This window comes from Streptomyces sp. CNZ287, from assembly GCF_007827615.1.
On record NZ_VISV01000021.1, the window covers coordinates 57672 to 148108 of the forward strand.

General features: G+C 73.8%; 74 protein-coding genes and 1 pseudogene (1 of these 75 only partly in view). 47 read left to right on the forward strand and 28 right to left on the reverse strand.

Going from position 1 to position 90437, the window contains the following annotated elements; all coding sequences use genetic code 11:
* A protein-coding gene (locus FB457_RS29590) for a TAXI family TRAP transporter solute-binding subunit (protein ID WP_047018454.1) crosses the window boundary here: on the forward strand, positions 1 to 13 show its 3' end. Its footprint begins 989 nt before the window's first position; the window shows 13 of its 1002 coding nt (coding positions 990-1002); the start codon falls outside the window, past its left edge; the stop codon is at positions 11 to 13.
* A gap of 53 nt (positions 14 to 66) precedes the next feature.
* Here the strand turns inward: FB457_RS29590 and FB457_RS29595 are convergent, their stop codons facing one another.
* On the reverse strand, positions 67 to 792 hold the full coding sequence (locus FB457_RS29595) for a class I SAM-dependent methyltransferase (RefSeq protein ID WP_047018455.1): 726 nt from the start codon (positions 790 to 792) through the stop codon (positions 67 to 69).
* Between the two features lie 248 nt (positions 793 to 1040).
* Here FB457_RS29595 and recA point away from each other — a divergent pair, with 248 nt between their 5' ends.
* The gene (gene recA, locus FB457_RS29600; RefSeq protein WP_047018456.1) at positions 1041 to 2180 is read left to right on the forward strand and encodes a recombinase RecA; all 1140 of its coding nucleotides are present in this window, start codon (positions 1041 to 1043) and stop codon (positions 2178 to 2180) included.
* 3 nt (positions 2181 to 2183) lie between these two features.
* Positions 2184 to 2894 carry a recombination regulator RecX gene (gene recX / locus FB457_RS29605; RefSeq protein WP_047018457.1) on the forward strand — a complete coding sequence of 237 codons (711 nt, stop codon included), beginning with the start codon at positions 2184 to 2186 and terminating at the stop codon, positions 2892 to 2894.
* Between the two features lie 410 nt (positions 2895 to 3304).
* Here recX and lexA read toward each other — a convergent pair whose 3' ends face one another.
* Entirely contained in the window at positions 3305 to 4096 is a 792-nt protein-coding gene (gene lexA, locus FB457_RS29610) for a transcriptional repressor LexA (protein WP_125937490.1), read from the reverse strand.
* 621 nt (positions 4097 to 4717) lie between these two features.
* On the opposite strand from lexA, the gene nrdR reads away from it, so the two are divergent.
* On the forward strand, positions 4718 to 5311 hold the full coding sequence (gene nrdR, locus FB457_RS29615; protein ID WP_047018459.1) for a transcriptional regulator NrdR: 594 nt from the start codon (positions 4718 to 4720) through the stop codon (positions 5309 to 5311).
* A gap of 148 nt (positions 5312 to 5459) precedes the next feature.
* Positions 5460 to 8339: a vitamin B12-dependent ribonucleotide reductase gene (locus FB457_RS29620; protein WP_145783835.1), complete on the forward strand. Its 2880-nt coding sequence runs from the start codon at positions 5460 to 5462 to the stop codon at positions 8337 to 8339.
* A gap of 148 nt (positions 8340 to 8487) precedes the next feature.
* Here FB457_RS29620 and FB457_RS29625 read toward each other — a convergent pair whose 3' ends face one another.
* Positions 8488 to 9387 (reverse strand): LysR family transcriptional regulator, encoded by a 900-nt coding sequence (locus FB457_RS29625; protein WP_145783840.1) that lies wholly within the window; start codon positions 9385 to 9387, stop codon positions 8488 to 8490.
* 102 nt (positions 9388 to 9489) lie between these two features.
* Here FB457_RS29625 and FB457_RS29630 point away from each other — a divergent pair, with 102 nt between their 5' ends.
* The 3 genes from FB457_RS29630 to FB457_RS29640 all read left to right on the forward strand — a co-directional run bounded on the left by FB457_RS29630 (position 9490) and on the right by FB457_RS29640 (position 11673).
* Positions 9490 to 9912, forward strand: coding sequence for a RidA family protein (locus tag FB457_RS29630; RefSeq protein WP_047018462.1), 423 nt, complete (start codon positions 9490 to 9492; stop codon positions 9910 to 9912).
* A 53-nt stretch (positions 9913 to 9965) separates the two neighbouring features.
* On the forward strand, positions 9966 to 10571 hold the full coding sequence (locus tag FB457_RS29635) for a YdbC family protein (RefSeq protein ID WP_047018463.1): 606 nt from the start codon (positions 9966 to 9968) through the stop codon (positions 10569 to 10571).
* A 169-nt stretch (positions 10572 to 10740) separates the two neighbouring features.
* Positions 10741 to 11673 carry an ADP-ribosylglycohydrolase family protein gene (locus FB457_RS29640; RefSeq protein ID WP_047020429.1) on the forward strand — a complete coding sequence of 311 codons (933 nt, stop codon included), beginning with the start codon at positions 10741 to 10743 and terminating at the stop codon, positions 11671 to 11673.
* Positions 11674 to 11892: 219 nt separating this feature from the next.
* On the opposite strand, the gene FB457_RS29645 is transcribed toward FB457_RS29640, so the two are convergent.
* On the reverse strand, positions 11893 to 13440 hold the full coding sequence (locus FB457_RS29645) for an MFS transporter (protein WP_047020430.1): 1548 nt from the start codon (positions 13438 to 13440) through the stop codon (positions 11893 to 11895).
* Between the two features lie 115 nt (positions 13441 to 13555).
* On the opposite strand from FB457_RS29645, the gene FB457_RS29650 reads away from it, so the two are divergent.
* From FB457_RS29650 to FB457_RS29660, 3 genes are all read left to right on the forward strand, one after another.
* On the forward strand, positions 13556 to 14188 hold the full coding sequence (locus tag FB457_RS29650) for a TetR/AcrR family transcriptional regulator (RefSeq protein ID WP_047018464.1): 633 nt from the start codon (positions 13556 to 13558) through the stop codon (positions 14186 to 14188).
* A gap of 77 nt (positions 14189 to 14265) precedes the next feature.
* The gene (locus tag FB457_RS29655) at positions 14266 to 14979 is read left to right on the forward strand and encodes a ribonuclease HII (RefSeq protein WP_047018465.1); all 714 of its coding nucleotides are present in this window, start codon (positions 14266 to 14268) and stop codon (positions 14977 to 14979) included.
* 101 nt (positions 14980 to 15080) lie between these two features.
* The gene (locus tag FB457_RS29660; protein WP_047018466.1) at positions 15081 to 15665 is read left to right on the forward strand and encodes a hypothetical protein; all 585 of its coding nucleotides are present in this window, start codon (positions 15081 to 15083) and stop codon (positions 15663 to 15665) included.
* Between the two features lie 36 nt (positions 15666 to 15701).
* Here FB457_RS29660 and FB457_RS29665 read toward each other — a convergent pair whose 3' ends face one another.
* Positions 15702 to 16337 (reverse strand): hypothetical protein, encoded by a 636-nt coding sequence (locus tag FB457_RS29665; protein WP_047018467.1) that lies wholly within the window; start codon positions 16335 to 16337, stop codon positions 15702 to 15704.
* Between the two features lie 351 nt (positions 16338 to 16688).
* On the opposite strand from FB457_RS29665, the gene FB457_RS29670 reads away from it, so the two are divergent.
* The gene (locus FB457_RS29670) at positions 16689 to 18848 is read left to right on the forward strand and encodes a RecQ family ATP-dependent DNA helicase (protein ID WP_047018468.1); all 2160 of its coding nucleotides are present in this window, start codon (positions 16689 to 16691) and stop codon (positions 18846 to 18848) included.
* A 75-nt stretch (positions 18849 to 18923) separates the two neighbouring features.
* Here the strand turns inward: FB457_RS29670 and FB457_RS29675 are convergent, their stop codons facing one another.
* On the reverse strand, positions 18924 to 19793 hold the full coding sequence (locus tag FB457_RS29675) for an SAM-dependent methyltransferase (protein WP_047018469.1): 870 nt from the start codon (positions 19791 to 19793) through the stop codon (positions 18924 to 18926).
* Between the two features lie 198 nt (positions 19794 to 19991).
* On the opposite strand from FB457_RS29675, the gene FB457_RS29680 reads away from it, so the two are divergent.
* The 9 genes from FB457_RS29680 (at position 19992) to FB457_RS29725 (ending at position 34823) form a co-directional block, all read left to right on the forward strand.
* On the forward strand, positions 19992 to 21290 hold the full coding sequence (locus FB457_RS29680) for a DUF4192 domain-containing protein (protein WP_047018470.1): 1299 nt from the start codon (positions 19992 to 19994) through the stop codon (positions 21288 to 21290).
* A 205-nt stretch (positions 21291 to 21495) separates the two neighbouring features.
* Positions 21496 to 23784: a glycogen debranching N-terminal domain-containing protein gene (locus FB457_RS29685; RefSeq protein ID WP_145783870.1), complete on the forward strand. Its 2289-nt coding sequence runs from the start codon at positions 21496 to 21498 to the stop codon at positions 23782 to 23784.
* A 75-nt stretch (positions 23785 to 23859) separates the two neighbouring features.
* Positions 23860 to 24615 carry an NUDIX hydrolase gene (locus FB457_RS29690; RefSeq protein ID WP_047018472.1) on the forward strand — a complete coding sequence of 252 codons (756 nt, stop codon included), beginning with the start codon at positions 23860 to 23862 and terminating at the stop codon, positions 24613 to 24615.
* A 262-nt stretch (positions 24616 to 24877) separates the two neighbouring features.
* On the forward strand, positions 24878 to 26830 hold the full coding sequence (locus FB457_RS29695; RefSeq protein ID WP_047018473.1) for an ATP-binding cassette domain-containing protein: 1953 nt from the start codon (positions 24878 to 24880) through the stop codon (positions 26828 to 26830).
* Positions 26831 to 26897: 67 nt separating this feature from the next.
* Positions 26898 to 27902 (forward strand): FadR/GntR family transcriptional regulator, encoded by a 1005-nt coding sequence (locus tag FB457_RS29700; protein WP_047018474.1) that lies wholly within the window; start codon positions 26898 to 26900, stop codon positions 27900 to 27902.
* Between the two features lie 727 nt (positions 27903 to 28629).
* Positions 28630 to 30213 (forward strand): RNA polymerase sigma factor, encoded by a 1584-nt coding sequence (locus tag FB457_RS29710; RefSeq protein WP_047018476.1) that lies wholly within the window; start codon positions 28630 to 28632, stop codon positions 30211 to 30213.
* Positions 30214 to 30491: 278 nt separating this feature from the next.
* Entirely contained in the window at positions 30492 to 31445 is a 954-nt protein-coding gene (locus FB457_RS29715) for a patatin-like phospholipase family protein (protein ID WP_145783842.1), read from the forward strand.
* Complete coding sequence (locus tag FB457_RS29720) at positions 31420 to 33801, forward strand: hypothetical protein (RefSeq protein ID WP_145783845.1); 2382 nt, start codon at positions 31420 to 31422, stop codon at positions 33799 to 33801. The genes FB457_RS29715 and FB457_RS29720 overlap by 26 nt, the downstream gene beginning before the upstream one ends.
* 185 nt (positions 33802 to 33986) lie before the next feature.
* A complete protein-coding gene (locus FB457_RS29725; protein WP_145783847.1) occupies positions 33987 to 34823 on the forward strand; it encodes a serine protease in 837 nt (278 codons plus the stop codon).
* 187 nt (positions 34824 to 35010) lie between these two features.
* On the opposite strand, the gene FB457_RS29730 is transcribed toward FB457_RS29725, so the two are convergent.
* Positions 35011 to 35241 (reverse strand): DUF7455 domain-containing protein, encoded by a 231-nt coding sequence (locus tag FB457_RS29730; protein WP_047018479.1) that lies wholly within the window; start codon positions 35239 to 35241, stop codon positions 35011 to 35013.
* 432 nt (positions 35242 to 35673) lie between these two features.
* On the opposite strand from FB457_RS29730, the gene FB457_RS29735 reads away from it, so the two are divergent.
* On the forward strand, positions 35674 to 37788 hold the full coding sequence (locus FB457_RS29735) for a DNA gyrase/topoisomerase IV subunit B (protein WP_047018480.1): 2115 nt from the start codon (positions 35674 to 35676) through the stop codon (positions 37786 to 37788).
* 50 nt (positions 37789 to 37838) lie between these two features.
* Here FB457_RS29735 and FB457_RS29740 read toward each other — a convergent pair whose 3' ends face one another.
* The 7 genes from FB457_RS29740 to FB457_RS29770 form a co-directional block, all read right to left on the reverse strand.
* On the reverse strand, positions 37839 to 38927 hold the full coding sequence (locus tag FB457_RS29740; RefSeq protein ID WP_047018481.1) for a glycoside hydrolase family 71/99 protein: 1089 nt from the start codon (positions 38925 to 38927) through the stop codon (positions 37839 to 37841).
* 136 nt (positions 38928 to 39063) lie between these two features.
* Positions 39064 to 39300 (reverse strand): hypothetical protein, encoded by a 237-nt coding sequence (locus FB457_RS29745; RefSeq protein ID WP_145783850.1) that lies wholly within the window; start codon positions 39298 to 39300, stop codon positions 39064 to 39066.
* A 65-nt stretch (positions 39301 to 39365) separates the two neighbouring features.
* Positions 39366 to 41021: an alpha-amylase family glycosyl hydrolase gene (locus FB457_RS29750; protein ID WP_145783871.1), complete on the reverse strand. Its 1656-nt coding sequence runs from the start codon at positions 41019 to 41021 to the stop codon at positions 39366 to 39368.
* A gap of 50 nt (positions 41022 to 41071) precedes the next feature.
* Positions 41072 to 41953, reverse strand: coding sequence for a carbohydrate ABC transporter permease (locus tag FB457_RS29755; RefSeq protein WP_047018484.1), 882 nt, complete (start codon positions 41951 to 41953; stop codon positions 41072 to 41074).
* 16 nt (positions 41954 to 41969) lie between these two features.
* On the reverse strand, positions 41970 to 42920 hold the full coding sequence (locus FB457_RS29760) for a carbohydrate ABC transporter permease (protein ID WP_047018485.1): 951 nt from the start codon (positions 42918 to 42920) through the stop codon (positions 41970 to 41972).
* Between the two features lie 2 nt (positions 42921 to 42922).
* Positions 42923 to 44317, reverse strand: coding sequence for an ABC transporter substrate-binding protein (locus FB457_RS29765; protein ID WP_047018486.1), 1395 nt, complete (start codon positions 44315 to 44317; stop codon positions 42923 to 42925).
* Between the two features lie 136 nt (positions 44318 to 44453).
* A complete protein-coding gene (locus FB457_RS29770; RefSeq protein WP_047018487.1) occupies positions 44454 to 45458 on the reverse strand; it encodes a LacI family DNA-binding transcriptional regulator in 1005 nt (334 codons plus the stop codon).
* A 221-nt stretch (positions 45459 to 45679) separates the two neighbouring features.
* Between FB457_RS29770 and FB457_RS29775 the strand changes: the two genes are divergently transcribed.
* Both FB457_RS29775 and FB457_RS29780 read left to right on the forward strand, forming a co-directional pair.
* Positions 45680 to 46654, forward strand: a complete 975-nt coding sequence (locus FB457_RS29775) for a ferredoxin family protein (protein WP_047018488.1) — start codon at positions 45680 to 45682, stop codon at positions 46652 to 46654.
* Between the two features lie 156 nt (positions 46655 to 46810).
* The gene (locus FB457_RS29780; protein ID WP_047018489.1) at positions 46811 to 48475 is read left to right on the forward strand and encodes an ATP-binding protein; all 1665 of its coding nucleotides are present in this window, start codon (positions 46811 to 46813) and stop codon (positions 48473 to 48475) included.
* 15 nt (positions 48476 to 48490) lie between these two features.
* Here FB457_RS29780 and FB457_RS29785 read toward each other — a convergent pair whose 3' ends face one another.
* The 4 genes from FB457_RS29785 to FB457_RS29800 all read right to left on the reverse strand — a co-directional run bounded on the left by FB457_RS29785 (position 48491) and on the right by FB457_RS29800 (position 54418).
* Entirely contained in the window at positions 48491 to 50128 is a 1638-nt protein-coding gene (locus FB457_RS29785) for a solute symporter family protein (protein WP_047018490.1), read from the reverse strand.
* Positions 50125 to 50799: a DUF485 domain-containing protein gene (locus FB457_RS29790; RefSeq protein ID WP_052770487.1), complete on the reverse strand. Its 675-nt coding sequence runs from the start codon at positions 50797 to 50799 to the stop codon at positions 50125 to 50127. The genes FB457_RS29785 and FB457_RS29790 overlap by 4 nt, the downstream gene beginning before the upstream one ends.
* Before the next feature lie 93 nt (positions 50800 to 50892).
* Positions 50893 to 51846, reverse strand: coding sequence for a threonine ammonia-lyase (locus FB457_RS29795; RefSeq protein WP_047018491.1), 954 nt, complete (start codon positions 51844 to 51846; stop codon positions 50893 to 50895).
* 118 nt (positions 51847 to 51964) lie between these two features.
* Entirely contained in the window at positions 51965 to 54418 is a 2454-nt protein-coding gene (locus FB457_RS29800; RefSeq protein WP_047018492.1) for a DNA gyrase/topoisomerase IV subunit A, read from the reverse strand.
* 177 nt (positions 54419 to 54595) lie between these two features.
* Between FB457_RS29800 and FB457_RS29805 the strand changes: the two genes are divergently transcribed.
* The 3 genes from FB457_RS29805 (at position 54596) to FB457_RS29815 (ending at position 58177) form a co-directional block, all read left to right on the forward strand.
* Positions 54596 to 55951, forward strand: coding sequence for a M16 family metallopeptidase (locus FB457_RS29805; protein ID WP_047018493.1), 1356 nt, complete (start codon positions 54596 to 54598; stop codon positions 55949 to 55951).
* Positions 55952 to 55971: 20 nt separating this feature from the next.
* On the forward strand, positions 55972 to 57336 hold the full coding sequence (locus FB457_RS29810) for a M16 family metallopeptidase (RefSeq protein WP_107086249.1): 1365 nt from the start codon (positions 55972 to 55974) through the stop codon (positions 57334 to 57336).
* Positions 57337 to 57487: 151 nt separating this feature from the next.
* The gene (locus tag FB457_RS29815) at positions 57488 to 58177 is read left to right on the forward strand and encodes a GntR family transcriptional regulator (protein ID WP_047018495.1); all 690 of its coding nucleotides are present in this window, start codon (positions 57488 to 57490) and stop codon (positions 58175 to 58177) included.
* Between the two features lie 119 nt (positions 58178 to 58296).
* On the opposite strand, the gene FB457_RS29820 is transcribed toward FB457_RS29815, so the two are convergent.
* Positions 58297 to 58581 (reverse strand): HPr family phosphocarrier protein, encoded by a 285-nt coding sequence (locus FB457_RS29820; RefSeq protein WP_047018496.1) that lies wholly within the window; start codon positions 58579 to 58581, stop codon positions 58297 to 58299.
* A 222-nt stretch (positions 58582 to 58803) separates the two neighbouring features.
* Between FB457_RS29820 and FB457_RS29825 the strand changes: the two genes are divergently transcribed.
* From FB457_RS29825 to FB457_RS29835, 3 genes are all read left to right on the forward strand, one after another.
* Positions 58804 to 61803 (forward strand): GNAT family N-acetyltransferase, encoded by a 3000-nt coding sequence (locus tag FB457_RS29825; RefSeq protein WP_047018497.1) that lies wholly within the window; start codon positions 58804 to 58806, stop codon positions 61801 to 61803.
* A gap of 181 nt (positions 61804 to 61984) precedes the next feature.
* Complete coding sequence (locus FB457_RS29830) at positions 61985 to 62575, forward strand: DUF5998 family protein (protein WP_047018498.1); 591 nt, start codon at positions 61985 to 61987, stop codon at positions 62573 to 62575.
* Positions 62575 to 63789: an alkaline phosphatase family protein gene (locus FB457_RS29835; RefSeq protein WP_078898470.1), complete on the forward strand. Its 1215-nt coding sequence runs from the start codon at positions 62575 to 62577 to the stop codon at positions 63787 to 63789. The genes FB457_RS29830 and FB457_RS29835 overlap by 1 nt, the downstream gene beginning before the upstream one ends.
* Before the next feature lie 44 nt (positions 63790 to 63833).
* Here FB457_RS29835 and FB457_RS29840 read toward each other — a convergent pair whose 3' ends face one another.
* Complete coding sequence (locus FB457_RS29840) at positions 63834 to 64595, reverse strand: VOC family protein (RefSeq protein ID WP_253911448.1); 762 nt, start codon at positions 64593 to 64595, stop codon at positions 63834 to 63836.
* 198 nt (positions 64596 to 64793) lie between these two features.
* Here FB457_RS29840 and FB457_RS29845 point away from each other — a divergent pair, with 198 nt between their 5' ends.
* Positions 64794 to 65630 (forward strand): sulfurtransferase, encoded by an 837-nt coding sequence (locus FB457_RS29845; protein ID WP_047018501.1) that lies wholly within the window; start codon positions 64794 to 64796, stop codon positions 65628 to 65630.
* A 133-nt stretch (positions 65631 to 65763) separates the two neighbouring features.
* Here FB457_RS29845 and sepH read toward each other — a convergent pair whose 3' ends face one another.
* Both sepH and FB457_RS29860 read right to left on the reverse strand, forming a co-directional pair.
* On the reverse strand, positions 65764 to 66849 hold the full coding sequence (sepH, locus tag FB457_RS29850) for a septation protein SepH (protein ID WP_047018502.1): 1086 nt from the start codon (positions 66847 to 66849) through the stop codon (positions 65764 to 65766).
* A gap of 619 nt (positions 66850 to 67468) precedes the next feature.
* The gene (locus FB457_RS29860; RefSeq protein WP_047018504.1) at positions 67469 to 68800 is read right to left on the reverse strand and encodes a D-arabinono-1,4-lactone oxidase; all 1332 of its coding nucleotides are present in this window, start codon (positions 68798 to 68800) and stop codon (positions 67469 to 67471) included.
* A gap of 151 nt (positions 68801 to 68951) precedes the next feature.
* Here FB457_RS29860 and FB457_RS29865 point away from each other — a divergent pair, with 151 nt between their 5' ends.
* Both FB457_RS29865 and FB457_RS29870 read left to right on the forward strand, forming a co-directional pair.
* On the forward strand, positions 68952 to 70067 hold the full coding sequence (locus FB457_RS29865) for a ferrochelatase (protein ID WP_047018505.1): 1116 nt from the start codon (positions 68952 to 68954) through the stop codon (positions 70065 to 70067).
* An 86-nt stretch (positions 70068 to 70153) separates the two neighbouring features.
* The gene (locus FB457_RS29870; RefSeq protein ID WP_047018506.1) at positions 70154 to 70978 is read left to right on the forward strand and encodes an inositol monophosphatase family protein; all 825 of its coding nucleotides are present in this window, start codon (positions 70154 to 70156) and stop codon (positions 70976 to 70978) included.
* Between the two features lie 236 nt (positions 70979 to 71214).
* Here the strand turns inward: FB457_RS29870 and FB457_RS35475 are convergent, their stop codons facing one another.
* Positions 71215 to 71391, reverse strand: coding sequence for a hypothetical protein (locus FB457_RS35475; protein ID WP_164492590.1), 177 nt, complete (start codon positions 71389 to 71391; stop codon positions 71215 to 71217).
* A gap of 294 nt (positions 71392 to 71685) precedes the next feature.
* Between FB457_RS35475 and FB457_RS29875 the strand changes: the two genes are divergently transcribed.
* From FB457_RS29875 to FB457_RS29890, 4 genes are all read left to right on the forward strand, one after another.
* Entirely contained in the window at positions 71686 to 72339 is a 654-nt protein-coding gene (locus FB457_RS29875; protein WP_047018507.1) for a response regulator transcription factor, read from the forward strand.
* A 39-nt stretch (positions 72340 to 72378) separates the two neighbouring features.
* Complete coding sequence (locus FB457_RS29880) at positions 72379 to 73647, forward strand: sensor histidine kinase (RefSeq protein ID WP_145783853.1); 1269 nt, start codon at positions 72379 to 72381, stop codon at positions 73645 to 73647.
* A gap of 316 nt (positions 73648 to 73963) precedes the next feature.
* On the forward strand, positions 73964 to 74263 hold the full coding sequence (locus FB457_RS29885; protein ID WP_018838171.1) for a DUF4193 domain-containing protein: 300 nt from the start codon (positions 73964 to 73966) through the stop codon (positions 74261 to 74263).
* An 8-nt stretch (positions 74264 to 74271) separates the two neighbouring features.
* Positions 74272 to 75060 (forward strand): hypothetical protein, encoded by a 789-nt coding sequence (locus FB457_RS29890; protein ID WP_145783855.1) that lies wholly within the window; start codon positions 74272 to 74274, stop codon positions 75058 to 75060.
* Between the two features lie 22 nt (positions 75061 to 75082).
* Here the strand turns inward: FB457_RS29890 and FB457_RS29895 are convergent, their stop codons facing one another.
* On the reverse strand, positions 75083 to 75535 hold the full coding sequence (locus FB457_RS29895) for a DUF3093 domain-containing protein (RefSeq protein WP_047018510.1): 453 nt from the start codon (positions 75533 to 75535) through the stop codon (positions 75083 to 75085).
* Between the two features lie 71 nt (positions 75536 to 75606).
* Here FB457_RS29895 and FB457_RS29900 point away from each other — a divergent pair, with 71 nt between their 5' ends.
* From FB457_RS29900 to FB457_RS29940, 9 genes are all read left to right on the forward strand, one after another.
* Positions 75607 to 76188 carry a PaaI family thioesterase gene (locus tag FB457_RS29900; protein ID WP_107086163.1) on the forward strand — a complete coding sequence of 194 codons (582 nt, stop codon included), beginning with the start codon at positions 75607 to 75609 and terminating at the stop codon, positions 76186 to 76188.
* Entirely contained in the window at positions 76185 to 76706 is a 522-nt protein-coding gene (dut, locus tag FB457_RS29905; RefSeq protein WP_047018512.1) for a dUTP diphosphatase, read from the forward strand. The genes FB457_RS29900 and dut overlap by 4 nt, the downstream gene beginning before the upstream one ends.
* 1 nt (position 76707) lies before the next feature.
* Entirely contained in the window at positions 76708 to 77478 is a 771-nt protein-coding gene (locus FB457_RS29910; RefSeq protein WP_047018513.1) for a DUF3710 domain-containing protein, read from the forward strand.
* 978 nt (positions 77479 to 78456) lie between these two features.
* Entirely contained in the window at positions 78457 to 79482 is a 1026-nt protein-coding gene (locus FB457_RS36545; RefSeq protein WP_486589179.1) for an ATP-binding cassette domain-containing protein, read from the forward strand.
* The gene (locus FB457_RS29920) at positions 79479 to 80249 is read left to right on the forward strand and encodes an ABC transporter ATP-binding protein (RefSeq protein WP_145783857.1); all 771 of its coding nucleotides are present in this window, start codon (positions 79479 to 79481) and stop codon (positions 80247 to 80249) included. The genes FB457_RS36545 and FB457_RS29920 overlap by 4 nt, the downstream gene beginning before the upstream one ends.
* Positions 80250 to 80430: 181 nt before the next feature.
* On the forward strand, positions 80431 to 82992 hold the full coding sequence (locus FB457_RS29925; RefSeq protein ID WP_145783859.1) for a sensor histidine kinase: 2562 nt from the start codon (positions 80431 to 80433) through the stop codon (positions 82990 to 82992).
* Positions 82993 to 83089: 97 nt separating this feature from the next.
* Positions 83090 to 83773 carry a response regulator gene (locus FB457_RS29930; RefSeq protein ID WP_047018516.1) on the forward strand — a complete coding sequence of 228 codons (684 nt, stop codon included), beginning with the start codon at positions 83090 to 83092 and terminating at the stop codon, positions 83771 to 83773.
* A gap of 32 nt (positions 83774 to 83805) precedes the next feature.
* The gene (locus tag FB457_RS29935; RefSeq protein ID WP_145783862.1) at positions 83806 to 84210 is read left to right on the forward strand and encodes an OB-fold nucleic acid binding domain-containing protein; all 405 of its coding nucleotides are present in this window, start codon (positions 83806 to 83808) and stop codon (positions 84208 to 84210) included.
* Positions 84207 to 85034 (forward strand): DUF3159 domain-containing protein, encoded by an 828-nt coding sequence (locus FB457_RS29940; RefSeq protein ID WP_047018518.1) that lies wholly within the window; start codon positions 84207 to 84209, stop codon positions 85032 to 85034. The genes FB457_RS29935 and FB457_RS29940 overlap by 4 nt, the downstream gene beginning before the upstream one ends.
* A gap of 41 nt (positions 85035 to 85075) precedes the next feature.
* Here FB457_RS29940 and FB457_RS29945 read toward each other — a convergent pair whose 3' ends face one another.
* Both FB457_RS29945 and FB457_RS29950 read right to left on the reverse strand, forming a co-directional pair.
* Positions 85076 to 85744 carry a potassium channel family protein gene (locus FB457_RS29945; protein ID WP_047018519.1) on the reverse strand — a complete coding sequence of 223 codons (669 nt, stop codon included), beginning with the start codon at positions 85742 to 85744 and terminating at the stop codon, positions 85076 to 85078.
* Between the two features lie 64 nt (positions 85745 to 85808).
* Positions 85809 to 86480, reverse strand: coding sequence for a potassium channel family protein (locus tag FB457_RS29950; protein ID WP_047018520.1), 672 nt, complete (start codon positions 86478 to 86480; stop codon positions 85809 to 85811).
* A gap of 192 nt (positions 86481 to 86672) precedes the next feature.
* On the opposite strand from FB457_RS29950, the gene FB457_RS29955 reads away from it, so the two are divergent.
* Positions 86673 to 88031 carry a TRAM domain-containing protein gene (locus FB457_RS29955; RefSeq protein ID WP_145783866.1) on the forward strand — a complete coding sequence of 453 codons (1359 nt, stop codon included), beginning with the start codon at positions 86673 to 86675 and terminating at the stop codon, positions 88029 to 88031.
* A 332-nt stretch (positions 88032 to 88363) separates the two neighbouring features.
* On the opposite strand, the pseudogene FB457_RS29960 reads toward FB457_RS29955, so the two are convergent.
* Both FB457_RS29960 and FB457_RS29965 read right to left on the reverse strand, forming a co-directional pair.
* A pseudogene (locus FB457_RS29960) lies at positions 88364 to 88747 on the reverse strand (transposase); the annotation flags it as partial.
* Between the two features lie 302 nt (positions 88748 to 89049).
* Positions 89050 to 90111, reverse strand: coding sequence for an exo-alpha-sialidase (locus FB457_RS29965; protein WP_145783868.1), 1062 nt, complete (start codon positions 90109 to 90111; stop codon positions 89050 to 89052).
* Positions 90112 to 90437 lie beyond the last annotated feature (326 nt).

A 90437-nucleotide genomic window follows, 5' to 3' on the forward strand; every position in this document is an offset into this window, starting at 1 on the left:
GGAGAAGCCGTAGGGCCGGAAGCCGCCCCGGGCGGATGACGTCCGGGGTGGGCGGGCGGCAGTCGCTCAATGACGGCGGGCCAGGAACACGAACTCCTTCCCCGGGCGGTCGGGCGCGTCGCGGACGTCCTCCACCGCGTAGCCGTGGGCGGCGAGGTCCTGCTCGACCTCCTCCCGCCCGCGGAACCGCAGGGTCGAATCCGAGGTCAGCACCTGGCCGTCGGCGGCGAACTCGTAGGTCCAGCGGAAGGTCACCAGCGGCAGGTCCACCTCGATCAGCTCGACCCAACTCGCGACCGAGCCGACACCCGGGATCTCCGTCACGCGCGAGGAGCGCTCTCGGGTCCACTCCTCCCAGGCGCGCCGGGCCGGGTCCCGGGTCTCGAAGACCAGGTGCCCGCCGGGCCGCAGCGCGGCGCGGGCCCCGCGCAGGGTCTCGTTCCACGTCTGCGGATCGGTGATCGCCTGGGCGACGTTCGCCGTCATCGTCGCGAGGCCGGCCCGCAGCGGTGGGAGCGCGGTCGCGTCGCCGCAGATCCAGCGCACCCGCTCACCGCCCGGTTTGGCGCGGGCGACGTCGATGGACGCCTGGGCGGGATCGACGCCGACGACCTCGATCCCGCGGTCGGCCAGGAGGTGCGCGAACACCCCCGTGCCGCAGCCGATGTCCAGCACCCGGCGGGCGCCGAACTCGTCCGTGAGCCGCAGGTACGCGTCGAGATCGCGGCGGTCGGGGTGGAGCGGATCGTAGATCGCGGCGAGCTGCGGATGAGCGAAGCAGTCGTCGGCCATGCGGCCGAAACTAGGCGGCGCGGGGGCGGCGCAGCCACCGGGTTTGGGGCGGCGAGAGCGCACGGGCACGGGGGGACGCACGGGGCGGATGGGTCCCGCGGTGCGGGTTGACAGCTAAATCGAACATGGGTTCCCATGAAGGATCGGCCGGGTTTCCCCAGGCCGGCCCGACGCGAGGCGCGTTGTCAGTGGCAGGCGCTAGCGTCGTGGACGTGAAGCGATCGACTCAGACATCCCGGGTGGAGCCCATGGCAGCGACTGACCGCGAGAAGGCGCTCGACGCCGCACTCGCCCAGATTGAACGGCAATTCGGCAAGGGTGCCGTGATGCGCCTCGGCGAGCGGCCGAACGAGCCCGTGGAAGTCATCCCCACCGGGTCGACCGCGCTCGACGTGGCGCTCGGTGTGGGCGGCCTGCCGCGCGGCCGCGTGGTGGAGGTGTACGGGCCGGAGTCCTCCGGAAAGACGACCCTGACGCTGCACGCGGTGGCCAACGCGCAGCGGGCCGGCGGCACGGTCGCGTTCGTCGACGCGGAGCACGCCCTCGACCCGGAGTACGCGAAGAAGCTCGGTGTCGACATCGACTCCCTCATCCTCTCCCAGCCCGACAACGGCGAACAGGCGCTGGAGATCGCGGACATGCTCGTCCGCTCCGGCGCACTCGACCTGATCGTCATCGACTCGGTCGCGGCCCTCGTGCCGCGCGCGGAGATCGAGGGTGAGATGGGCGACTCCCACGTCGGCCTGCAGGCCCGGCTGATGAGCCAGGCCCTGCGGAAGATCACCAGCGCGCTGAACCAGTCGAAGACCACCGCGATCTTCATCAACCAGTTGCGCGAGAAGATCGGCGTGATGTTCGGCTCGCCCGAGACCACCACCGGCGGCAAGGCGCTGAAGTTCTACGCCTCGGTGCGGCTGGACATCCGGCGCATCGAGACGCTCAAGGACGGCACGGAGCCCGTCGGCAACCGCACGCGCGTGAAGGTCGTGAAGAACAAGGTCGCGCCGCCCTTCAAGCAGGCCGAGTTCGACATCCTCTACGGGCAGGGCATCAGCCGCGAGGGCGGCCTGATCGACATGGGCGTGGAGCACGGCTTCATCCGCAAGTCCGGCGCCTGGTACACGCACGAGGGCGACCAGCTCGGCCAGGGCAAGGAGAACGCGCGGACGTTCCTGAAGGACAACCCCGACCTGGCCGACGAGATCGAGAGGCGGATCAAGGAGAAGCTCGGCATCGGCCCGAAGCAGGAGAGCCCGGAGGGCGAGCCGGGTGCGGACGCGGCCGCCGGCCCCGCCGCGCCCGCGGAGGGTGCCGCCCCCGCGGGCAAGAAGACGGTGCCGGCGCCGGCCAAGACCGCGAAGGCGGCCAAGGCCGCGGCCAAGAGCTGATCCGTGGTCCGGCGCACCGACTGGCCGCTCCCGCCCCCGGACGACGGCCGCCCCCCGTTCGGGGGCGGCCCGGAGGACGGGGGGTATGGGCCGGCGGGAGATCCTGACGGTTCCGGCGGACCGGGGCACCCGCGCCGGTCCGGGCGCGGCGGGGCCTCCCGACGGGGGCGCTCGCGGGGCCGCGGGGAGCCGTCCGAGGACCGGGCGCGGGAGATGTCGCTCAGCCCGGAGGAACGGGCGCGGGCGATCTGCCTGCGGCTGCTCACCGGGTCGCCGCGCACCCGCAAGCAGCTCGCGGACGCACTGGCCAAGCGTGACGTCGACGCCGAGGTGGCGGAGGCCGTACTCGACCGCCTCGAAGCGGCCGGGCTGATCGACGACGCGGCGTTCGCCGGCGCCTGGGTGGAGTCCCGGCACCACGGCCGCGGTCTCGCCCGCCGCGCGCTCGCGCGCGAACTGCGCACCCGGGGCGTGGCGGCCCCGGTGGTCGACGAGGCGGTGGGCCGGCTCGACGTGCACACCGAGGAGGAGACGGCCCGCGAGCTGGTCGCCCGCAAGCTCCGCGCCACCCGCGGCCTCGATCGCGACAAGCGCATCCGCCGCCTCGCGGGCATGCTGGCCCGCCGGGGCTACGGGGAAGGGCTGGCGATCCGCGTCGTCCGTGAGGCGCTGGAGGCGGAGGGCGAGGAGGCGGAGGACCTGCTGGCGGACTGAGCTGCACGGGGCCGATGGCGCCGGGGTGCCCCGGCGCGGCGTCCAAGACGGCCCTCGCGCGGGCCGCGTTGCCGGGCTCAGCGTCGGAGACGGCCCTCGGCGGGCGAGCTGCCCCTGCGTACGAGCACCGGACGCCACAGGAGGAGAGCCGGGCAGGAGGGGGGCTCTGTGCTGCCGTCAGTGCCTGGCCCGGCAGACCTGAGCGGGCCGGAGTCGTACGGACCCCGGTGCGGGCCGGGGGCGGTGTCCTCGCCGCCCGTACCCGCCGCGCGTACCTGTGCCGTACGCGAGGCCGTGCCTCCGCCGTGCGCGCGTGTCCGGCCGCCGCCGCGGCCGGTTCGCGACACTCCGCGCCGCGCGAGGCGGCGGCCCGGGGGCCAGGTCCCGGGCCGGATATGCCGTGCCGGGTGTCAGACCCGGCGGAGGACCGCGACGACCTTGCCGAGGATCGTCGCCTCGTCGCCCGGAATCGGCTGGTACGCCGCGTTGTGCGGGAGCAGCCACACGTGGCCGTCCTCGCGCTTGAAGCGCTTGACCGTGGCCTCGCCGTCCAGCATCGCGGCGACGATGTCGCCGTTCTCGGCGACCGGCTGGCGGCGCACCGCGACCCAGTCCCCGTCGCAGATCGCCGCGTCGATCATTGAGTCGCCGACGACCTTCAGCACGAAGAGCTCACCGTCGCCGACGAGCTGCCGGGGCAGTGGGAACACGTCCTCGACCGACTCCTCGGCGAGGATCGGGCCACCGGCGGCGATCCGGCCGACCAGCGGCACGTACGATGCGGCGGGCTTGCCCGTGGTGTCGGTGGCCGCCTGGGTGGTGGGCGTGTCGGCGCCGCGCACCTCGTACGCCCGCGGCCGGTGCGGGTCCCGGCGCAGGAAGCCCTTCCGCTCCAGGGCCATGAGCTGGTGCGCGACGGACGAGGTGGACGAGAGGCCGACCGCCTGGCCGATCTCGCGCATCGACGGCGGGTAGCCGCGGCGCTGCACCGAGTCGCGAATGACCTCGATGACCCGGCGCTGCCGCTCGGTCAGGCCCGAGCTGTCGGCCCTGATACCCGGCGGACGCCCGGGCATGGAGCGCTTGGGTGGCTGCGCCTCGCCCTCACGGCCGTCCCCGGAAGGCGGCGTGAGCTGCGGCTCTGCTGCCTGCTGGGGCCGTTCGTGGGCGGCGATGGCTGTGGTGTCTGCGGTAGTGGTCACGTCGGCGGGCCCCTCTCGAGACGGGTCTCTCTCTCGTAGGACCAACGGTAGTTGCTTTCGAAAGGTTGCGCCAAACACACGTTCGAGTGAAAAACTTCGGTTTCACTTCCGTGATCCATCAACTGGGTGTAAAGCGCTGGCCTGATGGCTGAGCGCCGCCTGCCGCCCGCCCCGCGCCGGCCTGCCGCCGCGCGGGTGTGCCGGGTGCCGCCCCGTCGGCGCGGGGGTGCCGTCCCGTCGGCGCGGGGGTGCCGTCCCGTCGGCGCGGGGGTGCCGTCCCGTCGGCGCGGGGGTGCCGTCCCGTCGGCGCGGGGGTGCCGTCCAGCTTGTCACCCCCGCCCCACCCGCGTCGCGGTCCGCGCGCTCACGTAGGCTGCCGATGTCGCGCGCGGTGCCCTGTCCCGCGCCCCGCCCGATCTCGTGGCGCGGCAACACGCTCTCCGCATCTCAATGGCAGCCAAACCCCAGATCTAGTGGTTAGATGGGTGTCAGCAGCCCACAAGTTGTGGTCCCCCTTCCTCTCAGCGGAAGGGCATCCCATATGATTGAGGTCTGCTCCGGCGGGCCGCGGGGGGCCGCCGGACCGACGTGCCGTGCGCGAGAAGGGGAGGGTGGAGAACGATGCACTGCCCCTTCTGCAGGCACCCCGACAGCCGGGTCGTCGACAGCCGCACGACCGACGACGGCGCAGCGATCCGCCGCCGCCGGCAGTGCCCCGACTGCTCGCGCCGCTTCACCACGGTGGAGACCGCGTCCCTGATGGTCATCAAGCGCAGCGGGGTCACCGAGCCCTTCAGCCGCGCCAAGGTGATCACGGGCGTCCGCAAGGCCTGCCAGGGCCGCCCCGTCACCGAAGACGCGCTGGCCCAGCTCGGCCAGCGGGTCGAGGAGGCGATCCGGGCCACCGGCAGCGCCGAGGTCTCCAGCCACGACGTCGGGCTCGCCATACTGGGCCCGCTGCAGGATCTCGATCTCGTCGCCTACCTGCGCTTCGCCTCGGTCTACCGCGCCTTCGACTCCCTCGAGGACTTCGACGACGCGATCACGCAGTTGCGGACCGCGGACAGGCCCCCCGCCGACAGCGGCGGCCCCGACGGACAGGACGACCAGGCCCCACCTCCCGCGCCGGGCGACCCCGGCGCGCCCGGCCCCGGCCGCAGTCCGGGCCGCGGCGAGGCCCCCGGAGTCCCGTCACCCGGCAGAGCGGCCGGCTGACGCCCACCGCGGGCCACCCGTCATCCACACCCGGCCGGTGCGCGGCGCAGCGCGCCGTCCGCCTGCGGAACAAGCAGATCAAGAACAGGAACCGTGCCCGGGAAGACGCGGGCACATCAGGGCGTTCACGCCCGTATAGGGAGGCGGCATGACAGAGACGACGAGCGGCCCGGCGCGTAGTTCCCGCAAGGGCGGCGCCAAGGGGAACAAGGGCCTGCGCATCGAGCGGATCCACACCACCCCCGGTAGGCACCCGTACGACGAGGTGGAGTGGGCTCGCCGTGACGTCGTCATGACCAACTGGCGCGACGGTTCGGTCAACTTCGAGCAGCGCGGCGTGGAGTTTCCCGAGTTCTGGGAGGCCAACGCGGTCAACATCGTCACGAGCAAGTACTTCCGCGGTGCGGTGGGCACCCCCAAGCGGGAGACCAGCCTCAAGCAGGTCGTCGACCGGATCGTGAAGACGTACCGGAAGGCCGGCGAGGACCACAAGTACTTCGCCTCGCCCGCGGACGCCGAGATCTTCGAGCACGAGCTGACCTACGCCCTGCTGCACCAGATCTTCAGCTTCAACTCGCCGGTGTGGTTCAACGTCGGCACCCCGCAGCCCCAGCAGGTGAGCGCCTGCTTCATCCTCTCCGTCGACGACTCCATGGAGTCCATCCTCGACTGGTACAAGGAAGAGGGGATGATCTTCAAGGGCGGCTCCGGCGCCGGCCTCAACCTCTCCCGTATCCGCTCCAGCAAGGAACTGCTCTCCTCCGGCGGCAACGCCTCGGGGCCGGTCTCGTTCATGCGCGGCGCGGACGCCTCCGCCGGCACCATCAAGTCCGGCGGCGCCACCCGGCGCGCCGCGAAGATGGTCGTGCTCGACGTCGACCACCCTGACATCGAGGCGTTCATCGAGACCAAGGTGAAGGAAGAGGAGAAGATCCGCGCCCTGCGCGACGCGGGCTTCGACATGGACCTCGGCGGCGACGACATCACCTCCGTGCAGTACCAGAACGCCAACAACTCCGTGCGGGTCACCGACGAGTTCATGAAGGCCGTCGAGAACGACGAGCAGTTCGGCCTGCGCGCGCGGATGACCGGCGAAGTCATCGAGGAGGTCGGCGCGAAGAAGCTGTTCCGGCAGATGGCGGAGGCCGCCTGGGCCTGCGCCGATCCCGGTATCCAGTACGACGACACCATCAACCACTGGCACACCGCGCCGGAGTCGGGCCGTATCACCGCGTCCAACCCGTGCAGCGAGTACATGCACCTGGACAACACCTCGTGCAACCTCGCCTCGCTGAACCTGATGAAGTTCCTCAAGCAGGACGCCGACGGCCGGCAGAGCTTCGAGGTCGAGCGCTTCGCCAAGGTCGTCGAGCTCGTCATCACGGCGATGGACATCTCCATCTCCTTCGCCGACTTCCCCACCCGGAAGATCGCCGAGAACACCCGCGCCTTCCGCCAGCTCGGCATCGGCTACGCCAACCTCGGCGCGCTGCTCATGGCCACCGGCCACGCCTACGACTCGGACGGCGGCCGCGCCCTCGCCGGCGCCATCACCTCCCTGATGACCGGCACCGCGTACAAGCGCTCCGCGCAACTGGCCGCCGCCGTCGGCGCGTACGACGGCTACGCCCGCAACGCCACCGCCCACAAGCGCGTCATGCGGCAGCACGCAGACGCCAACGGCACGGCCAGGCGCATGGACGACCTGGACACCCCCGTCTGGGCGGCCGCCACCGAAGCCTGGCAGGACGTGGTCCGCCTCGGCGACAAGCACGGCTACCGCAACGCCCAGGCGTCGGTGCTGGCACCGACGGGGACCATCGGCCTGGCGATGTCGTGCGACACGACGGGCATCGAGCCGGACCTGGCGCTGGTGAAGTTCAAGAAGCTGGTCGGCGGCGGCTCGATGCAGATCGTCAACCAGACGGTGCCCATGGCGCTGAAGCGCCTGGGGTACCAGGAGGAGCAGATCGAGGCGATCGTGGCGCACATCGCCGAGCACGGGAGCGTCGTGAACGCCCCGAGCCTCAGGCCCGAGCACTACGAGATCTTCGACTGCGCCATGGGCGAGCGCTCCATCTCGCCGATGGGGCACGTGCGCATGATGGCGGCGACGCAGCCGTTCCTGAGCGGCGCGATCTCCAAGACGGTCAACATGCCCGCGACGAGCAGCGTCGCGGACGTCGAGGAGATCTACCTCCAGGGCTGGAAGCTGGGCGTCAAGGCCCTCGCCGTGTACGTGGAGGGCTCGAAGGTCGGCCAGCCGCTGTCGGCGAAGAAGAAGGCCGACAAGGCCGCCGACAAGGCGGAGGAGACGATCCGCGAGGCTGTGGAGAAGGTCGTCGAGTACCGTCCGGTACGCCGCCGCCTCCCCAAGGGCCGCCCGGGTATCACCACCTCCTTCACGGTCGGCGGCGCCGAGGGCTACATGACCGCCAACTCCTACCCGGACGACGGGCTGGGCGAGGTGTTCCTGAAGATGTCGAAGCAGGGCTCGACCCTCGCGGGCATGATGGACGCCTTCTCGATCGCGGTCTCGGTGGGCCTGCAGTACGGGGTGCCGCTGGAGACCTACGTCTCGAAGTTCACGAACATGCGCTTCGAGCCCGCGGGCATGACGGACGACCCGGACGTGCGGATGGCGCAGTCGATCGTCGACTACATCTTCCGCCGCCTGGCGCTGGACTTCCTGCCGTTCGAGACCCGCTCCGCGCTGGGCATCCACTCGGCGGAGGAGCGCGAGCGGCACCTGGAGACGGGTTCGTACGAGCCGACGGACGACGAGCTGGACGTCGAGGGCCTGGCCCAGTCGGCCCCCCGCGAGCCGGCACCGCTGCCGACCTCGCCGGTGACGATGGAACAGGCCAAGCCGGCCCCGAAGGAGGCGCACACGTCGGCGGAGCTGGTGGAGATGCAGCTCGGCATCCAGGCGGACGCGCCGCTGTGCTTCTCCTGCGGCACGAAGATGCAGCGGGCGGGTAGCTGCTACATCTGCGAGGGCTGCGGCTCGACCAGCGGCTGCAGCTGACGGGCCGGGTCCGGTGACCCGCCCACGTAGCTGACCGCACGTCCCGGAGGGGACCGGCCACCGGCCGGTCCCCTCCGGCGCCTTTCGGAGCATGCCGGACACGTCCGGGTGAAGTCCTGGGCGGCGTGCCGACGGCTGTTCCCGGGTGTCAGTCCTTCGTCGCGCTCGCCGCCCGGTGCAGGTACGGGAGGAAGCCCCGGACCGACGGCGGGTGCGCGGTGTGGGGGGTGGCCGTGTGCACCGTGCGGGTGGGGGCGTCCTCAGGGTGGAGGGGAGCGAGGGTGACGCCTGCGGGGAGGGCTCCCGCGGCGAGGGCGGGGACGAGCGTGAGGCCCAGGCCGGCCGCGACGAAGCCGAACTTCGCCGTCCACTCGCGGGCGACGTAGTCGATACGGGGCCGGAAGCCCTGCCGCAGGCAGGCGCTGATCAGCGTCTCCTCCGGCGTCTGGCTGCCCGCGACCCAGCTCTCGCCGGCCAGGTCCGCAAGCCGCAGCGGGCGGGTGCTCCCCGCCAGCCGGTGACCGGCGGGCAGCGCGACGAGCACCGGGTCGTCGAGCAGGTGCGCCAGTTCCACCCCCTCGTACGCGGCCACCTGCTCCGGGTAGCCCGACACCAGTGCCAGGTCCAGCCCGCCGGCCGCCAGCGCGGCGACGTGGTCGCGGCTGTAACCCTCGACGTGCGTCACGCACATGCCCGGGTGGTCGGCGGCGAAGGCCGCCAGCGCGCGGGGTACGAGGGAGGCGTCCGCGGTGGCGAAGGAGCCGAGCCGCAGCCGCCCGGCCGCCAGCCGGTCCAGGGCGGCGAGGTCGCGGCGGGCGTCGGCGAGGCGGTCGAGGGCCGCCCCGGCGTGGCCGAGGGCGTGGCGGCCCTGCTCGGTGAGGCGTACGCCGCGGGGCAGCCGGTCGAAGAGCGGCGCGCCGAACTCCGCTTCCAGCGCGGCGATCTGCCGGGACACCGCGGACTGCGTGAAGCCCAGTTCGGCGCCCGCGGCGGTGAAGGAGCCGTGGCGGGCGACGGCCCGGAAGACCTCCAGCCAGGCGGTGTCCATACAGCGGCTCCCGGGGTCCGACGAGGCATGCGGTCTCCGCATCGTATGCATGCGAGACATTCGTTGGTCAGATGGGTGGGCGCCCGCCTAGCGTTTCGGCACATGACGCTGCAGAAGACCTTCGACGACCCCGCCGCCGTCCCGCCGCCCGCGGGCAACTTCTCCCACGTCGTACGCCTCGGCCTCGGCGGCGGCGACGCCCTGCTGTTCGTCTCCGGGCAGGTCGCGCTGGACGCCGACGGGCGGGTCGTCGGCCCCGGGGACATGCGCGTGCAGGCCCGGCACGTGATGGAGAGCCTGGCGGCGATCCTCGCCGCCCACGGCGGCACCCTCGCGGACGTCGTGAACATCCGCTCGTTCGTCACCGATATGGGCCTGCTCTCCGCGTACGCGGAGGTGCGGCGCGGGTACTTCCCCGGCCCGCCGCCGTCCAGCACCACGGTCGAGGTCTCCCGGCTCTTCCGGGACGGCGCGCTGCTGGAAGTGGAGATCGTCGCGGCGGTGACCGGCGGCCAGGGGGCGTGAACTGCCCCTCGCACGCCGGTGATCGCCGCTGAACCAGGCCGTACGATAGCGCGGTGCTGGTCAAGTGGATTCGCTGTACCGTGGTGGACCGCCGGGGTTTCGAGCGGGGGCAGCGGAAGTGGGCGGGGCTGCCCGGCGAACCGGGCTTTCTCGGACAGGGCGGGGGCTGGAGCCGGGCGCGCGAGGGCGTGGTGCACCTCATTGCCTTCTGGGAGAGCCGGGCGCTGTACGACTCCTTCATGGCCCGCTCGCACGACCGGCTCGCCGCTGCCCAGCTCGGCACGTTCCGGGACATGCGGGTGCGGCTCTTCGAGTACCGGATGGACGTAAAGATGGGCTTCGAGCCCCGGTTCGAGGGCGCGGACGTGATGCGGCTCGCGCACTGCCGGGTGCACGAGGACCGCGTGGAGCACTTCACGCTCATGCAGGAGAAGGTGTGGAACCCGGCGATGGCGGGGTCGCCGGGGATGCTGCGGGGGGTGCTGGGGCAGTCGGGGGAGGGCGAGTTCCTGGTGCTGTCGCTGTGGTGGGCGAAGGCGGAACACGGCAAGTACCGCGAGGAGCGGGTGGAGCGGCTGGCGCTGCGCGCGCAGACCGCGGCGGACGTGGCGGCGCTGGCGGGGGACGTGGTGGATCTCGTGGAGTCCTGGACCGTCTGACCGGATGCCCGGCCGCTACGCTGTGCGCGACATGACACCGGATCCCGCTTCCGCCCCGCCGCCGGACCCGTCCCAGGCTCCGGGCACCGCCCAGGAACCGGCCCCGGACACGGCCGTAGCGGCCGGCCACGGCCGGGGCGCTCGCGTACCCGAAGGCGCGGGCGCGCGGATGCCCGACGCACCCCTCGTACGCGCCCTCGCGAGCCTGCGCGGGCTGGCCGTCGGCGACGCGCTGGGCGCCCGGTACTCCGAGCCCGGCAGCTTTCCCCTCCTGGCCCGCCGTGAGCTGCCGCCCGCGCCGTGGCGGTGGACGGACGACACGGAGATGGCGGCGTCGGTGGTGGCGGTGCTCGCCGCGCACGGCCGCGTCGAACAGGACGCGCTGGCGGCCTCGTTCGCCGGGCGGCAGAACGCCGGCGGCCCCCGCGGCTACGGGCGCACGGTGAACCGGATTCTGCGGCAGGTGCGCGACGGCGGGGACTGGCGCCGGCTCGCCGCCGCCCTCTTCGACGGCCAGGGCTCCTGGGGCAACGGCGCGGCGATGCGGGTGGCGCCGCTGGGCGCCTGGTACGCGGGGGACGTCCAGGAGGCGGTACGGCAGGCGGAGATCTCCTCGTACGTCACCCACCAGCACCGCGAGGCCGTCACCGGCTGCATGGCGGTGGCCGCGGCGGCGGCGCTGGCCGCCGATCCGCCCGGCGACGCCGCGGCGCGCCCGGGGGACACCTCCGGGCCCGATGGTGCCGCCCTGCTCGACCAGGTGATCGCGCTCGTGCCGCGCAGCGCCGTCGCCCAAGGGCTGCGCCGGGCACGGGACATGCTCGACTACGACGACGTCGCCACCGTCGCGGCCGTGCTGGGCAACGGGCGTCGCAGCACCGCGCACGACACCGTGCCGTTCGCCCTGTGGTCGGCCGCCCGGCACCTCGGCGACTTCGCGGGTGCCTTCTGGGCCACGGTTCAGGCCGGCGGGGACGTGGACACCACGTGCGCGATCGTCGGCGGAGTGCTCGCGGGCGCGGCGGCGGGGGCGCCGCCGGCGGAGTGGGTACGGCACGTGGAGCCGCTGCCGGAGTGGGTTCCCGCGGCCACGGACTCCTGACAGACCCGGGCCGCGGACGGTCCCTGGCGGACGGCAGCACGCAGACGCCGGGTACGCGGCCGTACGCACCGAAGCCCTGCTCCGCACCCGCCCCGCTCCCTACGGACCGACGCCGCGGCGTACGCACCGATGCCACGCGCCGTACGTGACCGAAGGGAGCCGCACCCGGTGACCCCGCCCCGCCACTGACGCGGCCACCGGAGTCCGGTTGCGCCCGCGTCAGCCCGCGCCCGGTCCCGTCATGCCGGACAGCGCCTCGATGTCCGCCTTGCGCACCTTGATGGCCACCGCGGCGATGAGCACGGCGAACACGACCATGGCCGTGGCGGCGACGAACGCCTGGGACATGCCCACCGTGAGCACTTCCTTGCTCCACGGCGGCGGCAGTTCGCCGGACTTCTCGAAGCCCGCTATCTGCTCCGGCGACCCCTTGTCCATGAACGCCGGTATCTGCTTCTCCGCCTCGTCCCTGCTGGCCGTGCCGTACACCGTGGTGAGGATGGAGAGGCCGAGCGAACCGCCCACCTGCTGCGTGGCGTTGAGCAGGCCGGAGGCGGCCCCCGCCTGGTCCTGCGCGACGCCGGAGACGGAGGTGATGGTGAGGGTCACGAAGTTCATGCCCATGCCGAAGCCGAAGACGACCTCGGGTCCGAACACCCCGCCCAGGAACGAGCTGTCGGTGTCCAGCAGCACCATCCAGGCCAGCGCGACCGCGGTGATGGACGAGCCGCCGATCACGAACGGCTTGGGCCCGAGCACCGGCAGGAACTTCTGCACGAGGCCGGCGCTGGCGACGATGGCCACCGAGATCGGCAGGAACGCCACGCCCGCCTTGATCGGGCTGTACTCCAGGACGTTCTGCACGAACAGCACCAGGTAGAAGAAGATGCCGAAGAGGGCGGCCGCCAGGCTCAGCATGATCACGTACGAACCGGAGCGGTTGCGGTCGGCGAACATCTTCAGCGGCGTGATGGGGTCCTTCGCGCCGCGCTCGACGAGGACGAACGTCACGAGCAGGATCGCCGCCGCCGCGAACGAGCCGATCGACAGGCTGTCCCGCCAGCCCTCCTCGGCGGCGCGGATGAACCCGTAGACGAGTGCCGCCATGCCGGCGGTGGACGTCAGCGCGCCGGAGATGTCGAAGCGTCCCGGGCGCCGCTCGGATTCGTTGATGTACAGCGGGACGGTGAGGATGATCAGAAGGCCGATGGGCACGTTGACGAAGAGCACCCAGCGCCAGTTGAGCCACTCGGTGAGCATGCCGCCGGCCAGCAGGCCGATGGCGCCGCCGGCCGCGGAGACCGCCGCGAACACACCGAACGCCCGGTTCCGCTCGGGGCCTTCGGGGAACGTGGTGGTGACGAGGGCCAGCGAGGTGGGTGAGGCGATGGCGGCGCCGGCGCCCTGCACGGCGCGCGCGACGAGCAGGTGCCACGGCTCCTGCGCGAAGCCGCCGAGCAGCGAGGCCGCGATGAAGAGGGCGACGCCGAAGACGAGCACGCGGCGGCGGCCGAGGATGTCCCCGGCCCGGCCGCCGAGGAGGAGCAGGCCGCCGAAGGTGAGCGTGTATGCGCTGACGACCCAGGTCAGGCCGGTGGTGGAGAAGTCAAGGGAGTTCTGGATGTGCGGGAGCGCGATGTTCACGACCGACACATCGAGAACGACCATGAGCTGGCAGGCCGCGATGATGAGCAGCGCCATGTTGCGCTGGTCGGCACGCGGAGCCTTGCCCTTTCCCCGCTCGTTCGCTAATTGGGAGGCAGTCACCGTGTTCCCCATACGTGTGAGAGAGTGAACGGTGGCGTTCACTGAGTGAGTTGAGCGTAAGAGCCCTCGTGAAGGAACGCAAGCGTTCACTAAGGCCGCTTACGGAGAGACCGATATGGGTAGTTCGGGCCGGACCGCTCCCGGAGCGTGCACCGAAACCGGCCGGAGCCAGGGCGTGCGCCGCCGGGGTGACGTACTCGAGCGCGCCATCCTGGACGCCGCGCTCGAACAGCTAGGCGTCGCCGGCTGGAAGGGGCTGACCATCGAGGGCGTCGCCGCCCGCGCGCAGACCGGTAAGGCGGCCGTCTACCGGCGCTGGGCGTCGAAGTCGGAGCTCGTCCAGGACGCGCTGCGGGCCGGGGTGCCGCCCCTGGAGACCCAGCCCGACCGGGGCAGCCTGCGGGCCGACCTCACCGAGTTCTGCCGTGCGCTGCGCGACCGGATGTACTCCAGCGGCGGTCAGGCGCTGCGCGCCGTGCTCGACGAGTGCGACCGCGAGCAGGCCGAGCAGTTCCACGAGGTGATCATCGGCCAGATCATCGACCCCGGCAAGGAGCTGATCGCGGAGTTGCTGCGCCGCGGCGTCGAGCGGGGGGACGTGCGGCCCGAGGTGAACGGGGACCTGGTGCTCGACGTACTGCCGGCGATGATGATGTACCGGCACAAGACCACCGGCCGGGACCTCAGCGACAAGGACATGGACGAGTTGGTCGACCAGGTGATGGTCCCGCTGCTGCAAGGGCAGTGAGCGCGGAGGGCCCCGTTTCAGGTGCCGCGCGCGGGTGCGCGTGAGCCGGGGCGGGGGCGGGGTCGTAGGCTGAACTTATGAGCCCCTACGAGCCGCCCACCCACCGCGTCGAGCGCTCCCTGCGCGCCACCACGGGCGCGAAGGTCGTCGCAGGCGTCGACGAGGTCGGCAGGGGTGCGTGGGCCGGCCCCGTCACCGTGTGTGCGGCCGTCACCGGGCTGCGCCGCGCGCCCGAAGGGCTCACCGACTCCAAGCTGTTGACGGTCAAGCGGCGCGAGGAGCTGGCGGCCGAGCTGACGGGGTGGGTCACCGCGCACGCGCTGGGCCACGCCTCGTCGCGGGAGATCGACGAGCTGGGCATGACGGCATGTTTGCGCCTCGCCGCGGGCCGGGCGCTGGAGGCGCTGCCCGTGCGGCCGGACGCGGTGATCCTCGACGGCAAGCACGACTATCTCGGGGCGCCCTGGCGGGTCCGTACGGTGATCAAGGGCGACCAGTCGTGCGTCGCCGTCGCCGCCGCGTCCGTCCTCGCCAAGGTCCACCGCGACGCCCGCATGACCGAACTGGCCGCCGCGCGGGCCGAGTACGAGCCGTACGCGTTCGAGGACAACGCCGGCTATCCCTCGCCCGTGCACCGGACCGCCCTCCAGGACCACGGGCCCACCGATCTGCACCGGCTCTCCTGGGCGTACATGGACGGGCTGGACAAGTGGCAGCACCTGAAGCGCCCGCGGATCGCGCCCGAGGCCGCGGAGCTGGAGGCGGCCGGGCAGTTGGGGCTGGACATCTGACACACGCGGCCCCGCGACCGGGGCCGCGGGGGCCGCGGGCGCCCGCTTCAGTTGCCCACCCGCTGATGTGCTTGTCACAGCCATTTGATAGACATGCGCCCATGCCTCTCCCTGCCGAGGACTCTCCCACCCACGAGAGCGTCCCGGGCCGCAGCGCGCCCCCTCGTCCCATCCCAGGCCCCCGACCCGTACGGCCGCGTGGCGGCTCCCGTTCCGGCCCCGGCGGCCGCGCCCCCGGTGCCACCGCGCCCGGCGCCCGTCCCGCACCCGCCGGCGGCCAGGGCAGGCCCGCCGCCGGGCCGCAGCTCCAGCTCATCCCCGCGACGCCCGACGGTGCCGTCGACGCCGCCGACGAAGCCGTCGACCTGCTGCTGGAGTCCGGCCGCGCGCCGGCCGAGATCCTCGTCCTCACCACCGGCGATCCGCACCCGTGGGCGGCGCACGAGCTGTCGTTCGGCGAGGACGGCTACTGGGCGCAGGAGGCCGCGGGGGACGACGTCTTCTACGCCGCCGCCGCTGCCGCGGAGCGGTTGGCCCGGCGGCCGGTGGTCGTCGTCGCCGTCAACGGCGGCGGTGACGAGGCGACGGCCGCGGCGCTGCCGGCGGCCATGACGCGCGCGGCGGCGCTGCTGATCCTCTGCGGCGACGCGGACTACATCAACGGCATCCTGGGCGTCTCGGCCTGATCGCCCCGCTCCGCCCGAGGCCGGAGCGGGGGCGGCTCAGACCGCCCACGAGATGGTCTGTTCCGCCTCCGCCTCCGGCGGCTGGAGCGCACGCGGGCCCGGGGCCGCACCGACCTCGCGCGCGGGGGCGTCCTCGGCGAACTCCCCGTCCGCCGGCGGTCCGTCCGCGTACGGGCGGCGGCCGCCGCGGCCCTCGCCCAGCACCTGCCAGCCGCCGCCGGTGAGCGTGATGTACGCGCCGCAGCGCAGCCCGTGCAGCGTGCAGGCGTCCCGCAGCCCCCACATCCACGCGCCGTCCTCCTCCGTCCAGCCGGCGTCCCCGGTGCGGCAGTACAGCAGCACCGCCGTACGGACCGGGAAGCGGCGGCGCAGGTCGTGCGGGATGATCCGGCGGAGCCGGGCCAGCAGTGCGTTGCGCAGGTCCCAGCCGTCCGGTGCGACCTCCGGCCGGCCTGCCTCGCTGCGCGCGAGCGACGCGCTCGCGCGCAGCCGCTCGTCGGGGTCGAGCACGGCGATCACCGCCGTCTGCGGCGTGGGCCGGTGGCGGGCGTGCAGGCCGGTGACGATCTCGCGGGGGTTGCGCAGAAGCGGGATGCCGGCCGCGGCCCACTCGGCAGGTTCGAGGATGCGGCCGGACGGGCCGGTGTCGCCGGTGGCGGGGCCGAAGACCAAGGGCCCTCCCTGGGGCTGCGGGCGTAGGGAACGCACGGCGGGGGCGATCGGGCGTGGGCGCGCAGCGTCGAGCAGCCCGGGGGACCGGGCCGGCGCTGGGAGCGAACCTCAATTCTCCCCGCCGAAGTGGCCTGCGGCAATGCGGCATTGTCGACAGGTCTCTCTTCTCCGGCCGCCGGCCTGCTGCGGCACGGGCCGCTTCCGGGCCCCACGGCGGCCGTTGCCTGGGCCCTTTCCGGCCGTCGGCGGGCCGGTGCCCGACCGCTGTCCAACCGCTGACCAACTGCATATCAGCAGCAATCACCGTGCGTGAGGTGGCTGACTGTCGGTGCCATCGGGTTGCATGGGGGCATGGACGATCAGGAGCTGCGCGCCGAAGCCGACGCCGTTCTCGCCGGGCTCGTCGGCGACGCCGGCGGCCCGGCCCGGCTGCGGGAGGACCAGTGGCAGGCCGTGGACGCCCTCGTGCGCGAGCGGCGCCGGGCGCTGGTGGTGCAGCGCACGGGCTGGGGCAAGTCGGCGGTGTACTTCGTCGCCACCGCGCTGCTGCGCCGCCGCGGTGCGGGCCCCACCGTGATCGTTTCGCCGCTGCTGGCGCTCATGCGCAACCAGGTCGAGGCCGCGGCGCGGGCCGGCATCCGGGCCCGTACGATCAACTCGGCCAACCCCGAGGAGTGGGGCGCCATCCATGAGGAGGTCGAGCGCGGGGAGACCGACGTGCTCCTCGTCAGCCCCGAGCGGCTGAACTCCGTGGACTTCCGCGACCGGCTGCTGCCCGAACTGGCCGCCACGACCGGCCTCCTCGTCGTCGACGAGGCGCACTGCATCTCCGACTGGGGCCACGACTTCCGCCCCGACTACCGACGGCTGCGCGCCATGCTCGCCGACCTGCCTGAGGGCGTGCCCGTGCTGGCGACCACCGCGACGGCGAACGCGCGCGTGACCGCCGACGTCGCCGAGCAGCTCGGCACCGGCGGCGGCGAGGCCCTGGTGCTGCGCGGCCCGCTGGACCGGGAGAGCCTGCGGCTCGGCGTGGTCCGGCTGCCCGACGCGGCGCACCGCCTCGCCTGGCTCGCCGAGCACCTGGGCGAGCTGCCGGGATCCGGGATCGTCTACGCGCTGACGGTCGCCGCCGCCGAGGAGGCCGCGGCCTTCCTCCGGCAGCGCGGTTTCCCCGTGGCCTCGTACACGGGGCGCACGGAGAACGCCGACCGGCTGCAGGCCGAGGAGGACCTGCTGGCGAACCGGGTCAAGGCGCTGGTCGCGACGTCCGCGCTGGGCATGGGGTTCGACAAGCCGGACCTCGGCTTCGTCGTCCACCTCGGCTCGCCGTCCTCGCCGATCGCGTACTACCAGCAGGTGGGCCGCGCCGGCCGGGGCGTCGACCACGCCGACGTACTGCTGCTGCCGGGCCGGGAGGACGAGGCGATCTGGCGTTACTTCGCCGACACCGCCTTCCCGCCCGAAGCGCAGGTCCGCCAGACCCTCGCCGCGCTCGCGGACGCCGGCCGCCCGCTGTCCGTCCCGGCCCTGGAGGCGGCCGTCGACCTCAGGCGTACGCGGCTGGAGACGATGCTGAAGGTGCTCGACGTCGACGGGGCGGTCCGGCGGGTGAAGGGCGGCTGGACGGCCACCGGCCGCGCATGGGAGTACGACACCGAGCGGTACGCGTGGGTGGCGCGGCAGCGCGCCGCCGAACAGCAGGCCATGCGGGACTACGTGAGCACGCCGGGCTGCCGGATGGAGTTCCTGCGCGCGCAGTTGGACGACGAGGGGGCGGAGCCGTGCGGGCGCTGCGACAACTGCGCGGGCCCGTGGATCGGCGCGGGCGTCTCGGCGGAGGCGCTGACGGGCGCCGAGAAGGAGCTGGACCGGCCCGGGACCGAGATCGAGCCGCGCCGGATGTGGCCGACCGGCATGGCCGCCCTGGGCATCGACCTCAAGGGGCGTATCCCGGCGGGCGAGCAGGGCGCCACCGGGCGGGCGCTGGGCCGCCTCTCCGACATCGGCTGGGGCAACAGGCTGCGGCCGCTGCTCGCGCCGCACACCCCCGACGCACCCGTGCCGGACGACGTGCTGCGCGCCGCGGTCGGCGTGCTCGCCGACTGGGCGCGTTCCCCGGGCGGCTGGGCGGCGGGCGGGCCGGACGCCCCGGCGCGGCCGGTGGGCGTCGTCGCCGTGCCGTCCACGTCCCGGCCGCTGCTGGTCGACTCGCTCGCCCGGGGCATCGCCACCGTCGGGCGGCTGCCGTACCTCGGCACGCTGGCGTACGCGGACCCGGACGGCGGCCACGCCGTGCGCCGCAGCAACTCGGCGCAGCGGCTCGCCACCCTCACCGGCACCTTCACCGTCTCCGGCGACCTCGCCGCCGCCCTGGCCGGCAACCCGGGCCCGGTGCTGCTCGTCGACGACTACACCGACTCCGGCTGGACCCTCGCCGTCGCGTCCCGGCTGCTGCGGCGGGCGGGCGCCGGGGCGGTGCTGCCGCTCGTCCTCGCGGCGAACGGCTGAGCCGAAGCAGGGCCTGGAGGAGGCGCGGGCCGGAGGTGCGAGGCGGCTGCCGCACCGCGCCGGCCGTGCGGCGGGCTACGGCTTGCGCAGAAGGTAGACGAAGTAGCCGAGGTGGTCGCGGACGAAGGTGCGGAACAACGGGATCGACGCATCCATCGCCGCGGTCGTCTCCAGCCCGTAGCGCTCCCGGATCTCGTCGTGGTGGTCCCGGTAGAGAACGGTCATGACCTCGGCGTTCATGATGACGTCGTGGGTCTGGTTCTCCAGCCGCTCGAGCTCGAAGCCCGCCTCGTACGCCAGCCGCACCCCCTCCGCCAGCGGCAGCGGCGGCGGCGACGTCCAGACCTGCCGGAGGGTGTCCAACTGTGCGCGCGACGGTTCGCCGCGGCGGGTGAACTCCGTCATCAGGAACCGCCCGCCGCGCGGCAGCACACGCCACGCCTGGCGCAGTCCGCGCAGCCGGTCGGCGATGTGGGCGAAGGAGTCGATGGCCCAGGCGGCGTCGAACGAGGCGTCCTCGTAAGGGAGCTCCAGCGCGTCGTTGAGGGCGAACGTCACGCGGTCCGTGAGCGACGCGGCTGCGGCCCGCTCCCGGGAGCGGGCGACCTGCGTCTCGCTGACGGTGATCCCCGTGACCCGCGCCCCGGTGCGCTCCGCGAGCCGCACGGCGGGGCCGCCCGTGCCGCTGCCGATGTCGAGCACGTGGTCGGTCTCACCGGGCGCCAGGGCGTCGATGTAGTAGTCGGTCTGCCGGTTCATCGCCTGGTCGGCCAGCTTCCCGAGCGAAGTCGCGGGCGGGCCCGCGCCGTCCGCAGACCACCGGCCGACGTGGATGGCGGTGGTGCCCTGCGTCAGGTCGTACAGCGGGCCGAACCGGTCGTACGCGGAACCGACCTCCTCGGGCGACGGGGGAGCGAGGCCGCTGTCGTGCGCGTCGGTTGCCATGGCGCGTTGCCCCTTCGTGTCGGCGTACGTCGCCTTCCTCGCGTCACCGTAGATGCCAGCCGGAGCCAGGAGCCCGAACCGAACCGGCCAACCCCCGGGTTGGCCGGATTCCCCAGGTCCGGGAGGGTGATGGCATGGCCCTGCCAGGGGTTATCCACAGGGGTCGCGGATCCCGCGGAGACACGAAACCCTCAAGCCATGACAACGCACAACGAAACGCAGGTCGTGCTCCGCAGCCCCGCCGAGCTGGCGGACGCCCTGCCGTACCTGATGGGCTTCCACCCGGACGACAGCGTCGTCCTCGCCGCGCTGCACGGCGAGCACGGACGGTTCGGCGGCCGGCTGCGGCTCGGCATTCCGCCGGACCGGGACGGCTGGCCGGACGTGGCCGCGCAGCTCGCGGAGTGCCTCATCGAGGGCAGTGCGAAGCGGGGCGACAAGCCGGACGGCATCGTCGTCTTCCTCTGCCAGGACCCCGGCGCGGGCGAGCAGCCGCGCGAGGTCATGGAGCGGCTCCGCTCGCTCGCCCAGCGGCTCCGCGTGGCCTGCGGACGGCTGGAGGTGCCGGTCGTCGAGGCGTTGTGCATCTCCGCCGGGCGCTTCTGGTCCTACCTCTGCCCGGACGAGCGCTGCTGCCCGCCGGAGGGCACGGAGCTCGTCCCGCCCGGTAGTTCCGCCATGGCCGCCGCCGCGGCCTACGCGGGCCTGCGGCGCCCCGGATCGCTGCGCGCGCTGGAGGACAGGATCGCGCCCCGCCACCCGGACGCCGACCGGCAGACGCGCGCGCTCGACGCGGCCGGCGGCTCGCTCGTGCCGCGGATCCTGGAGCACGCCGGCCGCGAGACCGTGCGCGCCGAGACCCTCGCGCTGACGGACCGGCTGATCGCCCGGCTCACCGGTGCTCCGCCGCCCGCGGGGGAGGCGGCGGCGGACACCGACGAGCGGGACGACAGGCTGCTCACCGACGACGAGTGCGCGGCCCTCATCGTCGGTCTCCAGGACCGGCTCACCCGCGACCGCGCCGCCGAGCGGATGGAGGGCGAGGAGGCGGCGGGCGCGCTGCGGCTGTGGCGGGCGCTGTCCCGCCGCTGCGTCGGAGCGTATGTGGAGCACGCCGCGGCGCCGTTGACGCTCGCCGGCTGGGTGGCGTGGTCGAGCGGCGACGAGGCGGCGGCCCGCGTCGCCCTCGGCTGCGCCCTGGCATCCGACCCGGAATACCTGTTCGCCCGGCTGCTCCACCAGGCGATCAACGAGGGCCTGGACCCGGAGCCGTTGCGGCGCTCCCTGCGCCGCCAGCGCCGCGCCCAGGAGGCCGCCTCGCCGGCGCCCGCGGAACCGCGCTCCCAGCCGCCCGCGGCGGCGTCCCGGTCGCGGTCGCGACCGCTGTGCCTGCCTCCGGCCCAGCCGTCGAGCCGCGGCTCCCGCCGCCCGCCCGGCCGCCGGACGGCGCGCCGCACTGCCCGGCGCCGCGACGTGCGGAGCAAGGAGCAGCGATGACGGCATGAGAGAGCGGTGCGGGGCGGCCGGAGTGCCGTCGGCGTGACCTGGAGGGGCCCGCGGGCGTTCTCACGGCGGCGGCCGGTCGCCGCCTCGTCCGTCCACGGCTTCCCGAGAGGACTGCCGCGTGTCTCCCAGCCTTCACCCCCCGCGCCAGCGGCCGCCCGTGCCAGGCCCCGCGCACGACGCGCTCGTCTGCGTCGCCATGCCGGCGTTCGCCGTCTCCGCCCGCCACGGCCAGCTCGACGGCCACGGACTCGAAGGGTTCTACCGGGCGGGGCGCCGGCTGGTCGGACGGCTGCGGCTGCGGGTGGGCGGCGTCGAGCCCATGCCGGTGCAGGGGCGCCGGGCAGGCGCGGACCGGGTGCGCTTCGTGGGCACGGTGCGCACCGGCGCCGAGTCGGGACCGGATCCCGCCGTGGTCGTGGAGCGGGTGCGGCACGCCGCCGGCGTCGAGCGGATCACGCTGCACAGCAGCGCCACCCGCGTGCTGCGCCTGACGCTGGAGGCCGAGCTGGGCACGGACCTCGCCGAGCTGAGCGCGGTCGCGGCCGGGCACGACCGCCGCGAAGTGCCGGCCAGCGTCCACGAGTCGGGCCTGCGCTGGCGCCCGCTCCCGGCCCTCGCGGCCCCCGGCCGAGGGCCGGACGCCCCACCCGCGGCCGGGGGAGCCGGGGCACGCGCCACCGAACCGGCGGGGACCGGCACCGTGCCCGGCGGTGGCGCGCCCGCCGCGGGTGGACAGAGCGGCGCCGAGACGCCCGGCGGCGGCGGTGTGCGCGGCGGCGCGGCGCGTGGAGACGGAGCGCGCGGCGGTGCGGCTCACGGCAGCGGCGGGCGAGGGGCCGCGGCGGCGCCCGGCGGCGGGGCGCGGGGCGCGGAGGGAAGCGGCGGAGGGGGTGGGGGTGGGGGTGGGGCCCCCGGGGTGGGGGCCCTGGTGACCGCGGAGCCGCCGCCCGACGACGTGATCGCCGCGGCCGGGTTGCTGCGGTGGCAACTGGAGTTGGCGCCGGGCGGGTCCCGGACGCTGGAGCTGCGGATCGGTACCGATCAGGCGGGTCCGCGGGAGCTGCCGCCGGTGCCGTGGGACCCGGCCGCCGCCGCGGCGGGCGACGATCCGGGGGTCGCCCCGTTGCTGGACACCGCGCTCGACGACCTGCGGACCCTGCTGCTCCGCGATCCCGCCGAGCCGGCCGACGTGCACCTCGTCGCCGGGGTGCCGTGGCGCTGTGCGCTGGCTCCCGCGGACGCGCTCTGGGCCGCCCGCATGCTCCTGCCGCTGGGCACGCGCCTGGCCGCCGGGACCCTGCGCGCCGTCGCCCGCACCTGGCCCGCAGCCCTCGCCGCCGGGGCTCCGGAGCCGGCGCGGCTGCCCGGCACCCTCCGGGACTCGGGGCCGCACCTGCCCCCGGCCGCCACCGGCGTCGAGGCCACCCTCCTCTTTCCCGCCGTGCTCGCCGAGGCCCGCCGCTGGGGACTGCCGGAGCGCGATCTCGACGGGCTCCTGCCCGCCGCCGAGCGCTGCCTCGCGTGGCTGCGCGCCGCCGCGGACGACCGCGGCTTCGTCCCCGACCCCTCTCCCGGCGGCCCGTACCGCTGCGAGACCCAGGCCCACGCCTACCGCGCCGCCCTCCTCGGCGCCGAACTCCTCGACGTCTGCGGCCGTCCCGGCGCCGCCGAGTGGCGCGAGCGGGCTGCGGACCTGCGCGAGCGCTTCCGTGCCGGCTTCTGGACCGAGGACGTCGCCGGCGGCAGGCCCGCGGCGGCCCTCGCCCCCGGCGGCCGTCCGCTCACCCACCTCGGCAGTCCCGCCGCCCACCTCCTGCCGACCGTGGCCGACGTCCTCGTCCGCGCACACGCCAACGGCAACGCCACCCCCGGCCCCGCCGAGCCCGCCTCAGCCGACGGCGGCAGCCTCCCTGGCGCCGACAGCGCACCCGGCCTTCTCGACAAGGCGCAGACCGGTCAGCTCGCCCGTCTCCTCGGCTGCCCCGCCCTCGACTCCGGCTGGGGCCTGCGCAGCCTCGGCGCCGCCGAGCCCGGCTTCAATCCCTTCGGCCACCGCGCCGGCGCGGTGCACGTCCACGAGACGGCCGTCGCCATCGCCGGCCTCTTCACCGCCGGATACGACAAGGAGGCCGGCGCCCTCCTCCGCGGACTCCTCGGCGCCGCGGGCCACTTCGGCCACCACCTCCCCGAGATGTACGCGGGCGACCAGCGCACCGCGGGCGGCGCCCCGCTCCCGCACCCTGCCGCCTGCCGCCCGTCCGCCGTCGCGGCCGCCGCCGCGGTGCACGTCCTCACCGCGCTCGCCGGCGTCGCCCCCGACGTCCCCGCCGGTACCGTCGCCGCCCGTCCGCCGGCCACGGCCCCATTGGGCGCGGTGCAGCTCACGGGCTGGCGGCTGGCCGGCGAGCCCTTCGCCGTACGGGTCAGCCGCGTCGGCCTCGCCGTCGTCGAAGAGGCCGCCCCCGGCCTCCAACCCGGCTCCTGAACCGCCGCCCCGGCCGTCCGGCCCGTCTCCCGGGAAGTCCTGATTATCGTCAGGCAGACGACTAAGATCCCCGCCATGCCCCCCTACGAGCCGACCGCCTACCCGCCGTTCGCCGTGACCGTCGACCTGGTCGTGCTCACCGTGCGTCGGCACGCGCTGAGCGCCCTGATCGTCCGCCGTGGTGAGGCTCCCTTTCAGGGCCGGTGGGCGCTGCCCGGCGGTTTCGTGCGCGAGGAGGAGGACCTGACGGAGGCGGCGGCGCGTGAACTCGCGGAGGAGACCGGCCTGCACGCGCACGGCCCGGTGGAGGAGGACACCCCCGCGCACGCCGCGCATCTCGAACAGCTCGCCACCTACGGAGATCCGAAGCGCGACCCGCGGATGCGCGTGGTGAGCGTCGCCCACCTCGTGCTGGCGCCGGACCTGCCCGCACCACGCCCCGGCGGCGACGTCGGCGGCGCCCGGTGGGCGCCGGTCGCGACCCTCGTCGGCCCGGCCGACGAGGACGGGGAGCAGCCGCCGCTGGCCTTCGACCACCGCCGGATCCTGGCCGACGGGGTGGAGCGGGCCCGGTCGAAGATCGAGTACTCGTCGCTGGCCACGGCCTTCTGTCCGCCGGAGTTCACGGTCGGGGAGCTGCGCCGGGTGTACGAGGCGGTGTGGGGCGTCGCGCTCGACCCGCGCAACTTCCACCGCAAGGTCACCGGCACCCCCGGCTTCCTGCTCCCCACCGGCGGCACGACCACCCGCCAGGGCGGCCGTCCCGCGCAGCTCTTCCAGGCCGGCGGCGCCACGATCCTCAACCCCCCGATGCTGCGCCCCGAGGTCTGAGGACCACCGGGCGGGACGGTCCCTCCCTCACCGCGCGCCCGCGCAGCCCGCTCCGGCCAAGGCCCCGGCGGCACGCCCCGGACGGCCCCGGGCGACCTGCCCCGAGCCGACGGGCCTCCGGACTACACCCCTCCGGGCATACGAGTCGTACGAGCACACATCCGCGACGCCGCACCGCGCCCCGGGGTGAAATCCCGGTCCCGGCGCACCTCCTGCGCGATCATCCTTATATGTCGGATATCAACCGATTTAGGGAGGCGTGGTGATCCAGGCCATCGGACTCACGAGCAGGCCCCGCGGCGGCCGCCCGCCTGCCGTGCGCGACCTCACGTTCGAGGCCGAGGAAGGCACCGTCACCGCGCTGCTCGGCGAGCCCGGCGCAGGCAAGACCGCCGCGCTCCGCCTCATGCTCCAGTTGGACAGCGGCCGCGGCATCGCGCTGTACGACGGCCGCCCGCTGAGCCGGCTCCCCGCCCCCGCCCGCGAGGTCGGCGCCGTGCTCGGCGACGTCGCGGGACACCCCGCCCGCACCGTGCTCAGCCACCTGCGCATGCTCGCCGCCGCCGTCGGCGTCCCCGCGGCCCGCGCCGACGCCCTGCTCACCCACGTCGGCCTCGACGCGCTCGCCGACGACCGGCTCGACGCCCTCTCCCTCAGCATGGACCGCCGCCTCGGCCTCGCCACCGCGCTCCTCGGCCAGCCGCACTCCCTGCTGCTCGACGACCCCGTACGCGATCTGCCGCGCCGCGAGGCGGCGTTCTACTACGCCCTGCTGCGCGAGCTGGCCGCCGCCGGCGTCTGCGTCGTCCTCGCCACCGACCAGCCGCGCGTCGCCGCCCGCTTCGCCGACCGGGTGCTGACGCTGCGGGCCGGCCGGCTCGTCGCCGACGAGGAGGCCGACGACTTCGCCCGGCTGCGGCTGCGTCCCTGCGTCCTCATCAGGACGCCGCAGTCCGAGCGGTTCGCCAGTTATCTGACGCGGCAGGCGAGCACGCCGGAACGGCGCATCGAGGTGGTACGCCGCGACGGCGGTGCCCTGGCCGTCTACGGCACCGACAGCGCGGCCGTCGGCGAACTCGCCTACCGCAACGGCATCCTGCTCCATCAGCTCACCGACTCCTCCCACGAGTCCGTCCCCACCGCCGTCCCGGAACCCGGCGCGCCCGAAGCCGTGACCCCCGAAGCCACCGCGCCCGCAGCCACCCGCACCGCCACCGCCACCCTAGAACCCGGCACCGACACCGAGACCCACGCCGGGCCGCCGCGGGCCGACGGCGACACCCCGCCCGCCGGCACCTTCATCCCCGCCCCCGTCGCCGGCCCCGACGACGCCCCCCTCGCGGGACCGCTGCGCCGCCGCTGGCTCCCCGGCCCGGCCTACCCCCTCCGCTACGAGCTGCGCCGCGCCACCTCGGGCTCCCGGCTGCCCCGCGTCGCCGCCGCAGGCACCCTCGCCGCCTCCATCGCGGGCGCCGCCCTCCTCGCCCACTCCGCGGGTGGCTCCGCCGTCTCCGACGCCCCCGCCGTGCGCATGCTCACCGGCTGGGCGCCGTTCCTCCCGCTGCCGCCCGCCGCGATCGGCGCCGGGCTGCTCGGCGCGCACGCCTTCGGCCAGGAGTTCAGCTTCCCCTCGCTCACCCCGGCCGTCGGCGCCGTGCCGCGCCGCCTCGGCCTGCTCTTCGCCAAGCTCGCCGTGAGCACGGCCGTGGCGCTGCTGCTCTTCGTCGCGGTGCTGCTCGCGGACGCTACGGCGCTGCTCGTGCTCTTCGGCGACGTCGTGGACATGCCCGCGGACGGCGGTCTGCAACTGCTGAGCTGGGCGGGCGTGACCGTGGGCTGCGCCTGGACCGGGGTGCTCGCCGCGGGGCTGTTCACGTCGGCGTCGCTGGGGCTGGCCGCCGTGCTCACCGTGCCCGTCGCCGTCGCCCCCGGCATCCACGCGCTCGCCGGCACGGGCGCCGTACGCCGCCTCGGAGAACTTCCGGTGCAGCTCATGCGCGTACTGCACATCCCGCGGCCCGGCGGCGGACCGAACCTCGGCGGCGTGTTCGGCGTGCCCGCCCAACCCTTCGGGCACGCGCTGGTGTTGTCGCTCGGCGCCCTCCTCGGGGCGTACGTCCTCACCGCGGGCCGGGCCCGGTCCCTGGGGCGCGCGCTGGAGCGGAGCGGGTGTCCGAGTTTCGTACGGAGGGTTTTCAACTCGCCTGGTGAATAGCCGGTTTCCCGCCGGTTTGAGGTCGCCGCGGCGTCAATGGAGAGGCGCTGGGCGATCACCCTTTCGTGTGCTTTTCACCAAAGCCCTCAAGGCGGCCGGGATGCCCGCCGACAAAGGTTTCGTGAGTACCCTTGCGCAGACCATGATGACGGCCCGTTCCTCCGAGTCCGGCTTCGCCGGCCACGGGGATCTGGACCGCTACCCGTACCCCGACGGCCCCGCGGCCACCCCCGCCGCGCCCGTCCCCCCCGCCGCCGCCCCCGGCCCCGCCGCGCCGCCCGCCGCCCCGCCCGCGCCACCCGCGTGGGACGCCGGGGAGCCGGAGATCGGCCGCGTCGGCCGCCGCGCGGCGTCCAGCCGGGGCCGCGGCCTCCACGGCCAACTCGTCCAGCAGCTCGGCCAGATGATCGTCTCGGGCGATCTGGGCGCCGACCGCCCGCTCGTGCCCGAGGAGATCGGGCAGCGCTTCGAGGTCTCCCGCACCGTGGTGCGCGAGTCCCTGCGCGTGCTGGAGGCCAAGGGCCTCGTCAGCGCCCGCCCCAATGTCGGCACCCGGGTCCGCCCGGTCAGCGACTGGAACCTGCTCGACCCGGACATCATCGAGTGGCGGGCCTTCGGCCCGCAGCGCGAGGACCAGCGCCGGGAGCTGTGCGAGATGCGCTGGACGATCGAGCCGCTGGCCGCCAGGCTCGCGGCGGGCCACGGCCGCGGCGCCGTCCAGCAGCGGCTCACGGACATGGCCGAGATCATGAGCCACGCGCTGGTGCAGGGCGACACGGTCACGTTCGCCCGCGCCGACGCCGAGTTCCACGGGCTGGTCCTGCAGGTCGCGGGGAACCGGATGCTGGAGCACCTGGCCGGCGTGGTCACCGCGGCGCTCCAGGTCTCCGGCGGCCCCGCCGGCGGCTGCGACCGCCCGAGCGAGCAGTCCGTCACCCACCACGTGCACATCGTGGAGGCGCTGGGCAGCGGCGACGGCGCCGCGGCCGAGTCGGCGATGCGGCAGTTGCTGGGTGTGCACACCGAGATCGGCGCGGGCGACCGCGTCGTGCCGGCGCCGCGCGAGCACTGAGGGCGGGGTACGGGCGCGAGGCCCCGGCCCCGCGCCCCCGGCGGTACGCGCACCGGCACCGCCGCCGGCCCCCGCCGGGGACGGCGGCGCCGCGCTCCGGCAGGACCGGCCCACCGCCTCGCGGCCCGTGGCACCCGAGCCGGGCCCGGGCCGCGCCGCCCGACCGCAGGCGCGTGCCCCGGGACGCCCCGCACCGCGGGGCAGCCCGGCAGACCCCCGGACACCCTCCGGACGACACGTCCGGGCAGCCACCCGGGCACGTACCCTGACGGCCGCACCCCGGCCCGTACGAGCCCTCCGAAGACCCCCGGAGGCCGCCCGGCCACGACCCGGGTACCCCCGGACACCCGCAGCACCCACTCCCCGGAGACCCCGGAACGCCGCCGGACCACCCGCCCGTGCACCCACCCGGCCGTACCCGGCCCGACCAGCCCCGCGCGCCCCGCGCCCCCCGGCGCACAACCGCCGGACGGCGGGCGCACGCCGCGCTCCGCCCGGGCGTCCGCACGCCCTCCGGGCGTCCGGAGGGGCGGGGCGCCTGCCGGGCGGCTTTCGTGCTGCCGCGCCGGTGGCGGTAGATTGTGACCTGGGCCACGTGGATTGGGCGTAACGCTGTGCGGGAAGGCGCGATGACCTAAGAGGTGGTGGCGCACGTATCGCGGTTCCGCCTCTACGCCGGTGGTCCATCCCCGCCACCGGTCGTTCCCATCGTTTCGAGAGGTTGTTCGTGTCGGCCAGCACATCCCGTACGCTCCCGCCGGAGATCGCCGAAGCTGAGTCCGTGATGGCACTCATCGAGCGGGGGAAGGCCGAAGGGCAGATCGCCGGTGATGACGTGCGTCGTGCCTTCGAGGTTGACCAGATTCCGCCCACCCAGTGGAAGAGCGTCCTGCGCAGCCTCAATCAGATCCTCGAAGAGGAGGGTGTGACACTGATGGTCAGTGCCGCAGAGGCGCCCAAGCGCACCCGCAAGAGCGTGCCGGCGAAGACCCCGGCGAAACGGACCGCCACCAAGGCGGTCGCCAAGCAAGCCGTCCCCGCCAAGACCGCGACGAAGAAGCCGACGGCCACGGCCACGGCGCACGCGGTCCAGGAGGCCCCCATGGACGATCCGGTGCCCGCGGGCCTGGGCGACCCGGCGGACGAGCCGGAGAAGAAGGCCGCCGCCAAGAAGACCACCGCCAAGAAGGCGGCCGCCAAGAAGACCGCGGCGAAGAAGGCCCCGGCCAAGAAGGCGGCCGGCAAGAAGGGCGCGGCCAAGGACGGCGAGTCCGGTGCCGAGGGCCCGGACGACGGCTCCCTGGAGAAGGAGGAGCCGCCCGCCGAGGCCGAGGCGGAGGGCTTCGTGCTCTCCGATGAGGACGAGGACGACGCCCCCGCGCAGCAGGTCGCCGCGGCCGGCGCCACCGCCGACCCGGTCAAGGACTACCTGAAGCAGATCGGCAAGGTCCCCCTCCTCAACGCCGAGCAGGAGGTGGAGCTCGCCAAGCGGATCGAGGCCGGCCTCTTCGCCGAGGACAAGCTCGCCGCCGCCGACAAGCTGGCGCCCAAGCTCCGCCGCGAGCTGGAGATCATCGCCGAGGACGGCCGCCGCGCGAAGAACCACCTGCTGGAGGCCAACCTCCGCCTCGTGGTCTCCCTCGCCAAGCGCTACACGGGCCGCGGCATGCTCTTCCTGGACCTTATCCAGGAAGGCAACCTCGGTCTGATCCGCGCCGTCGAGAAGTTCGACTACACCAAGGGCTACAAGTTCTCCACGTACGCCACCTGGTGGATCCGGCAGGCGATCACCCGCGCGATGGCCGACCAGGCCCGTACGATCCGCATCCCCGTGCACATGGTCGAGGTCATCAACAAGCTGGCCCGCGTGCAGCGCCAGATGCTCCAGGACCTGGGCCGCGAGCCCACCCCGGAGGAGCTGGCCAAGGAGCTGGACATGACCCCGGAGAAGGTCATCGAGGTCCAGAAGTACGGCCGCGAGCCCATCTCCCTGCACACCCCGCTGGGCGAGGACGGCGACAGCGAGTTCGGCGACCTGATCGAGGACTCCGAGGCGGTCGTGCCGGCCGACGCGGTCAGCTTCACCCTGCTGCAGGAGCAGCTCCACTCCGTCCTCGACACGCTCTCCGAGCGCGAGGCGGGCGTGGTCTCCATGCGCTTCGGCCTCACCGACGGCCAGCCCAAGACCCTGGACGAGATCGGCAAGGTGTACGGCGTCACGCGCGAGCGCATCCGCCAGATCGAGTCCAAGACCATGTCGAAGCTGCGGCACCCGTCGCGTTCCCAGGTGCTGCGCGACTATCTCGACTGAGCCGAGCGGCTTCCGGCGCCCCTGACCTGCCCTGCCGCGGGTCGGGGGCGTTTTCCTTCGCCGGTGGTGCGGCGCCTGCCGCCGCTGTCGCGATACATCCGGAAGACGGTACGAATTCGTGAACTCTCCGGGAATTGACGCCACTTGCCGGGCGTGACAATCTCGGATGCTCAGGGAGGACATGACTCATGAGTAGTGCCATGCCGTGGCACGCGGACCATCCTGTGCTGACTGCCTTACGCCGTCGCCGGGAAAAGGGCCATACGCGCGACAAGCCCGTGGACGACCTCAAGATCGGGCTTGCCGTCGAGGGGGGCGGCATCCGCGGCGTCGTCTCGGCTGCCATGCTCTGCGCCCTTGAGGATTGCGGGCTCAATCAGGCGTTCGACACCATTTATTCCGCTTCTTCCGGTGCCATCAACAGCGCCTACTTCCTCAACGGCGAGACCTGGTATCCGCTTTCGATCTACTACGACGACCTCGCCACCCGGACGTTCGTCGACTTCCGGCGCGTGCTGCGCGGCCGCATCATGGACCTGGACTACGCGTTCGAGGTCGTGGACAACGTCAAGCCCCTCGGGTACGAGGAGGTCATCGCCTCCCCGACGCGGCTGCACGTCGCCGTCACCCTCGTCGACGACATCCGCACCGAGGCCGTCACCGACTTCACCTCGCGCGCCGACCTGCGGGCCGCCCTCATCGCCAGCGCCTGGCTCCCGGTCGCGCTGCGCGGCACCGCCGACTTCCGCGGCTCCCGGGCCGTCGACGGCGGCGTCCTCACCCCGCACCCGTACAAGCTGGCGCTGGCGGACGGCTGCACGCACGTGCTGTCCCTGAGCACCCGTCCCATCCAGCCCCCCGCGCAGAAGCTGTCCGTCTCGCAGCGCTGGGCCATCCGCCATCTCGACCGCATCCGCGACGGCCTCGGCCGGGGCTACGGCGAGGCCATCGAGCGCTACCGGGACGAGCGCGTCATGCTGCAGCGGCGGATGACGGAGCCGGGTGACGCGCCGTACGTGCTCGACCTCGCGCCCCTGTCGTGGATGCCGCAGGTCAAGCGGCACGAGCTGGATCCGGGACGGATCATCGGCGGTGCCCGCGGCGGGTACGAGGTGATGTACTGCGCCGTCGAGGGCAAAGACCCGGCGCTGATAAAGAACGGCCGTATTCGTGCCGTACCCCAACTGACCATCGTGACGAAGGACGATGCCAACAACCGGCAGCGCGCGTAATCTCCGCGCGATCATCCGCGCCTTATCCACCACGTCGCCCGCACCGGGCGGGGCAGGTGCCGCGACCCGGGCGGAGAACGAGTTATGCGAGTGGGACCGGGAGGACTGGAGCCGGGTCCTTTTCGGCCTGCCGTTCGAGGCGCACAGCTTTAGCGGCGAGTTCGAGCAGTCGTGGGAATCGGTCATCGAACAGGTGACACGCTGGCGTACGGAATTCGCCACCCGCCCGGAGTCGTTTCGCACCGAGTTCCGGGCGGTCGGCGGATATCTCGGCCTGCTCCTCCTCACCCTGGTGTCGCTGGCGCACTCCTACCAGCGCCGCTACGACCAGGGCGAGCGGACGCCGCACGACTGCGCGGCCCTGTGCGGGCCGGCGGTCGAGGACCCGGCCGTGCGGGACGCGATACGGACGCTGTACGCGCCCGACGTCGCGATTCCGGACGTGGAGGGCAGCGCCGACGAGGACGCCGCGACGCTCGACGCGTGGCGCGAAGTCGACATCGGGACGCTGCGGTTCCACCGCCACGGCACGACGTCGTTCATCCTGACCGGCCTCCCGCTGCGCCAGGCGCACGGCAGGCGCATCCCGTTCGCCCTCAAGTGCATCGTCTACCCGTATCTGAGGGTGCCGACCATCGTCCGGGCCACCCGCGAGTACCGCTCCGCCTACGGTGACGTCCGCGCGGGGGAGGAGGCGGCGACCGAGGCGCTGCCGCTGGCCCGCGCGTGGGCGAGCAGCGGGCGCTGGATCCTCATGGACTTCGTGCCCGGCGAGACGCTGGCGGAGTATCTGGGCCGGCAGCCGGACAGCACGCGCATCCGGCTCGATCTCCTGCGCGATCTCGGGCCCCGGCTGCTGGGGGTGCTGGACGAGCTCGACCGGTGCGGCCTGCGCCACGGCGACCTCTCCCCTTCCAACATCATCCTCAGCGGCTCGGGTTCGGGACAGGGCGGCGGTACGGGCGCGGGGGGCCGCCGCTTCGTCCTCATCGACCTCGGCGTCAACTACCTCTACTCCCACACCGTCCCGGGCTCCGGGGGACCGGACGCGGCGTTCGTGGCGCCCGAGGTGCGCAGCGAGACGATGGTCGTCGACCCCCGGCAGGCGGACCTGTACTCCGTCGGGCAGCTCCTCATCGCCATCGGCAGCGAGCACCGGGAGACGGCCGGATCCGGCGCGCGCGCCGTGACCGTACCCGACGCCTTCTACGCCGAGACGCCGCTGCTGGCGCGGTTCATCGAGGACCTCACCGACCCGGTCCCGGAGAACCGGCTCCTGCTGTTCCGGCCCGTGCCGGGCGAGCGTCTCTATCCGCAGTTGCTCCACTTCTACGAGGAGGAACTGGCGGCCGTCGAGGCGACCCGGGCGCAGAGCGCCGGCACCCGGTTCGTCCGGCTGTACACGCCGCTCGCCGGGGCGCCGGGGCAGCAGCTCCAGATGTGGCGGATCCGGCGCACCCAGTCGCTCTACCACGACCCGCACCGCGGCATGCACGTGCGCTGGCTGCTCTTCTTCTCCTGGCTGTCGGCCGCGGCCTGGTACGTCGCGGCGAGCATCGTCATCACGTACTGGCTGCGCGACCTCAACTGGAGCTGGGGCAACAACTACATCACCCTGCTGCAGCGCACCAACAGCGCGGGTGAGGAGGAACTCCCGCTGCTCGACGCGCTGCGGCTGGACGGCTATACCATCCCCGACCACTCCGCCAACGTGCCGGTGCGGCTGGTCGGCATGAGCTTCCTGCTGGCCGGCGCCCGGTACTACCAGAACCTCTTCGCCGGTCTCACCCCGCTGGTCGCGGGCCGGGAGCAGGGGCGGCTGAGCCGGCGGGCGGTCCTGGCCGAGGTCGCGATGCGGCTCTTCACCCTCATCCCCGCCGTGCTGGTGCTGTCCACCACGCTGTTCCACCGCGACTGGTGGCCCATCTGCACCGCCATCGGCATCCTCTCCACCGCGCTGTGCAACGCCGCCTGCCTGGTGTTCGCCCGCGCCGCCGTCGCCGAAGCCCGCGGCAGGCAACTGGGCACCGTGCCGCAGGGCCGGATCGCCGGTCTCGACGCGCTCTACAGCTGGACGCTCACGGCCGGCTTCTACAGCGTGGCCTGCTGGGGCATCGGGCTGTCGATCTACGTCGGTACGGCGAAGGACGTCTACATCTACGCCGGGTCGGTGGCCGCCATCAACATCGTGATCTTCTACCTCGCCCGGTGCAGCGGCAGCGCCGCCGACGAGGTACGCACCATCCTGACGCGCGCCTGTCTCGCCTCCGAACGGCTGCGCCACCTGCCGGTCCCGGCAGCGACGGCGGCATCCGCGGTGACGTCGTCCCCGGCGGCGGCACCGGCGGCGCCGTGACCGCGGTCCCGGGCACCGTCCGGGGGCCGGGTCGTTCGGATGCCATGCCCCGCCGGACCGTCGTCGCCGCAGGTCGCGCGGGAATCCCGGGGTTCCGCGGGCGGCGCGACTGAGGTGCGGCCCGCGCCCTGCTGAATGAGGCTGTAGTGCACGACCGCCAAGCCTCACGCTGTCAGGGAGACCCCATGCACCCGCGTCTTCGCCCGATCGCCGTCGCCGTCGCCGTGCTGCTGCCCCCAGCCGTGCTCGGGCACGCGTCGGCGGCGGCGGACGGCGTGGTGGTGGGCGGGCACCCGGTGCGTATCGACGACAGCCCCTGGACGGTCGCGCTGACGAGCCGGAAGCTCTTCGGCGACGAGCGGTCGGGGCAGTTCTGCGCGGGTGTGCTGGTGTCCCCGGAGGTGGTGCTGACGGCCGCGCACTGCCTCGCCGAGGAGACGCTGGGCGAGCACTGGAGCAAGGTCGGCGACCTGGCCGTCGTCGCCGGCCGGGGTGACCTCGCGGGCACCGGGGGCAAGGAGCTCGCCCTCGACAAGGTCTGGGTGAACCCCGACTACGACGCCTGGACGAACGCCGGCGACCTCGCCGTGCTGCGGCTCAAGAGCCCGGCCGGGGCCACCACCTTCCTGAAGATGGCGGAGAAGCCGGACGACCCCGCGTACGAGCCGGGCTCGCCCGCGCGGGTCTACGGCTGGGGGGACACCGAGGGGAACGCCAGCTACCCGACGACCCTGCACGCCGCGGACGTCGAGGTGCTGCCGGACACGGTCTGCGAGCGGGCGTACCCGGGCAGTTCCGACGGCCGCTACGTGGCCGAGTCGATGGTCTGCGCGGGGCTGATGCGCGGCGGCCCGGACGCCTGCCAGGGCGACAGCGGCGGCCCGCTGGTCGTGAAGGGCCGGCTGGTGGGCCTGGTCTCGTGGGGCGAGGGCTGCGGTGAGAAGGGCCGTCCCGGCGTCTATACGCGCATCTCCGCGGCCGTGAAGACCGTCGCGGCGCACAGGCCCGTCCAGACCCCCTGAGGACCGCAGACGCCCCTCAGGGCTCTTCTGCGCGGTGGTCGCCCCCGCTTCGCCTGCGCATCGCGCCGTCCGCCGCCGTACGGGCCCCTACCGCCCCGGAAACCGACGAGGCGGCCACCCCCAGTGGGAATGACCGCCCAGGTCCGGCCCAGGGCCGCACGAGGCTCGTCGGGCTGACGTCGGCGCGTCAGCGTTCGTCGGCGGATGCCGACGCGGGAGTGGTCTGGAGCCGCTCCGTCTCGTCCTGTATCTCGGCAGCGATCTTCTTGAGCTCCGGCTCGAACTTACGGCCATGGTGCGCACAGAAGAGCAGGTCGCCGCCGCTCGTCAGGACAACACGCAGGTAAGCCTGGGCGCCACAGCGGTCGCACCGGTCGGCGGCCGTCAGCGGGCTTGCGGGAGTCAGAACAGTAGTCACGTCGCCTCTTCTCTAGCTCGACGAGCTGTCGTACCAGGGTCAACATCCAACCAGGCCGAAAACGTTCCCGCTCGTGGGTCGCGATCGGGAAAGCGTTCCTGACCAGGCCCGATGTCGCCAGGTGGCGGCGGATGAGCCGTAGTGCTTGTCGTGCCTGTGCCGTAATGAGCGTCTTTGGGCCTTTTTGACCTCCCCGGCTGGGTCGCCGGTTGTTCATGAGGACGTGCCCGGAGCCTAAATGGTTCATGCGCGTAAGGGAACGTGATAAACGAATCACCCCTCCGAGGGATCGAACATGTACTCGAAGCGGGACTAGTATCGAGTCACATGCGGGTGGCTGCGTACCGGCTCTATAGAGCCTCGGTACCCTCTGACCGGCAGATGAGGCCCGCCACCGCCACCCGGGCCCGAATTCAGCGAGGAGCGAACTGAGTGACCGCCGACACGTCCGTGCCGTCCGTGCTGGCCGCCGCCGAGCGCGACGGCTCCAACTACACCGCGCGGCACCTGCTCGTTCTGGAGGGTCTGGAGGCAGTCCGCAAGCGGCCCGGCATGTACATCGGCTCCACCGACAGCCGCGGCCTCATGCACTGCCTGTGGGAGATCATCGACAACTCCGTCGACGAGGCCCTGGGGGGGTACTGCCGGAACATCGACGTGCTGCTCGCCGCCGACGGCTCCGTGCAGGTCGACGACGACGGCCGCGGCATCCCCGTCGACGTCGAGCCGAAGACCGGGCTCTCCGGCGTCGAGGTGGTCATGACCAAGCTGCACGCCGGCGGCAAGTTCGGCGGCGGCGCGTACGCGGCCTCCGGCGGCCTGCACGGCGTCGGCGCCTCCGTGGTCAACGCGCTGTCCGCCCGGCTCGACGTCGAGGTCGACCTGTCGAGCAGGACGCACTCGATGAGCTTCCGCCGCGGCGTCCCCGGCCGGTTCTCCGGCAAGGGCGCCGACGCCGCCTTCGAGCCCGCCAGCGGCATGACCAAGGGCAAGAAGATCCCCAAGACGCGGACCGGCACCCGCATCCGCTTCTGGCCGGACCGGCAGATCTTCCTCAAGGACGCCGCGCTCTCGCTCGACGACCTGCACGCGCGCGCCCGGCAGACCGCCTTCCTCGTGCCCGGCCTCACGCTCACCGTGCGCGACGAGCGCTCCGCCGACAAGGCGGACCACACCGCGGAGACCTTCCGCTACGACGGCGGGATCAGCGAGTTCTGCGAGTTCCTCGCCCCCGACCGTCCCGTCTGCGACGTGCTGCGCCTCTCCGGGCAGGGGACCTTCAAGGAGACCGTCCCGGTGCTCGACGACCGCGGGCACATGACGCCCACCGAGGTCGCCCGCGACCTCGGCGTCGACATCGCACTGCGCTGGGGCACCGGGTACGACACCACGATCCGGTCGTTCGTCAACATCATCGCCACCCCCAAGGGCGGCACCCACGTCACCGGCTTCGAGCGCTCCCTGACCCGTACGGTCAACGACGCGCTGCGGAGCCTGAAGCTGCTGCGCGTCGCCGAGGACGACATCGTCAAGGACGACGCGCTGGAGGGCCTCACCGCCGTGGTCACCGTCCGGCTCGCCGAGCCGCAGTTCGAGGGCCAGACCAAGGAGGTGCTGGGCACCTCGGCGGCCTCCCGGATCGTCGCCCAGGTCGTCACCAAGGAGCTGAAGGCGTTCCTCACCTCCACCAAGCGGGACGCCAAGCAGCAGGCGCGCGCCGTGCTGGAGAAGGCCGTGGCCGCGGCCCGTACCCGTATCGCCGCCCGGCAGCACAAGGAGGCGCAGCGCCGCAAGACGGCGCTGGAGTCCTCCTCCCTGCCCGCCAAGCTCGCGGACTGCCGCAGCGACGACGTGGAGCGCTCCGAGCTGTTCATCGTCGAGGGCGACTCCGCGCTGGGCACGGCCAAGCTCGCGCGCAACTCGGAGTTCCAGGCCCTGCTGCCGATCCGCGGCAAGATCCTCAACGTCCAGAAGGCGTCCGTCGCGGACATGCTGAAGAACGCCGAGTGCAGCGCGATCATCCAGGTGATAGGAGCCGGCTCGGGGCGGACGTTCGACATCGACCAGGCGCGCTACGGCAAGGTGATCTTCCTCGCCGACGCCGACGTCGACGGCGCGCACATCCGCACCCTGCTGCTCACCCTCTTCCAGCGCTACATGCGCCCGATGGTCGAGGAGGGCCGGGTCTTCTCCGCGGTGCCGCCGCTGCACCGCATCGAGCTGGTCCAGCCCAAGAGGGGCCAGGACAAGTACATCTACACGTACTCGGACTCCGAGCTGCGCGAGACCCTGCTCGACCTCCAGCGCAAGGGCACGCGCTTCAAGGACTCCATCCAGCGTTACAAGGGCCTCGGCGAGATGGACGCCGACCAGCTCGCGGAGACCACGATGGACCCGCGGTACCGCACGCTCCGGCGGATCAACATCAGCGACCTGGACGCCGCCGAGCAGGTGTTCAACCTGCTGATGGGGAACGAGGTCGCCCCCCGCAAGGAGTTCATCACCAACTCGGCGGCCACCCTGGACCGTTCGCGGATCGACACCTGAGCCCCGGACCGGCGGGAGCCGGCCGGGGCCCAGGCCCCCGCAGGGCCGCCTCAGCCCCGGCCGGACGCCGCCTCGAACTCGGTGACCCAGTGCCGGGTCCGGTCCAGGTACGCGGTCTCCGCCGCCGCGCCCGTCCGCCCGTAGGCGCCGTCATACGTGCCGTAGACCGGCCGGGGCGGCGCCGCCGCGGCCGGCTCCAGCTGGCTGCCCTCGTGCCACTCGTTGAAGGACGTGAGCGTCACCCAGTCCGCGGGACCGCCCTTCGCCGGGTCCAGCACATAGCCCCAACTGCGGTCGTACACCGCACCGTCCGCGCGGTCCACGGTCGGCGAGGTGTTGCCCGGCACGGCGCGGTCGTCGAGGTAGCCGGGGCCGATGGACGGCGCCCACACGTACCCGTTCCGCCGGCACCAGGCGGCGACGCCGCCCCAGTCCGGGTCGTTCGCGCCCGCGATGGCGTCGTACGTGTAGATGCCGCCGAAGTGCGTGACACGGGAGACGTCCGTGGTCTGCGCCATCACCAGCGCGCTGTCGCGGATCGCCGCGATCGGCGCCCAGTCGGTGGCGTTCAGGCTGTTGAAGACGTAGTACGCGCAGCGCCCGCCCCGGTCCGCCGCCCGGTGGTAGGCGGGGTGGGAGCCGTAGTTCTCCTCCAGGTACGCCACGTCGTCGACGACGGACGCCGCGGTCCGTCCCGCGTAGGGCTCGATGTGCCAGGCGATCTGCAGCCCCTCGGCCGCCGCCGCGTCCAGCACCCCGGCCGCGAGCCGGTCCTCGTAGCCGCCGCGGCCCCACCAGCTGTACGCCAGCACGCCGATGCCGGCCTGCCGCGCCCACGCCATGTGCTGCGCGACGGCGCCGTCGTAGTCGCCGGAGTCGTACGCGCCGAGGGCGGGGTAGAAGTCGGCGCCGATGTCGTCGGGCGGGGTGTGCCCGCCCTGCTGCCAGTGCACCCACGAGCCGTGGTGGTCGGGGTTTCCGTACCAGGAGTAGTAGAAGGCGTGCACGTACGGGGACGGCTCGGCGGCGCCTGCCGCGCGGGTCCCCGCGCCGGGGGCCGCGGCGGCGGACGGCAGGCCGCCTGCGGCGGCGAGGCCGGCGCCCGCGGCGCCGGCGAGGAAGGCTCTTCGGGTGGTCACGGTGGTGCTCCTCTCATGGGGGGCGGGCTCCCGGCCCGTGGGGGTGAACCGGGAGCCCGGACGAGTGGACCGCTGTGCCGTGGTGAGATGTGCCGTGGTGCGCCGTGCGGGAGCGCCGTGCCGTAGGGGAGCGGGGTCAGTCCTGGCCGGGCCAGGCGGAGCAGTCCTCCCACGTGCTGTCCCAGCCGGAGTTGCCGCCTCCGTCGGTCAGTGTGAACGTGCCGCTGCCCTCCGGGTACGGGCAGTTGTAGACGAACGGCAGGTCGGCGCCCGCCTCCGGCGCGCCGTGGGCGCCGCCGGGCACGGCGACGAGCACCGCGGCGGCGGCCACGGACGCGGACAGCGTGATCCTTCCTGTACGAGCCTTGCGCATGGCGAACCTTCCCGTGGGGGGTGGGGGGTGACGGGCCGGCGGTCCGGCCGCGCGGCGCAGCGGTCCTAAGTGCGCAGCCAGACCGCCGTGTCCCGCGGCAGCCGTCCGCCGTCCAGGGGGGCGCTGCCGATCAGGACGTCTCGGTGGGCCGGGAGCGGCACGGGCTCCGCGGCGAGGTTGACGACGCAGACGAACGCGTCGGAGCGGGCGAAGGAGAGCACACCCGCGGGGGCGTCGAGCCAGCGCATCGGCCCGTCGCCGAGCCCCGGCTCCCCGCGGCGCAGCCGCAGCGCGTCGTGGTAGAGGCGCAGCATCGAGCGCGGGTCGTCCTGCTGGCGCTCGACGGCGTACGTGCCCCAGCCCGCCGGCTGCGGCAGCCACGGCCCGGCCGGCGCGGCGCCGTCGCCCTCCCGGGACGTACCGTCGTCGCCCGCGTCCGCCGGGTCGCTGAACCCGTACGACGGTCCGCCGGGACGCCACGGGAGCGGCACCCGGCAGCCGTCCCGCCCCGGGTCGCGGCCCCCGGAGCGGAAGTGCATCGGGTCGACGATGCGGTCCCGGGGTATCTCCGCCTCCGGCAGGCCCAGTTCCTCGCCCTGGTAGAGGTAGACGGAGCCGGGCAGGGCGAGCGAGAGCAGCGCCGCGGCGCGCGCCCTGCGGGTGCCGCGCACCGGGTCGGTCGGGGTGCCGAAGCGCTTGGCGGCGAAGTCGAAGCCGGTGCCCGGGTCGGCGTCGTCGCGGCCGTAGCGGGTGACGGTGCGGGTCACGTCGTGGTTGCACAGCACCCAGGTCGCGGGCGCGCCGACCGGCGCGTGGTATTCGAGCGTGGTGTCGATGGACGCGCGCAGCTCGGCGGCGTCCCAGGGGCGGGCGAGGAAGTCGAAGTTGAACGCGGTGTGCAGCTCGTCCGGGCGCAGGTAGCGGGAGAAGCGCTCCGGCTCGGGCACCCACAGCTCGCCGATGAGCACGCCGTCGTACTCGTCGGCGATGGCCCGCCAGGAGCGGTAGATGTCGTGCAGCTCGTCGCGGTCGACGTACGGGCTGGGCTCGCCGCGCGGGTCGTCCTCGTCCCAGTCGGGCAGCTCGGGGTCCTTGGCGAGGAGGGCGGCGGAGTCGATGCGTACGCCCGCGGCGCCCCGCTCGAACCAGAAGCGCAGCACGTCCTCGTGCTCCCGGCGCACCGCGGGGTGGGCCCAGTTGAGGTCCGGCTGCCGCTCGGAGAACAGGTGCAGGTACCAGTCGCCGTCGGCGTGCCGGGTCCAGCACTCGCCGTTGAACTGGGAGGGCCAGTTGTTCGGCGGCAGCTCGCCGCCGGGGCCGCGGCCCCGGCGGAAGTGGAACAGCTCGCGCTCCGGGCTGCCGGGCCCGGCGGCCAGCGCGGCGCGGAACCAGGGGTGCGCGTCGGAGACGTGGTTGGGCACGACGTCGACGATCGTGCGGATGCCGAGGGCGCGGGCTTCGGCGATCAGCTTCTCGGCCTCGTCCAGGGTGCCGAACGCCGGATCGATCGCCCGGTAGTCGGCGACGTCGTAGCCGCCGTCGGCCATCGGCGAGACGTACCACGGGGTGAACCAGATGGCGTCCACGCCCAGCTCGGCGAGGTACGGCAGCCGGGCGCGGACGCCGGCGAGGTCGCCGGTGCCGTCGCCGTCGCCGTCGGCGAAGCTGCGTACGTAGACCTGGTAGATGGCGGCACCGCGCCACCAGCTCGTATCCGACACTGAATCCCTCACAGGAAATCCCTACTGGTTCAGGAGGAGGGCCCTTACCGTCAGCCCTTGAGGCTGCCGGCGGTCAGGCCGTGCATGATGTTGCGCTGGAAGACGAGGAAGATCACCGACGTGGGCACCGAGGCGATCGCGAGGGCCGCGATGAGCTGGTTCTCCGGCACGCTCGCGCCCAGCGAGTAGATACCGACGTTGAGGGTCTGCTTCGACGGGTCGGGCAGGGTGAGCATCGGCCAGAGGAAGTCCTTCCACACGGCGACGACCGCGAAGATCGACACGACGCCGAGGATCGGCCGGGACATCGGCAGGACGATGGAGCGCAGGGTGCGCAGCGGTGACGCGCCGTCCATGGCGGCTGCGTCCATCAGCTCCCGGGGGATGGAGTCGAAGAAGCGTTTGAGCAGGAAGATGTTGAAGGCGTTGGTGACCGCCGGCAGCCAGATCACCCACGGCGAGTTGATGAGGTTGCGCTCCACCAGCGGCACGTCGAGCACCGTGAGGTACTGCGGTACGACGAGCACCGTGGCCGGGATCATCAGCGTCGCGAGCATCGCGCCGAGGATGACCTTGCCCAGCACGGGGCGGAGCTTGGAGAGCGAGTACGCCGCGGCCACGTCGAAGACGAGCATGAAGGCCAGCGCGCCGAAGGCGTACACGCAGGTGTTGAGGAGCAACTGGGCCAGGTCCAGCACGCTCCACGCCTCGGAGTAGTTCTCCGGCTGCACCTCGCCCGGCACCAGCGTCGGCGGGGTCTGCGCGAACTCCTGGGAGGACTTCAGCCCGCTGGTCACCATCCAGTAGAGCGGCCCGATGAACACCAGCGTGAAGACCGCCATGACCAGGGCGAAGGCGGTCCAGTACAGGGCCTTTCCGCGCGGCCTGGCCAGCACCGCCGGCGAGATCAGCGTCCTTTGTCCTTCGGCCATCTGGGGTCTCCCGGATTCAGTCTTCACTGCCGCGGTCGAGGCGGACGAACGCGGCGGAGAAGACGGCGAGCACCAGCATCAGGACGACCCCGAGGGCCGCGGCGCTGCCGTAGTTGTTGAAGGTGAAGGCGTACTGGTAGATGAGCTGGACGACGGTGAGTGTCGAGTTCTCCGGGCCGGCGCCGCCGGTGAGCAGGAACGGCTCCACGAAGACCTGCATCGTGGCGATGATCTGCATCAGCAGCATCAGCGACAGGATGAGCCGGGTCTGCGGGATGGTGACGTGCCAGATCTTGCGGAAGAGGCCGGCGCCGTCCAGCTCCGCGGCCTCGTACAGCTCGCCCGGGATGCCCTGCAGCGCGGCCAGGTAGATCAGCGTGGCGGCGCCCATGTTCATCCAGGTGGCGGCGATGACGACGGAGACCATCGCGGTGTCGCCCGACTGCAGCCAGTCCTGCGCGGGCAGGCCGAAGGTCTCCAGGATGCGGTTGAAGAGCCCGTGGCCCGGGTCGTAGAAGTACTTGAAGAGCAGCACGGAGGCGACCGGCGGCAGCATCACCGGCAGGTAGACCAGGATCCGGAGGTAGGCGCGGCCGTGCCGGAACTCGTTCAGCACGATCGCGACCGCGAACGGCACGGCGAACCCGAGGAGCAGCGCGAGGCCGGTGAAGGCGAAGGTGTTGCGCCACGCCTGCCAGAAGGCCGGGTCGTTGACGATGTAGCTGAGGTTCGACCAGCCCGCCCAGACGGTCTCGCCGTCCTCGTTCTTCTGGAAGGCCAGGATGAACTCCCTGACCATCGGATACCAGGAGAAGAGCGTGAAGCAGAGCACGGCGCCGATGAGGAAGCCGTGTGCGGTCAGGTTGCGGCGCAGCGCGCGGCCGAAGTCCTCGCGGCCCGTGCGCCGCCGGCCGGCGGGCCGCCCCCCGGCGGGGGCGGCCCGCCGGGAGAGGGTGGGCGCCGCCATGGCTACTGGTTCGCGAGGACCTGGTTGACCTGGTCCTCGGCGGTGTCGAGCAGCCCGGCGGGGTCGGCGTCCTCGTTGGTGAGCACGCCGGACATCACCGTGTCGAGGACCTTGTAGATCTCCTGGGCCTTGGGCGGCTCGGCGCGGCCGGGGACCGGGTCGTCGCGGAACGGCTGGAAGTTCTCGACCGGCATGGTGGAGTGCTGGGCGCGCAGCCCGTCGTCCTGCTGCTTGCTCTCGCCCTTCCAGAAGTCCGGCTGGGGCAGCCCGACGGGCAGCCCGTCCGCCTTCGTACGCGCCCAGTCGAACTGGCCTTTGCCCGGGGTGAGGAACTTGAAGTTCAGCCAGGCGATGGCGGCCTTGATCTGGTCGGGCGAGCTGCCCTTCTTGATGAGGTAGTCGTTGCCGCCGAAGAGGGTCGCCTCGCCGCCGGGTATCGGGCCCATGCCGAAGTCGACGTAGTCACCGCCCAGTTGCTGGACCATGTACGTGATGTCGTCGGGCGCGGCGAGGAACATGCCGAGCTTCCCGGACGCCATCTGCTTCTGCAGGTCGCCCCACTTGAGCAACTGCGTCTTGCCCATGCTGTCGTCCTCCCAGCGCATCGCGTGGAGGTTCTCGACGTACTCGCGGCCGGTGTCGTCGTTGAACGCGGCCCTGGTGCCGTCCGCCGAGACGATGTCGCCGCCGAGGCCGTACATCGAGGCGGTGAAGTGCCAGCCGCCGTTGTTGCCGGCGCTGTACTCGCCGAAGCCGCTGATGCCGTCGCCCAGGCCGGATATCGCCTTGGCGGCGGTACGGACCTCGTCCCAGGACGTCGGCGGGTCGTCGGGGTCGAGGCCGGCCTCCTCGAAGAGCTTGCGGTTGATGAGCAGGCCCATGGTGTAGTTGCTGGTGGGCAGCCCGTAGAGCTTGCCGTCCTGCTTGAGCACGTCGAGGACCTGCGGGTCGATGTCCGCGAGCGCCGGGACGGTCTTCTCGTTGACGTACGCGGTGATGTCCGCGGCGCCGTCGTTGTCCAGCACCTGCTGCAGGTCGGTGAAGTACGTGTAGAAGGCGTCCGGCTGGGACTTGGCCTTGAGCATGGCCGTGAACCGCGGGGGCTCCAGACAGGGGTCGGTCTGCTTCCCCTCGATCGTGACGTTCGGGTACTCCTTCTTGAACGCCGCTACGTCCTCTTTCCACTCCTTCAGCTCGGCCTTCTCGGCCGCCGGGGGCATGCAGTCGATCGTCAGGGTGACCTCGGTCTCCGGGTCCAGCGGGGCGGCGGCGTCGGCCGGATCGGCCGTGTCGTCCCCGCCCTCGTCGGAGCTGGAGGTGCCGCAGGCGGCGACGAGCGCCAGGGCGGCGCTGACGGCGAGGGCGGCGCTGGTACGGCGGAACCCGGTGTGTCTCATCTCGGTGACCCCTCTGGACAGGAGCGGGAAGCCACGGCTGCACGCTGCCGTGGCGCGCACACTCAACCACCGCCGACAGGTCTTCGCAATATGTCACGCGAAAATTGCAAGAATGAGACTGGAGGTTGAAGATCCTTCACCGGGCAGGGCCGGTGGAGCCGCGCACCACCAACTCCGGCTCGAAGAGCAGCTCGTCGGCCGCCACCGGGGCGCCGCCGATCTGCGCCGACAGCAGCTCGACCGCCGCCCGGCCCATCGACTCGATCGGCTGCCGCACCGTCGTCAGCGGCGGCGACGTGCAGTTCATGAACGCCGAGTCGTCGTACCCCACCACCGACACGTCCCCCGGCACGTCCAGGCCGCGCCGCCGCACCGCCCTGATCACCCCGAGCGCGAGCGGGTCGCTGGCGCAGACGAAGCCCGTGACGCCGTCCTCCAGCATCCGCGTCGCGGCCGCCTGCCCGCTCTCCAGCGAGTACTGCGCCCGCGCCACCCGCGACTCCGGCAGCTCCAGGCCGGTCTGCCGCGCCAGTTCCTCCGCGGCCGCGAGCTTGCGGGCCGAGGGCACGTGGTCCCCGGGGCCCAGCAGCATGCCGATGCGGCGGTGCCCGAGCGACGCCAGGTGGCGCCACGCCTGCTCCACGGCGACCGCGTCGTCGCAGGAGACGCGGGGGAAGCCCAGGTCCTCGATGGCGGCGTTGATCAGCACCACCGGGATGCGCCGCTCCGCGAGCCTGCGGTAGTGCTCGTGCGGCGCGGCGGACTGGGCGTACTGGCCGCCGGCGAACACCACGCCGGAGACCTGCTGTTGCAGCAGCAGGTCGACGTACGCGGCCTCGGAGACGCCGTTCTTGGTCTGGGTGCAGAGCACCGGGGTGAGGCCGAGCTGGGCCAGCGCGCCGCCGACCACCTCGCCGAGCGCGGGGAAGATCGGGTTCTGCAGCTCGGGCAGGACCAGGCCGACCAGCCGGGCGCGCTCGCCGCGCAGTTGGGTGGGCCGTTCGTAGCCGAGCACGTCGAGGGCCGACAGCACGGCCTGCCGGGTCGCCTCCGACACCCCGGGCTTTCCGTTCAGCACGCGGCTGACGGTGGCCTCGGAGACCCCCACCTTCTTGGCAACCTCAGCAAGTCGTCGAGTCATGGACGCAAGATTAGCGCAAGAAACGCAAGCTGCTTGCGGTGGGTGCGGGACGGATCGTTTCCACCCAGGTCAGCGGCACGGCGGAGGGTGCGGGCGGAAGCGGCGGTGGCTGCGGCTCGGCGGGTGCCCCGCGAACCGCGGAGCACCCGGGGCGCGGAGGGATCACCGGGACGGACGGGCCCCGCGGGACGGGGCGTTGAAGAACGGTTAGGCTCACCTTCGTGAGTACGTGCGCGACCGCCTCCGGAGAGCTGGCCGAACCGCTCGCCGGGACCGCGGCCGTCGCCGCGACCTGGCTCCTGGTCGAGCAGACCGGCCCGTGGGGGAAAGAGGCGCTGACCCAGAGCCATCTCGACCCCGGGATCGGCCGCGCGCTGGAGGAGCACGCCGAGGGCACCGGCGTGCGCGTCGCGCTCATCCGCCGGCCCGGCAGGCACGCCGACGTCCGCCGCCCGGCAAGCCGCCGCGTCCTCGCCGCCCACACCGCCCCCGGCGGCACCTGGATCCGGGCCACCGACGTCCGCGACCCCGCGGACCTCGTCGGCCTCGACCTCGCCGCACTCGGCCGCGGCGAGCACGCCGGGTTCGACGCCGCGCTCGGCGCCGGGGCGTACCGCGGCGATCCGTCCCCCAGGCCCGGGAGGCCCGGGCAGACCCCAGGATCGCTGCCGCTCGTCTTCGTCTGCACCAACGGCAGGCGCGACCGCTGCTGCGCGCTCCTCGGCCGCCGCCTCGCCGCCGATCTGCACGCCGCGGGGTCCACCGAGACCTGGGAGATCACCCACATCGGCGGCCACCGCTTCTCGCCCACGCTGCTCCTGCTGCCGCACGGCTACGCCTACGGCCGCATGACCCCGCACGCCGTCAAGGAGGTCGTCGAGTCGCTGGCCTCGGGGCTGGTCGTGCCCGAGGGCTGCCGCGGGCGCTCGACGTGGGAGCGGCAGGGCCAGGCGGCGGAGCTGGCGGTGCGGCGGCTGGCGGGCGCGTACGGGGCGGACGACCTGAGCGTCGTACGTACCGAAGGCGGCGGTGACGCCGAAGGCGACGGCTGGCTGGTGACCGTGGCGCACCGCGACGGGCGGGCCTGGGACGTGCCCATCGCCCCGCGCGCCGCCGCGGTGGCCACCCCGGCGAGCTGCGGTGCGGCCCCGGTGGCGCAGACGCGGATGGCCGCGGGGCCGCCGCGACTCCACTGAGCCCGCCGCCCCCCATCCGACTACTCTGTGTAGTCGGATGGAGCTACCCTGGGGCGGGTGTGCGGGGGATGGGGGGAGGCGACGTGGGGGTTGATGTGTGGGGATGTGTGTCCGGGGGAGTGCCCGTAGCGTCCCGGTCGGTTACGGTTCGCGTTCATGGGCGCCCCATCGACCGCACGCCGCGGCGAGCCCCGCGGCTCCGGCCGGCGGCTCGGCTGGCCGCGCCGCGTCTCCTCGCAGATCCTGCTCATGCAGCTCGCCCTGGCCACGGGGGTGACGATCCTCGCCGCGGCGCTGTTCCTCGCGCCGTACAGCGACGAGCTGGACCGGCAGGTGATGCGCCGCGCCATGGCCATCGCGCAGAGCACCGCCGTCGACCCCGGCCTCGCCGAGGCCCTGCTCACCACCCCCGCGGACCCGGACGGCCCCGTGCAGCGCCGCGCCGAGCGGATCCGCAGGGCCACCGGCGCCGAGTACGTCGTCGTGCTGGACACCCGCGGCGTGCGCTGGTCGCACACCCTGCCCGAGCGCGTCGGCCACCGCGTCTCCACCGACCCCTCCGCCGCGCTCGCCGGTGAGGAGTGGATGGGCATCGACACCGGCACCATGGGGCGCACCGCCCGCGGCAAGGTGCCGCTCTATGACCGCGAGGGGCGGATCGTCGGGGCGGTCTCGGTCGGCATCCCGTACGAGGGCGTCCGCGACCGGGTGATCGCGGCGGTGCCCGGCGTGCTGGCGTACGCGGGGGGCGCGCTGGCCGTCGGCGCGCTGGTCGCCTTCGCGCACTCCCGCCGGCTCCAGCGCCGCACCCGCGACCTCGCGTTCTCCGACATAGCCGCGCTCCTCGACGAGCGCGAGGCGATGCTCCACGGCATCCGCGAGGGCGTCGTCGCGCTCGACGGCGCCGGCCGGCTGCGGCTGGTCAACGACGAGGCCGCCCGGCTCCTCGGCATCGACCCCGAGCACACCGGCCGGCCCCTCGACGACGTGCTGCGCCCGGGCCGTACCGCCGACGTGCTCGCCGGCCGGGTCGCCGGTTCCGACCTGCTGACGGTGAGCGACGGCCGGGTGCTCGTCGCCAACCGCATGCCCACCGCCGACGGCGGCGCCGTCGCCACCCTGCGCGACCGCACGGAACTGGAGCAACTCGGCCGCGAACTCGACTCCACTCGCGGCCTCATCGACGCCCTGCGCGCCCAGGACCACGAGCACGCCAACCACCTGCACACCCTCCTCGGGCTGCTGGAACTGGGCATGACCGAGGAGGCCACCGAGTACATCGCCGAGGCCGCCGGCGGCCGCCGCGCCACCGCCGAGCAGGTCACCGGCCGGATCCGCGACCCGCTGCTGGCCGCGCTGCTCGTCGGCAAGGCGACCGTCGCCGCGGAGCGGGGCGTGCCGCTGGTGCTGACGGGGGAACTGCCGGACCGGGCCGTGGACCCGCGCGGTCTGGTCACGATCGTCGGCAACCTGGTCGACAACGCCCTGGACGCGGCGGTGGGTTCACCGGTCCCGCTGGTCGAGGTCGACCTGCGGGCGGACGGCGAGACGGTACGGCTGCGGGTCGCCGACTCCGGGCCCGGGATACCGGCGGAGCGGCGCGAGCTGGTCTTCGCCGACGGCTGGACGACGAAGGAGCCGCCCGCGCACGGCAAGCGGGGCCTCGGGCTCGCGCTGGTGCGGCGGCTCGCGGAGCGGCACGGCGGGCACGCGGAGGTCGGCGAGCGGCCGGGCGGGGGCGCGGAGTTCACCGTCGTGCTCCCCGAGGCGCTGGCGCCGGCGCCCGGGCGCGTTCCCGGCAGCCGGCTGCCGGTCCCGTAGCCCGGGGATCCGCCGCTACGCGGCCCCCGCCCCGGTGAGCGCCCGGACCTCCGTCTTCGCGTGCCGTACGGGATCGGCGGGCTCCGCGGACGTGACCGTGCCCAGCCAGCCCGCGAAGAAGCCCAGCGGCACGGAGACCAGACCCGGGTTCTGCAGCGGGAAGACGTGGAAGTCCACGCCCGGGAAGAGGGTGTCAGGACTGCCCGAGACCACCGGCGAGAAGACCACGAGCAGCACCGCCGGGCCGAGCCCGCCGTACACCGCCCACAGCGCGCCGCGCGCGGTGAACCGGCGCCAGAAGAGCGCGTAGAGCAGCACCGGCAGGTTCGCCGAGGCGGCCACCGCGAACGCGAGTCCCACCAGGAACGCCACGTTGAGGTCCCGGGCCAGCAGCCCGAGGCCGATGGCGAGCGCCCCGACGACCGCCGCCGCCACCCGTGCCGCGGCCACCTCGCCGGCGCCGGCGGACGCGCCGTCCGCGCCCTCCGGCGTACGGCCCGCGCGGCGCCGCGCGCGGGAGCGGCGCACCGTCGCGTACAGGTCGTGCGCCACCGACGCCGACGACGCCAGCGTGATCCCCGCGACCACCGCCAGGATCGTCGCGAACGCCACCGCCGCCACCACCGCGAAGAGAACGGTGCCGCCGGTGGACGCCGCGCCGCCGCCGAGGTCGAGCGCCAGCAGCGGCACCGCCGTGTTGCCCGACGGGTCGTCCGCGCGCACCGTGTCGCCGCCCACCAGCGCGGCGGCGCCGAAGCCGAGCACGATCGTCATCAGGTAGAAGCCACCGATCAGCCCGATCGACCAGACGACCGAGCGGCGCGCGGAGGTGGCCGTCGGCACGGTGGAGAAGCGGGCCAGGATGTGCGGCAGCCCCGCGGTGCCGAGGACCAGCGCGAGGCCGAGGCTGAGGAAGTCCAGCCGGTCGGCGAGCCCGCCGCCGTACGCCAGCCCCGGGGCGAGGAAGTCGGAGCCGTGGCCGCTGCGCCCGGCCGCGGCCTCCAGCAGCGCACCGGGGTCGCCGTGGAAGCGCAGCAGCACCAGCACGGTGAGGGTGAGCGCCCCCGCCAGCAGCAGCACGGCCTTGACGATCTGGATCCAGGTCGTCGCGCGCATCCCGCCGAGCACGACGTACGTGACCATCAGCGCGCCGACGCCTGCCACCGCCGCGGTGCGCGCGCCGGCGCCGGTGTGGTCGCCCGCCAGCAGCGCCACCAGGCTGCCCGCGCCGACCATCTGCGCGACGAGGTAGAGCACCGAGACCGTGACCGACGAGATGCCCACGGCGAACCGCACCCGCGGCCGGCGCAGCCGGGAGGCGACGACGTCGGCGAGGGTGAACCGGCCGCAGTTGCGGACGAGTTCCGCGACGAGCAGCAGTACGACGAGCCAGGCGACGAGGAAGCCGACGGAGTACAGCACGCCGTCGTAGCCGTAGAGCGCGATGAGGCCGGAGATGCCGAGGAAGGAGGCGGCGGACATGTAGTCCCCGGAGATGGCGAAACCGTTCTCCATGGGGGTGAAGAGCCGGCCGCCGGCGTAGAACTCCTCCGGTGAGCTGTGCCGCCGGCCCGCCCACAGCGCGAGGGCCAGCGTCAGCGCCACGAACGCGCAGAACAGCAGCAGCGCGAGCTTCTGGTGCTCCCCGGTCACCGGCCCGGCTCCTGCTCCGGATGCGCGGGGGCGGGGCCCGGGCCGCCCTCCGGGCGGCGGGTCCGCATGGCGATGTCCCAGCGCAGGTCGAGCGCCGCGGGGTCGCGGCGCAGCCGGGCGTGCCGGGCGTACGCCCAGGTGAGCAGGAACGTCGTCGCGAACTGGCCGAGTCCGGCGAGCAGCGCGACGTTCAGCGGTCCCGCGACCCGGCGGCCCATCAGCTCGGGGACGGCAGTGGCGGCGACGACGTACGACAGATACCAGACGAGGAACGCGAGCGCGGCCGGCACGACGAAGCGTCGGTAACGGCTGCGTACGCGCTGGAACTCGGGGGTGGCGTGGACGGCGAGGTACACGGCGTCGTCCGCTTCGCCGTCGCCGCCCCGCGCGCCGGAGCCGGCGCCCACCGCGGCCCGGGGAGGCGGCGGGACGGGGGCGGGCTCCGGTTCCCAGCCGTCCCAGCCCCAGCCGGGAGCCGGGGACGCGGGCACGTAGAGCTGCTCCCGCCGGTCGGTCGGCGCGGTCCTGACGGGCCACGGCGACGCGTCCGGCCAGGGCTGCGCCTCGGGCCAGGGCTGCACGTCCGGCCGGTCGGACCAGTCCGGCCGGTCGGACCACGGATCGTGGGGCGGGGCTGGCGGGGCCCCCTCGGGCCCCTGGGGGTTGTTCACCGGAGTGCTCTCCTCGCTCGGCGGGGTTGCCGACTGCCCAGAATGGGCAACGCGGGAAGATCACAGACGGGGCATTCCCGGCCTTTCACACCTTCAGGCGATAGCCCTGGCGATTTCTTCCTCCTGGGCGTTTCCTCCTGTACACACGACCGCGACGCGCTGCCCGGCGAAGGCGTCCGGGTGCGTGTGCAGCGCCGCGAGCGCCGCGGCGCCCGCGCCCTCCGCCAGCGTGTGCGCGTCGCGCATCAGGCTGCGCTGGGCGAGGGCGATCGCGTCGTCGTCCACGAGGAGGAAGTCCGCGAGCCCGGTGCGCATCAGCGCCTGCGGCAGGGCGAAGCCGGTGCCGGTGGCCAGCCCCTCGACCCGGGTGCGGTTGGGGCGTTCGGCCAGGCGGCCGGCGCGCCAGGACTCGTACGCCGCCGGGGAGGCCGCCGACTGCACCGCCACCACCCGGCAGTCAGGCGCGACGGCCGCGGCCGTCAGGCACGCGGCGGCGGCGCCGCTGCCGCCGCCGACCGGGACGATCACCGTGTCCAGGTCCGGCGCCTGCTCGAACAGCTCCAGGTACGCGGTGGCCACGCCGGCGACGATCTCCGGCTCGTCCGCGGCGCTGACCAGCCGGGCGCCCCGCTCGGCGGCCACCTGCGCGGCGTACGGGCGGGCCTCGTCGAACGTGGCGCCGTGCTGGATCAGCTCCGCGCCGAGGGCGGTGACGGCGCGTACCTTGCCGGGGTTGGCGCGCTCCGGCATCACGATCGCGCACGGCGCGCCGTGCCGGGCGGCGGCGTAGGCGAGCGACTGGGCGTGGTTGCCGGTGGAGTAGCCGACGATGCCGCGGGCGCGCTCCTCGGCGGTCATCGAGGCGAGCAGGGCGAGGCCGCCGCGTACCTTGAACGCGCCCGTCGGCTGGGTGTTCTCGTGCTTGACGAAGAGGGCCGCGGCCGGCCCGCGGTCCAGCGTCGCGTACGACCACAGCGGGGTGGGCGGCAGCACGTCGCGGACCAGCCGGCGGGCGAGCAGGGCGTCGGTGACGGTCGGAGTCCTCATGGCCCCACGCTGGCAGCCGCGGGACGCCGGGTCCAGCACGGGTTCCCGACAGGACCGCGGCAGAACGCAGGGGACCACCCAGGACAGCGCCCGCGGCCGCCCGCCGCCGGCCCGCGGACTACACCGGGCCCGCCACCGCCGTCACCTGCTTCGCCAGCGGCGTCCCCGAGCCGTCCCGGCGCGGGTCGGGCTCCGGCAGCTCCACCGGGCCGCCCGTACGCCCCGCCGCGCGTGCCGGCACCGGCCCCGCCCAGGCGAACGTCAGGCAGTCCTCGCCCTTCAGGAACCGCTGGCAGCGCACGCCGCCGGTCGCACGCCCCTTCCGCGGGAACTGGTCGAACGGCGTCAGCTTCGCCGTCTGCACCCACGCGCCGTCCAGCGCCCCCGTGGAGCCCGCGACCGTCAGCACCGCAGCGTCCGCCGCCGGGTCGACCACGTGGAACGCGACGACCTTGGCGCCGTCGGCCAGCTTCACCCCCGCCATGCCGCCCGCCGGCCGGCCCTGCGGCCGCACCTGCCCCGCGGGATAGCGCAGCAACTGCGCGTCGCTGGTGACGAACACGAGGTCCTCCTCGCCCGTGCGCAGCTCCGCCGCGCCGACGATCCGGTCGCCGTCCTTGAGCGTGACGACTTCCAACTCCTCCTTGTTCGCCGGGTAGTCCGGCACCACCCGCTTCACCACGCCCTGCTCCGTACCCAGCGCCAGGCCGGGCGAGGACTCGTCGAGCGTGGTGAGGCAGACGACCTTCTCGCCGTCCGCCAGCGTGAGGAACTCCGAGACCGCCGCTCCGCCGGCCAGGCTGGGCCGGGCCGCGGTCTCCGGCAGCACCGGCAGGTCGATCACCGACACCCGCAGCAGCCGCCCCTCCGAAGTGACCGCCCCGATGTGCGCCCGCGACGTCGTCGGCACGGCGGAGACGATCACGTCGTGCTTGACGCGCTTCGCCGGCGCCGGCTCGCCGAAGGGATCGCCGTTGGCGGTACGGGCCAGCAGCCCCGTCGACGACATCAGCACCCGGCACGGGTCGTCGGACATCTCCAGCGGCACCGCCGCGGCCGGCTCCCCGCCGGCCTCCAGCAGCACCGTGCGGCGCTCGCTGCCGTACTTCTTCGCCACCGAGGACAGCTCCCCGGACACCAGCTTGCGCAGCTCCGCGTCCGACTCCAGGATCCGCGTCAGCTCCTCGATCTCCGCCGTCAGCCGGTCCCGCTCGGCCTCCAGTTCCAGCCGGTCGAACTTCGTCAGCCGGCGCAGCGGGGTGTCCAGGATGTACTGCGTCTGGATCTCGGAGAGCGAGAAGTGGCGGATCAGCCGCTCCTTGGCCTGCGCGGCGTTCTCGCTGGCCCGGATGATGCGGATGACCTCGTCGATGTCGAGCAGCGCGACGAGCAGGCCCTCCACCAGGTGCAGCCGGTCGCGCCGCTTGGTGCGCCGGAACTCGCTGCGCCGCCGCACCACCGTGAAGCGGTGGTCGAGGAAGACCTCCAGCAGCTCCTTCAGGCCCAGGGTGAGCGGCTGGCCGTCGACGAGCGCCACGTTGTTGATGCCGAAGGTCTCCTCCATCGGCGTCAGCTTGTACAACTGCTCCAGCACGGCCTCGGGGTGGAAGCCGTTCTTGATCTCGAAGACCAGCCGCAGCCCGTGCTCGCGGTCCGTGAGGTCCTTCAGGTCGGCGATGCCCTGCAGCCGCTTCGCCCCGATGAGGTCCTTGACCTTGGCGCGGATCTTCTCCGGGCCGACGGTGAAGGGCAACTCGGTGACGACGATGCCCTTGCGGCGCGCGGAGACCTGCTCGACCGTCGCGGTGGCGCGGATCTTGAAGCTGCCGCGGCCCGTCTCGTACGCGTCCCGGATGCCGTCGAGGCCGACGACCCGGCCGCCGGTGGGCAGATCGGGCCCCGGCACGTACCGCATCAGGGTCTCCAGGTCGGCGCCCGGGTGCCGGATGAGGTGCCGCGCGGCGGCGATGACCTCGCCCAGGTTGTGCGGCGGCATGTTGGTCGCCATCCCGACCGCGATCCCCGAGGCGCCGTTCACCAGCAGGTTCGGGAACGCCGACGGCAGGGCGACGGGCTCCTGCTCGCTGCCGTCGTAGTTGGGGGCGAAGTCGACGGTGTCCTCGTCGATCGACTCGACCATGAGCGTCGCGGCGGGCGCGGGGCGGCACTCGGTGTAGCGCATCGCCGCGGGCGGATCGTCGTTGCCGAGGGAGCCGAAGTTGCCGTGGCCGTCGACGAGCGGCAGCCGCATCGAGAACGGCTGCGCCATGCGCACCAGCGCGTCGTAGATGGCGGAGTCGCCGTGCGGGTGCAGCCGGCCCATCACCTCGCCGACGACGCGCGCGCACTTCACGTACGACCGCTCGGGGCGCAGGCCCATCTCGTTCATCTGGTGCAGGATGCGGCGGTGTACGGGCTTCAGGCCGTCGCGGGCGTCGGGGAGCGCGCGGGAGTAGATGACCGAGTACGCGTACTCGAGGAAGGAGCCCTGCATCTCGTCCACGACGTCGACGTCGAGGATCCGCTCTTCGAACTCCTCTGGCGGCGGGGCACTGCTTCTGCGGCGGGCCATCTCGGCTGCTGCTCCTCATCGGCTCGTTCACGGGCGGTCGGCGTGCGCCCCCATTGTGGACCCACGCGCCGACATCGCCGACCACGACCCGGCGCACAGCCCCCGGCATACAGTGGGGGCGCGACACCGGACGTCCGGTGTCCCGCGTACAGCAGCGATCGAAGGGACTCCATGCCCATGGGTCAGACGGCCACCCCGCAGGCCAACTCAGGCGGACTGACACTGGAAGAACACCGCTTGGACAACGGGCTGCGGGTCATCCTCTCCGAGGACCATCTCACGCCCGTCGCCTCGGTGTGCATCTGGTACGACGTGGGCTCGCGCCACGAGGTGGCCGGACGCACCGGCCTCGCCCACCTCTTCGAGCACCTGATGTTCCAGGGCTCGGCACAGGTCTCCGGCAACGGGCACTTCGAACTGGTGCAGGGGGCCGGCGGCTCGCTCAACGGCACCACCAGCTTCGAGCGCACCAACTACTTCGAGACCATGCCGGCCCACCAGCTCGAACTGGCGCTGTGGCTGGAGGCCGACCGGATGGGCTCGCTGCTCGTCGCGCTCACCCAGGAGAGCCTGGACAACCAGCGCGACGTGGTGAAGAACGAGCGCCGGCAGCGGTACGACAACGTGCCCTACGGCACGGCGTTCGAGAAGCTCGCCGCGATGACGTACCCCGAAGGGCACCCCTACCACCACACCCCGATCGGCTCCATGGCCGACCTGGACGCGACCTCGCTCGCGGACTGCCAGGAGTTCTTCCGCACGTACTACGCGCCGGGCAACGCGGTGCTCTCCGTCGTCGGCGACATCGACCCGGCGCAGACGCTGGCCTGGGTGGAGCAGTACTTCGGCTCCATCCCCGCGCACGACGGCAAGCAGCCCCCGCGCGACGGCTCGCTGCCCGACACCCTCGGCGGCGCGCAGCGCGTGCCGCTCGCGGAAGAGGTGCCGTCGCGGGCGCTGATGGCCTCGTACCGGCTGCCCGAGGACGGCACGCGCGAGGCCGACGCCGCGGACCTGGCCCTGACCGTGCTCGGCGGCGGCGAGTCCTCCCGGCTCTACAACCGCCTGGTGCGCCGTGACCGGCTCGCCGTCGCGGCCGGGTTCGGGATGCTGCGGCTCGCCGGCGCGCCGTCGCTCGGCTGGCTGGACGTCAAGGCGTCCGGCGGCGTCGAGGTGCCCGCCATCGAGACCGCCGTCGACGAGGAGCTGGCGCGCTTCGCGGAACAGGGGCCGACGCCCGAGGAGATGGAGCGGGCGCAGGCGCAACTGGAGCGCGAGTGGCTGGACCGGCTCGCGACCGTCGGCGGCCGGGCGGACGAGTTCTGCCGCTACGCCGTGCTCTTCGGCGACCCGAAGCTCGCGCTCGGCGCGGTCGAACGGATCCTCGGCGTGACCGCCGAGGAGGTGCAGGCCGTCGCCAAGGCGCGGCTCATCCCGGAGAACCGCGCGGCCCTCGTGTACGAGCCCACCGCCCCCGCCGCCGACGAGAACGCCGGCGCCGCGGGCGCCGAGGAAGACGAGGTTCAGGCGTGACCGCCGAGACGACCAGCACGATGACCTTCCACCCCCGCCCGCAGGGCGGTGAGGCGCGGCCCTGGGCCTTCCCGGCCCCGGAGCGCACCACCCTCGCCAACGGGCTCACGGTGCTCACCTGTCACCGCCCCGGCCAGCAGGTCGTCGCCGTCGAGGTGTGCCTCGCCGCGCCGCTGGACGCCGAGCCCGCCGGTCTCGACGGCGTCGCCATGATCATGGCGCGGGCGTTCTCCGAGGGCACGGACACCCACACCGCCGAGGAGTTCGCCGCCGAGCTGGAGCGCTCCGGCGCCACCATCGACGCGCACGCCGACCACCCGGGCGTCCGCGTCTCGCTCGAGGTCCCCGTCTCCCGGCTCCGCCGCGGCCTCGGGCTGCTCGCCGACGCGCTGCGCGCGCCCGCCTTCCCCGACGACGAGATCGAGCGGCTGGTCGCCAACCGGCTGGACGAGATCCCGCACGAGCTGGCCAACCCCGGCCGGCGGGCCGCGATGGCGCTGTACGCGGAGCTGTTCGACGCCGGCGACCGGCTCTCCCGCCCCCGCTGGGGCACGGAGGAGTCCGTCGCGCGCATCGACGCCGCGTCCGTACGGGCCTTCTACAGCGCCCACGTCCGGCCCGCCACCGCCACCGTCGTGGTCGTCGGCGACCTGACCGGCGTCGACGTCGGCGCCGCGCTGGCCGGCAGTCTCGGCGCCTGGACCGGTACCCCCGCCGAGGCGCGCCCGCTGCCGCCGGTGGCCGCGGACGACACCGGCCGGGTCGTCATCGTCGACCGGCCGGGCGCGGTGCAGACGCAGATGCTCGTCGGCCGGGTCGGCGCCGACCGGCACGACGCCGTCTGGCCCGCCCAGCTCCTCGGCACGTACTGCCTGGGCGGGACCCTCACCTCCCGCCTGGATGTCGTGCTGCGCGAGGAGAAGGGCTACACCTACGGCGTCCGCGCCTCCGCCCAGTCGCTGCGTTCGCCGGCCGACGGCACCGGCGCCGCGCTGCTGGCCATCGGCGGCTCCGTGGAGACCGACGTGACCGGCCCCGCGCTCGCGGACAGCTGGCAGGTGCTGCGCTCGCTGGCCGACGGGCTGACCGACGCCGAGCGGGACGCGGCCGCCGACTTCCTCGTCGGCGTGGCCCCGCTGCGGTACGAGACGTCGGCCGCGGTCGCCGGCACGCTGGCCGACCAGGTCGAGCAGCAGCTCCCGGACGACTACCAGGCCAAGCAGTACGCCCGGCTCGCGGACACCGGCACGGTGGAGGCCACGGCGGCGGTGCTGAGCGCGTTCCCCACGGACCGGCTCGTCACCGTGCTCGTCGGCGACGCGGAGAAGATCGCCGAGCCGGTGCGGGAGCTGGGCATCGGTGAGGTCAGGGTCGTGTCCGGCTGATTGCCGGCTTTTACCGCGGCCAGCGGTGAACGGCCCGTAGCAGACCGGAAAGAGCCCGGCGGGGACGCCGGGCTCTTTCGCGTTCCTGCCGCATTTCGCATACCGCTGCCATACTGTTCATCCGGCGGCGCTAAGGGGCGTGGATGATGCGGTGTGCGCGGTGAACGGCGGTATTTCCCAGGCGGTGTGCTCGGCGATCCGCGACGACATCGTCTCGGGATTCTTCGCCCAGGGCGCCCGGCTCGCCGAGGAGCACCTCGCGCGCCGGTACGGCGTCTCGCGGGTGCCGGTCCGCGAGGCGCTGCGGACGCTGGAGTCGGAGGGCTTCGTCACCACGAAGCGGCACGCCGGCGCCTGCGTCGCCGAGCCCACCGCGCGGGACGCCGCGGACCTGCTGGAGATACGCGCGCTGCTGGAGCCGCTGGGCGCCGCCCGCGCGGCGCAGCGGCGCACGGAAGCCCATCTCAAGGTGCTGCACGGGCTGGTGCGGCTGGGCAGGGAGCGGGCGCAGCGCGGGCACGTCGCGGAGCTGCCGTCGCTGAGCACGTGGTTCCACGAGACGCTGGCGCAGGCCACCGGCAGCCGGAACCTCACCGCGCTGCTGGTGCAGGTGCGCCGGAAGGTGGCCTGGCTCTACGGGGCCTCGCCCGCGGTCCGGACGGTGGAGGCGTGGGACGAGCACGGCGCGATCGCCGACGCCGTGGCGCGCGGGGACGCCGAGCGGGCGCGGAGTCTCGCCACGGCGCACGTGGAGCGCTCGGCGGGCGCGTACGAATTGCGGAGAACCGTGCGGGTGAGTTCCCGGAAACATGCCGTAAACACGGGAAGCGATCAGCCGTAACAATGACGTGCCCTGGCGGAAATCGGCGGGACGGGCGAATATGCGGGGCCGCCTGAATTCGAGCGGCGGTAACCGGCCAATTCGCTGCCGCCGGGTGCGCGGATTCGCGCGTACGGACGTCAGACGGTTTCCGGCAGCTCGTCCAGCCCCTCCTGGACCAGCTTCGCCAGCCGGTCGAGCGCGCGGTCCGAGGCGTCGTCCTCCGAGGCGAGGACGATCTCGTCGCCGCCCTTCGCGCCCAGGCCCAGCACGGCAAGCATGGAGGCGGCGTTGACGGCGTTCCCGTCGGCGGCCTTCGCGATCGTCACCGGGATGCCGGCGGCGGTGGCCGCCCGCACGAAGATCGACGCGGGACGGGCGTGCAGCCCCTCGGCCCAGCCGACGGTGACGCGGCGCTCAACCATGGTGTTGCCCTTCCCTCGTTCTGGTTGTCTAGACCATCCTCGCACGCGCGCCGAGCAGGCCGGACCGCGGTCACACCGCGGCCGGCCTGTGCTTACGTCCCGGAGCGCGGCTCCGCGCCGCCCGCCCCGGCCGCCCGCGGTGCCCGGCACGCCCCGCGGTCACCTCAGACTGCCCCGTCGCGCCCGCTCCCGCCAGCGTGCGCGGACCGTAACCTGGGCCCCATGGCCACCCCGTCGGCACCCGAGTACCCCACCCACTGGGAGGCCGACGTCGTGCTGCGCGACGGCGGCACCGCACAGATCAGGCCGATCGTCCCGGACGACGCCGACCGGCTCGTCGCGTTCTTCGACCGGGTCTCCGACGAGTCCAAGTACCTGCGCTTCTTCGCCCCGCACCCCCGGCTGTCCGCCCGGGACGTCCACCGCTTCACCCACCACGACTACGTCGACCGGGTGGGCCTGGCGGCCGTCGTCGGCGACGCCTTCATCGCCACCGTGCGCTACGACCGGATCGAGCCCGCGGCGGACGGCGCGCCGCAGGCCGAGGTCGCGTTCCTCGTCCAGGACGACCAGCAGGGCCGCGGCGTCGCCTCCGCCCTGCTGGAGCACATCGCCGCCTGCGCCCGCGAGCGCGGCGTACGCCGCTTCGTCGCCGACGTGCTCCCCGCCAACAGCCGCATGATGAAGGTGTTCACGGACGCCGGCTACACCCAGAAGCGCAGCTTCGAGGACGGCGTCGTGCGGCTGGAGTTCGAGCTGGAGCCCACCGAGCGCTCGCTCGCCGTCATGCACGCCCGCGAGCAGCGCGCCGAGGCCCGCTCCGTCCAGCGGCTGCTCGCCCCGCGCTCCGTCGCCGTGATCGGCGTCGGCCGCCGCCCCGGCGGCGTCGGCCGCACCGTCCTCGCCAACCTCCTCGCCGGCGGCTTCACCGGCCGTCTCTACGCCGTCAACCACGCCTATCCGGAAGGCCGGGACCGGCTCCTGCCCGAGGACGTCCCCGCCCGCCGCTCCGTACGGGACATCGACGAGCCCGTCGACCTCGCCGTCGTCGCCGTGCCCGCCGCCCGCGTCCCCGACGTCGTCGACGACTGCGGCGAACAGGGCGTGCAGGGACTCGTCGTGCTCTCCTCCGGCTACGCCGAGGCAGGCGCCGCCGGGCGGGCGCGGCAGCGCGACCTCGTCCGGCAGGCCCGCGGCCACGGCATGCGGGTCATCGGCCCGAACGCCTTCGGCGTCCTCAACACCGCCCCGCCCGTCCGCCTGAACGCCACCCTGGCCCCCGACCCCGCGGACAGCGGCCGCGTCGGGGTCTTCACCCAGTCCGGCGCCATCGGCATCGCGCTCCTGTCCGGGCTGCACCGGCGGCCGGGCGCGGTGCTCACCGGGGTGTCCACGTTCGTCTCCGCGGGCAACCGCGCCGACGTCTCCGGCAACGATCTGCTGCAGTACTGGCACGACGACGCCGCCACCGACGTCGTCCTCATGTACCTCGAATCCCTCGGCAACCCCCGCAAGTTCACCCGCCTCGCCCGCCGCACCGCCGCCGTCAAGCCGGTGGTGGTCGTCAAGGGCGCCCGGCACAGCGCCAGTACGCCGCCGGGACACGCCGTGCCAGGCACCTCGGTGCCCGCCGAGACCGTCGGCGCGCTGCTGCGCCAGGCCGGCGTCGTCGCCGTCGACACCGTCACCGAACTCGTCGACACCGGGCTGCTCCTCGCGGCCCAGCCGCTGCCCGCCGGACCGCGGGTCGCGATCGTCGGCAACTCCGACTCCCTCGGCCTCCTCGCGTACGACGCCTGCCGCGCCGCCGGACTGCGCCCGCTGCCCCCGCGCGACCTGACCGCCGCCGCGGCGCCCGAGGACTTCCGGGCCGCGGTCGCCGCCGCGCTGGCCGAGGACGGCTGCGACGCGGTGCTGGTGACGGCCATCCCATGGGGCATCCCCGGGCCCCTGGGGCCCAGGGGACGGGCCGCCGACCCCGACGTGCCCGCGCTCGCCGCCGTGCCGGGACCGTCCCCTCGGTCCCGGGGAGACTGGGGAGACCGCGGGGACGCCGGGGCGCTCGCGGACGCGCTCCGCGCGGCGGCGGCCGGCGCGACGAAGCCGGTGGCCGTCGTCCACCTGGAGATCGAGGGCCTGCCCGGCGCCCTGGCGGCCCCGCCGGACGGCATCCCGACGTACCCCGCCGGGGAGCGGGCCGCGCGGGCGCTGGCGCAGGCGGTGCGGTACGCCCAGTGGCGCCGGCGGGCGGCGGACCCGGGGCGGGTGCCGGAGTACGACGACCTGGATCCGGCCGGGGCCGCCGCGGACATCGCCGCGCTGCTGGGGGAGCGGGGGCGGGCCGCCGGGGACGAGGGCGGGGTCGCCCCGGACTGGGCGCCGGGCGGCGCGTGGCGGGCGGCGGAGGGCGACGGCGCGGCCGGGGCCGGTCCGGCGGGAGCCGGAGCCGGTACGGCCGCGGATGGCGCCGGTGCGGCAGCGGCGCGTACGGCCCGGCGCACCCCCGCGCCACCCGCCCCGTACCCGGAAGGCGTGCCCGTCGACGTCCCCGAGCAGGCCGCCGCACGCGTGCTCCGCCGCTACGGGATCGACGTGCTGCCCGCGCTGCCCGCCCCCGACCCGGACGCCGCCGCGGCCGCCGCCGCCCGGCTGGGCTACCCCGTGGCGCTCAAGACCACCGCCGTCCACCTGCGGCACCGCCCCGACCTCGGGGGCGTACGCCTCGACCTCGCCGGCGAGGACCAGTTGCGCCTCGCCCACGCCGAGCTGACCGCCACCCTCGGCGCCGCCGCCGAAGTGCAGCCCGTGGTGCAGGCCATGGCCCCGCGCGGCGTCGACACCGTGGTACGGGCCGCCGTCGACCCCGGCGTCGGCGCGGTGCTCTCCTTCGGCCTGGCCGGCGCCCCCTCCGAGCTGCTCGGCGACCTCGCGCACCGGCTCGTGCCCGCCACCGACCGCGACGCAGCCGAGCTGATCCGCGCCATCCGCGGCGCCCCGCTGCTCTTCGGCTGGCGCGGCGCACAGCCGGTGGACACCGCGGCGCTGGAGGAGCTGCTGCTGCGGCTGTCGATCTTCGTCGACGAGCACCCCGAGGTGGTCTCCGCCGAGCTGTCCCCTGTCGTGGTGGCCCCGCAGGGCGTCAGTGTGCTCTCCGCCGCCCTGCGGCTGGCCCCGCCGCCGCCCCGCATCGACCTCGGCGCCCGCCGCATGCCCCGCTACTGACCCCCGGCCGCCCGGCCGCGGCGCCCGGTGGCCCCCGGGCGGCGCCCGGCGCCCCGACCGGCCCGGATGCCGGCCCGCGCCCGCGCCGGGCCGGTGCGCGGGCCAACCCGTGTGCCCCGTCCGCCCCCCGGGCCTCGCGACAGCGGACCGGGGCGGCCCCTCCGGGCCGTAGGATGGGCGCATGGCTAAGACCGGGACCGCGACCAAGGGGCTGCGCGCGGCGATCGAGCGCAGCGGCTACTACCCCGCCCTCGTGGCGGAGGCGGTGGAGGCCGCCGTCGGCGGGGAGCCCGTGTCCGCGTACCTGGTCCACCAGGAGACGACGTTCGACGCCAACGAGGTCCGGCGGCACGTCACCGTGCTCGTGCTCACGGACAGCCGCTTCATCGTCAGCCACACCGACGAGCAGGCCGCGGACACCACCTCCCCGACGCCGTACGCCACGACCTCCACCGAGTCCGTCAAGCTCGCCCGGATCTCCTCCGTCGTCCTCAGCCGCGTCGTCGGCAACCCCGAGGCGTACACGCCCGGCACCCTGCCCCGCGAGGTCGTCCTCACCGTCGGCTGGGGCGCCGTCAGCCGGCTCGACATGGAGCCCGCCACCTGCGGCGACCCCAACTGCGACGCCGACCACGGCTACACCGGCTCGGCCACCGCCGACGACCTGAGCCTGCGCGTCAGCGAAGCGGGCGACGGCCCCGAGACCGTACGGCAGGCCCTGACCTTCGCCCAGGCGCTCTCCGAGGCCACCGCCGCCGGCCCCGAAGCCTGATGGCCGCCGCGGGGGGGACACCGGGAAGCGGGACGCGGGACGGCGTGCCACCGGGCCACGGCGACTGGCCCGCGCCGCTCGACCCCGCCGCCGCGCCCGCCCCCCGCTACGGCACCGGCTCCCTGGCCGACCTGCTGCCCAGTGTCGCGGCCGGCCTCGGCGTCCCCGGCTTCGGCCCGGTCCTCGCCGGGGTCGAACCGGCCGACCGCGTCTGCGTGTTCCTCATCGACGGCCTGGGCTGGGAGCAGTTGCTCGCCCACCCCGAGGACGCCCCGTTCCTGCACGCTCTCGCCACCGGCGAGCCGCTGACCGCCGGCTTCCCCGCCACCACCGCCACCTCGCTCGCCTCCGTCGGCACCGGCCTGCCGCCGGGCGCCCACGGCCTGCCGGGCTACACGGTGCGCGACCCGGAGACGGGCGAGCTGATGAACCAGTTGCGCTGGCAGCCCTGGACGGCGCCGCGCGCGTGGCAGCCGTACCCCACGGTCTTCCAACTGGCCCACGACGCGGGCGTGCACACCGCGCAGGTCTCCTCGCCCGCGTTCGAGACCACCCCGCTGACGACGATCGCGCTCAGCGGCGGCACCTTCCACGGCCGGCTGTCGGGGGAGGAGCGGATGGACGTCGCCGCGGAGCAGCTCGCCGCCGCGGACCGCACGCTCGTCTACACGTACTACAGCGAGGTCGACGGCAACGGCCACCGGCACGGCGTCGACTCCGACGCCTGGCGCGGCCAGCTCGGCTACGCCGACCGCCTCGCCCGCCGGCTCGCCGAGCAACTGCCGCCGCGCGCCGCGCTCTACGTCACCGCCGACCACGGCATGGTCGACATCCCCTTCACCGACGACGCCCGCTACGACGTCGACGAGGACTGGGAGCTGCGCGCCGGCGTCCGCCTCCTCGGCGGCGAGGGCCGCGCCCGGCACCTGTACGCCGCCCCGGGCGCCGCCGCCGACGTGCTCACCGTCTGGCGCGAGGTGCTGGGCGAGCGCGCCTGGGTGGTGAGCCGCGACGAGGCCGTCGCGCTGGGATGGTTCGGGCCGAAGGTCGACGACCGGGTGCGGGACCGCCTCGGGGACGTCATCGTCGCCGCGGCCGACGACATCGCGATCGTCGCCACCCGCACCGAGCCCAAGGAGTCCGCGCTCGCCGGCATGCACGGCTCGCTGACCCCGGCGGAGCAGCTGGTCCCGCTGCTGACCGTACGCTCCTGACCGCGAACCCCGCGGCGGCGGAGCGGACCGGCGGCGCCGTACGGCTACTGCGGCGTGTGCACCAGCGTGAACCGCGCGCCCTCGATGTCCGCGACCTCCGCCATCCGCCCCGCGGCCGTCTCGTGCGGCTCGCGCACCAGCCGTCCGCCCAGCTCCACCGCGCGCGCCACGGAGGCGTCCACGTCGGCGACTTCGAAGTGCGTCGTCCAGCGCGGGCCCGTCTCGCGCAGCGTCTCCTCGCCGGCGGCGCAGACCGACGCCACGGGCCGGTCCTGGACGTAGAGCGTCGCGGTGTCGCCCTCCGAGCGCACGTCGTAGCCGAAGACCAGCTCGTAGAACTTCGCGACCATCATCGGCTCCGGCACCAGCAGGTCGTTCCAGACCGGCGTGCCGGGGCGCGCCCGCCGCTCCACCTCCGGAGGCCGGCGCGGCTGCCACACCCCGAAGACCGCCCCCGCCGGATCCGAGCAGATCGCCTTCCGGCCGGCCGCGTCGGCGTCCAGCGGCCCCACGCCCACCGTCCCGCCGCAGCAGCGCACCAGCTCGGCGGCGGCGTCGGCGTCGTCGGTCGCCAGGTACGGAGTCCAGGCCACCGGCAGCCTGCGCTCCGGCGCCATCGCGCCGATCCCCGCGACCTGGCCGCCGTCGAGGCGCGCCAGCCGGTACGCGCCGAGCGTGCGCGGGCCCTCCTCGAAGGTCCAGCCGAACAGGCCCCGGTAGAACGCCTCGGTCGTGTCCAGGCCGTGCACCATCAGGCTCACCCAGCACGGTGTGCCCGGCGCGCTGAGGATCGCTCCTTCGGACATGGCAGCCCTCTCTGACCATCGGAAGGTGGCGGTGGGTGACGTTCCGGTGACGCCTCTGCAGATATTTCCATCCCCCGTGCCTCAGTGCGCCCCCTCTGCGCCGATCGATCTGAAGAATTATCCGTCTCGCCGGGAGATGTTCGCTTTCGGGCAGGGTGGGGGGCGGTGGCGGGAGGCGCTGCGCGACACTGCGCCAGGATGGCCTCCATGGATGCCATCATCTCCGGAACCGATCTCGCGAGCGACCTGGCGGGCCCGCGGCCGCCGGTCGTGCTCGACGTGCGCTACACGCTCGGCGGCCCGCCGGGCCGCCCCGAGTACGAGGCGGGCCACATCCCGGGCGCCGTCTACGTCGACCTGGACGCCGAGCTGGCCGCCCCGCCCGGACCCGCGGGCCGCCATCCGCTCCCCGACCTCGGCGTCTTCGGTGCGGCCATGCGCCGCGCGGGCGTCTCCGGCGACCGGCCCGTGGTCGTATACGACGGCGGACAGGGCTGGTCCGCCGCGCGCTGCTGGTGGCTGCTGCGCTACACCGGCCACCCCGACGTCCGCGTCCTCGACGGCGGCCTCGCCGCCTGGCCCGGCGAACTCTCCCGGGAGACGCCCGCGGCCGGCGAGGGGGACTTCACGCCCGAGCCGGGTGCCCTGCCGGTGCTCACCGCGGCGGAGACCGGCGTACTCGCCCGCCGCGGCGTGCTGTTCGACGCCCGCACGGGGGAGCGCTACCGCGGCGAGACGGAGCCCATCGACCCGGTCGCGGGCCACATCCCCGGCGCCGTCTCGGCGCCGACGGCGGAGAACCTCGGCGCGGACCGGACCTTCCTGCCCGCGGCGGAGCTGGCGGCACGGTTCCGGGCGCTCGGGGCGGCGCCGGGTACGGAGGTCGGGGTGTACTGCGGCTCGGGGGTGTCCGCCGCCCAGGAGGTGCTGGCCCTGGAGATCGCGGGCATCCCCGCGGCGCTCTACCCGGGTTCGTGGTCGGAGTGGGTCGCGGACCCGGCGCGGCCGGTGGCGACGGGCGCGGAGCCGGGCTGACGGCGCGGGCGGCGCCGCCCGCGTACCGGAGCGGCACCGAGGCGGGCGGGCGGCGTCCCCTGGGGCGGCGCGGCGGAGCGCGGGGGCGCGGTGCGCAGGGACGAATCCCTGCGCACCGCGCCCCCGCGCACGCTTACTCCGGCTTCTTGCGCCTGCTTCCGAACACGATCTCGTCCCAGCTCGGCACCGCGGCCCGGCGGCCGGGCCGCACGCCGTCGGCCTCCGCCTGCCGGTCCGTCTGCCCGGTCAGCCGCTCCCGGTGCGCCGAGACGCTCCGCGGCATCAGCACGTCCGCGTACGCGGAACCCGCGCTCGCCGCGGGCGCCGGAGGCTCCTCCTCCACCGCGGCCGGCTCGGGCTCCTCCTCGGGCGGCGGCCCCGGCACCGGACCGTGGACCGGCCCCGGCTTGGTCGCGGAACCCGCCGAACCCGCCGCGGCGGCGGGCCCGTCGGACGCGGCCGCGGGCGCGGACTGGTCCGGCACCACCAGGTCGCCCCGGAAGCTCGGCACCGCCTCCAGCAGGCTGGTCAGGGAGTCGCGGTCCTCGCCGGCGCCGTCCCGGTCCCCGCGCCCGTCGGAAGGCCGCTCCGGACTCCGGGGCAGCCGCGCGATCTTGGGCACGAACGGCAGGCTCGGCTCGGGCGAGGCGTCGGTCTCGCCGATCAGCGCGCGCGCCTCGTCGTCGACGGGCTGCACGAGCCGCCGCGGCGGGTCGTACGTCCAGCCGGCGCTGTGCGGCTCACCCGCGACGCGGTAGACGAGCAGGACCTCCCACGTGCCGTCGTCCCGGCGCCAGGAGTCCCACCGCGCGGAGTCCTTCTCCGCGCCGCGCATCATCAGCCGCTCGGCGACCGCCTCGCCCAGCGCGGGTCCCGCGCTCTCGCCGGGCCGCCGCAGGGGCGTCTTGCGGGCGCGCTCGGCCATGAACGCACGCTCCGCGAGCACGGGGCCCTCGAAGCGGCGGACGCGGTCGACGGGGATCCCGGCGAGCGCGGCGACCTCCTCGGCGGACGCTCCGGCTCGTATCCGCGCCTGGATGTCGCGGGGGCGCAGGTGGTTCTCGACCTCGATCTCGATCTGGCCGAGCCGCGCACGGTCGTTGCGCACCGCGGCGCGCAGACGCTCGTCAATCGGAAGGGTGTACTCCGTACTGTCCGCAGCCTTCAGCACCAGCCGTGTGCCGTCGTTACTGACCGCCACGACACGCAGTTCGGGCATGGGAACCTCCCGGTGGTGCCTGCCGACGTTCGGTGCGTCGCTGCTCTTCCCGCTAGTCGAGTGTGGCCTGCCCGGGTGCAGCCTGCCACAACATTGCTGAGTTGCCCGGCGTGTCGGGTCTTGGAACCCGATGCGCCGTTATGACACGGTTACGCATTTGCAACGCAGCGGCCGTGATCGCCGCCGTCGGACGGACACCGGAGCACTGGCTCGCCCACAGTACTCCATTCGAGCCATGCGGGTGGACCGGCGCGCCACCGAACGCGGAACGTTGCACGGCAGTTGAGTCTGCCTGTTGCGCCCCGGTTCGATCAAGAGGTGCGTTGCATCACAGAATCCCCGGAATCGGAACTAACGGGTCCGTCCGTGCGCTCGTCCATGAGGGCAGGAGCCCATCGGAGCGATCTTGGGATAGAGATGCGGGGGACGGCGGACAGGACGGCGGACGACGGCGGCGAGGAGAAGCGCAAGGGGAAGATCGAACTCAGCGGCGCCCAGGTCGCGGGCGGTGCGTCGGCCACGATGGTGGCCGCGTTCCTCGCCTCCAGCATGGGCGTGTACGGCACGATCATCGGCGCCGGCGCCGGCGTCGTCAGCGTGGGCGCCACCGCGGGCGCGCTCAGTCCCCCAACACCCGCCGCAGGTAGTCGTTCCCGAACACCCGGCCGGGGTCCAGCCGGTCCCGTACCGCGGTGAACTCCCCGAACCGCGGGTACACCCCCGCCAGATACTCCGCGTCCCGGCTGTGCAGCTTCCCCCAGTGCGGCCGGCCGCCGTGCGCCGTCATGATCCGCTCCACCGCCGTGAAGTACGCCTGGTGCGGCGTCCCCCGGTACAGGTGCACCGCGACGTACGCCGTGTCCCGCCCCGACGCCGTCGACAGCGGGATGTCGTCGGCGGGCGCGACCCGTACCTCCACCGGGAAGCTGATCCGCAGCCGCGACCGGTCGACCATCGTCTTCAGCTCCCGGATCGCGGTCACGGCCGCCGCCCGCGGCAGCGCGTACTCCATCTCCACGAACCGCACCCGCCGCGGGCTGGTGAAGACCTTGTACGGGATGTCGGTGTACGTCCGCGCCGACAGCGCGCGGCTGGAGACCGCCGCGATGCCCGGGATCGCCGCGGGCACCGCCCGCCCCACCGCGCAGGCCGCCCGGAAGACGCCGTTGGAGAGCAGCTCGTCGTCGATCCACCCGCCGATCCGGCCGAGCGGCTCGGCGGGGCCCTCGCTGCGGTTGTTGCGCTTGGTGTTGCAGCGGCCGGTGTGCGGGAACCAGTAGAACTCGAAGTGCTCGTTCTCCCCGGCCAGTTCCTCGAAGGACGCGAGGACGTCCGTGAGCGCCATCGGCTCCTCCCGCGCGGTGAGCAGGAAGACCGGCTCCACCGCGAAGGTCAGCGAGGTGACGACGCCCAGCGCGCCGACGCCGAGCCGGGCGGCGGCGAAGACCGCCGCGTCCTCGCCGGTGTCGGCCGCCGTGTACGTACGCGCCCGGCCGTCGGCCGTCACCAGCTCCAGGGCGGTGATCTGGGCGGCCAGCGAGGCGGAGGAGCGGCCGGTGCCGTGGGTGCCGGTGGCGGTGGCGCCCGACACGGTCTGCGCCATGATGTCGCCCATGTTGGTCAGCGAGAGGCCGGCGGCGGCGAGGGCGTGGTTGAGCTGGTGGAGCGGGGTGCCCGCGGCGACGGTGACGGTGCCGGCCCCGCGGTCGATCTCGTGGATGCCGACCAGCCGCTCCGGGCGGATCATGAGCCCGCCGGTGGCCGCGGCGGCGGTGAAGGAGTGGCCCGTACCGACGGCCTTGACCTTCAGCCCCTCCTCGGCGGCGGTCCGTACGGCGTCGGCGACCTCGGCGGTGGTGGCGGGGCTGACGGTGCGCGCGGGGCGGGCGGCGACGGTGCCCGCCCAGTTGCGCCAGGCGCCCGCGGCGCTCGTGCCCCTCACCTGATGCATCCGCCGTCCATCCGCTGAACGGGCCGGTGGTACGGCCCCTCGTCCCGGCTCTCGCCCCCTGGTTGGAGAGGGATGATACTCGCGCGTACGGACCGTCCCGACGCCGGTGCCCGGCTCGGGCGAACGGCGGGCGCATGGCAGGATCGAGGACATGCCAGACGTGCCGTCCCCCCAGCCGTACGACGCCCTTCTGCTGCTCTCCTTCGGCGGCCCCGAGGGCCCGGACGATGTCGTTCCGTTCCTGGCGAACGTCACCCGGGGACGCGGTATCCCGCGCGAGCGGCTGGAGGAGGTGGGCAAGCACTACTACCTCTTCGACGGCGTGAGCCCCATCAACGCCCAGAACCGCACGCTGCTCGCGGCCCTGCGCAAGGACTTCGCCGAGGCGGGCCTCGACCTCCCGGTCTACTGGGGCAACCGCAACTGGGCCCCGTACCTCACCGACACCCTGCGGGAGATGACCGAGGCCGGGCACCGGCGGGTGCTGGCGCTGGTCACCAGCGCGTACGCCTCGTACTCGGGCTGCCGGCAGTACCGCGAGAACCTGGCCGAGTCGCTGGCCGAGCTGACCGCGGAGGGCCTGGAGCCGCCGCGCGTCGACAAGCTGCGGCACTACTTCAACGCCCCCGGCTTCGTCCGCGACATGGTCGCCGGCGTGCAGGACGCGCTGGCGCGGCTGCCCGAGGACGTACGCGACGGCGCCCACCTGGCCTTCACCACCCACTCCATCCCCACCGCCGCGGCCGACACCTCGGGCCCCCCGGCGGACCACGGCGACGGCGGCGCGTACGTGGCGCAGCACATGGACGCCGCCAAGCTGGTCGCGGACACCGTCGCGGTGCTCACCGGGGTGCAGCGGCCCTGGCGGCTCGTCTACCAGTCGCGCAGCGGCGCCCCGCACATCCCGTGGCTGGAGCCGGACGTCTGCGACCACCTGGAGGAGCTCCACGCCGCCGGGGCGCCCGCGGTCGTGATGGTGCCGATCGGCTTCGTCTCGGACCACATGGAGGTCATGTACGACCTCGACACCGAGGCGGCGGCGAAGGCGGCGGAGCTGGGCCTGCCCGCCGTGCGGTCCGCGACCGTCGGGGCGCGGCCGGCGTTCGTCGAGACGCTGCGGAAGCTGGTCCTGGAGCGGGCCGCGGCCGAGCGCGGTGAGCCGGTCGAGCGGCCCGCGCTGGGCCGGCTGGGGCCGAGCCACGACGTCTGCCCGGCGGGCTGCTGCCCGGCCCGCGATCCCCGGCCCGCGACCGCGGGCGCCGACTGACGCCGCGGAAAGGCGCCGCCGGAACAGCCGGCGGACGGCCGCCCGGCAGCCGCCTGCGGCACCCACCCCCGCACCCGAGGAGCACCGTGACCGACGAGCCCCGCCCCGAGCCGGCCGCCGCGCCCCAGGACGAGCTGCTGGCCCTGGCGCTGGAGGCCGCGCGCCGCGCGGGCGAGCTGCTGCGCGACCGCCGGCCCGCCGACCTCGGCGTGGCCGCGACGAAGTCCAGCGCCATCGACGTCGTCACCGAGATGGACTTCGCCGCCGAGAAGCTGATCACCGGCTTCCTCACCGAGCACAGGCCCGAAGACGGGATCCTGGGCGAGGAGGGCGCGAGCCGGCCCGGCAGCAGCGGAGTGCGCTGGGTCGTCGACCCGGTCGACGGCACCGTGAACTACCTCTACGGCCGTCCCGACTGGTCGGTCAGCATCGCCGCCGAGTACGCGGGCGAGGCCGTCGTCGGCGTCGTGGCGGCGCCGATGCGCGGCGAGACGTACCACGCCGTGCGCGGCGGCGGCGCCTTCGTCAACGGCGCACCGGCGCACTGCCGGCCCGCCCCGCCGATGGACCAGGCGCTGGTCTCCACCGGCTTCAACTACGTCCTCGACGTGCGCGCGCACCAGGCCGAGGTGGCCCGCCTGCTCATCCCCCGGGTGCGCGACATCCGCCGAGGCGGTTCGGCGGCGATCGACCTGTGCGACGTGGCCTGCGGCCGGCTCGACGGCTACTACGAGCGCGGCCTGAACCCGTGGGACCTGGCCGCCGGCGACCTCATCGCCCGCGAGGGCGGCGCGCTGACCGGCTCCCGGCCCGGCGGGCGGCCCGACGGCGACCTGACCGTCGCCGCGGTGCCGGGGCTCTTCGAGCCGCTCCAGCGGCTGCTGGACGAGCTGGGCGCCTGGCACGACTGAGCCCTCCGGCCCCGCGCCGTACCGCCGCCTCAGGCGGCCGTACGGGCCCCGCACCGGTCCCGCGGCCGGTACCCCCGGCCGCTCCCGGCACGCATGCCCCCGCCGGAGCGCCGCCGCCTTCCCGCCCGTACCCCGCAACCTCCACGCCACCTCGCCGACGCCTCCCGGACACCCGCGGACAATGCGGCGCCCCGGCACCGTCGGGGTGCCGGGGCGCCGTGTGGGCGTCGGGCGGGTCAGACTCCGGAGCCGGCGCCGACCTCGACGCCGTGGTCGGCGGCGAGCCGGCGCAGATCGTCCAGCTCCTCCTGCTCGACCTCGACACCGAACTCGTCGCCTTCCTCGCGGGCGCGGTCCAGCTCGTTCTCGGCCTTCTTGATGCGCTGCAGAATGCCAGCGGTGAAAGCGTCCATTGTGTGCGCCCCCTCGTCGTCGGGTCGAGGCACTTGGGGGTGTGCCGACGGTTCAGATCACGGAGACCGTCCTTCCGGCTACAGCCTGTGTGCCATGCCGGGAATGGAGGCTGGGAAACGTGATCGGCGGGTGTGGAATCGTCCTCCCCGGACTCCCGGGGGTGGAAACATCGGATCCGCAGAATCTTTGGGTGCCCGGCTGCTTACCACCGGTTTACGCACATTGCAGGCAGGATGGAGCTGTTCTTCAGCACCGTTCCGTGCCCCCACGCACCACGTAGAGAGGACCCCGCCGTGCGCGTACTCGTCGTCGAGGACGAGCAACTGCTCGCCGACGCGGTGGCCACCGGCCTGCGCCGGGAGGCGATGGCCGTGGACGTCGTCTACGACGGCGCGGCGGCCATCGACCGCATCGAGCTGAACGACTACGACGTGGTCGTGCTCGACCGCGACCTGCCCCTGGTCCACGGCGACGACGTGTGCAGCAGGGTCGTCGAGCTGGGCCTGCCCACCCGCGTGCTGATGCTGACCGCGGCGGGCGACGTCCGGGACCGCGTCGAAGGTCTCGAGCTGGGCGCGGACGACTACCTGCCCAAGCCGTTCGCCTTCAGCGAACTCACGGCGCGCGTGCGCGCCCTCGGCCGCCGCAGCACCCAGGCGCTGCCCCCGGTGCTGGAGCGGTCCGGGATCAAGCTCGACCCGGGCCGCCGGGAGGTCTACCGGGACGGGCGGCTCGTGCAGCTCGCACCGAAGGAGTTCGCGGTGCTCGAGGTGCTCCTGCGGGCCGAGGGCGGCGTGGTCTCCGCGGAGCAGTTGCTGGAGAAGGCGTGGGACGAGAACACCGACCCGTTCACCAACGTCGTACGCGTCACCGTCATGACGCTGCGCCGCAAGCTCGGCGAGCCCCCCGTGATCATCACGGTGCCCGGCTCGGGCTACCGCATCTGACGCTCCCGACGCACCCCCACGCACCCGACGGATGGCCTCATGGACGACAACAGACGCTCCGCGTCGGACGAGCTGCCCGCCGGCACCCCGCCGAAGCCCACCTGGGACCCCCGGGAGGGCGCGGCGCCGTACTGGCTGCGCCCGACCATCCGGATACGTCTCACGCTGATCTACGGCGGCATGTTCCTCATGGCCGGCATGGTCCTGCTGGCGATCATCTACCTGCTGGCCGCCACCGCCCTGGACAGCTTCGCCACGCCCTTCAAGCTGCTGGAGAGCAGCGGCACCGTGCAGGTGGCCAGCGGGCCCTGTCCCGAGGTCTCGGACGCCAAGACGTACGACCAGTTCAACGGCATCCTGGAGGCGTGCATCGAGCGGCGCCGCCAGCTCGCCCTGGACTCCCTGCTGCGCAAGTCGCTGCTCGCGCTGCTGGGGATGACGGTCCTGGCCTTCGCCTTCGGCTACGTCGTCGCCGGCCGGGTGCTCTCGCCGCTCGGCCGCATCACCCGCACCGCGCGCAGCGTGGCCGGTTCCGACCTGCACAAGCGGATCGAGCTGGACGGGCCCGACGACGAGCTGAAGGAGCTGGCGGACACCTTCGACGACATGCTCGACAGACTCGACCGGGCGTTCAACGCCCAGCAGCGCTTCGTCGCCAACGCCTCGCACGAGCTGCGCACGCCGCTGGCGATCAACCGCACCCTGCTGGAGGTCCAGCTCTCCGACCCCCAGGCGTCGCCGGAGCTGCAGCAGCTCGGCAAGACCCTGCTGGCCACCAACGAGCGCAGCGAGCTGCTGGTGGAGGGCCTGCTGCTGCTCGCCCGCAGCGAGAACGAGATCGTCGACAGAAAGCCCGTCGACCTCGCCGAGGTGGCCTCCCAGGCGCTGGACCAGACCCGCGGCGAGGCGCAGGGCAAGGGCGTCGAGCTGCGCGGGGTGCGCAAGCCCGCGTACGTCCACGGGAACGGGGTGCTGCTGGAGCGGGTGGGGCTCAACCTGGTGCAGAACGCCGTGCGGTACAACGTCCCCGAGGGGGGCTGGGTCGAGGTGGCGACGGAGGCGCAGCCCGGCGTCGCCGTGCTGACGGTCGCCAACACCGGACCGGTCGTCCCGGCGTACGAGGTGGACAACCTTTTCGAGCCGTTCCGGCGTCTTCGCACGGAGCGTACGGGCAGTGACAAGGGGGTAGGACTGGGGCTGTCCATTGTGAGATCCGTCATTCGCGCGCACGGCGGGACGGTGACCGCACAGCCGCGCGAGGGCGGGGGCCTGGTGATTCGCGTCGCCCTGCCCATGCAGACTGTGTGATACGTCACATTCCGCTCATCCCGGGCGTGTGCGCTGCGTCATCTCCGTATTCCGGGAAAAGCCCGTAAGATCCGCGTTTCCGCAGGATGCGGTCACGGGAAGTACACGGGGTGGCGTGCACGAGAAGGGCCCGGGACCGCGTATGGTCCCTTTCGCCATCCGGCCGCGATCACCCCTGCGGGGGGCGGCTGGGTGTCGATTGCGTAACAGACCTTGATGTGAGGCAAAATCTCCGCTTCGGGTCGGGCACAAGACCGGCCTCTCATGCGTTACGTGCGCTGGAGACTCACTGACCACCCGGAGGGGGAGAGCGAGAATGGCAACGGACTACGACACCCCACGCAAGACAGACGACGACGTCAACGAAGACAGCATCGAAGAGCTGAAGGCGCGGCGCAGCGACAAGTCGGCCGCCGCCGTCGACGTCGACGAATTCGAGCAGAACGAGGGGCTGGAACTGCCCGGTGCGGATCTCTCCAACGAGGAGCTGTCCGTGCGGGTCCTGCCCCGCCAGGAGGACGAGTTCACCTGCATGAGCTGCTTCCTGGTGCACCACCGCAGCCAGTTGGCCGCCGAGAAGAACGGCCAGCCGATCTGCCGCGACTGCGCGGCCTGAGGCCGGCCGTGGCCCCCACGGCCGGCTCCGGTCCCGCCGGGCCGAAGACCGGGATCCTGCAGCGGACGCGCCCCGACCGGCGCGTCCGGGCGGCGCTTGAGCGGGTGGCGGACGCCATCGTGCAGACGGCGCCGCGCGTCCCGGTCCGCGACCTGGCGATCCTGCGCCGGCAGTTCCCCGGGCTCGGCCCGGAGGAGATCGCCGACCGGCTGGTCGCCGGTGCGGTGAAGGGGAGCGCCACGGTCGGCGCGGGCATCGGAGCGGCGGCGATGATGCCCGCGCCGCCAGCCATGCCCGCGGAACTCGCCGCCGAGATCGTGGCGGTGGCCTCGATAGAGCTGAAGCTCATCGCCGAGCTGCACGAGGTGTACGGGGTACGGGCGGCAGGCCCGGCACGGCAGCGGGCCATGGCGTACCTCGGCGCCTGGACCGACGAGCGCGGCATCGACGCCGCTGTGCTCAAGGGCGGTATCAGCTTCGACGCCGTACTCGGCGGCCCCATGCGCCGCCGGCTGCGGCAGCAGGTCCTCAGGCGCACCGTGCGGAACCTGCCGACCCTCGCCCCGTTCCTCATGGGCGCGGCCGCCGGTGCGCTGATGAACCGCAGGGACACGGGCAAGCTCGCCGAGCGCGTCCGCGACGACCTGCGCGCCCGCCAGGTCCCCTGGGACGCGCTCACGCCCGCGGGCGGGGAGCTTGCCGCGCCCGGGAACCCCGGCGGCCGCTCCGGCACCGGGAGCACGGGCACCGGACTGCCGAAGGGCGACCCGCGGGCGCTGCCGCCGGGCGGGCGCTGAGGCGCGCTCGCGCGTCCGGTACTCAGCCCGCGGCGGACTTGAGCGCCGCCACCAGCCGCTCCGGCTGCCGCGTCGACAGGTAGAGATACGGTGTCGGGTCCTCCGGATCCGTGACCTCCACCCGCACCGCCGTCGGGATGTACCCCCGCAGCAGCATGTACGCGCGCGTGTCCGCCTTGTGCGTACGCCAGGCCCGCGCCTCCTCCGCGTCCAGCGCCCGCGCCTCCCCCAGCGCAGTCAGCGGGACCCGGGCGTCGTCGGTGACGAGCTTCCCGGCGACGATGCGGATCCGCGCCGACCCGTACGAGCTGACGCCGACCGCCGCCAGCGCCGTCCCGCCGGCGAGCCCGGCCAGCAGCGGCAGCGTCCCGAAGGGCGTCAGCACCAGCGCCAGGCACACTCCCGCGCCCACCGCCAGACCCCACCAGGACCGCGGTGCGCTCAGCCGCTCGTCGTAGCTCTGCGTCGTCTCCATGGCGTCCAGCCTCCCACGGCCTCCGACCGCGGCTCGGCCGCGGGTCGTGTGCGCAGGTAGGCTCTGGCCGCGTGACTGCAAGTGACAAGCTGACCCCGCCGCCCGGCGCCGCGGAACCCGTGCGGCACCCGGACGCCCCGGCACCGGGACAGCCCCTCGGCTCCCACTACGACCGGTGCTTCGGCTGCGGCGCCGGGCAGGAGCACGGCCTGCACCTGGCCGCGCGGGCGGGCGAGGGCGTGAGCGTGACCGCGGAGTTCACCGTCAGGCCCGCCCACCAGGGCGCCCCCGGGCTCGCCCACGGCGGGGTGCTCACCTCCGCGCTCGACGAGACGCTGGGCGCGCTGAGCTGGCTGCTGCGCACCATCACGGTGACCGGCCGGCTGGAGACCGACTTCCTGCGGCCGGTGCCGGTGGGCACCACGCTCCACCTGGCCGCCCACGTACGCGCCGTCGCCGGCCGCAAGATCTACTCCACCGCCGCCGGCCGCCTCGACACCCCGGAAGGACCGGTGGCCGTACGCGCCGACGCCCTCTTCGTGGAGGTGAACGTGGACCACTTCGTGGAGCACGGCCGGGACCGCGAGATCCGGGCCGTGATGGCCGACCCCGACCAGGTCAGGCGGGCCCGCGCGTTCGAGGTGAACCCGTGACGGCCGGGCGGGAGCCGGTGGACGTGCTGATCCGCCGCGTCGACCCCGGAGTACCGCTCCCGGCGTACGCGCACCCGGGCGACGCCGGCGTCGACCTCGTCACCACCCGGCCCGCGGAGCTGCCCCCCGGCGAGCGCGTCATCCTGCCCACCGGCATCGCCATCGCGCTGCCCGACGGCTACGCGGCGTTCGTCCACCCGCGTTCCGGGCTAGCCGCCCGCTGCGGCGTCACGCTCGTCAACGCCCCGGGGACGGTGGATGCCGGGTACCGTGGGGAGATCAAGGTGAACGTGGTCAACCTCGACCCGCGCCACCCGGTGCGGTTCGAGCGTTTCGACCGGATCGCCCAGCTCGTGATCCAGCAGGTGGAGAAGGCCCGCTTCCACGAGGTATCCGAGCTCCCCGGTTCCGCCAGGGGCGAGGGTGGGCACGGTTCGACCGGAGGGCACGCCTCCCTCGGGGACCGTCAGTCAGTTCATGGATACGCTTCGGTCATTGCCGACCGGGAAGGACAGTGACGTGTTCGGACGTCGTCGCAAGGGGCAGGAGGAGCCCGCCGACAAGCTCGCCGACGGCGTGGCCGCGGAGGACGCCGAGTCGGCGGACGAGCCGGAGGACGGGGAGGAGCGCCGCTACGCGCTGCCCCCCGAGGAGCGCCCCGACGGCCCGTGGGACATCAGTGAGGTCGAGGACGCCAGCCGCGGCCGGGTGGACCTCGGCGGCCTGCTCGTCCCCGGGGTCGAGGGCATGGAGCTGCGCGTCGAGGTGGCGGGCGACTCGATCGTCGCCGCGACCGTGGTGCTGAGGGACAGCGCGATTCAGTTGCAGGGCTTCGCCGCCCCCAAGAACGAGGGCATCTGGGGCGAGGTGCGCACCGAGATCGCCAACGGCATCACCAAGCAGGGCGGCATCATCGACGAGCGCAAGGACACCCTCGGCTGGGAGCTGCGCGCGCAGGTGCCGGTGAAGCTGCCGGACGGCAAGAGCGGCATGCAGGTCGTGCGGTTCGTCGGCTGCGACGGCCCGCGGTGGTTCCTGCGCGGGGTGATCTCCGGCCACGCCGCGGTGCAACCGCAGGCGGCGGGGGTGCTGGAGAAGATCTTCCGCGAGACCGTGGTCGTACGCGGTGACGGGCCGATGGCGCCGCGGGACCCGATCGTGCTGCAGTTGCCGACGGACGCGCAGATGGTGCCGGACGGCGTGCAGCAGGACGAGGCGAGCGAGGGCTCGCGCTTCGCGGGCGGCATCGACTCGCTGGCACGGGGCCCGGAGATCACCGAGGTGCGCTGAGCGCAGCGCGCGGAAGCGGATGTGACGGCGGCGGGCCGGGTCAGGACGACCCGGCCCGCCGTGGTGTGTGCCGGCCTCCGGGCCCCCAGGACCCGGAGGCCGGCACCCCCGGGTAACGAAGCGGTGACGACGGGTTCTGGGGCTGCCGGGGGCGTTGCGGCTCGCTTATTCTCCCGGCATCTCGGGACATGGGGGGACCGTTGTCGGCGAGCGTCGCGCGGCCGGGGGGCCGGCTACCGCCGGTGCTGCGGCAGGGCGCGCACCACGCCTGGTGCTGGCCGCCGCCGCGCTCGCCCTCCTCCTGGTCGTCACCGTCCTCGCCGCGCTCGTCGCGGTCGCCGAGCAGGCCGCGGAGACCGGGGCCAGGGAGCGGCTCGCGGCGGATCCGGACGCGGCGGTGCGGATCAGCGGGGCGTACGACCCGGACGCCGTGGCGCGCGCGGACGGCCCCGTGCGGGGTGCGCTGGCGCGCACGTACGGCGAGGTGGCCCACCGGACGACGCGGCTGGTGCGGGCCCCGGCCGCGCGGGAGCAGCAGTTGGCCGTGGCCGGGAGCGGCGTCGGCGGGCGGGGCGCGGTGGGTCTCTCGCTGCTGTGGGCGGAGGACGCGGGACGGCAGGCGCGGCTGACCGAGGGGGAGTGGCCGCGGGCCGGGGGCCCGGCGGCGGCCGGGGGCCGGGTGGAGGTCGTCCTCGACGAGGGGTACGCGGCGCGGCTGGGTCTGGCGACGGGCGACGGCTTCGCCCTGGGCGGCGACGAGGACGCCGCCGCGGAGGGCGCCGGCTCCGGCGGCGAGGACGCGGTGCGGCCGCTGGCCATGCGGGTCTCCGGCTCTACGTTCCGCGCGACCCCCAGGCCCCTCTCTGGCAGGACCTCACCGGGACCTTCGGCACCCCCGACAGCGTCGGCCTCGTCGACCGGCGCGTCTTCGCCGCGCAGCCCCTGCTCCGGCGGGACGCCAGGGCCGTGTGGCTCGCCGTGCCCGACGCGCGGCGGCTGCGGCTCGGGCAGGTCGGGCCGCTGCGGGAGCGCGTCGCCGCGCTGGCCGCGGGGGACGCCGAGCGGGTCGTCTTCGGCCGGGGCGGCGGCGGGCTCGCCGACGCCGAGGCCGCCACGGACCTGCCGTACGCGCTACGGCAGTTGGACGTCCCCGTCGCCGTCGCGCGGGCCGGTACGTACCTGCCGGTGGCCCTGCTCGCCTCGCTGGCCCTCGCCGCGCTCGTGCTGACCGCCCGGCAGCTCGCCCGCCACCGCGCCGCGGAGCAGGCGCTGCTCGGCAGCCGCGGCGCCGGGCCGCTGCGGCTCGTCGGCGGGGCCATGGGCCGCCGCGAGCGGCTGGCGTACCGGCGCCGCACCGTCGGCTTCGTCTGGCAGCAGACCGCCCGCAACCTGCTGCCGTACCTGACCGCGCAGGAGAACGTCGCGCTGCCCATGGCGTACGCCCGCGTCCCCCGCCGCGAGCGCCCCGCCCGGGCCGCCGCCCTGCTCGACGCCCTCGGCGTCGCGGACTGCGCGCACCGCCGCCCCGGCGAGCTGTCCGGCGGTGAGCAGCAGCGCGTCGCCGTTGCCGTGGCCGCCGCCAACCGGCCGCGGGTGCTGCTGGCCGACGAGCCGACCGGGGAGCTGGACACCGCGAGCGGCGAGCAGCTCTTCGCCGCACTGCGCCGCGCCAACGAGGAGCTGGCCACCACCGTCCTCGTCGTCACGCACGACCCGCTGGTCTCCCGCCAGGTCCGCCGCACGGTGCAGCTCCGCGACGGCCGCACCGCCGCCGAGACGCTGCGGGACGAGGAGCTGACGGCCGCGGAGTACGCCGTGCTCGACCGGGTCGGCCGGCTCCAGCTCCCGCGCGAGTACGTCGAGCGGTACGGTCTGCGACGACGGGTCCGGCTGACCGCGGAGCGGGACCACGTCGGTGTGTGGCGGGCCGGCGGGGAGCCAGCCGCGCCGGAAGGACAGGGCGGGCCGCCCGGCGGGCCGCGCGACGAGGGGGAGGACGCGTGAGCGAGGAGACCGGCAGAGAAGGCACGGCGGTACGGGAACGGGCGGCGGCCGGCGCCGGGGCCATGGTCGTCGTCGAGGACCTGCACCGCACGTACGGCGGCGGCGCCACCGCCGTACACGCCCTGCGCGGGGTGTCGCTGCGGGTGCCGCGCGGCGAACTGGTCGCGCTGAAGGGCCGGTCGGGCTCCGGCAAGACGACGCTGCTGAACCTCGTCGCCGGGCTCGACGTCGCCGACTCCGGGCGGATCGAGCTGGACGGCGTGGCCCTGTCCGGGCTCGGCGAGGCGGAGCTGCTGGAGCTGCGGCGGGACCGGATCGGGCTCGTCTTCCAGTCGTTCGGGCTGATCCCGATCCTGTCCGCGGCCGAGAACGTCGGGGTGCCGATGCGGCTGCGCAAGGTGCCGCCGCGGGAGCGCGAGGAGCGGGTGGAGCTGCTGCTCGCGCTCGTCGGGCTCGCGGACCACGCCGCGCAGCGGCCGGGCGAGCTCTCCGGCGGGCAGCAGCAGCGGGTGGCGATCGCCCGGGCGCTGGCGAACCGGCCAGCGCTGATCATCGCGGACGAGCCGACGGGGCAGCTCGACGCGGAGACGGGGCACGCGGTGATGGAGCTGCTGCGGGCGGTGGTGCGCAGCGAGGGCGTCACGGTGCTGGTGGCCACGCACGACGCGGCGCTGCTGGACCTGGCGGACCGGGTCCTGGAGCTGCGTGACGGCACGATCACGGACCACCCGGAGGCGGGCACGGCCGGGGAGCCGCCGGCCCTCTGACCCGTACGACCGCGGCACCCGCCGCTCGCCACCCGTACGCCCCACGGCCCCGCAGGGCCTCCGGCTCCCGTCAGGGATGCGTCAAGGTCCGGTCCCCGGCCCCCGCCGGGTGCGCCGGACCGCCCGCGCGGTCGTACGCTCGACGGTGCGACACGCACGAAAGCGGGCGGACAATCGAGTCATGACACGGGGCAAGCTGCGGATCTACCTGGGCGCGGCGCCGGGCGTCGGCAAGACCTACGCGATGCTCTCCGAGGCGCACCGCCGGCTGGAGCGCGGCACCGACGTGGTCGTGGGCTTCGTCGAGCACCACGACCGGCCGCGCACCGAGGTGCTGCTCCACGGCCTGGAGCAGATACCGCGCCGCGAGCTGGACTACCGCGGCACGCGGTTCACCGAGATGGACGTGGACGCCGTCCTCGCCCGCCGGCCCACCGTGGTGCTCGTCGACGAGATGGCGCACACCAACGTCCCCGGCTCCCGGAACGAGAAGCGCTGGCAGGACATCAAGGAGCTGCTGAGCGCCGGCATCGACGTCATATCGACCGTCAACATCCAGCACCTGGAGTCGCTGGGGGACGTCGTGGAGAACATCACCGGCGTACGACAGCGGGAGACCGTGCCGGACGCCGTGGTCCGCAAGGCCGGCCAGATCGAGCTTGTCGACATGTCGCCCGAGGCGCTCCGCCGCCGCATGGCCCACGGCAACATCTACGACCCCGGCAAGATCGACGCCGCGCTCTCCAACTACTTCCGCCCCGGCAACCTCACCGCCCTGCGCGAGCTGGCGCTGCTCTGGGTCGCCGACCGCGTCGACGACTACCTGCGCGAGTACCGCAGCGAGCACGACATCCGCGACACCTGGCAGGCCCGCGAGCGCATCGTCGTCGGCATCACCGGCGGCCCCGAGGGCCGTACGCTCATCCGCCGCGGCGCCCGGCTGGCGACCAAGGGTGCGGGCGGCGAGATCATGGCCGTCTACATCTCCCGCAGCGACGGCCTCACCCCCCTGAACACCGCCCCGCCCGAGGAACTGGCCGTCCAGCGCACCCTCGTCGAGGACCTGGGCGGTACGTTCCACCACGTCATCGGCGACGACGTGCCGGACGCCCTGCTGGAGTTCGCGCGCGGCGTCAACGCCACCCAGATCGTGCTGGGCTCCAGCCGCCGCAAGGCGTGGCAGTATGCCTTCGGCCCCGGCGTGGGCGCGACCGTCGCCCGCGAGTCCGGGCCCGACCTCGACGTGCACATCGTCACCCACGGCGAGGTCGCCAAGGGCCGCGGGCTGCCGCTGGCCCGCGGCGCCCGCCTCGGCCGCGGCCGTATCGCCGCCGGCTGGCTCGTCGGCCTGGCCGGGCCCGTGCTGCTCACCGCGGTGATGCTCAGGCTCGACAGCACCCTGGGGCTCGCCAACGAGGTGCTGCTGTTCCTCTTCGCCACCGTGCTGGCGGCACTCCTCGGCGGCACACTGCCGGCGCTGGCCTCCGCCGGAGCCGGCTCGCTGCTGCTGAACTACTACTTCACCCCGCCCGTGGAGACCTTCACCATCGCCGACGCGCGCAACATCGTCGCCCTCGTCGTCTTCTTCGCGGTCGCCGTCGCGGTCGCGTCCGTCGTCGACCTCGCCGCCCGCCGCACCTCCCAGGCCGCCCGGCTGCGCGCCGAGTCGGAGGTGATGTCGCTCCTCGCGGGCAGCGTGCTGCGCGGCGAGGGCTCGCTCGAATCACTCCTGGACCGGGTGCGCGAGACGTTCGGCATGGAGTCCGTGTCGCTCTTCGAGCGGCAGCGCGGCGAGGACGGCTGGACCTGCGTCGGCCGCGTCGGCGCCAGCGCAGGCGCGCCCGCGGGCCCGGACGACGCCGACGCCGACATGCCCGTGGGCGACGACATGACGCTGGCGCTCACCGGCCGCAAGCTGCCCGCCGCCGACCGCCGGGTGCTCGGCGCGTTCGCCGCTCAGGCCGCCGTCGTCCTGGAGCGGCAGCGGCTGGCCGCCGAGGCCGTGGAGGCCCGCAAGCTGGCCGAGGGCAACCGCATCCGCACCGCGCTGCTCGCCGCCGTCAGCCACGACCTGCGCACGCCGCTCGCCGCCATCAAGGCCGCCGTCACCTCGCTCCGCTCCGACGACGTCGCCTGGTCCGAGGAGGACGAGGCGGAACTGCTCACCGCCATCGAGGAGGGCGCCGACCGGCTCGACGCCCTCGTCGGCAACCTGCTCGACATGTCCCGTCTCCAGACCGGCACCGTCACCCCGCTGCTGCGCGAGGTCGATCTCGACGAGGTGGTGCCCAAGGCGCTCGCCGGCGTGCCCGAGGGTAGCGTCACCTTGGGCATCCCCGAGACCCTGCCGATGGTCACCGTCGACGCCGGGCTGCTGGAGCGCTCGGTGGCGAACGTGGTCGAGAACGCGGTCAAGTACAGCCCGCCGGGCACCCCCGTCCTGGTGCAGGCGAGCGCCCTCGGCGACCGGGTCGAGCTGCGCGTCGTCGACCGCGGCCCCGGAGTCCCCGACAGCGGCAAGGACCGGATCTTCGAGCCCTTCCAGCGCTACGGCGACGCGCCCCGCGGCGCCGGCGTCGGCCTCGGCCTCGCGGTGGCCCGCGGCTTCGCCGAGGCGCTGGGCGGCACCCTCGTCGCCGAGGACACCCCCGGCGGCGGGCTGACGATGGTGCTCACGCTGCGGGCGGCACCGGGCCGCGGCACCCCCGCGCCCGCCGAGCTGCCGGCCCAGGCGACGACGTGACGGCCGCCGTCCCTGCCCGGCCGCCGGTATCCCGGCGGCGCCGGCGCGCGGCCCGTCTCCGTATCCGTATCCTCCGAATGGACGAAAGGCAGCCGCCATGCACCGGGTGCTCGTGGTCGACGACGAGCCGCAGATCGTGCGCGCGCTCGTCATCAACCTCAAGGCGCGCAAGTACGAGGTCGACGCCGCCCAGGACGGCGCCACCGCCCTCAGGCTCACCGCCGACCGCCACCCCGACGTGATCGTCCTGGACCTCGGCCTGCCCGACATGGACGGCGTCGACGTCATCCGCGGCATCCGCGGCTGGACCCGGGTGCCGATCCTGGTGCTCTCCGCCCGGCACAGCTCGGACGAGAAGGTCGAGGCCCTCGACGCGGGCGCGGACGACTACGTGACCAAGCCCTTCGGCATGGACGAACTGCTGGCCCGGCTGCGCGCCGCCGTCCGCCGCACCGAGCCCTCCGCGCCCGCCGGGGACCAGGCCGTCGTCACCACGGACGCCTTCACCGTCGACCTCGCGGCCAAGAAGGTCCACCGCGACGGCGCCGACGTCCGGCTCACCCCCACCGAGTGGCACCTGCTCGAAGTGCTGGTACGCAACGCCGGCCGGCTGGTCAGCCAGAAGCAGCTCCTCAAGGAGGTCTGGGGGCCCTCGTACGGCACGGAGACCAACTACCTGCGGGTCTACATGGCCCAGCTCCGCCGCAAGCTGGAGGCCGACCCGGCCCACCCGCGTCACTTCGTCACCGAGCCGGGCATGGGCTACCGCTTCGAGCAGTGAAACGGACCGCCCCGTGCGGGTACCCTGCGGGCATGGACCCCGCCCGCAGCGCCGACCGACCCGCCGGCCCGTTCCGCCGGCTGCTGGGCCGCATCACCGGCGCCGCGGAGCCGCCGGTGGAGGACAGCCTGCCGCCCGACGAGGAGACCGCCGACGTCACGCCGATCCGGCAGTGCCACGACCGCGCCGTCGTCACCGTCACCGGCAGTCTCCGCACCGTCACGCTCCAGCCGCGCGCCGGCGTCCCCGCGCTGCAGGCGGAGCTCTTCGACGGCACGGACTCGCTCGACCTGGTCTGGCTCGGCCGCCGCGCCATCCCCGGCATCGAGCCGGGCCGCAGCCTGACCGCCTCCGGCCGGATCGCCATGAGCCGCGGGCGGCGGGTGCTCTTCAACCCCAAGTACGAACTGCGACCCCTCGGACAGGAGCAGCGGTGACGTATTTCCAGAAGCCGGCCGACGAGCGCGCCGGAGGCACCGGCGCGACCGGCGGCCCGCCCGGGACCGCACCCGCGCCGGCGCCCCCGTCCGGGGACGGCGCCGGCCGCACCGCCTCCGACGTACCGGAGGGCGACTCGCAGGCCGTCACCCAGGCGGCCATGGCCGAGGCGTTCGGCGGCATCCGCGGCATGGTGGAGACCACGGTCCCCGGGCTCGTCTTCGTACTCGTCTACACCATCGGCTCGGACATCAAGCCCTCTGCGATCGCCGCACTCGGCGTCTCGCTGCTGCTCGGCCTCACCCGGCTGATCACCGGCGGCACCTTCAAGCACGCCTTCAGCGGCGTCTTCGGCGTGGTCATCGGCGTCGCCTTCGCGAACATGACCGGCAACGCCAAGGACTTCTACCTCCCGGGACTGCTCTACGGCCTGGGGCTGGCGCTCGCGTACATCCTCAGCACCCTGGCGGGCCTGCCGCTGATCGGGGTGATCCTCGGCCCGCTCTTCCGCGAGAACCTGTCGTGGCGCACCCGCAACCCCGGCCGCAAGAAGGCGTACGCCAAGGCGAGCTGGGCCTGGGGCCTGATCTTCCTCGCCAAGTCCGCGATCCTCTTCCCGCTGTACTTCTGGGCCGACCCCAAGGAGTTCGGCTGGGTGATCGTGGCGCTGAAGATCCCGCCGCTGCTCCTCGCGGTCACGCTCACGTACATCTTCCTCAAGCAGGCGCCGCCGCCCATCGACGTGATCGCGGAGGCGGAGGCGGAGGAGAAGGCACAGGCGGAACGGGAGAAGGCGGGCCGGCCGGCGGCCGAGCGCGACTAGCGCGCCGCCGGGTCAGTCCTCGCCGGGTCAGCGCCGCCGGGTCAGTCCTCGCGGCGTACCGAGAGCAGCTCCTCCAACTGCTCCTCGCGCGCCTGCGCGGCCACGAAGAGCAGCTCGTCGCCCGCCTCCAGGGTGTCGTCGGGCTTCGGGGTGAGGACCGTGCTGCCGCGGATGATCGTCACCAGCGTGGTGTCCGCGGGCCAGTCGACATCGCCGACGGAGGTGCCCGTGAGGGCCGACTCCTCCGGCAGGGTCAGCTCGACGAGGTTCGCGTCGCCGTGGCTGAAGCGCAGCAGCCGGACCAGGTCGCCGACACTGACGGCCTCCTCCACCAGGGCGGACATCAGCCGCGGCGTGGAGACGGCGACGTCCACGCCCCACGCCTCGGTGAAGAGCCACTCGTTGCGCGGATTGTTGACCCGGGCGACCACGCGCGGCACGCCGTACTCGGTCTTGGCGAGCAGCGAGACGACGAGGTTGACCTTGTCGTCGCCGGTGGCGGCGATGACCACGTGGCAGCGCTGCAGCGCCGCCTCGTCCAGCGAGGCGATCTCGCAGGCGTCGGCGAGCAGCCACTCCGCCCGCGGCACCCGCTCGACGGCGATGGCGGTGGGGGTCTTGTCGATGAGCAGCACCTCGTGCCCGTTGTCCAGCAGCTCGCCCGCGATGGAGCGGCCCACCGCACCGGCACCTGCGATCGCGACTCTCACAGCACTGCTCCGTTCACGTCCCCGCGCGCCTCGGCGTGCGTCCTGGCGGCCGCGAGTGCGTCGCTCACCGTCGGTCCTCCGTCTCCGGGCCCTTCGCACAGGCCGCCTCGACCTGCTCCACCTCGTCGGTACGCATGATCACATGCACCAGGTCGCCGTCCTGGAGCACCGTCCTCGCGGTGGGCAGCACGGCCTCGCCCTGCCGGGTGAGGAAGGCGACCCGTACACCCGTCTCCTCCTGCAGCTCCGCCACCCGGCGCCCGATCCACGAGGCCGAGGTGTGCACCTCCGCCAGCTCCACCCGGCCGCTCGGGTCCCGCCACAGCGGCTCCGCGCCGGAGGGCAGCAGCCGGCGCAGCATCTGGTCGGCGGTCCAGCGGACGGTGGCGACGGTGGGGATGCCGAGCCGCTGGTAGACCTCGGCGCGGCGGGGGTCGTAGATCCGGGCGGCGACGTTCTCGACGCCGAACATCTCGCGGGCGACGCGGGCGGCGATGATGTTCGAGTTGTCGCCGGAGCTGACCGCGGCGAAGGCCCCGGCCTCCTCGATGCCGGCGTCCTTCAGGGTGTCCTGGTCGAAGCCGATGCCGGTGATGCGGCGCCCGCCGAAGCCGGGGCCGAGGCGGCGGAAGGCGGTGGGATCCCGGTCGATCACCGACACCGTGTGCCCCTGCTGCTCCAGCGTGCGCGCCAGGGTGGAGCCCACCCGGCCGCACCCCATGATCACGATGTGCACGCGGCGTCCCTTCGCCCTGTCTGGCTTTTCGGTTCAAGCTACACACCCTCTGGGCCGGGGAGCACCCCGGGTGGTGCCGGTAGACGGGTGGGGCCGTGGGGACGCCCGTACGGTACGGGTCGGGCGGGCCGCCTAGACTGGCGCGCGCCCGGTCCGCCCGCAGCCGCAGAACCAGCCCCAGGAGTCCGCCCCGTGCCCGAAGAACAGCAGGCCCACGCCACCTCCCCGCCACTGGTGGGGGAGGAGTACGAGGTCGAGATCGGCGCGGTGGCGCACGGCGGGCACTGCGTGGCCCGTACGCCGGAGGGCCAGGTGCTTTTCGTACGCCATACGCTGCCCGGCGAACGGGTCGTCGCGCGGGTCACCGAGGGACGCGCCGGCGCACGCTTCCTGCGCGCGGACGCGGTACGGGTGCTGGAGCCGGCGAAGGACCGCATCGAGGCGCCGTGCCCCTACGCGGGACCCGGCAAGTGCGGCGGCTGCGACTTCCAGCACGTCGCCCCGGGCGCCCAGCGCCGGCTGAAGGCCGACGTACTCGCCGAGCAACTGACCCGGCTCGCGGGGCTCACCGCCGAGGACGCGGGATGGGACGGAACGGTGGAGCCGGTGCCGGGCGACAAGGTGCCGAAGGGCGAGGTGCCGGCGTGGCGCACCCGGGTGCAGTACGCGATCGACCCCGAGGATCACGCCGGCCTGCGCAAGCACCGCTCGCACGAGGTGCAGCCCGTGGACCGCTGCCTGATCGCCGCCCCCGAGGTGGAGGAACTGGGCGTGGAGAGCCGGGAGTGGCCGCAACTGGCCACGGTGGAGGCCATCGCCGCCACCGGCTCCGGCGACCGCCAGGTCGTCCTCACCCCCCGCCCGGGCGGCCGGCTCCCCCTGGTCGAACTGGACCGCCCCGTCTCCGTACTCCGCGCGGAGGAGCCCCGTACCCCGGGCGCCCCCGCGGCGATCCACCGCGTCCACGGCCGCGACTTCGTCCGCGAACGCGCCGCGGGCCGCACCTGGCGCGTCGGCGCGGGCGGCTTCTGGCAGGTGCACCCGCGGGGCGCGGACCTGCTCGTCGAGACGGTGATGACGGGCCTGATGCCGAAGAAGGGCGACATGGCCCTCGACCTCTACTGCGGCGTCGGCCTCTTCGCGGGCGCCCTCGCGGAACGCGTCGGCCCCAAGGGCGCGGTCCTCGGCATCGAGTCCGGCAAACGCGCCGCCGCGGACGCCCGCCACAACCTGGCCGACCTCGACCGCGTCCGCATCGAACAGGGCAAGGTCGACCGCGTCCTCCCCCGCACGGGCATCACGGAGGCGGACCTCGTAGTCCTGGACCCACCCCGCACCGGTGCCGGCCGCCAGGTGATCACCCAGATCACCGCCCTCCACCCCCGCCGCATCGCCTACGTCGCCTGCGACCCGGCAGCCCTGGCCCGGGACCTCTCCTACTTCACCGCCGCGGGCTACACCCCGAAGTGGACCCGGGCTTTCGACCTCTTCCCGATGACCCACCACATGGAGTGCGTGGCAGTGCTTGTGAGGGCCGAAAAGGCTTCCTGACCTGGGGTTTTCATTATGCACACGATGTGCGTTGTGTGCGGTATGAGCGATATCTTGACGCTGAAATGACGCTCTCCGAGGTATCTTGACGCTCGTTTGACGCTCGTTGATCTTGCTTCAAATGCCCTGCTGAGCGGGATAGACAGCATTTCTGATGGGCGAGTGAGCTTGCCGCTCCAGGCTGCTGAGTCCTGCGCGGAGGACGCGCACCGCCGTCCGTTGATCTTGGTCGAAGCAGTCGAGATCCCGAGTTCTGAGAACAGAAGAGGGCCGGGGTCGGGAGGGCGATCGGACCACCTCCGCTCGCGTGGAAAGCACTGTCCGCGACCACCTGCCCACACCCGCTCGCGCACCTCGGCGCGCGCGGCCCGGATTACGGCCAGCGCTCTCGGTCCGGCCGCAGCAAGGCCACCGATCAGGCGGGAGACGGTCGCATCGGAGGTCACCGGCCCGAAAACCACCGACTCGGCCCGCAGTGTGCCCACATCGGCCAGACGGTCTCCGCCCAGGGCCACCGCCAGCTCAAGCGTCGTCTTGCCGGGGTCGTGCACCGCCCGCGGCTTGCGTCACGGCGCGAGCGCCGCCGGTATCGCCGTGTCCAGCCAGGTCTTGCGGACCGTCTCGACAAACAACACCGCCCCGGCCTGGGCAGCTACCGCGCGGCCGTGGCTCTCGACACGAAGACGACGCGGGTACAGTCCGATACGCTTCTTCACCTGGGGAGCGCTTCTTTCTCGCAGCCAACAGGACCCTCGACAAGTCCTATCGTTGCAGGTCAGGGGCACTCCTCGTGTTTTTGATCACGTTTCGGACGGCGCATCCCGTAAAATCGCAAGGCTAGGCCAGGCTCATCGACCGGGCCATCACTGCGATGTCGACCCCAACGGGTACGTAGGCAGGGTAGTAGGCGAGTCTGCCGGGGCCGGACAGGCTGCAAGTGAGCTGGCACTCGGCGGTGATGGGTCGGCGGAGAGGGGATTCGTTCTGTGTCAGTCCCTGGCCGACCGGTTCGCGTACGTCAGATAGCGGCCAGCGGTAGCGTGACGAACTCGATCCTCCGGTACGGTGACCAGTCGCCGGTCTCGTACAGCACGCCGATGTTCTGGCCGTCGGGTAGCAGTGCCAGGTCGGAGTAGGCGGCGGGGAGGCCGGTGAGGTGGCGGGTGAGGCGCCAAGTGGCGCCGTCGTCGTCGCTTACCCAGAGCGCGAGTGCCGCGCGCTCCGATGGGTGGGAGGGGCCGGAGTAGAGCAGTCGGCCGTCGGGGAGGGTGAGCAGGCTGCCCTGGCAGTCCGGGCCGGGCAGCGTGGCCTGGGGGCGGATGTCCCGGACCAGGGACTCGCCGCGGTCGGTGGAGTAGGCGTCGCCGCGGTAGCCCACGATCGCGTCGGGAAGGCAGCGGGAGTTGATGTAGAGCCTGCCGTCCGGGAGCACGGCGCAGGCGGTTTCGTTCTCGTTCACGGACCCGTTGGGGACGGATGAGGTGTAGCCGACGGTCCAGGTCTGGCCGTTGTCGCTGTAAATGCCGTGTGCGCCGTAGTACTTGGTCTCCGCTCCGGTGTCGCTTCCGGTCGGCGAGCGGGTGTGCCAGCAGGGCACCACCATGCGGCCGCCGTCGAGTACGACGCCGTGCCCCGGGCCGGTCCCGTACCCGCGCATCCATCCGGGGCGCACCTGCGCCGAGATGTCGGCCGGCTCAGTCCACGTCTGCCCGTCATTCGTCGAACGCTGGACGTATATCCGCCGCGGCGCCGCCTCCCCGGTACGGATCATCTGCGAGGTGACGTTCGGCGGCTGCCGGCACGACAGCAGCAGGATGTCTCCCGATGCTGGCTCGACCACCACAGCCGGGTTCGCGGCGGTGTCGCCGCCGTGTGCGACGACGACCTGCTGGGGGAGCCAGTTCTTCCCGCCGTCCTCCGATCGTCGGACCACGATGTCGATGTCCCCGGTGTCGCCGGCGTCGGACACGCGGCCTTCCGCCAGGGCGAGTACGACCCCGGCCGGGGTTACCGCCAGCGCGGGGATCCGGTACGTGTGGTAGCCGCCAGTGCCGGCGGTGAAGGGCGTCGTCGTTGCCATGCGGTTGCTCCCTCGTACGCGAGAAACGCCCCGGGCCGGTCGGCACGGTGCTCCGATACCCACGCTGCCGTCCGTACGTACGACGAAGATCCGTATCACCTGGTTGTTTGCCGGACGTTCGCGACCAAGTCATCTGACATATCTACACTCCCGGCTCTCCGGCCACTCTCCGCGGCCGTGTGAGAAGCCGTTGTCGTACCGATCAAGGTGAGTGTGGGTTCGAGTGTGGCAACTCGGGCGGGTGATTTCCGGGTTTCCGGGCATGGAGGCAGGGCCTCCTGCACAGCTCGTGGGTGTCGAAGTCCATGAGCAACAGGAGGCCCTGG

What these genes read in the sequence shown, in the direction of transcription:
- FB457_RS29595 (WP_047018455.1), bottom strand. Translation starts at nt 792, where the DNA reads ATGGCCGACGACTGCTTCGCTCATCCGCAGCTCGCCGCGATCTACGAT.
- recA (WP_047018456.1), top strand. Translation starts at nt 1,041, where the DNA reads ATGGCAGCGACTGACCGCGAGAAGGCGCTCGACGCCGCACTCGCCCAG.
- nrdR (WP_047018459.1), top strand. Translation starts at nt 4,718, where the DNA reads ATGCACTGCCCCTTCTGCAGGCACCCCGACAGCCGGGTCGTCGACAGC.
- FB457_RS29620 (WP_145783835.1), top strand. Translation starts at nt 5,460, where the DNA reads ATGACAGAGACGACGAGCGGCCCGGCGCGTAGTTCCCGCAAGGGCGGC.
- FB457_RS29625 (WP_145783840.1), bottom strand. Translation starts at nt 9,387, where the DNA reads ATGGACACCGCCTGGCTGGAGGTCTTCCGGGCCGTCGCCCGCCACGGC.
- FB457_RS29630 (WP_047018462.1), top strand. Translation starts at nt 9,490, where the DNA reads ATGACGCTGCAGAAGACCTTCGACGACCCCGCCGCCGTCCCGCCGCCC.
- FB457_RS29640 (WP_047020429.1), top strand. Translation starts at nt 10,741, where the DNA reads ATGCCCGACGCACCCCTCGTACGCGCCCTCGCGAGCCTGCGCGGGCTG.
- FB457_RS29650 (WP_047018464.1), top strand. Translation starts at nt 13,556, where the DNA reads ATGGGTAGTTCGGGCCGGACCGCTCCCGGAGCGTGCACCGAAACCGGC.
- FB457_RS29655 (WP_047018465.1), top strand. Translation starts at nt 14,266, where the DNA reads ATGAGCCCCTACGAGCCGCCCACCCACCGCGTCGAGCGCTCCCTGCGC.
- FB457_RS29660 (WP_047018466.1), top strand. Translation starts at nt 15,081, where the DNA reads ATGCCTCTCCCTGCCGAGGACTCTCCCACCCACGAGAGCGTCCCGGGC.
- FB457_RS29670 (WP_047018468.1), top strand. Translation starts at nt 16,689, where the DNA reads ATGGACGATCAGGAGCTGCGCGCCGAAGCCGACGCCGTTCTCGCCGGG.
- FB457_RS29675 (WP_047018469.1), bottom strand. Translation starts at nt 19,793, where the DNA reads ATGGCAACCGACGCGCACGACAGCGGCCTCGCTCCCCCGTCGCCCGAG.
- FB457_RS29680 (WP_047018470.1), top strand. Translation starts at nt 19,992, where the DNA reads ATGACAACGCACAACGAAACGCAGGTCGTGCTCCGCAGCCCCGCCGAG.
- FB457_RS29685 (WP_145783870.1), top strand. Translation starts at nt 21,496, where the DNA reads ATGCCGGCGTTCGCCGTCTCCGCCCGCCACGGCCAGCTCGACGGCCAC.
- FB457_RS29690 (WP_047018472.1), top strand. Translation starts at nt 23,860, where the DNA reads ATGCCCCCCTACGAGCCGACCGCCTACCCGCCGTTCGCCGTGACCGTC.
- FB457_RS29720 (WP_145783845.1), top strand. Translation starts at nt 31,420, where the DNA reads ATGCCAACAACCGGCAGCGCGCGTAATCTCCGCGCGATCATCCGCGCC.
- FB457_RS29725 (WP_145783847.1), top strand. Translation starts at nt 33,987, where the DNA reads ATGCACCCGCGTCTTCGCCCGATCGCCGTCGCCGTCGCCGTGCTGCTG.
- FB457_RS29745 (WP_145783850.1), bottom strand. Translation starts at nt 39,300, where the DNA reads ATGCGCAAGGCTCGTACAGGAAGGATCACGCTGTCCGCGTCCGTGGCC.
- FB457_RS29755 (WP_047018484.1), bottom strand. Translation starts at nt 41,953, where the DNA reads ATGGCCGAAGGACAAAGGACGCTGATCTCGCCGGCGGTGCTGGCCAGG.
- FB457_RS29760 (WP_047018485.1), bottom strand. Translation starts at nt 42,920, where the DNA reads ATGGCGGCGCCCACCCTCTCCCGGCGGGCCGCCCCCGCCGGGGGGCGG.
- FB457_RS29765 (WP_047018486.1), bottom strand. Translation starts at nt 44,317, where the DNA reads ATGAGACACACCGGGTTCCGCCGTACCAGCGCCGCCCTCGCCGTCAGC.
- FB457_RS29770 (WP_047018487.1), bottom strand. Translation starts at nt 45,458, where the DNA reads ATGACTCGACGACTTGCTGAGGTTGCCAAGAAGGTGGGGGTCTCCGAG.
- FB457_RS29780 (WP_047018489.1), top strand. Translation starts at nt 46,811, where the DNA reads ATGGGCGCCCCATCGACCGCACGCCGCGGCGAGCCCCGCGGCTCCGGC.
- FB457_RS29795 (WP_047018491.1), bottom strand. Translation starts at nt 51,846, where the DNA reads ATGAGGACTCCGACCGTCACCGACGCCCTGCTCGCCCGCCGGCTGGTC.
- FB457_RS29800 (WP_047018492.1), bottom strand. Translation starts at nt 54,418, where the DNA reads ATGGCCCGCCGCAGAAGCAGTGCCCCGCCGCCAGAGGAGTTCGAAGAG.
- FB457_RS29805 (WP_047018493.1), top strand. Translation starts at nt 54,596, where the DNA reads ATGGGTCAGACGGCCACCCCGCAGGCCAACTCAGGCGGACTGACACTG.
- FB457_RS29810 (WP_107086249.1), top strand. Translation starts at nt 55,972, where the DNA reads ATGACCTTCCACCCCCGCCCGCAGGGCGGTGAGGCGCGGCCCTGGGCC.
- FB457_RS29820 (WP_047018496.1), bottom strand. Translation starts at nt 58,581, where the DNA reads ATGGTTGAGCGCCGCGTCACCGTCGGCTGGGCCGAGGGGCTGCACGCC.
- FB457_RS29825 (WP_047018497.1), top strand. Translation starts at nt 58,804, where the DNA reads ATGGCCACCCCGTCGGCACCCGAGTACCCCACCCACTGGGAGGCCGAC.
- FB457_RS29830 (WP_047018498.1), top strand. Translation starts at nt 61,985, where the DNA reads ATGGCTAAGACCGGGACCGCGACCAAGGGGCTGCGCGCGGCGATCGAG.
- FB457_RS29835 (WP_078898470.1), top strand. Translation starts at nt 62,575, where the DNA reads ATGGCCGCCGCGGGGGGGACACCGGGAAGCGGGACGCGGGACGGCGTG.
- FB457_RS29840 (WP_253911448.1), bottom strand. Translation starts at nt 64,595, where the DNA reads ATGTCCGAAGGAGCGATCCTCAGCGCGCCGGGCACACCGTGCTGGGTG.
- FB457_RS29845 (WP_047018501.1), top strand. Translation starts at nt 64,794, where the DNA reads ATGGCCTCCATGGATGCCATCATCTCCGGAACCGATCTCGCGAGCGAC.
- sepH (WP_047018502.1), bottom strand. Translation starts at nt 66,849, where the DNA reads ATGCCCGAACTGCGTGTCGTGGCGGTCAGTAACGACGGCACACGGCTG.
- FB457_RS29860 (WP_047018504.1), bottom strand. Translation starts at nt 68,800, where the DNA reads ATGCATCAGGTGAGGGGCACGAGCGCCGCGGGCGCCTGGCGCAACTGG.
- FB457_RS29865 (WP_047018505.1), top strand. Translation starts at nt 68,952, where the DNA reads ATGCCAGACGTGCCGTCCCCCCAGCCGTACGACGCCCTTCTGCTGCTC.
- FB457_RS35475 (WP_164492590.1), bottom strand. Translation starts at nt 71,391, where the DNA reads ATGGACGCTTTCACCGCTGGCATTCTGCAGCGCATCAAGAAGGCCGAG.
- FB457_RS29880 (WP_145783853.1), top strand. Translation starts at nt 72,379, where the DNA reads ATGGACGACAACAGACGCTCCGCGTCGGACGAGCTGCCCGCCGGCACC.
- FB457_RS29885 (WP_018838171.1), top strand. Translation starts at nt 73,964, where the DNA reads ATGGCAACGGACTACGACACCCCACGCAAGACAGACGACGACGTCAAC.
- FB457_RS29895 (WP_047018510.1), bottom strand. Translation starts at nt 75,535, where the DNA reads ATGGAGACGACGCAGAGCTACGACGAGCGGCTGAGCGCACCGCGGTCC.
- FB457_RS29925 (WP_145783859.1), top strand. Translation starts at nt 80,431, where the DNA reads ATGACACGGGGCAAGCTGCGGATCTACCTGGGCGCGGCGCCGGGCGTC.
- FB457_RS29930 (WP_047018516.1), top strand. Translation starts at nt 83,090, where the DNA reads ATGCACCGGGTGCTCGTGGTCGACGACGAGCCGCAGATCGTGCGCGCG.
- FB457_RS29935 (WP_145783862.1), top strand. Translation starts at nt 83,806, where the DNA reads ATGGACCCCGCCCGCAGCGCCGACCGACCCGCCGGCCCGTTCCGCCGG.
- FB457_RS29965 (WP_145783868.1), bottom strand. Translation starts at nt 90,111, where the DNA reads ATGGCAACGACGACGCCCTTCACCGCCGGCACTGGCGGCTACCACACG.